We start from the raw sequence: 115,343 nt of genomic DNA on the forward strand, positions 1-115,343 counted from the left end.
CTTCTGGGAGGCGATGATGAGGACGTCGTCATGGGCGGCGGCCACGACGTCGCCGATGCGTCCGTGGACGCGCTCGTCGATCCGGGGACCGAACCACCCGGCCGCGATCGCCTCCTCGCGGGAGGCGACCCAGAACTGCTCGCCGAGCACTTCGCGCCAGACGGTGAGGACGTCGGCCTCGGCACCGGGCACGGCGTAGACGTGCCGGGCGCGGCCCTCGCCGCCGAGCAGGGCGACGCCGGCGCTCAGCTCCCAGTCCTCGTCGAAGTCGATGCGCGACGCGTCGTCGAACGGGATGTCGATCATGCCGTGGTCGGCGGTGACGTAGAGGGCGCTGCGCGGCGGGAGCTGTTCGGCGAGGCGCTGCGCGAGGCGGTCGACGTACATGAGCTGGCCGCGCCAGGCGTCGGAATCGACGCCGAAGCGGTGGCCCTTGCCGTCGACTTCGGCGTAGTACGTGTAGACCAGGGAGCGGTCGGCGGCGGCAAGCTGTTCGGCGGCCAGGTCCATGCGGTCCTCGCCGGAGAGGCGGCCGCGGAAGGTGCCGCCGCTGAGGGCGACCTTGGTGAGCGGGGTGTGCTCGAAGGTCGGTGAGGAGACCTGGGCGGTGTGGATGCCCGCGTCGTGGGCGCGCTGGAAGATCGTCGGGTACGGCTGCCAGGCGTGCGGGTCGGTCCAGGGCCGCCAGCGAAGCTGGTTCATCAGCGCGCCGCTGGCGGGGTCGCGGACGGTGTAGCCGGGCAGGCCGTGGGCGCCGGGCGGCAGGCCGGTACCGACAGAGGCCAGGGACGTCGCGGTGGTGGCGGGGAAGCCCGCGGTGAGGGGGCGGCCGGTGCCGCCGCGCGAGGAGGCCAGGAGCGAGGTCAGGAAGGGCGCTTCGGCGGGGTGGGCGCGCAGTTGCTCCCAGCCGAGCCCGTCGATGAGGAAGACGCAGTTCCGGTCGGCGGCGGCGAGCTCGGGGATGACCGGTGCGAAGCCGTCGACGTCCTGGTGGGCGACCAGCGTGGGCAGCAGGTCCGCGAGCGAGCCCGCGCCGTACTCGGGCCGGGGGGCGGTGTCGAGGGCGAGGGGCTGGATGTCGTCCCAGGCGGCGGAGGCAGGGGCGGGCCCGGAGCGCCCTCCGTCAGGGGCGGTGGCGGGAGACGGGTGGGACATCAGCGGCCGGTGTCCGTGCCGGCCGCGGTGGCCTCGGAGAGCGCCTGTGCGAAGGCGAGGGTCTGGCGGACCGCGTCGGGGCCGTCGCCGGCCTCGCTGACGCGCAGGCTGAGGTCGTCGGCCGTGGAGCTGCCCGTGTAGCCGTGGTCGGCCTCGCAGTTGGGGTCACCGCAGGCGGCGGGCTCCAGGTCGATGCGGGCGACGGCGCCCCAGCCGATGGTCAGGACGACTTCGCGGGGCAGGGACCCCGGAACGTACTTCTCCGGGTTGGCGACGACGCGGCTGACGACGACCGACGAGATCCGGCCGATCTTCACGGACTCCGTGGAAGTGGTCGCGTACGGCGTCGGGGAGGTGGAGTCGGCCGCCTGCTCGTCGGTGTGGCTGACGATGAAGCGGGTGTCCGTGAGGACGAGGACCGTCACGTGACGGCGCACCTCGTTCGCGTCGAACGTGGTCTCCTGGTGGACCAGGTACGACCCGATGGTCTCGCCGCCGATCGCGGCCTCCACCGCCTCGGCCACGAGGGCCGGGTAGTAGCCGCTGCGCTCGATCGCCGCGCGCAGCCCCTGGGTCGTCGTACCGGTCTTTGCCATGCCGCCCATCCTACGACCCGGTGCCTGGGCCAAGGTGCCAGTGGGCGCCTGAGCGCCCGGTGTGCGCCGTCCCGGTGCGCGGACGGGGCGCCCCTCGGCGGGCGGCACGGCAGCCGGTCGCCACGCGCGCGTGGGCAACGGTTCAGTACGCGGGCAGGGTGCGTGGGCCCATGTCGTCGCGGGCGGGCGGCGGGGCGAGGCGGACGACGGCGCTGAGGACGGACAGTCCCTCCTGGGCGACGACGACCGGCTCCAGTGCGACGGTGACCACCTCGGGGTGGTCGTCGACGAGCCGCGACAGGCGCATGAGGAGCTCTTCGAGGGCGGGGGTGTCCACGGGGGCCGAGCCGCGCCAGCCGAACAGGAGGGGGGCCGTCCGGATCGACCGGACCAGGTTTCCCGCCTCGCGGTCGGTGACCGGAATCAGCCGGTGGGCGGTGTCCCCGAGGAGCTCGGATGCCGCGCCCGCGAGGCCGAAGGAGAGCACGGCGCCCGCCACCGGGTCATGTCCGGCGCGCACGACGGTGTCCACGCCGCGGGCCACCATGGCCTGCACGACCGGGCGCAGCTCGGCGGGCCTGCCGAGGGTGTGGGTCAGTTCCCGGTAGGCGTGCCGCAGTTGCTCCTCGTCGGCGAGGTCGAGGCGGACGCCGCCGAGGTCGGGGCGGTGGCGCAGGTGGGGGGCGGTGGTCTTGAGGGCGACGGGGTAGCCGGCCTCGCGTGCGGCGCGCGCGGCGGTGTCGGCGTCGGGGGCGGGCAGGGCCTGGCGTACGCCGATGCCGTACCGCCCGAGCAGGTGGCGGGCGTCGTCCGGCTCCAGGGTGAGGCCGCGGGCGTCGTCGGCCTTGGCGAGGAGGTGCTCGATGAGGTCGCCCGCGCCCTGCTCGTCGATGTCGTCGTACTCGGGCACCTTGCCGGGGTCGGCGACGTCACGGCGCCACTGGGCGTACTTGACGGCTTCGGCGAGGGCGCGGACGGCTCGTTCGGCGGCGGGGTAGGCGGGGATGCGGTGGTGGGGCGGGGGGTCGGGGGGTGTTTCCGGGGGTGCGGGGGGTGTTTCCGGGGGTGCGGGGGGCTGTTCCGGCGATGTCGGGGGGTGGGGTGCCTGTGCTGTCGGAGGCTCGGGCTCCCGTACCGGAGCCTCCTGTGCCGAGGGCTCGGGCTCCCGTACCGAAGACTCCCGCGCCGAGGGCTCGGGCTCCCTCACCGGGGGCTTCCGCGTCGGCCCCGTGCTCGCCGCGGCGGACAGCGCTTCGGCGAGGCCGCCCAGCTCCACGTGCACGACGGTGACCGGCTTGGCCGGGCGGCTCGCGGCGGCGGTGCGGAGGGCCGCGGCCAGGGACTTGTCCTCTCCCTGGCGGGTGGACTCGCCGAGGGACGGGATCACGGTGACGACGACGGCGTCGCATCCGTCGTCGGCCAGCGCCGTGGTGAGGGCGGCGCGGAAGTCGTCCGGGGACGCGGCGGTGGTCAGGTCGCGGGGCGGCAGCGGCCGCAGGCCTTCGGCGACGCAGGCGTCGTACGTGAGCAGGCCGAGGGACTCGGAGTTGCCGAGGATGGCGACGCGCGGTCCGGCGGGCAGCGGCTGCCCGGCGAGCAGCAGTCCGGCGTCGACCAGCTCGGTCACCGTGTCCACGCGGATCACCCCGGCCTGGCGCAGCAGGTCCGACACGGTGGCGTGCGGGAGGCGGGTGGCGGCGCCCGCGTGGCCGGTCGGCGCGATGCCGGTGTGCCGGGCGCCCTGGACGACGACCAGGGGCTTCACGGCGGCGGTGCGGCGGGCGAGGCGGGTGAACTTGCGCGGGTTGCCGATGGATTCGAGGTACATGAGGGCGACGTCGGTGTCCGGGTCGTCGTACCAGTACTGGAGCACGTCGTTGCCGGAGACGTCCGCGCGGTTGCCCGCGCTGACGCAGGTGGACAGGCCCCACAGGCCGCGGCCGCGCCGGTGCAGGCGGGACAGGAGCGCGATGCCGATGGCGCCGGACTGGGTGAACAGGCCGAGGCGTCCGGCGGGCGGCAGCTCGGGCGCGAGGGAGGCGTTCAGGCGCACCTCCGGAGAGGTGTTGATGACTCCGAAGGCGTTGGGGCCGATGATCCGCATGCCGTACGAGCGTGCCTGGCGGACGAGTTCGCGCTGCCGTGCGCGTCCCTCGGGTCCGCTCTCGGCGTATCCGGCGGAGATCACCACGAGTCCTTGTACGCCGTGTTCGCCGCAGTCGGTGACGGCCTGCGGGACGCGCTCGGCCGGTACGGCGACGACGGCGAGGTCGACCGGTTCGGCGATGTCGCGCACGGAGCGGTGGGCGGGCACGCCGTCGACCTCGGCGGTGCCTTCGGGGAGGGTGCTGTTCACGGCGTACAGACGGCCGGTGAAGCCCGCGCCGAGCACGTTGCGCAGGATGCCGCGGCCGACGCCGTCCGGGGAGCGGCCGGCGCCGATGACGGCGACCGAGCCGGGCGCGAGCAGGCGCTGCACGGAGCGGGCCTCGGCGCGCTGTTCGCGGGCGCGCTGGACGGCGAGGGAGCGGTCGGTGGGTTCGAGGTCGAGTTCGAGGCGTACGACGCCGTCCTCGAAGCTGCGCTGCTGCTGATAGCCGGCGTCCGTGAAGACCTTCACCATCTTGGTGTTGGCGGGCAGGACCTCGGCGGCGAAGCGGCGGATGCCGCGTTCACGAGCGACGGCCGCGATGTGTTCGAGCAGCGCGGAGGCGACGCCGCGGCCTTGGTGGGCGTCCTGGACGAGGAAGGCGACCTCGGCCTCGTCCGCGGGCGCCGAGGCGGGGCGGCCCTGGGCGTCGATGCGGTCGTAGCGCACGGTGGCGATGAACTCGCCGCCCACGGTGACCGCGAGGCCCACGCGGTCGACGTGGTCGTGGTGGGTGAAGCGGTGGACGTCCTTGGCGGACAGGCGGGGGTACGGCGCGAAGAAGCGGTAGTACTTCGACTCGTCCGAGACCTGCTCGAAGAAGCTGACCAGGCGGTCGGCGTCTGCGGCTGTGATGGGCCTGATCCGGGCCGTTCCCCCGTCGCGCAGCACCACGTCGGCCTCCCAGTGGGAGGGGTAGGGGTGCCGGTCCGGCGGGGTCTGCATGGGGCCAGGGTACGGGTCGCGGCGCCGCCTGGGCCGGGGCAATGTGGGAGGGGTCGCACGGCGATCGGGCGCGGGACGTCCGTCCGCCGTGCGACCCTACGATCGTCCGCAGGCAGGCGTCCGCAGGCGGGCCCCTGCGATCGTCTGCAGGCAGCCCATGCGATCGTCTGGAGACGGCCCTGCGATCGTCCGACGGGAGCACCCGGGTCGGCATGAGATAGTGGTCTAGACAAGTGTGAGACACCTGGAAGGGCAGCAACACATGGCTGAGCGCCGCGTCAACGTCGGCTGGGCCGAGGGCCTCCACGCCCGGCCCGCCTCCATCTTCGTCCGTGCGGCCACGGCCGCGGGCGTCCCCGTGACGATCGCCAAGGCCGGCGGCAACCCGGTCAACGCCGCCTCGATGCTCGCGGTGCTCGGTCTGGGTGCGCAGGGCGGCGAGGAGATCGTGCTCGCTTCGGACGCCGAGGGTGCGGACGTCGCCCTCGACCGTCTGGCGAAGCTGGTCGCCGAGGGGCTCGAGGAGCTTCCCGAGACTGTGTGATCGGTGACGGTGCTCCGCACTCGGAGAACACCGCCCGCATAAACGTGAAGGGCCCGCCCATAATCCAGGGCGGGCCCTTTGCGTATCCGACGCATACCCGGCGTATATCCGGCGCATATCCGGCGCATATCCGGCCCGCAGCCGAGGACTGCATATCCGGGGACGGAATTCGGGCAGCAAAAGGCTATTGCTCGCGAGCGCGTCCTTCTTTGTATACGGCGCCGCCGTTAATTCCGGGCGCTCACCGTGTTTACGGCATGTTGCGAATCCCTCACCCGCCCGGCGCGGGAGCCGACTCGCGGCCGGTGCGCGGCGGCCGCGCGTTCGGTGTGCAGCATCGTGAGCGCGCGGGCCCGCTCCGCGTCGCCGCGGGCGACGGCGTCGACGACGGCGGCCCGCTCGGCCCAGGTCTCCGCGGGCGCGGCCTGCGGCTCGGTGACGTACATCCAGGCGATCTTGTGCCGCAGCTGGGTGAGCAGGGTGATCAGGCCGGGGCTGGCGGAGGCCTGGGTGAGCGTCTCGTGGAACCAGCCGTCGAGCGAGCGCAGGTCTTCGGCGCCGCCGCGCCGGGAGCGCTCCTGGCCGAGCCGGACGAGGCCGCGCAGGACCTTCAGGTGGGCGTCGGTGCGGCGCTGTGCGGCGCGCGCGGCGGCCAGCGGCTCCAGGAGCGCGCGGATCTCGAGGAGGTCGGCGGCGTCCTGCTCGGAGGGCTCGGCGACGCACGCGCCGGCGTGCCTGCGGGTGACGACGAAGCCCTCGGCCTCCAGGGTGCGCAGGGCCTCGCGCACGGGCACGCGGGAGACTCCGTAGCGGCGCGCGAGCAGTTCCTCGGTGAGGCGCGTGCCGCGTTCGTAGACACCGGAGACGATGTCGTCCCGGATGGCTGTGCATACCGAGTGCGCGGGAATGCGCATGACGGACCTCCGCTTTAATGCCCGCGAAACGCGTCGGTCGGCGCGTCGGCCGACGCGTCGAATGGCGCTCCTGCAACGACTCCATGGACTCCGTGCGGAACCCATGGACTCCCTCTGGACCCTGTCGACATGGACTCTATTGCAAGGGGCCGCATTTTCCGACGGGGGGCCGGAATCCATGGATATCTTTTGGCCAAAAAGGCATGCATACGCGGAAAACCCCGGCTCGGGTGAGCCGGGGCTTTCGTGAAGCCGGGGTTCTGGCCGCGGAGGTCCTGACCTCGGGACTCCGTGGCGTCAGTCGCTTCGGTCGCTTCAGACGTTGACGCCGTGCGAGCGCAGGTACGCCACGGGGTCGATGTCCGAGCCGTAGTCGGGGCCGGTGCGGGCCTCGAAGTGCAGGTGCGGGCCGCTGGAGTTGCCGGTCGAGCCGGAGAGGCCGATCTGCTGGCCGGGGGTGACCGTCTGGCCGACCGTGACGCTCAGGGACGACATGTGGCCATACTGCGTGTACGTGCCGTCGTTGTGGCGGATCACGACGTTGTTGCCGTAGGCGCCGCCCCAGCCGGCCTCGACGACGGTGCCGGCGGCGACGGCCTGGACCTGGGTGCCGGACGCGGCGTGGAAGTCGACGCCGGTGTGGCTGCCGGAGGACCACATGGCGCCGCCGGTCTTGTAGCCGGTGGAGACATAGCTGCCGGCGATCGGCGCGACGTACGAGCCCAGGCGCTTGCGCTCGGCCTCGCGGGCGGCGCGCTCCTTGGCCTCGCGCTCCTTCTCGGCCTTCGCCCGCGCCTCGGCCTTGGCCTTCGCCTCGGCCTTCCGCTTGGCCTCGGCGGCCTTGCGCTTGGCCTCCGCGGCCTTGGCCTTCGCCTCGGCTTCAGCCTTCGCCTTGGCGGCGGCTTCGTCGGCGGCCTGCTTCTGGGCGGCGGCCTGGGCGTCGATCTCGTCGGCCAGGGAGTCGCCGATGGAGATGGACTGGGTGAGGCCGGTGTGCGCGTAGTCGGCGGAGGAGCCTTCGGCGGCGAGCGCCGGGGCGGCCAGGCCCGAGATGACGCCGGTGGTGGTGAGCGCGGCGACGCCCGCGGCACTGGCGGTCGTACGCGTCAGGCGGCTCGGACGGCGATGCTTGCCGGTGGGGCGGGTGAACGCCATGAAGCGGCTGATCCTTTCCTTCCTTCTCGCCTACCGGGTTAGCTGACGGGTTCGGAGCAGGAAGGTCTCCTACGGGCTCCTCGCCTCGCGGCAAGGGGTCCGATTCACCCCAGGGACGTGTGGGTCCCCGGCTCCCCTGGCTCGCGCCGTACGGGGACTCGGCGATGACTGTCCGGTGCCGCGGACGCGGCGTGGTGCCTGACGGACAGCCGGACCGACGCTAAACGCCTCATCTTTCAATCGACAAACGGATCAGGGCTTTTGTAGCGCACGCCACAGGGCAGACGACCAACCTCCGTGCCAATTCGGACATATGGCGGCATGCAGGGACCCCAGCGGCTTCTTGAGCCACTGGGGTCCTTGTTCGTACGGGGCGTTGGTGACGCTATGTCCAGCTTTGCGCTACAGGTTCACCGCTGCCAGTCCGCAATCAGCCGGTGACCACCGTCACTTCACCGATGCCGAGCGCCTTGACGGGCTCCTCGATCTGTGCGGCGTCACCCACGAGGACCGTCACGAGCCGGTCGTCCGGGAAGGCGTTCACGACGGCCGCGGTGGCCTCCACGGTGCCCGTCTCCGCCAACTGGCGGTACAGGCGCGCCTGGAAGTCGTCCGGCAGGTTCTGCTCGACCTGGTCGGCGAGGGTGGCGGCGACGGCGGCCGCGGTCTCGTACTTCAGCGGAGCGACCCCGACGAGGTTCTGCACGGCGACGTCGCGCTCGGGGTCCGTGAGACCCTCCGCGGCGAGCGTGCGCAGGACCTTCCACAGGTCCTCCAGGGCCGGGCCCGTGTTCGGGGTGTCCACGGAGCCGCTGATGGCGAGCATCGCGGCGCCCGTGCCGTCCGGGGCGGAGCGCAGGACCTGGCTGAAGGCACGCACTCCGTAGGTGTAGCCCTTCTCCTCGCGCAGGACACGGTCCAGGCGGGAGGTGAGGGTGCCGCCCAGGCAGTACGTGCCGAGGACCTGCGCGGCCCACACGCGGTCGTGCCGGTCCGGGCCGACGCGGCCGATGAGGAGCTGTGTCTGTACGGCACCGGGGCGGTCCACGATGACCACGCGGCCCCTGTCGTCGGCGGTCACCGGAGGCATCGGCCGGGGCTCGGCCGCGCCGCCGGTCCAGGCGCCGAGGGTGTCCGCGAGGACGGTGTCCAGGTCGGTGCCGGTGAGGTCGCCGACCACGACGGCGGTGGCCGCGGCGGGGCGGACATGCTTCTCGTAGAAGGCGCGCACGGCCGCGGAGTCGATGGCCGCGACCGTCTCCTCCGTGCCCTGGCGCGGGCGCGACATGCGCGAGGACGCCGGGAAGAGCTGCTTGGAGAGCTCCTTGGCGGCGCGCCGCGCCGGGTTGGCGGTCTCGTGCGGAATCTCGTCCAGGCGGTTGCGTACGAGGCGCTCGACCTCGCTGTCGGCGAAGGCGGGCGCGCGCAGGGCGTCGGCGAGCAGGCCGAGCGCCTTGGGCAGGCGGGAGACGGGCACCTCGAGGGAGACCCGTACGCCCGGGTGGTCCGCGTGCGCGTCGAGCGTGGCGCCGCAGCGGTCCAGCTCGGCGGCGAACTCCTCCGCGGAGTGCTTGTCGGTGCCTTCGGAGAAGGCCCTCGCCATGATCGTGGCCACGCCGTCCAGGCCCTGCGGCTCGGCGTCCAGGGGCGCGTCGAGGTGGATCTCCACGGCGACGAGCTGCTGGCCCGGGCGGTCGCAGCGCAGCACCGTCAGGCCGTTGTCGAGCGCGCCGCGCTCGGGGGCCGGGAAGGCCCAGGGCCTGGCGACGCCCGCCTGGGGCTGCGGGTGGAACTGCATCGTTGCGGCCTCGGTCACTTCGCCGCCTCCTCGTCGTCCTGGTCGTCCTCGGCAGCGCCGGCGGCGTCTTCGGAGCTGATGGGTTCGTACACGAGCACCGCGCGGTTGTCCGGGCGCAGGCGGGCCTTGGCGATCTCCTGGACCTCCTCGGCGGTGATGTCGAGGACGCGCTGGACGGCCGTCAGGGCGAGCTGGGCGTCGCCGAACAGGACGGCGAAGCGGCACAGTTCGTCGGCGCGGCCCGCGACCGTGCCGAGACGGTCGAGCCACTCGCGCTCCAACTGTGCCTGGGCGCGCTCCATTTCCTCCGGAGTGGGGCCCTCTTCGGCGAACCGGGCGAGCTCCTCGTCGACGGCTGCCTCGATGACGGGGACCTCCACGTCGCCGGACGTCTTCACGTCCAGCCAGCCGAGGGAGGGCGCGCCCGCGAGCCGCAGCAGGCCGAACCCGGCCGTCACGGCGGTGCGGTCACGGCGTACGAGACGGTTGTACAGGCGCGAGGACTCGCCGCTGCCGAGGACCGTGAGCGCCAGGTCGGCCGCGTCGCACGCGCGCGTGCCGTCCTCCGGGAGGCGGTAGGCGGCCATCAGGGCGCGCGCGGGGACCTCCTCCTCGACGACCTCGCGCAGCTCCTCGCCGATGCGCTCGGGCAGCGAGCCGTCGCGCGGGGGCTGCTTGCCGTCGTGCGAGGGGATGGAGCCGAAGTACTTCTCGATCCAGGCGAGCGTCTGCTCGGGGTCGATGTCGCCGACGACCGAGAGGACGGCGTTGTTCGGCGCGTAGTACGTACGGAAGAAGGCGCGCGCGTCCTCGAGGGTGGCCGCGTCCAGGTCGGCCATGGAGCCGATCGGCGTGTGGTGGTACGGGTGGCCCTCGGGGTAGGAGAGGGCGGTCAGCTTCTCGAAGGCCGTTCCGTACGGAACGTTGTCGTAGCGCTGGCGGCGTTCGTTCTTGACGACGTCCCGCTGGTTTTCCATCGACTCCTCGTCGAGCGCCGACAGGAGCGAGCCCATGCGGTCTGCCTCCAGCCAGAGGGCGAGCTCGACCTGGTGGGTGGGCATCGTCTCGAAATAGTTGGTGCGCTCGAAGCTGGTGGTGCCGTTCAGCGAGCCACCGGCGCCCTGCACCAGTTCGAAGTGACCGTTGCCGGGCACCTGCTTCGACCCCTGGAACATCAGGTGCTCGAAGAGGTGCGCCAGGCCCGTACGGCCCTTGACCTCGTGGCGCGAGCCGACGTCGTACCAGAGGCAGACCGCGGCGACCGGGGTCAGGTGGTCCTCGGAGAGCACCACGCGCAGGCCATTGGCCAGCCGGTGCTCGGTCGCTGTCAGGCCGCCGGAGCCGGCCTCGGCTGTGGCCGTGTGACCCATGGGCATGTACGTCCCTTCGATCGCGAAATCCTCGATAAGTGCTGCCAGTCCTGCCGCTGCCAGTCCTGCCACTGTAAGCAAGGCCGCGGACACCTGGCGAAGTTCCCGGTCCGCCCTCCGCGTAGTCGAATTTCGCCCTCGGCGTGATCGGCCGGGGAGGCTGGGCTCCGGCCGCCCGGCGCGGCGGGTCGTGATCATGGTGGTGCCGGTCTGCCGATCATGGTGGTGCCGGTGTGCTGCCGGGTTGACGCACGGCCGACACGCGGTCGGCGTGCGGTTGAAGCCCGGTTGAAGCCCGCCCACCACCGGGTCGTGGTCGGGGTTGTCAGTGGGACAGTCCACAATGGTCGGCGTCAGATCCCGCACTTGTTGGTGAAGGAGCCGCAGCAGCGATGGCCCGCCGCAGCACGAAGACCCCGCCGCCCGACGACTCGTTCGAGGAGAAGATCCTCGACATCGACGTCGTCGACGAGATGCAGGGCTCCTTCCTCGAGTACGCCTATTCGGTCATCTACTCCCGCGCCCTGCCCGACGCCCGGGACGGCCTGAAACCGGTGCACCGCCGCATCGTCTACCAGATGAACGAGATGGGCCTGCGCCCCGAGCGCGGGTACGTCAAATGTGCCCGAGTCGTCGGCGAAGTGATGGGAAAGCTGCACCCTCACGGCGACGCGTCGATCTATGACGCCCTGGTGCGCATGGCACAGCCCTTCTCGATGCGCCTGCCGCTGGTCGACGGCCACGGCAACTTCGGCTCCCTGGGCAACGACGACCCGCCGGCCGCCATGCGGTACACCGAATGCCGCATGGCGGACGCGACGTCCCTGATGACGGAGTCGATCGACGAGAACACGGTCGACTTCGAGCCGAACTACGACGGCCAGGAGAGGGAGCCCGTCGCCCTCCCGGCGGCGTATCCGAACCTCCTGGTGAACGGCGCCTCCGGCATCGCCGTAGGCATGGCGACGAACATGGCGCCGCACAACCTCGGCGAGGTCATCGCCGCCGCCCGGCACCTGATCAAGCACCCCGGCGCCGACCTCGAGACGCTGATGCGATTCATCCCCGGCCCGGACCTGCCCACGGGCGGCCGGATCGTGGGCCTGTCCGGCATCAAGGACGCGTACGAATCGGGGCGCGGCACCTTCAAGATCCGCGCGACGGTCTCCGTGGAGTCCGTGACCCCGCGCCGCAAGGGCCTGGTCGTCACCGAACTGCCCTTCACCGTCGGCCCCGAGAAGGTCATCGCCAAGATCAAGGACCTGGTCGGTTCGAAGAAGCTCCAGGGAATCGCCGACGTCAAGGACCTCACGGACCGCGCGCACGGCCTGCGCCTGGTCATCGAGATCAAGAACGGCTTCGTCCCGGAGGCCGTCCTGGAGCAGCTCTACAAGCTGACGCCGATGGAGGAGTCCTTCGGCATCAACAACGTCGCGCTGGTGGACGGCCAGCCCCTGACGCTCGGCCTCAAGGAGCTCCTCGAGGTCTATCTCGACCACCGCTTCGACGTGGTGCGGCGCCGCAGCGAGTTCCGCCGCAGCAAGAAGCTCGACCGGCTGCACCTGGTGGAGGGCCTGCTCGTCGCCCTTCTGGACATCGACGAGGTCATCCGCCTCATCCGCTCCAGCGAGAACTCCGCGCAGGCCAAGGAGCGCCTGATGGAGCGCTTCTCGCTCAGCGAGATCCAGACGCAGTACATCCTGGACACCCCGCTGCGCCGCCTCACCAAGTACGACCGCATCGAGCTGGAGTCCGAGCGCGACAGGCTGAACGCGGAGATCGACGAGCTGACGCGGATCCTGGAGTCGGACGCGGAGCTGCGCAAGCTGGTCTCCTCCGAACTGGCGGCCGTGGCCAAGAAGTTCGGCACGGACCGGCGCACGGTGCTGCTGGAGTCGGGCGGCGCGCCCGCCGCCACGGTGCCGCTGCAGGTGGCGGACGACCCGTGCCGGGTGCTCCTGTCGTCGACGGGCCTGCTGGCGCGTACGGCCAACGGCGAGCCGTTCGGCGAGAGCGACGGCAAGCGCGTCAAGCACGACGTGATCGTCTCCGCGGTGCCCGCGACGGCGCGCGGCGAGGTGGGTGCCGTGACGTCCGAAGGCCGGCTGCTGCGGCTCTCCGTAGTGGACCTGCCGCAGCTCCCGGACACGGCGTCGGCGCCCAACCTCTCCGGAGGAGCCCCGGTCGCCGAACTGCTCTCCCTGGAGGCGGACGAGAAGCTGATCTGCCTGATGACGCTCGACGAGTCCTCGCCCGGCCTGGCACTCGGCACCGAGCAGGGCGTCGTCAAGCGCGTCGTTCCCGACTACCCCACGAACAAGGACGAGCTGGAAGTCATCACCCTCAAGGACGGCGACCGCATCGTCGGCGCGGTCGAGCTGCGCACGGGTGAGGAGGACCTGGTCTTCATCACGGACGACGCGCAACTGCTGCGCTATCCCGCGGGGCAGGTCCGCCCGCAGGGGCGTCCGGCGGGCGGCATGGCGGGCATCAAGCTCACCGACGGCGCGAAGGTCATCTCCTTCACGGCGGTCGACCCCGCGGTGGACGCCGTGGTCTTCACGGTCGCGGGCTCGCGCGGCACGCTCGACGACTCGGTGCAGACGACGGCCAAGGTCACGCCGTTCGACCAGTATCCGCGCAAGGGGCGCGCCACGGGCGGCGTGCGCTGCCAGCGGCTCCTGAAGGGCGAGGACTGCCTGAGCTTCGCCTGGGCGGGCCCGACGCCCCCGCGCGCGGCCCAGCGCAACGGCATGCCGGCCGAGCTGCCCGAGCCCGACCCGCGCCGGGACGGCTCCGGGGTGTCGCTGGCGAAGCCGGTGGTGGCGGTGGCCGGGCCGGCGTAGCCGGCGAGGCTCGGCGGCTCAGCCCGTTTCGGGGGAAGGGTCGGAGGCCGGCGCCGCCTCCGGCTCCGATTCCGGCTCCTGTACGTAGCGCAGGACGCCCCACATGCCGAACTCGTCGGTGTGCGGGGCGTCCTCGCCGTTCTCCCGGCACATCGTCAGCTGCTCGTGCAGCGCGGCGACGTCTATGCCGGAGCCGATGAGGACGAGCTGGGTGAGCCGCTTCTCACCGGGCTCCCACGGCTCGGGATAGAAGCGCAGGAACCGCCCCACGGAGTGCACGGCGTACCGGTTGCGGGCGTCGGCGGCGCCGAAGTCGACGTACCCCTTGATGCGGTACAGCCCCTCGGGCCTGCTGTCGAGGAACGCGATCAGGCGGCGCGGGTTGAGGGGCGCGTCGGAGGTGAAGGCGAGACTTTCGTAGCCGACGTGCAGGTGGGTGTGGCCGGGGCTGTCGCAGCCGCAGGAGCCGTCGTGCCCATCGGCATCAGGGGCACTGCTCTCCGCGTCAGGGGCACCCTCCGCGCAAGGCCCGCCGTCGGGCCCGCCCCCGTGGTCGTGCAGGTCGTCGAAGGAGAGCTGCCCCACGCGCTCCTCGACGGGCTTGCGGTCGAGGAGGAGCTCCACGTCGACGCGTCCGTACGAGGCGGGGACGACGGCCGCGCGGTCGGTGAGGCGGTGGACCTCGGCGAGGATCCGCTCCCGCTTGGCGTCGCCCACGCGGTCGGCCTTGTTGACGACGACCAGGTCGGCGATGCCCAGATGCCGGTCGACCTCCGGGTGCCGCTCACGGGTGGCGTCGAACTCGGCGGCGTCGACGACCTCCACCAGGCCGCCGTACACGATGTGGGGGTTCTCGCTGGCGAGCACCATGCGCATGAGTTCCTGCGGCTCGGCGAGCCCGCTCGCCTCGATGACGATGACGTCGATACGGGCGGACGGGCGGGCGAGCCGGTCCAGGTACTCGTCGAGCTCACTGGCGTCCACGGCGCAGCAGAGGCAGCCGTTGCCGAGTGAGACGGTGGAGTCGCCGAGTGCTCCGGCGACGGCCATCGCGTCGATCTCGATGGACCCGAAGTCGTTGACGATCGCACCGATCCTGCTGCCGCCGCTGCGGTGGAGCAGATGGTTCAAGAGGGTCGTCTTCCCGGAGCCGAGGAACCCGGTGAGTACGACAACCGGAATCTGCTGCTCACGCACGTGCGGCCCCTCGCGTCAACTCACATCAAGCTGGATCAAGTCGCTCAAGACGCGTACACATCGCGGCGACGAAGGTGTACGACGATTGAAGACCGCTCCAGGATATGTGCGCGTAGACGCGCCGGTTGGTGAACGATTGTTAGCGGCGCTCGCGGGGCACACATTGGGCACGGCGCAGGGATATGTGGGCACCGTTTCCTTCCGTGCGCCTCCTCTCCGCCTCCCGGCCGATCAGAGCCGCTCGGCACCCTGGGAGACGGCAAGCGCCGCCCATCGCTCGCCGGTCCGCGTCCTGTCGCCCCGTACCCGACGACCGGCGGACGGTCGCCTGATTCGGGGGTTGACATGACCACACGGAAAGCATGGACAGGGGAGCTCCGCTCCGCGGCCGGAGCGGGGCTCGCCTTCGCCGCCGGGTGTCTCGTGCTCCTGGCCGCCCAGCAGCGCACATACAACGAACGGCGTGCCCAGGCGGACCGCGCGGAGCGCGCGGAGTGGCGCCGCGCCATGATGGCGGAGCAGCAGGAACTCCAGCTCTATCTGCTCCGCAAGGCGATCGAGGACCCGGACCTCGCGGCGGTCTACAGCATCGCGGAAGCGGAGTCGCCCACTCAGCGCCGCCAGTTCCTCTTCGCCAACGCGCTCTACACGAACGCGCTCCTGGCCTACCGCAGCGGCGTCGTCACCTGGGAGGAACTCCACGGCCACCTGCGCTGGATCTGCACCAACCCCGTCTTCCGGCAGTACTGGCACGCCACCCGCCACCAGCGCGCCAGTCTGCAGGATGCGTCGGACGAGGCCCGGGTGGGCCGGATGACGGACACCATCATCCGCGACCTGGACGAGGCCGACTCCGACGAGTGGTGGGTCGTCGGTGAACCTCCGCCTGAATAGGTCCAGTTGGAGCAGCCCGTGACCGAGACGCGATAAGGAGGGGCTAATCTATCCCCGCCCCGTCGTCCGTTTTCCGGATGGCGGGCGCTGACGCATGTCCGCGTCACGGGACGGCGGCCGGCTTCTGTCCGGCCGACACTCCCCCTCTCCCCACACCCCCATCACACATCACCATCACTTCCTGACTGTCCACCTACCCATGACCGTTCACTCCTCAAGGACCGGGATCCACTTGAAGATCGTGCGCCGCATCGGTGCGTCACCACGGGAACGTGGCAGCCTCGCCGGCGATACCTGCCCCGACATCTTCGAACTCAGCAGCGGCGACTTCGCAGTCATCGGGACAGAGGCCACAGCGGCGCTCGACGGCGAGCTGCCCCCGGACGCCGCACGCGCCGACCACGAACGCATCGTGATCGTCAGCCGCGAGACACTCGTCCGCGCGAAAGCCGACATTCCCAACAGCTGATCCGCGGCGCGAAGTGACGACGGCGCTCACCACGCCCTCTCCGTCGAGGTCCTCCGGCCACCCCGTTGAGGCCCACCTCCGGAAGACGAACTCCTTCGCCCGCCCCCACCGACTTCGCTTCCTGTGAGGCCCGCGCCCGACCGGCGCCGGGCCTCACAGCCGTTTCAGCCCGCAGATTGCGCGTCTCAGCCTGCAGATTCCGCGCCTCAGACCGCGGGCTCCTCCGACGCGGGCACCGCCGACGCAGGCACCGGAACCGGCGGCACCGGCCCCACATACCGCGCCGCCGGGCGGATGATCTTCGAGTCGTCCGCCTGTTCCAGGATGTTGGCGCCCCAGCCGACCACGCGTGCCGACGCGAAGGTCGGCGTGAACATCTCGCGCGGCAGCCCGCACAGCTCCATGACCACGCCCGCGTAGAACTCCACGTTCGTGTGGAGTTCGCGGCCGGGCTTGAGCTCCGCGAGGATCGCCTCGACCTGCCGCTCCACCTCGACCGCGAACTCCACCAGCTCGCCGCCGAACCCCTGCGCGATCCCGCGGAGCATGCGTGAGCGGGGGTCCTCGGTGCGGTAAACGGGGTGCCCGAAGCCCATGATGCGCTCCCCCGCGAGGACACGTTCACGGATCCAGGGGTCGATGCGGTCGGGCGTGCCGATGGCGTCGAGCGTGTCGAGGGCCCGGCTCGGGGCGCCGCCGTGCAGGGGGCCGGACAGCGCGCCCACCGCACCCACGAGGCAGGCGGCGACATCCGCGCCGGTCGAGGTGATGACCCGGGCCGTGAAGGTGGACGCGTTGAAACCGTGGTCAATGGTTGAGATCAAGTATTGCTCGACCGCCCTGGCCCGGTCGGCGTCCGGCTGCGAACCCGTGAGCATGTAGAGGTAGTTGGCGGCGTACGGGAGGTCGTCGCGCGGCTCCACGGGTTCCAGCCCTTGGCCGAGCCGGTACAGCGCGGTGAGCAGCGTCGGTACGACGGCGGACGCGGCCAGCGCGTCGGCGCGGCGCCGGTCGCCGTCTATGTCGTACACCGGCCGGAAGCCCTTGGCGGCGCCGAAGAGCGACAGCGCCGAGCGCAGCCCGGCGAGCGGGCCCGACAGCGCGCTGGCGCGGGCGATGCCGGGCAGCGCCGCGCGCACCTCCTCGGGCAGGTGCCGCAGGGCGGCCGTCTGCCGGGTGAAGGCGGCTCGCTGTGCGGCGTCCGGCAGTTCCCCGTGGAACATCAGGTGCCAGACGTCCTCGAAGCTGCGGGTCTGCGCGAGCTCCACGGCGGAGTACTGGCGGTAGTGGTAGAAGCCCTCGCGCCCCCTGACGTCACCCAGTTCGGTCTCGGTGACGACGACACCCGCGAGTCCGCGTGGGACCTCGACGGGGGCGGTGGGGGCGGCGGCGGAGCCATTGATCGGCATGTTGTTCCTCGACTTCCTCCCTGGACTTGATTCGACTGTCCATGCTTGACTGAATCTCTGTCAATATTGATTGAATCAATGCTCCCATTCAGATGTCGGGAGGTGGATACGGTGACGCCCATGACGGATCAAGAAGCGGGCCACGGCGCGTCCGCCCGCGAAGACCGCCGCCTCAGCACCAAGGAGGCGGCGGAAGTGCTCGGCGTGAAGCCGGAGACCGTGTACGCGTACGTGAGCCGCGGCCAGCTCAGCAGCCGCCGCGGCCCCGGAGCGCGCGGCAGCACCTTCGACCCCAAGGAAGTCCAGGCACTGGCACGCAGGAACAGGCGCGAACCCGCGGCCGCGACCGGCGCCAACGAGCTGTCCGTGCGCACGCGCATCACGCTGATCGACAAGGACCGCTACTACTTCCGTGGCGTGGACGCGGCTGAACTGGCCCTGCGCCACTCCTACGAAGAGGTGGCCGAGTGGCTGTGGACCGGCGTCCTGCGCCCCGGCATCCACTTCACCCCGCCTCCGGAGCCGGCCGGAGCGGCGCGCCTGGCCGTGCGCGCCCTGCCGGAGCACTGCGGCCCCACCGACCAGCTGCGGGTGGCGGCCATCGCCGCGGCGGCCGCGGACCCGCTCCGCTTCGACCTCTCCGAAGAGGCCGTCATCGGCACGGCCCGCTCGCTGATCCCGACGCTCGTGGCCGCGCTCCCGCCCGTCATGCCGTCGCACCGGGACGGGGACCCCCTCGCCGGTCGCCTCTGGGGGCGACTGAGCGGCCGCAAGCCCGACGAGGCCTCCCTGCACGCCCTGGACACCGCGCTGGCGCTGCTCGTCGACCACGACCTGGCGGCGTCCACGCTGGCGGTCCGCGTCGCGGCGTCGGCACGCGCCCATCCGTACGCGGCCGTGTCGGCGGGCCTCGGCGTCCTGGAGGGCCCGCTACACGGGGCTGCCAGCGGGCTTGCCCACCGCATGCTCCTGGAGGTCCTGGACCGCGGCACGGCGGCACCGGTCGTCGCGGGCGAACTGCGCGCGGGCCGCCGCGTCCCGGGACTCGGCCACCGCCTCTACCCGGGCGAGGACCCCCGCGCGCGGGCGCTGTTCGGCCTCCTGGAGACGATGCCGAAGGCTGGCCCGGCGCTGGCCGCGGCCCGCGACGTGGTGGCCACCACGGCTCGCCACACCGACCTGCACGCCAACGTCGACCTCGCCCTGGCCGTCCTCACCGTCTCGTCCGGCATGGCTGCGGAGGCGGGCGAGACGGTGTTCGCCGTGGCACGCACCGCCGGCTGGATCGCGCATGCGCTGGAGGAGTACGGGGAGCGGCCGATGCGGATGCGTCCCGTCGGGCAGTACACCGGGGTGCGGCCGCCCCAGCCGCTGCCCGGCGCATGAAACCGGCCAGGCCGGGGGCAGGTTAGGCTCGCCTCCGTGAGTACGTGCGCGACCGCCTCGCGGGATCTGGACGAACCTCTCGCGGGCACCGCGGCCACCGCCAGGACTTGGCTGCTCCTGGAACAGCCCGGCCCCTGGGGCGCCAAGGCGCTCACATCGAGCCATCTGGATCCGGTTGTGGGCCGCGCCCTGGAGCAGGCCGTGGAGGCGACCGGCGTACGGATCGCGCTCATCCGGCGCCCGGGGCGCCACGCCGACCGCCACACACCCGCGCGGCACCGGGTGTACGTCGCCCACACCCTCCCCGGAAACGCCTGGCTGCGCTCCCACGTGGTCGACGATCCGCGGGAGTTGCTGGACCTGGACTTCCCGGCGCTCGGCGCGGGCGACCACGGCGGCTTCGGCATTCCGCACACCGGGGATCCGCTCGCGCTCGTGTGCACCAACGGCAAACGCGACCGCTGCTGTGCCCTGCTCGGCCGGCCGCTCGCCGGCGAAGTGGTCGCCTCCGGAGAGGGAGGCGTCTGGGAAGTCACTCATCTGGGTGGTCATCGCTTCTCCCCCACGCTGCTCGTCCTGCCGCACGGCTACGCGTACGGCCGCATGGCCTCGCCCGCCGTCAAGGAGATCCTCGAGGGGGTGCGGGAAGGGCGTGTCGTCACCGAAGGGTGCCGGGGCAGCTCCGCCTGGGAGCGCCCCGGACAAGCCGCCGAGCTGGCGGTGCGCGCGGCCGCGCGGGAGGACACCGCGGGCGCGCTGAGCGTCGTACGCACGACGGGCGCCGCTCCGCGCTGGGAGGTGACGGTCGCCCACACCGACGGCCGCCGCTGGCGCGTCACCGTCGCGCAGGGTGCTGCGCTGCCGCCGCGTCCGGAGAGCTGCGGGGCGGCTCTGGCGTCACCGGCGCGGATGGACGTGATGGCGGTGCGGGAGATCGCGTAGGGCTGCGCCGGCCGACACCGGCAGCGGCGACCGCACCCGCACCCAGGAAGTACCGCCCACCAGGAGATACGCGCCACACTGACTTCGGAGTAGCCCGCCCAGCGCCGTACCGTTCGTACACATGAGCCCCGCTCCCCCTGTCCGACGTCTGCGCCTCGGCCTGCCGCGGCGCGTCTTCTCGCAGGTGCTGCTGATGCAGGTGGCGATCGCCGCCGGGGTAGCCGTGCTCGCCACCGGGCTCTTCCTCGCGCCGCTCAGCGACCAGCTCGACGACCAGGCGATGCGCCGGGCCCTCGCCATCGCGCAGACGACGGCGGCCCAGCCCCGGATCGCAGAGGACCTGAGCTCCTCGCGCCCGACGCCCGACGGTCCGGTGCAGTCTGCGGCGGAGCGGATCCGCAAGGCGAGCGGCGCCGAGTACGTCGTGATCATGAACAAGAAGGGTGTGCGCTGGTCGCACACCGACCGAGACGAGGTCGGCAGGGTCGTCTCGACCGACCCCAGCGACGCGCTCGCGGGCCGCGACGTCATGGAGATCGACAACGGCACGCTCGGCCGCTCCGCGCGCGGGAAGGTGCCGTTGCGGGACGCGGGCGGCACGATCGTGGGCGCCGTCTCCGTAGGCATCGAGTACGACAGCGTGCGCGCCCGGCTGATCCACACGATCCCGAGCCTGTTCGCATACGCGGGCGGGGCACTCGCCGTCGGCGCGCTCGCCGCCTACTTGATCTCCCGCAGGGTGCACCGCCAGACGCGGGACCTCGCGTTCTCCGACATCTCGGCGCTGCTCGCGGAGCGCGAGGCGATGCTGCACGGCATCCGTGAGGGCGTCGTCGCCCTGGACCGCGGCGGCCGGATACGGCTGCTCAATGACGAGGCGCAGCGGCTCCTGGGCCTCGGCACGGAGGCGATCGGGCAGCCCTTGGAGGCCGCGCTCGGCGAAGGCCGCACCGCCGACGTCCTTTCGGGCCGCGTCACCGGCACGGACCTGCTGACCGTACGCGGCCAACGCGTCCTGGTCGCCAACCGCATGCCCACCGACGACGGCGGCGCCGTCGCCACCCTCCGCGACCGCACCGAACTGGAACAGCTCGGCCGCGAACTCGACTCCACGCGCGGCCTCATCGACGCCCTGCGCGCCCAGGACCACGAGCACGCCAACCGCATGCACACGCTGCTCGGCCTGCTCGAACTGGAGATGTACGAGGAGGCGGCGGAGTTCGTCGGCGAAGTGGCGGGCGCCCACCGGGTGACCGCCGAGCAGATCACGGAGAAGATCCACGATCCACTCCTGTCGGCCCTGCTGGTCGGCAAGGCCACCGTCGCCGCGGAGCGAGGTGTGACCCTGACCGTCTCCGAAGACACCGCTCTGCCCGACCGGCTCGTCGACCCCGGCGGTCTCGTCACGATCGTCGGCAACCTCGTCGACAACGCGCTGGACGCCGCGACGGGCTTGCGCAACGGAGCTGTGGGCAGCGGGCACGCGCGCGTAGAGGTCGCTTTGCGAACCGCGGGCCCAGAGGGACGCACGGTTGTCTTGCGGGTACGCGATACGGGCCCCGGTGTGCCGGCGGATCGGCGTGAGTCGGTCTTCACGGAGGGCTGGACCACCAAGGAGCCGCCGGCCCACGGGAAGCGCGGCATCGGGCTCGCCCTGGTGCGCAGGCTCGCCGAGCGGCAGGGCGGCAACGTGGACGTCGGCGCGGCGCCCGACGGCGGCGCCGAGTTCACCGTCGTACTGCCCGAAGGGCTCGCGGAGCCCCGACCCGTCGCCACGAAGGAGACACGATGATCGAAGTACTGGTCGTGGACGACGACACACGCGTGGCGGACGTCAACGCGGCCTACGTGGAGAAGGTCCCCGGCTTCCGGGTGACCGGGCGCGCGCACAACGCCGCCGAGGCGCTGCGGCTCGTCGAGGAACTGACGGTCGATCTGGTGCTGCTCGACCACTATCTGCCGGACGAGACCGGCCTCGCCGTGGTCCGCTCCCTGCGCGAACGCGGCCACCAGACCGACGTGATCATGGTGACGGCGGCGCGCGATGTCGCCACGGTGCAGGCCGCGATGCGCCACGGCGCGCTGCAGTACCTGGTCAAACCCTTCTCGTACGCGGGACTTCGCGCCAAGCTCGACGCGTACGCGACGCTGCGCCGCACCCTCGACGGTGGCGGTGAGGCCGAGCAGGCCGAGGTCGACCGCATCTTCGGCGCCCTCTCGGCCACGCCGGCGCCGGAGCTGCCGAAGGGGCACTCCCCCACGACCGCGGAGCTGGTCCGCAGGGCGCTGATGGCCGCTGAAGGGCCGATCTCCGCCCAGGAGTTGGCGGAGCTCACCAGGCTGAGCCGGCAGACCGCACAGCGCTATCTGAAGCTGCTGGAGCGCACGGGCCGGGTGCGGCTGAGCCTGAAGTACGGCGACACGGGCCGCCCCGAGCACCGCTACGAGTGGACGTCCGCCCTCTGATCAGCCTTATGACCGGCTACGCCGCGCCCGCTCCGGTGAGCGACCGCACCTCTGTCTCCGCGTGCTTGGCCTCGTCCGCGCTGTCCGGTGAGGTGACCGTGCCCAGCCATCCGGCGAGGAAGCCCAGCGGGATCGAGACGAGCCCGGGGTTCTCCAGCGGGAAGTACTGGAAGTCCACGCCGGGGAAGAGCGCGCCCGCGCTGCCGGAGACCACGGGCGACAGCGCCACGAGCACCAGCGCGGGCAGCAGCCCGCCGTACACCGACCAGACGGCGCCGCGGGTGGTGAACCGCCGCCAGAACAGGGAGTAGAGCAGCACCGGAAGGTTGGCGGACGCGGCGACCGCGAAGGCGAGGCCCACCAGGAACGCGACGTTGAGGTCCCGGGCGACCAGGCCGAGCCCGATCGCGACCACGCCGATTCCCGCCGCCGCGACCCGCGCCACGGCGACCTCGCTGCGCTGCTTCGCGTGCTTGCGCCGCAGCGTGGCATAGAGGTCGTGGGCCACGGACGCGGAGGACGCGAGCGTGATCCCGGCGACCACGGCGAGGATCGTGGCGAACGCGACGGCGGCCACGACGGCGAAGAGAACCGTTCCGCCAGTGGAATCCGCGCCGCCGCCCAGATCGAGCGCGAGCAGCGGAACCGCCGTGTTCCCCGCGGCGTTCGAGCCACGGACCGCGTCGGTCCCGACGACGGCTGCCGCACCGAAGCCGAGCACGATCGTCATCAGGTAGAAGCTGCCGATGAGGCCGATGGACCAGACGACCGAGCGGCGGGCGGCACGTGCGGTGGGCACGGTGTAGAAGCGCGACAGGATGTGCGGCAGTCCGGCCGTGCCGAGCACCAGCGCGAGGCCGAGGCTGATGAAGTCGAACCGCGCGGTCCAGTCCCCGCCGTACTTCAGCCCGGGCGCCAGGAACTGTCCGCCGTGCCCGCTGCGGTCGGCAGCCGTGCGCAGCAGCTGGTCGAAGTCGCCGTGGAATCGCAGCAGCACCAGGACCGTCAGCGCGATGGCCCCGCCCATCAGCAGGACCGCCTTGACGATCTGGATCCACGTGGTGGCCCGCATCCCTCCCAACGACACATAGATGACCATGAGCGCGCCGACGCCGATCACCGTCCACGCCTGCGCCGCCTCGCTCGTCCCGCCCAGCAGCAACGCGACGAGTGAGCCCGCCCCCACCATCTGCGCCACCAGATAGAGAACGGACACGGTCACCGAGGAAGTTCCCGCGGCGATCCGCACCGGGCGCTCACGCATCCGTGCCGCGACCACGTCGGCGAGCGTGAACCGGCCGCAGTTGCGCACCAGTTCGGCCACCAGGAACAGCACGACGAGCCACGCCACGAGGAAGCCCACCGAGTAGAGCAGGCCGTCGTAGCCGTAGAGCGCGATCAGCCCGGCGATGCCGAGGAACGAGGCGGCCGACATGTAGTCGCCCGCGATGGCAAAACCATTCTCCATGGGCGAGAACAGCCGCCCGCCCGCGTAGAACTCCTCCGCCGAACCGTGCCGGTGGCGGCTCACATACGTCGTGATCGCGAGCGTGACCGCCACGAACACGCCGAACAGGACCAGCGCCAGGGTCTGGTGGTCCCCCGTCACCGCTCGGCCCCCTGCTTCAGCTCCCGTTCCCGCTGGTTGAGCTCCTGTTCCCGCTTCTGCTGTTCCCGCTTCTGCTCGAAGACCGCCCACCGCAGATCGAGCGCCGCCCGATCCCGCCGCAACCGGGCGTGCCGCGCATACGCCCAGGTCAGCAGAAACGTTGTGGCGAACTGGGCGAGCCCCGCGACCATTGCGACATTCACCGCTCCGCTGACCGGACGTGCCATCAGCCCGGGCGCCGCCGTCGCAGTCACGACGTACGCGACGTACCAGGTGAAGAAGGCGGCAGCCCCAGGGAGCACGAACCTTCGGTACCTGCGGCGCACTTCCTGGAAGGCGGCGCTCGCCTGCACTTCCAGATAGATGTCGGCCGCGCTCGCGGTCCGCTCCGGCGCGGTGGCCGGCGCGGGGACGGCGGGCGTCGTCGGTGTGCCCGTGCCGTCCAGCTCGCCCCATCCGGAGGCCAGCTCGTCGTACCACGGATCCTTCAGATCACGGGTCCGGATCTGCCCGGCATCGCGGCCGTCGTGCTTCTCCACCGAACTCTCCTTGTCCGCGGCCTCATCCGGCCGCGTGCCCAAGGATGGGCAGATCGGGAAGATCCCTGACTCGCCTCTCCCCGCTCTTCACCCCATCAGGTGAAGGACGCCGTCACCCGCGCTTTCTCCCCGGCGGCTGCGCGAGACCGTGCCGGTAGGCGTAACGCACCGCCTGCGCGCGGTCCTTGAGGCCCGCCTTGGCGAAGAGGTTGTTGATGTGGGTCTTCACCGTGGCGGTGGAGACATGCAGCGCCCGCGCGATCTCCTGGTTCGTCATCCCCTCCGCGATCAGGCTCACCACCTCCGTCTCCCGCACGGTCAGCCCGTCGGGCGGCTCCGCCGTGCACGCGGCCGGTTCCGGCTCCGACAGCCGCTCGAGCAGGCGCCGTTGGATCTTCGGCGAGAGTCCCGCCTCCCCCGAGAGCACGTCCTGGACGGCTCGCACGATCTCGTCGCCGCCGGCGTCCTTGGTGAGGTACCCCCGCGCCCCCGCCCTCAGCGCGGGAAACAGCGACTCGTCGTCGGCGTACGTCGTGAGCACCACGACCTGCGTGCCGGGATACTCCGCGCGAATGCGTCGCGTGGCCTCCGCCCCGTCGCAGCGCGGCATCCGCAGGTCCATCAGGACCACATCCGGCGCGAGTTCGGCGACGAGCCGCACCGCCTCCTCGCCGTCACCCCCGGAACCGACGACCTCGATGCCCGGCAGCAGCCCCAGGAGCATCACGATCCCCTCACGCACCACGGTCTGATCGTCGATCACGACCACGCGCGCGGGCGCCCTGCCGCTGTGATGCCCGTCGTCCACCGTCATCCCGGCACCTTCAGCCGCACCACGAAGCCTTCCTCCTCCGGTCCCGCGTCCAGCGAGCCGCCCAGCAGTTCGGCGCGCTCCCGCATCCCCAGCAGACCGTACCCGGCTCCGGAGGCGGCGAGTTCGCCCGCCGCCCCGCCCGAGTCCCGCACGTCCAGCGTCACTTCCCCCTCCCCGTACTCGAAGAACACCGTCACCTTGGCCCCCCGCGCGTGCTTGCGCACATTCGTCAGCGCCTCCTGTGCCACTCTGCGCACCGCCTGGGACGCCTCCGCGCTCAGTGCCCTCCGCTCCCCCGCGACGGCGACCGAGGCTCCGTCCGACGCGACCAGCTCCCGCAGGAAGTCCTCGACCGGCGTCATCTCCCCGCGCAGCGCGGACAGTGCCTGCCGAGTCTCGGCCAGCCCTTCCGAGGCCATGGACCGTGCCGCCACCACCCGTCCGAGGATCTGCTCACGGTCGCCGCCGCCCTCGATCAGCAGCCGGGCCGCCTCGAGGTGGACGAGCTGAGCGGACAGGCTGTGCGCCAGCACGTCGTGGATCTCCCGGGCGATCCGGGCCCGCTCGTCCAGCGCGGCCGACTCGGCCTCGGCGGCCCGTGCCGCACGCTCCTGCGTGAGCAGTCGCTGAGCGTTGCCCCGGGCTTCCGCGTCCAGCCGCAGCACGTACCCGGCGAGGGCGAGCCCGCCGGTGACGGCCGCTGTCGTCGGCCAGGGATCCTCGTTCACCAGGGCGAAGGCCATGAGTGCCGTCGTGGCGGCGATCACAGCCGCGACCATGGGCAGCCGCTCCAGCGCCATGATGGCACCGGCACACCAGAGCACTGCGGCGGGCAGGTCGAACCCGGTCCCATGGGCCACGAAACCCACTACCAGGACGAGAGCCAACGACGCCAGCGACGGCCATAGCCGCTGCTCCAGCGTCACCCGGAAGTATGCCGCGAGAGCTGCCGCACAGATGACGATCAGGACCAGCCCCAGAGCGACCCCCCAGCCCGGGAGCCCTCCTCGGAAGAGGGTGCTCCAGAGCAGCAGGCCGATGAACACCGCCCGCACGAGCCAGCTCAGCAGCCGCCGGGGGCGCGTCATCTTCTCGCTCGCCAGGGCCTCCCGCGAGGGCCAGCGCAGCCAGGTGTCACACGTCACGCAGGCCCCTTTCCGGTCGGCCCGGGCCGTCGCGGGCACCTCGTCACCGTATGCCGCCCGCGAGTGCCGGCGCCGGGCGCAGAGTCTGGGCGCGCAGCTCCAGGAGGCCCGCGCGGACCAGCAGTGACGCCGCGAGGGCGAGCAGCAGCGCTCCGGTGCCCTGGTGGATGCGATGAGCAGGCCTATGCCCATGAGCTCGAGCCGGGCGGCTATGCCCAGGCCCCACACGGCCGCGGTGGCTTTGGTGCCGCGGGTCCACACCGAGCCGTCCTGCTCGGTCCAGACGCGACTGGTCCGGGCCCAGGCGGCGCCCATCAGGAGCCCCACGAGGACCTCGCAGGCGAGCAGCGCGATCGAACCGATCTCGTGGTGGCTGTCGACGAGGCCGGAGTCTCTCAGAGCGACATACGCAAGCACCGCCGGCACCAGCCACCAGCGCTTGGAACCCGTCATGCGCTGGGGCCGCGTCTGGCGCACGACGACAAGAGCGACTGCGGCGAGGATCAGCAACGCGTTGGCGAACCCGGGCATCACAGCCTCCGATGGCGTGCGCGGACGACGAAGTACGACGCCTTCGACGCTACGGAACCGGCCTGGTCAGAGGATCGGAGCAGGGGTGGATCACGGGTGGACCGAGTGTCTCCACCCGCAGGTGGAGTCGGCCCACGGCGTGCCGTTCGCGGGCATCCGGACGGCCCCTGCGACGACTCGTGCAGGGGCCGGTCCCTCACTCGCTCGGCAGCGGCCTCACGCGTCGATGCGCGAGCGGTCCAGCGTCGCCGCCGAGCTCGTGATGAACTCCTTGCGCGGCGCGACCTCGTTGCCCATCAGCAGATCGAAGACCTGCTCCGCGGATTCGAGGTCGGAGATGTTGATCCGGCGCAGGGTGCGATAGCGCGGGTCCATCGTCGTCTCGGCCAGCTGGTCGGCGTCCATCTCGCCCAGGCCCTTGTACCGCTGGATCGAGTCCTTGTAGCGCACGCCCTTGCGTTCGAACTCGAGCAGGGTGTCGCGCAGTTCGCGGTCCGAGTACGTGTAGATGTACTTCTCCTGGCCCTTCTTGGGCTGGATCAGTTCGATTCGGTGCAGCGGCGGCACGGCGGCGAACACGCGGCCCGCCTCGACCATGGGCCGCATGTAGCGCTGGAACAGCGTCAGCAGCAGGATGCGGATGTGCGCGCCGTCGACATCTGCGTCGACCAGCAGAATGATCTTGCCGTAGCGTGCCGCGTCGATGTCGAAGGTCCGGCCGGACCCGGCTCCTATGACCTGGATGATCGCGCCGCACTCGGCGTTCTTGAGCATGTCCGAGACCGAGGCCTTCTGGACGTTGAGGATCTTGCCGCGGATCGGCAGGAGCGCCTGGAACTCGGAGTTCCTGGCGAGCTTGGCGGTGCCGAGCGCGGAGTCTCCCTCGACGATGAAGAGCTCGCTGCGGTCCACGTCGTCGCTGCGGCAGTCGGCGAGCTTCGCCGGCAGCGAGGAGGACTCCAGCGCGGTCTTGCGGCGCTGGGCGTCCTTGTGCTGGCGGGCGGCGATGCGCGTGCGGGCCGCGGCGACGACCTTCTCCATGACGGCGCGGGCCTGTGCCTTGGCGTCCCGCTTGGTGGAGGTCAGGAACGCCTTGAGCTCCTTGGCGATGACGTTGGCGACGATGCGGTTCGCCGCCGACGTACCGAGCACTTCCTTGGTCTGGCCCTCGAACTGCGGCTCCGCGAGGCGCACGGTGACGACGGCCGTCAGGCCCTCCAGGGCGTCGTCCTTGACGACGTCGTCCTCGGCGACGCGGAGGACCTTCTGCGCGCGCAGCGCCTCGTTCATCGTCTTCGTGAGCGACCGCTCGAAGCCGGCCACGTGCGTGCCGCCCTTGGGGGTGGCGATGATGTTGACGAAGGACCTGACCGCCGTGTCGTACCCCGTGCCCCAGCGCAGCGCGACGTCGACGCCGAGCTCACGCGTGACCTCGGTGGGCGTCATCTGGCCGTGCTCGTCGAGGACCGGCACCGTCTCCTTGAAGCTGCCCTGGCCGGAGAAGCGGAGGACGTCGCAGACGGCCTTGTCCTGCGCGAGATACTCGCAGAATTCGCTGATGCCGCCGTCGAAGCGGAAGGATTCCTCGCCCTTCGTGCCGCCCTCGCCGAGGCCGAACTCGTCGCGCACGACGATGGTCAGTCCGGGCACGAGGAAGGCGGTCTGGCGGGCGCGCTGGTGCAGGTTCTCCAGGCTGAGCTTGGCGTCCTTGAGGAAGATCTGGCGGTCGGCCCAGTACCGCACGCGGGTGCCGCTGCGGCTCTTGGGGATCTTCTTGACCTTGCTCAGCCGTGCCGCAGGGTCGAACGGCGCGTCCGGCCCGGTCTTCGCGAAGGCTCCGGGGACGCCACGGCGGAAGCTGATGGCGTGCGTGTGCCCGGCGCGGTCCACCTCGACGTCCAGGCGGGCCGACAGGGCGTTCACCACCGAGGCGCCCACGCCGTGGAGGCCGCCGGAGGCGGCGTACGAGCCGCCGCCGAACTTGCCGCCCGCGTGCAGCTTGGTCATGACGACCTCGACTCCGGAGAGCCCGGTCTTCGGCTCGACGTCGACCGGGATGCCCCGGCCGTTGTCACGGACCTCTACGGAGGCGTCGTCGTGGAGGATGACCTCGATGTGGTCGCAGTACCCGCCCAGGGCCTCATCGACGGAGTTGTCGATGATCTCCCAGAGGCAGTGCATCAGGCCACGGCTGTCCGTCGACCCGATGTACATGCCCGGACGCTTGCGGACGGCCTCGAGTCCCTCCAGGACGAGCAGGTGCCGCGCGGTGTAGTTGGAACCGTCACGGTCTGCTCCGGTCAGCAACGCTGTGGACGGCACGGACGTCTCGGCGGTCACGCGGTTCGCTCCTCGCTGAATTTCAAGGGTGGCCCTTTGGGGTAAGGACCTGGCTTCTGCTGCCCGTCAGAGGGTACCGAGGCCTGGTAGAGCCGTTGTCACGCCACCCTCGTCTCGGCCCAGACTAAACCAGAAACGTACGCGTGTTCGATCCCTCGATGGAGTGAAGCACACGTCACGTTCCCTTCCAGGCATGAACCATTTAGGCTCCGGGCACGTCCTCATGAACAACCGGCAAGCCAGCCGGCGAGGACCTGACCTGACAGACAGCGCGAAACCGTACGACACGTAAGAGACGCAATACGGCACATTCGCCGCCAACCGGCAGCAGACAGCCACCCCGAAAGAAAAATTCGAGGAAAAGCCACGAGCGGGAACGTTTTCGGCCTGGTTGGATGTTGACCCTGGTACGACAGCTCGTCGAGCTAGAGAAGAGGCGACGTGACTACTGTTCTGACCCCCGCGAGCCCCCTGACGGCCGCTGACCGCTGCGACCGCTGCGGCGCCCAGGCGTACCTTCGTGTCGTCCTGTTGAGCGGCGGTGAACTGCTCTTCTGCGCCCACCACGGTCGCAAGTTCGAGCCGGAACTCAAGAAGATCGCCGCTGAGATACAGGATGAGACGGAGCGCCTGACCGCCGCGCCGGCGAGCGCATCCGAAGAGGACTGAAGCCTCACACCACGACGAGCGAGCGCCGGACCACCAGACCGGCGACCGGGCGGCTGCCCCTGCACCCCAGGGACAGCCGCCCGCTCTCGTTCGCACCGTCCGGTCGCTCAGGCGTGCCGGTTCTTCCCCCGCACGACGTCCGAGACCCGTGTGTACACCCCAGGGCTGCCCGCTCGGCCGCAGCCGTCTCCCCACGACACCAGGCCGATGAGCCGCCCCCGGGCGACCAGCGGGCCTCCACTGTCGCCCTGGCAGGCGTCCCTGCCACCCTTCAGTTCGCCCGCGCACACCATGGAAGCGGGCGTGTACGTCCCGTCGGCACTGCCCGGGTACGCCTCCTCGCACACCTTGTCCGCCAGCACCGTCACATCCGCGGCGTGCAGCGTCCGCGCGTAGTCACCGCGTCCGGTGGTGTCGCCCCAGCCGTACACGGCGGCGCCCGTGCCGGGCTCGTACGCCGCGTCACCGGCGCCCGCCGGCTGGATCGTGTAGGCCTCCGGCAGGGGCTCCGACAGCGTCAGCACCGCGTAGTCGCCGGCGTTGGTGTGGGCGTCGTACTTCGGATTGACCCGTACGCGACGTACGGAGATCTCTCTGCCCGCGTTCGTGGCCAGGTCCTCTCGGCCGGCGATGACCTTCAGGTCCCGCACCCGGCCGAGCGGCACGCCGAGGACTTCCTCGCGCATGCAGTGCGCGGCGGTCAGGACCGTCGAGCGGGCGATCACGACGCCGCCGCAGAACTGGCCGGACCGCGTACCCCCGAACCGGTCACGGCTGGCGAGAGCCACCGCCCACGGACTGTCGGCCACCCGCACCGGCCTGCCTCCGATGACGACGCTGTCGGCCGCCGCGGGGGCCGGAGAGGCCAGGGGCAGCACCGCTGCCGCGGCCCCCAGGACCAGCGCGTGCGCCAGCGTTCGGACGATGGGAGGACGCATGCGATCTCCTCACTCTGGGTTGCAATCGCACACCCAGAGTCAATCACCGCCCCGCACCCCGCACGCGCGCCACGCGGGCAGAGAGAAGGCCCGGAGCCTCCTGTACGGGGCTCCGGGCCTTTCTGTGGTGCTCTGTCGACGGATGCCGGGGATCCGGCTCCGGCTCAGTCCAGGTAGTCGCGCAGGACCTGCGAGCGCGACGGGTGCCGCAGCTTCGACATCGTCTTCGACTCGATCTGACGGATGCGCTCTCGCGTCACTCCATAGACCTTGCCGATCTCGTCGAGGGTCTTCGGCTGACCGTCGGTGAGACCGAACCGCATGGAGACGACGCCCGCCTCGCGCTCGGACAGGGTGTCGAGCACGGAGTGGAGCTGCTCCTGGAGCAGCGTGAAGCTGACCGCGTCGGCCGGGACGACGGCTTCGGAGTCCTCGATGAGGTCACCGAACTCGCTGTCGCCGTCCTCGCCCAGCGGCGTGTGCAGGGAGATGGGCTCGCGACCGTACTTCTGGACCTCGATGACCTTCTCCGGGGTCATGTCGAGTTCCTTGGCCAGCTCCTCCGGGGTGGGCTCGCGGCCCAGGTCCTGGAGCATCTGGCGCTGCACGCGCGCGAGCTTGTTGATGACCTCGACCATGTGCACCGGGATGCGGATGGTGCGGGCCTGGTCGGCCATGGCGCGGGTGATGGCCTGACGGATCCACCAGGTGGCGTACGTGGAGAACTTGTAGCCCTTGGTGTAGTCGAACTTCTCGACCGCGCGGATCAGACCGAGGTTGCCTTCCTGGATGAGGTCCAGGAAGAGCATGCCGCGGCCGGTGTAGCGCTTGGCCAGGGAGACCACCAGGCGGAGGTTGGCCTCCAGGAGGTGGTTCTTGGCGCGGCGGCCGTCCTCGGCGATGATCTCCAGCTCGCGCTTGAGCTTCGGCGCGAGCTTGTCGGCGTTGGCCAGCTTGTCCTCGGCGAACAGGCCCGCCTCGATGCGCTTGGCGAGCTCGACCTCCTGCTCGGCGTTGAGCAGGGGGACCTTGCCGATCTGCTTCAGGTAGTCCTTGACCGGGTCGGCGGTGGCGCCGGCGGCGGCGACCTGCTGTGCGGGCGCGTCGTCCTCGTCCTCGTCGGAGAGCACGAAGCCCTGCGCGCCCTCCTCCGCGGGCTCGCCCTCGCCGGGCTTGCCGGCTGCGGGGGTCTCCTCGGTGACCTCCTCGTCCAGGAGCTCACCGGCTTCCTTCTTGGAGGCGGTCTTCTTGGCCGTCGTCTTCTTGGCGGCGGTCTTCTTCGCGACGGCCTTCTTGGCCGTCGTCTTCTTGGCAGCGGTCTTCTTGGCGGCCGTGCCGTCCTCGGCGACGGCTTCGGCGGCGACCGGTGTCTCGGGCGCGGCCGCGGCGGTGGCCGGCTTCGCCGTGGCGGTCTTGGCCGCGACCGTCTTGGTCGCGGTGCGCTTGGCCGGGCTCTTCGCTGCGACGCTCTTGCGGGGGCGCTTCGGCTCCGCGGCACTGACCATCAGCGTCACACCCTCTTCCTCGAGGATCTGGTTGAGGCTGCGCAGAACGTTCTTCCACTGAGTGGCCGGGATCTGGTCAGCTTCGAAGGCACGACGAACGTCGTCGCCGGCGATCTGCCCATCAGCCTTTCCCCGCTCGATGAGCGCCATGACAGAGACGGATTCGGCGATCTCCGGCGGGAGCGTACGGGATGTGCTGGCCGACACGAACAACCTCTCGGAACGTTGGAAAACGGCTTCCGGCCCCGTCCACTGTGGACCGGAGCCGACGACCGACGGCTGGGGATTGTGCCGACGGCGCGGGCGGGACCGTGGAGCTCGCACAGCGCCGTGAACGACGGCTGTATTCCCTCCTCGGCTATCACCTCTTAGGTCATCGCGCTGTCCGTAGGAGCGTTACGCCCAATCTACGTGGCCCGAGTCACACCCCGTAAGCGCTCAAAAGCAGCTAGATACGGTCAGAAGCCACGAGAGTTCCATCATCAACCAGTCGGATGTACACGTCGGCGTGCGTCAGCATGCGGCGGCGTACGCGATGTCGCCACCGGAGCATCGTCCTCCGCGTACGCCGTCACCGGAACCCCCGCGTCCGTGTCGCCGGACCCGCCCTGCCCCCGAGGGGGCGCGGGAGTCCGGCGACACGGCCGGGCGTCAATGGATGTCGAAGCGGCGGTCGGAGCAGCGAAACGATGCTGCGCGGCGTGCACGGGCTGCCGTGCTGACGCGGGAGGCGGTCAGTGCTCGCGGGGGGCGGGCACGACGCGCTCCACCTCCGGGTGGACGGTGAGGAGCTGGCGCATGGCCGCCTCGGCGCCCGCCCCGTCGCCCGCGGCGAGGGCGTCGAGGATCCGGGAGTGGTGCACGAGGGAGGCCTCCGTCGGGCGGTCACAGCCGGCGACGGGGCCCCCGGAGACCTGGAGCGCGGCCGAGACGATGCCGGACAGGTGCTCCAGCATGCGGTTGCCGGCGACCTGGATGAGCAGCGAGTGGAACTCGGCGTCCGCGCGGGAGAAGGTGATCGAGTCGCCCTGGGCCAGCGCGTGGCCCATGATCTCGACCATGTCGGAGAGCCGCTGCTGGACCTCCTCGCGGCCGTGCCCCGCGGCGAGGCGGGCGGCCAGCGGCTCGATCGTCCAGCGCAGCTCGCTGAGTTCGCGCCGCTGGTCGTCGCGCTGCGGGCCGAACGCCCGCCATTCGATGATGTCCGGGTCGAGCAGGTTCCAGTCGCTGACGGGGCGCACCCGCGTGCCGACGTTGGGGCGGGCGCTGACGAGGCCTTTGGCCTCCAGCACACGCAGCGATTCGCGGACGACGGTGCGGGAGACCTCGAACCGCTGGCCGATCTCCTCCGGGACGAGGGGGCGGTCGGCCCCCAGGTCACCGGAGACGATCATCTGGCCCAGCTGCTGGACGAGTTGGCCGTGGAGTCCGCGGCCGCGGCTGCCGGCGGCTCGCCGGCCCACGCGGCCCAGGTCCTGGTCGGCACCGTCCCACGCGGGCGAGGCCACACGGTCGGTACCGGGTGCCTCCGCGTAGGGGTAGCGGTCGAGTTCGCCCGCCGGACCGGCGAGGCCGGAGTCTGCGGAGCGGGCGGCGGTCATCATGGTGTGCGCAAGGGTACTCACGGATCAGTTGTCGGCGTGGCTCCCAAGTCCCTTGAGGTCTTTGGTGAAAAGCACACGAAAGGGTGATCGCTTACCTCGCTCCACTTGACGCGTTATCGGAAAGAAATGGCCGCTCCCCGGAGAGTTGCGCGCAACGCGGGAACGAAAGGCAGCAGATAGCCGTCAGCGAGCCCTACCACGCACGGCGGTGAGCAGATAAGCGCAGAGCAGAGCGGTGACCGACAACGTCAGTGCGCTGCCCACGGGTTGAGCCACCATGCGGACGCCCCCGGCCAGATACCGCTCGACTCCGAAGGGCCATTGCACCAGGGCGAGATCGCGCAACCGCCCCGGCAGACCGGCCGCCGATCGCACAGACGGCCCTTCCAGCGCCTTTTGTACGAGGGGTACGACGACGATCGGCACGGCGAGGACGGCGGCGAGGCCCGCGGTCGTGGAGCGGAACACGCCCGCGGCCAGCACCCCGGCCCAGGCACAGCCGGTCATCAGAGTGATCCAACTCGCGCTCAGGGAAAGCCAGTCGGCGGGAACTTCGGTGAGCTCCGGTCCGTATACGAGATGGAGCAGCGCGGCGTCGCATCCCACGGTGAGCACGGCCAGGAGCAGGGCCGAGGCCGCGGCGACCGCGAGCTTCGCGGCGAGGAGACCCAGCCGACGCGGGACGGTTCCGCGGTCCGCGGCGAGGGCGGGATGGCGGAACTCCTCACCGAAGGCGAAAGCGCCGAGAAGTCCCGCGCCGAGGGCCGCGGGCGGCAGGGGAAGTTCGGTGGGCCAGGCGGCGAGCAGGCGGGGCTGTGGCGTGTGGCCGGTCCGGGCGAGGAAGACACCCATGACGGCGGAAAGGGCGAGGACGGCGGCCACCGTGAGGTATCCGGTGCCGATTCCGGTGGCGCGGCGCAGTTCATAGCGCAAGGGGCGCAGAGGGCTGCGGACGGTGCGGACAGTGATGGGGGGTGGCAGGGGGGATCGGGGCTGGGCCTTCTCCGTGGTCGCGCTCGGCGCACGCTCCGGCGCGGGGTTCTCGGGCGGCGCCTTGGGGGCGCGCGGCTCGGCGGGTGCCGGGGCGGGCTCAGGCGTGGGAGAGGCCTGCCGTTCCGCAGCAGTGGGTGGCCCGGCGTCCCCGATTTCATCGGCGAGTTGATGGACGAGGATGCCGTGCCGGAACGCGGTCTCCCCCACATCCGCGCACGTGCTGCCGTACACCGAGAGCCTGTTGCCGTCCTCCTTCACCACCTCGACGGTCCAGCGGCGTGAGCGCGCCTCCTTGGTGAGGAGGGCGGCGAGGCGCGCGGCGTACGGGGTGCGCACGGCGACCCGGGGGCGCAGCCGGGTGCGGGCGAACTCCGCCGCGTCCTGGTCGGCGACGAGCCGGCCGGCGTCGAGCGTGACGACCCGGTCGGCGGTCCGCGCGGCCTCCTTGGGGTCGTGGGTGGAGTACAGAACAGTGCCGCCCTGGGCCGCGTGCGTCCGCAGAAATCCGTGCAGCCATCCGCTTTCCCGGGCGGACAGGCCATCGGCGGGACCGTCCAGGACGAGCGTGTGCGGATTGGCGAGCAGGGCGCAGGCCAGACCGAGCCTGCGGTCCATGCCGCGCGAGAGCGTGCCGAGCCGCTGCTCGCGCAGGCCGACGAGTCCCACGGCTTCCAGCACGTCGTCGGCGCGCAGAACGGGCACCCCCACCGCGGCGCAGAGCATCCGCAAGTGACCCCGCACCGTGCGGGCCGGATGGCCGGGGACTTCGCCGAGCAGCACACCCACTTCCCGGGAAGGGTGGGCGATGCGGTGCAGCGGGCGGCCCCTGAAGTAGGTGATTCCACGGCCCTGTTGGAGTTCGAGCATCAGTCTGAGCGCCGTCGTCTTGCCCGCTTCCGGTGCGCCGAGCAGTGCGGTGACACGGCCCGTGCGCGCCTCGAAGGACACGTCGTCGACGGCGGGCGGGAGCTCCTGGCGGGGATTGCTGGTCAGTCCGATGGCCTGGATCATCGCTTCTCTCGCGGGATGTGCGACCGCTCGGCGGCCGGGGCGAGTCCGCCGGATCGGGGACGGACGAACCCCGTGGGTACCGCAGCAAGATAACGCGACATTTCTGGCTTTTCGCTCAGGGCGACTTCACGCGAGCCGCTGCGTCAGACGACGTGCGGCCGCGCGTGCTCGGGGCCTGCGCTCAGACGTCCGGCCGCAGCATGGGCGGGTTGAGGAGCGTCGCGCCGCCCGCACGGAAGAGCTGAGCCGGGCGGCCGCCCTGGCGGGTCGTCGTGCCGCCCGTGGGGACGAGGAAGCCCGGTGTGCCTGTCACCTTGCGGTGGAAGTTGCGCGGGTCGAGGGCGACTCCCCACACCGCTTCGTACACCCGTCGCAGCTCACCGACCGTGAACTCGGGTGGGCAGAACGCCGTGGCCAGGGAGGAATACTCGATCTTCGAACGGGCGCGTTCCACCCCGTCCGCGAGGATCTGCGCGTGGTCGAACGCCAGGGGAGCCGCCTGTTCGCCCTCGCGGCCGTACCCGCCCTGGGTGAGCAGGGCGTCGACCGGCGCCCAGCGCGCGCTGTGGGCGTCACCGCCCGCGCGGGGCGCGGGCAGGTCGGGCGCGAGGGCGAGGTGAGCGACGCTGACCACCCGCATCCGTGGATCACGCTTGGGGTCGCCGTACGTCGCCAGCTGCTCCAGATGTGCCCCGTTGGCCTGAACCGGGCTGTCCGGATCATGGGCACACAGGCCGGTCTCCTCGACCAGTTCCCGTGCCGCCGCGGCCGACAGGTCCTCGTCGATCTTCACGAATCCGCCGGGCAGTGCCCAACGCCCCTGGAACGGCGGCTCGCCGCGCCGTACGGCCAGCGCGCACAGCGCGTGGCGGCGCACGGTCAGCACGACCAGATCGACGGTGACTGCGAAGGGCGGGAAGGCCGACGGGTCGTAGGGCGACATGCCGCGATCATAGTCGTCTGCCTGACGATAAACACCTCTTACGTCATCTGCTTCCGGCTCGGATCCCGCGGCCCGCCCGTCCGGCCCGCCGTGTCCTCCGCCCCTCCGTCCAGCGCCCTCATACCCCCAACTGCAGTCCGTCGGCGGCCTCCTCGACCATGGCGAGGCCGAGCCTGCTCACCCGTACGGAGAACGGGGCTCCCGCGACCCTGAGTGCCGTAAGACCGAGCTCGCCCAGGGGCGCGCTGCGGACGGGACTCAGCGTCACCGTGCCGGCCGGCGCGTCCGGGCGGATACCGGCGAGCAGGGTCAGGAGCTGCACCCCGGCCGCCGCGCTCACGGCCGCCGGGCGGCAGGCCGCGGGGTGCGGCAGGGGCGCGCCCCCGGCCGCGCGCTGTTCGCCCGCGTACATCTCGGGCAGTCGGTGGCCGAAGGCCTCGGCCGCGGCGAGCACTCCGCGCAGCAGCGAGCCGGCCTCTTTTTCGTAGCCGGCGGCGGCCAGGCCCGTCACGGCGACGGCCGTCTCGTGCAGTCTGACCGCGCCGCTCCGGTGTCCGAACGCGTTGTACGCGGCCTCTTTCGCGCCCAGGCTGCGCAGCCCCCAGCCCGAGTCCATGGTGGGGCCACCGAGCAGCCTGGCGACCTGTTCCGTCTGCACCTTGTCGAGGAGGCCGGGGGCGAGCGCCCCGGCGCCGAGCAGTCCGGTGTCCAGGAGGTGGGCCGCGCTCCCGGTGAGGCACGGAACGGGTCGGCCGTCGGCCAGTCGTGCCGCCGCCGGTCGGCCGCCGGCCCGGTCCGCCACCCAGAATTCCTCCCGGAACCGGCCACGCAGCCGCTCCGCCCAGTTCCGCAGATCGGCGCCGCCCGCACGCCCGTGGGCGTCCAGGAGGTCGGCGCCGAGCAGCGCCGCTCGGTGTGCGTGGGCCTGGGTCTCGCAGCGGGCGGGCCCGCCGGGGTGGGGGTCCGGGAGGAATGTGCTGTCGCCGAGGGCGTCGAGGAGCCACCGCAGGCACCGCTCCGCAGCGGGCAGCAGTTCCTCCATGTCCGCTTCCGGGGTGCCCCAGCGCCAGGCTTCGGCAAGGAGCACCGGGAACAGGAGGGTGGCTTCGACGCCTGTGCATCCAGGGGGCAGAAGGGGTCCCGCCGCCCGCATCGGCCCGGGGATCATGCCTGACCGCGGCCCCGGCTTCGTGAGCTGACTGCGGGCGAGGGTGCGCAGCGTGCCCACGGCGAGCCTGGTGCCCAGCGGCAGGGTCATCCGGGCGGCCGTGAGTGCTTCGGCGGGTGCGAGGCCGCAGCGCCAGGGTGCCCCGGCGGCCACGTACACATCGGCGGGATGTGCTGGATCGCGCAGCAGCAGCGCCCGCAGGTCCGCCACGGACGTCTCCAGGAGCCGCTGGACCGTCGGGTCGTCGCCCACTGCCCCGGCCGAGGCCAACGGGCTGCTCGCCCCGTGGCCCACCGCTCGCACCGGACCGCCGCCATCGGGGCGGACGCGCAGTTCCACACTCTGGCTGCCGCCGGGCGGAAGCTGCACTTCCCAGCGCAGCAGCCCGGCGGAGGCCAGGGCGTCCTTGGGCGCCGGGACGGCGGTGACCACGCAGTGGCCCTTGCCCGAGGACCAGCGCATGCCGGAGTCGTGGACGCTGGCGGGCAGTTCCGGGCCGGCTGTGCCGGAGGCGACCGCGCCCAGTTCCGCCAGGTCCGTGCCGAGCGACACCTCGACGGGCAGCCGGAGGGGGCGGCTGGCCGCGCTGTGCAGCGTGATCCTCTCCGTGCCGTCGGCGTGCCGGATCCGCTCCACGACGACGTCCGGGTCGGGTCCGCCCTCGGTCGAGGGAAGCACGGTGGCCACGAAGCGGGCGCTGTCGGCCGAGAGCATCCGGGCCTGCACTGCGATCGGCTCCCGCCCGGCCACGCGGACCTGGCAGCGCGACAGCATGCGTCGGCCCGAGCGGTAGAAGCCTTCCAGGCCACGGCCGTTGAGCTGCCCCTGGTCCGTGGAGACGGCCAGCGCGGGCAGGGCCACGCAGACCAGCGAGGCATGCGTGGGCGGCAGCGCGCCGGGGCGGCGTGCCACGGGTGCGAGGGCCTGCCCGGCGGGCGCGCGCCGGGAGGCCGGGGCGGGCAGGCGCGGCCGGTCGGCCTGCCCGCCTTCGGATCTCTTGGGCATGCCGACGACATCGGACCGACTGGAGACAGGAGACGGGGCGGGAACGTGCATGGGGCAGCCTCTTCTGCGTTGTCTGCGCTGCGGAGACTCGGTCGCGGTGCAGCGGCGCGACCCGGACGCGGGTACCGCCACTCAGGTGAACGGACGCGGGCCGCTCCAAGTCACGCACCCGCCTCAGGAAGCCCCCCAGACGGCGGTGCGCCGCGGCGGCGACTGCCCCGACCGCGGTGGCCGCCGCGACCGCCACAGCCGCCGCGGCCACCGCAGCCACCGCAGCCACCGCAGCCACCGCAGCCACCGCAGCCACCGCGAGGATCGGCCGTGGCGGACGGCTCCGCGCCCTTGCATTCACTTGCCGTTCCGCCACTTGCCGTTCCGCCCCTGTGCTCACCGGCCGTGCCTCGTGTCTCGCCTGACGGCGGGCCGTCGGTTCCGCGGTCCCGTGCCTGATCCCCCGCTCGGGCGCGTCGCGCGGGTGGCGGAGCGGGAGCGGCGGCGGGGACCGCGGGACGTGGCGCCGACGCCCGCGTCGGTCCTGGCCTCGGCCCCTGCCGGGGCACCGGCACCCGCACCGACACCGACTCCGGAGCCGGTGGGGGCGGAGGGGGCCGTGGGCGTGGGAGTCGTGGGTGGCGTGGGGAAGGTGGAACTCAAGTGGTCGACGGCGCCTTGGAGTTCGGGGGCTTCTTCGGCCGATGAAGTGCCTTCGACTACGAGGCCGTCCAGTTCTTCGGCTTCTTCAACTTCTTCGGTCCCTTCGGCTTCTTCGGTCCCTTCGGCTTCTTCGGTCTCTTCGCTTTCTTCGGTTTCTTCGGTCTCGTTCCGCCCCCGCTGGGTCCGCTCGCCGCGCAGGATGCGGCGGATCGGTTCCGGATCGTCGTCCGCGCTGCATACGGGGTGGAGCAGCAGAGCGAAGGTGTAGTGCGGATCGGCGATCAGCGCCATGGTGAGCGCCTCCTGACCCTCGATGAGGTCGCCGAGCGACCAGGCGACCCAGCCGGCCAGCGTCAGGGGCGCTGCCGCGTGCTCGTGGAAGGGGCCGACGCAGCGGCGGGCGAGTGCCCGCCAGAGCCGGAGCGCCGACTTCGCTTCCGGCCCCTCCATCCACTCCGCCGCCCGGTCCCGCGTCGTGCGGTCCTGGAGACCGAGGATCACTGCGGCGGCCTCGTCGTGAGCCAGCAACTCGTCGTCCTGGAGGTCCGCGTCCAGCGGGTCCGGCTTCGGGGGTGCCGCGTCCAGGCGGGCCATCAGACGGCGGGCGAGGCCGAGCGTCTCGTCGGCGACTCCGTCATGACCGCCCGCGTCCAGGATCCTGGGCACGAGCGCGATCGCGGCGGCGTGCAGCGCGCTCTCCTGGGCCGCCGCGGCAGCGGTTCGCCATGGCGTGAGCCGTGCCCGCAACTTTCCCTGGTCCGGGCCCACTTGACGGCCCGCGTACGCAGTGGCTGCCGCGAGGACCGACGTGCCCGCGGGAGGCAGCGGGGTGCCGTCCGCCGGACAGCACCGCTGATCTGGGCAGCAGTACGTCCAGAAGCGCCCCTCCGAGACGCATACGGCCTCCAGGACCGGGACGTCGAGGCCGCCGCAGGCGGTGCGGAGTGCCTGGGCCAGCGGCCTGAGGCGCTCCATGACCTGCCGCCCGGAGAGCCCGGAGGTGTCCCCCGCGGACCCTCCCGGCTCCTGGCAGAGGAAGGCCACGACGCCGTCCGGCCGGGCCTCGCGCCGCTCGCAGCCGCTCACCAGGCACTGGGCCAGTTGCTCCGCGACGGCCGGCCAGTCCTCCGCGCGCTGCGGAATGCCGAGGCGCACCCGCCCGCCGAAGCGGCCGCGCGGGCCGTGCAGGGCGATGAGGACGACGCTGTTCTCGGGCCTGAACCCGAGCAAGTACGGCAAGGCGTCGGCGAGTTCGGCGGGAGTACGCAAGGTGACCGCGGGCCCGTCGAGCGGGTCGGCTGATTCGCTGTGATTCGTCATGCGCCGACTCTGCACCGGAATCGCCCACTCCGGTTGAGCCTGTGGATAACCATGATCAGGGGCACGCCAAGGGTTGTCCACAGCTTGGCGGGCTCGTCCGCCGGATGTCAGACCCATCGGGTTGCATGGAGCCATGACGAACGAACAGCCGCGGATCGCGGAGACCTCGCATGGACACACCCAACTAAGTAAGGTTAGCCTTACCTTACTTAAGAGGGTTGTGGTCCATGGCAGAGAAACGCCGTCCCGAGCTCGGCACCCCTCAGCCAGGTCGCCGCGCGCATGCGTTGGCGGTGCGACGACCCGAGCACCCCCGATCGTGGGCACCCTGCGCCGGCGCCAGATGGAGGGGTACCGATTCAACCTCTACCGCATGGAGGCCCGTTGAGCACCGTAGCCGAGACAACGCCGACCGAACCGGGTGAGCCTGGCGAGCCGACCGCGGCGGAGCGGGTCCGCTCCGTCATCGCCGGCGCCGAGTCCTTGTCGCTCACCACGGACGGCCAGGAGTACGACCTCATCGGTATGCACTCCGTGAGCCCGAGGGGACGGATCACCCTGCACCCGCAGGCCGGCAGTCCTCTTGCCGCCCAGGTGGCGCAGGCGCCGCGCGGCAGTCTCGCCGCCCTGCTGGAGTTCACGGACATTGCGCCGACCGCCGTCCGCTCCCGCGTCAGGGCCGGCGTCACGGTGTCGGGGTGGCTGGCGCCGGACAGGCACGGGGACGCCACCGCCGCTGCCACTGCCACTGCCCTGGCACTCGACACCGCACGCGTCACCTTGCGCACTCCGGCCGGGACAGTGGAGGTGGGGCTCGACGAGATGACCCTGGCCGCCCCCGATCCGCTCGCGGTCGAGGAGGCGGCGATGCTGACGCATCTCGCCGACGCGCACGAGGACATGGTGGCCGGGCTGGTCGCCCTCTCCCGACCTCGCGTACCGCACGGCTTCATACGGGCCGTGCCCCTGGCCCTGGACCGGCACGGCATCACGCTGCGCCACGAATACCCCAGCGGCCATTGCGACTTGCGGCTACTGTTCCCGGAGCCGGCCAGGGACGCGGCGGAAGCCGGCGATCGGATCTGCCGACTTCTCGTGACGCCCGCCGCGACGGCTCATCTCCACCACCATCCGTCACCGCGCTCATGAGCCGTCACCGGGTGGGGGCGTCTGCCTGGTGAACGGTGAGGGGTGACCGGAGACCGGTGGCCGGTGGCCTGCGGCCGGGCGGTGGCCAATGCCGGGCGGTGGCCGGTGGTTTACCTCGTCATCACGAATCCGTAGGGGGCTCCGTGGGACACGGCATGGACTTCGCCCTGCACTCCGGCCGTGCGAGCGACTGGGCCCGCGCCGCGCGTCCCGGTGACACCATCGAGGCGACGGTGCAGGGCTCGGAGTTCAGCGTGCCGGATCCGCTGCCCTCCCGGCTTCTCGCCGTCGGCGATCCGGCGTCCCGGCCGGCCATCGTCTCGCTGCTCGACGCCATGCCGCTGACGCCAGCCACGATCTGGTACGAGACGTCCCAACCCCGCGACAGTGACCACACCCGCGGCGGGGGTACCACGGCCCGGGACGTCATTCACGTACCGCGGAAGGATCAGGGTTCTCATCTGGTCGAGACGGTTCGGGCGGCGCTCCCGGAGCAGATGGACGACTCGGCCTCGGCGGCGGGGTGGGGCGGGCCACGTTCGCGCACTCAACTGGGCTCCGCGGCGGGCGGCTGTGACGTGCGTCGGGGCCGCCCGCCGCGCCATGGAGTCGGGACTCATCCGCCGAGGTGGCTCCGGTGGTTTCGGCGGTGGGAGGCCAGGGCGAGGGCGTCGAGCAGTGGGGCCGTGCGGGACCAGCCGAGGCAGGCGTCGGTGACGCTGAGGTCGGGGCGGGGGTGTGCTGTCTCGGAGTCCTGTCTGCCGTCGGACAGGTAGGACTCGATCACGACGCCGGCCAGGGAGTGTTCGCCGTCGGTGATCTGCTGGGCCAGGTCGGCGACGACGGCCGGTTGGCGGTTGTGGTCCTTGCCGCTGTTGCCGTGGGAGGCGTCGACGACGATGCGCTGGGGCAGGTCGGCTGCGGCGAGGGCCGAGCGGGCCTGCGCGATGCTCGCTCTGTCGTAGTTGGGGGTCGGGCCGCCCCGGAGGACCAAGTGAGTGTCGGGGTTCCCCGTGCTCTGGACGGTGGTGAGGCGGCCGTCGGAGGACACGGCGGGGAGGGTGTGCGCGTGGGCGGCGGCCTGGATGGCGGCGATCGCGGTGTCCAGGCTGCCGGAGACGCAGTTCTTCATGCCGACCGGCATGGGGAGCCAGGAGGCCAGGTGGCGGTGGGGCTGGCTGGCGACGGTGCGGGCGCCGATGGCGGCCCACGACACGGTGTCGGCCACGTACGGGGCGAGGGCGGGGTCCACGAACTCGTACGCCAGGGGCAGGCCCGTGGCGGCCGCCTCGGTCAGGAAGGACCGGCCGAGTCTCAGGCCCGTGGCCAGGTCGCCCTTGCCGTCGAGCGTGGGCGCCGTGAGCAGGCCGGTCCAGCCGGTGATGGTGCGGGGCTTTTCCAGATAGGCGCGCAGGACGACGACCAGGTCGTCGGCGAGGCGCCGGGCGGCGGTGGCCAGCAGGTCCGCGTACTCCAGGGCGGCAGAGGTGTCGTGCACCGAGCAGGGGCCGACGACCACGAGCAGGCGGGGGTCCCGGCGGGCGAGGACGGCGGCGACGGTGTCGCGGTGCCGGGCGATGGTCTCGGCGGTCGCCTGAGGCAGGGGGTGGGCTGCGGCGAGGTCCGCCGGTGAGGGCAGGGGGTGGGATACGGCGAGGTCCGCCGGGGACGGCACGGGGTGGGATACGGCGAGGTCCGCCGGGGACGGCACGGGGTGGGATACGGCGAGGTCCGCCGGGGACGGCACGGGGTGGGATACGGCGAGGTCCGCCGGGGACGGCACGGGGTGGGATACGGCGAGGTCCGCCGGGGACGGCAGGAGGTGGGTCGTAGCCGGATACGCCGGTGCGGCCGTGGGCTGGGCCGTGGCGACATCCGCCGACGTCGGCACGGGCCCGATCGTGGCCAACTCGGCTTGTGCGTGCACGGGCTGGGCACCAGCGAGGTCGGCCGGTGCCGATGCCGACTCGACCGTCGCCTGCTCGACCGTTGCGTACGGGGGATGGTCCGCAGCACGATCCGCCGGTGCAGGCACAGATTCCGGTGTGACCGTGTCCGGCGTGACCGTGTCCGCCGTGGCCGGCTCCGGCGTGGCCGACTCGGCCGGTGCGGGCGCGGGTTGAGCCGCAGGCAGATCCGCCGGTGCGGTCACCGGCTCGTCCCTGACGAGATCCGTCGATACGGTCACCGGCCCCACCGTGGCCGACTCGGCCGGTGTGGGGCCGGGCTGGGCCACAGGCAGGTCCGCCGGTCCGGTCCCGGGCTGGGCCGTGGCGAGGTCGGCCGGTGTCGGCACCGACGTGACCATCGCGAGCTCGCCCGTCGCAAGCTCGCCCGTCGCTGGCTCGACTGTCGCTGGCTCGCCCGCCGCCAGCGCCGACTCGGTCGTGGTCAACTCTGCGGGCGCGTACGCAGGTTGAGGTGCAGCGAGGTCCTCCAGTGCGGCCACCACTGGCTCAACCGTGACGAGGTCCGTCGGTGAAGGCACCGGCCCGACGGCCGACTCGACCGGTGCGGGCGCGGACTGGCGCACAGGGAGGTCGCCCTGGGCGGGCGCCGACTGGAGCGCAGCGGCGTCGGCCTGGGCGGGCGCCACCGGGGGCGCAGCGGCGTCGGACCCGGCAGGCGCGGGCACGGGCGCGGGCAGGGGCAGAGGCAGGGGCGCTCGGGCCGTGGACCGGGCGGGGGCTGTCTGGGGTGCGGTGGCGTTGAGCGAGGCGGGTGCTGGGGTGAGCGTGGTGGCGGCGGGTGGGGTGGGCAGGGGGTGCGTCATGGCTTCCTGACGTGAGTTCGGGGCAGCCTCGTGGCGCCGGCGGCGGCCAGCAGGCAGAAACCGAGCACCCACCAGAAGGTGTCGGCGAACGCCCAGGAGATGTCCGGGCCTCGGGCGGCCAGCCGGTCCTGCAGGACCACGGCGAGGGCCGCGGTGCCGACCGAGCCGCCGACGGTGTTGAGCAGGTTCAGCGCGCCCGAGGCGCGCGGGAGGTGTGCGCGCTCGATGCGGCTGTAGACGATGTTCATGACGGGCGCGCCGATCATGGCCATCCCGACCCCGCGGACCGCGAGCGCCGCGGCGATCACGACGTCCGGTGGCTCGTGGCCGAGCTGGGTGAACGGGACCGTGCCCGCGACGATGAGCGCGATGCCCGTGACCACCAGGGTCCGCGGCGCGACCTTGTCGATGGTGCGGTTGACGAGGACCGACCCGGCCGCCGCGCCCAGCCCCTGCGGCGCCAGCAGCAGTCCGGCCTCCCACGCCGAAAGGCCGCGGCCCGCCTGGAAGTACAGCGGCAGCAGGAACATCGTGCCGAACACCGACGCACCCAGGACCAGCAGCGCGAGCGCCGCGGCGCCGAACGGCGGCCGGGCGAAGAGGCGGGGGTCGACCAGCGGTGCGCGGCTCGTCCGCAGCCCGTGCACGGTGAACGCGGCCAGCATCACCAGGCCCGCCGCCACTCCGGCCACCGCCGGAAGGGTGCGGCCGCGGGAGACCTCGGTCAGGCCGAACACCAGCACGGCAAGCCCGGGTGAGAGCAGCGCCGCCCCCCGCAGGTCGAACGGCATCCGCCGCGACGCCGGCGGCACCTCGGGCACGTACCGACGCGCCAGCAGCACCGCCACCACCCCGATCGGCAGGTTGACCAGGAACAGCCACGGCCACGACGCCACCCCGAGGATGGAGCCGCCGACCAGCGGGCCGAGTACGGGAGACAGCAGCGGGACGACCGCCACGACGCTGATCACCCGGCCGGTGCGGCCCGGTCCCGCGACACGGGCGAGGAGTGCCTGCCCGGTCGCGGGCAACAGCCCGCCGCCCAGGCCCTGGATCACCCGGAACACGATCAGGCTGGTCGCCGACCAGGCCAGCGCGCACAGCAGCGAGCCGAGCAGGAAGACCCCCACGGCGGCGAGCCAGGTACGCCTGCCGCCGAACCGGTCGGCCAGCCAGCCGGACGCGGGCACGGCGGCGACGACGGCCAGCAGGTACGCGGTGGAGACCCACTGGATCTCGGTGACACCGGCGCCGAAGTCATCTGCCAGGGTGTCGATGCCGACGCTGACGATCGTCGCGTCCACCGTGGCCATGAAGGTGCCGAGGACCAGGATGAACGCGATCCGGAGCAGGTGTCCGTCGACCCGTTCGGGGGCCGGGGGCGCGGATTCCGTTTTCTTCATCCGCTCTCCTGGGGCTTCTTCGCGAGGTCGAGTACGTTCTCGTCGAGGTGACTGCCCACCTCGCGCAGCAGGTCGAGCAGTTCCTCGGCGAGACCGGCGACGTCCACCCCGGCCCGGTGGGCGAGCACACCGGTCCAGCCGTCGTCGCCGTCCGGCATGACCGTCAGGGTCACCGGGTGGTGGGTGGCCTCGCGGAAGCGGGTTCCGACGACCGTGAGCCCGGGGGCGGGTTCGCGGAGGCGGTCCGGGTCGACCGGGTAGTTCTCGAACACCACGAGGCTGTCGAACAGCCTGCGTCGCCCGGTGAGTTGCTCCAGGTCGGGCAGGGCGACGTGCTGGTGCTCGACCAGCGCCCGCTGCCGGGCCTGCAGGTCGGCGAGCGTCTCGGCGAATGTGCCGCCGCCGATTCGTACGCGTACGGGAACGGTGTTGGCCAGGAGCCCGATGATCTCCTCGACGCCCTCCAGCTCCGGAGGACGGCAGGCGACCATGGCGCCGAAGCAGACGTCCGCCCGGCCGGAGCGCCGCGCGAGCAGCACCGCCCACGCGCCCTGCACCAGCGTGTTGAGCGTCAGACCGCGCCGTGCGGCGAGGTCGGTCAGCTCCGCCACCAGTGGCGCGTCGAACTCGATGACCGCGGGCTCCTGCCACGCCGGACCGGGCTCGCCATTGCCCCGTTCACCGCCGACCGGTTCACCGCCGACCGGTCCGGCGCCGACCGGTTCACCCTCGCCCAGTCCACTGCCGAGCAGGTACTCCCCCTCGGCCAGCCCCGCCAACTCCGCGGCCCAGACCCCGAGATCAGGCTCGTGGTCCGCCCGCCAGCGCAGGTAGTCGCCGAACGGCACCGGAGCGGGCAGGTCCGCTTCCTCGTCCCGCACCCGCGCGGCGTACAGCGCGAACAGTTCGGTGAGGATGCGCGGGGCCGACCAGCCGTCGGAGAGCACGTGATGGCTGGTCAGGACCAGGTCGGCGAGCTCGGCGCCGCGACGGATCACGGTCAGGCGGACGAGCGGGCCCTCGACGAGGTCGAACGGCTCGGCCAGGTCGGCCGCGAGCACCTCGGCCACCGGCCCGTCGGACACGCGGAACTCCGGCCGGGGCGACTCGGGGATCACCGCCAGGCCGGCGGGAAACGCGGGGAACACGGCGCCCAGGTTCGGGTGCCGGGCCAGCAGGTCGGCGCCCGCGGCGCGCAGGGCGTCGACGTCGAGCGGACCGGCGAGGGAGAACGCCGACTGCACGGTGTACGGGTCGGGGCGCTCGGTGCGTGAGTGCCGCAGCATCACCTCCTGGAGCGGGGTGAGCGGCTGCACCTCGGCGACCGGGCGAGAGCCGTCGAGCGCGCTGATCTCCGGTGCGGCCGCGGTGCGCACGAGCGCGGTCCGCAGGTGCCCGGCCAGGTCCTCGATCTCGGCGGCGGTGAACAGCGCGCCCGGCCAGGTGATCCGGACCCCGAGCGCGTCGTCGCGCACCAGGGCGTTGACCATCAGGCTGTGCGGCAGGGGCAGCGCGTCGGTGCCGCCGGAGCCGAGCGGGTCGGCGTCCGGGGGTGTCTGCCACGGCGTCTCCTCGGCGGGGGCGCCGGGGAATCGGCCGAGGTAGTTCCAGGCGACCTCCGGCTGTACGGGGTCCAGCAGACCCTGCGCGGTGAGGATGCCGTGGCCGAGGCCGTCGCCCTGGGCGCGCAGCCGCTCCCCGACCGCCTTCACGCCGTCGCTCGCGTCGAGGCGTACGGGGTGGACGGCAGTGAACCAGCCGACGGTCTGGGACAGGTCGACCCGCGTGGGGCGGCCGTGGCTCTCCAGCGCGACCAGGAGTTCCGGCGTTCCGCGCCAGTCCCGTACCGCTTGGGCGAGCGCCGTGAGCAGGACGGCGTCCGGCGTGGTGCGGTGGGCGGCGGGCAAGGTCGTGATCAGGGCGCGGGTCGTCTCGGCGTCGAGCCGGATCTCGTGGTGCGCGGCGGTGGCTACCGTGTCCCTGGCGGGGTCGAGGGGCCGGGTGAGCGCCGGGGTGGCGGTGGTGGCGGTCATCCGTTGCCAGTGCGGCAGTTCGGCCCGGCGGTCGGCGTCGCGCAGCGAGCGCGCCCAGCCGAGGAACGACTGACCGTGCTGGGTCAACACCCCGCCGGAGTAGGCGTGTTGTACGTCGTCGAGCAGGACGCGCCAGGACACGCCGTCGACGACCAGGTGGTGGGCGATGAGGACGAGCCTGCCCGGCCGGTCGGGCCCGGCGTCCACCCACACCGCGCGCAGCAGCGGACCGGTTCGCGGGTCCATCGACTCGCGGGCGGCGGCGACTTGGGAGTCGACCAGGGCACGCAGGTCGTCGGCCTTTGTCGCTCGTACGCACGTGAGCACCTCGGCCCCGGTCACCGCGCCGACCGGCCGAACACGCAGCACATCGCCGACCAGGCGGGCCCGCAGCACGTCGTGCCGGGCGAGCACCGCGTCCAGCACGCCCCGCCGGCTCGCCTCGTCGCCGCCCGGCGGCACACAGATCTCCACCCACTGGCAGAACCCGTCCGCGGCGGTACCGGCACGGCGCAGCAGGTCCCGCATGACCGGCGTCAGCGGCGCGTCGCCGACCGCGGGAGCCGCACCGCCGTCCAGGGCGCGGGCCCGCGCCGCGATCCCCGCGACCGTCTCGCCCTCGAACACGTCGCGTGCGGTCAGGCCGAGCCCCCGGCGCCGGGCCCGCGACACGACTTGCAGCGACACGATGCTGTCGCCGCCGATGGCGAAGAAGTCGTCGTCGGGGCCGATGTCGTCGCGGCTCAGGACATCCTGGAACACGCCGAGCAGGACTGCCTCGGCCTCGGTGGCGGGCTCGCGCCGCACGGCGGCCGCGGTCTCGGGGGCGGGGAGCGCGGCGGCGTCGAGCTTGCCGCTGGGGCTCAGCGGCAGCCGCTCGATCGGTACGAGTGCCGTCGGCACCATGTGGTCGGGCAGTTCCCCGGCCACGTACGCACGTATCCGCGCGGTGTCCAGATCGGCGCCGTCGGTCGGAATGACGTAGCCGACGAGCCCGCCGTCACGCACGATCACCGCGCTGGCCCGCACGTCGGCGTGGCGGCTCAACGTGGCCTCGATCTCGCCCAGTTCGACGCGGAAGCCGCGGATCTTGACCTGGTGGTCGACGCGGCCGAGGAACACCAGCTGCCCGTCCGGCCGCCACCGCACCAGGTCGCCCGCGCGGTACATCCGCGTCCCCGGCGCGCCGTACGGGTCGGCGACGAACGCCGACGCGGTCAGGGCGGGGCGGCCGAGGTAGCCGCGGGCCAGGCTGGGCCCGCCGAGGTACAGCTCGCCCGTGACGCCGACGCCGACGGGCTGGAGCCCGGAGTCGAGGACGTAGGCGCGGACGCCCGGGTCGGGGCGGCCGATCGGCAGCGGACCGGGGTCGTCCGGATCGTACTGCCAGGTCACGGAGTTGATGGTGACCTCGGTGGGACCGTAGGCGTTGAACAGCGCCTTGCGGCCCGCGCCCCAGCGACGCGCCAGCGCGGGGTCGAGGCGCTCGGCGCCGACGACGAAGAACACGTCGGCGGGGACCGTGCGGTCGTCCGGCATGGCGGCCAGGAACGACGGCAGCAGGTTCACTCCGGTCACCCGGTGCTCGGCGATGTAGTCGAGGAGTTCGTCGCCGGGTACGCGCACTTCCTCGGGTGCGATCACGGACGTGCCGCCGGACAGCAGCGGCACCATGGTCTGCCAGAACGCGACGTCGAAGCTCGTCGACGCGAAGTGCAGATAGCGGTCGTGCTCGGTGACGCCGACGACCTCCTCCTGGAGCGCGATCAGGTCGGGCACACCGCGGTGGGTGACACCGACTCCCTTGGGGCGCCCGGTGGTTCCGGAGGTGTAGATGACGTACGCGAGCGCGTCGTCGGTGAGTCGGGCGCGGGCCTCGGCCGGATCGGTGTCGGGCGCGGACGCGAGGGTGGCCGGGTCGTCGAGGCGCAGGACCGGGATGTCACGGTCGGTGGGCACGTCGCCTCCGGTCGTCACGGCGGCGGCCGGGGCGATGTCGTCGATCATGTACGCGAGCCGCTCCGCCGGATAGCCCGGGTCCAGCGGTACGTACACCGCGCCCGCCTTGGCCACGCCGAACAGGGCCACCGTCATCTCGATGTCGCGCCCGAGCAGGACGGCGACCGGGTCCTGGGGCCGTACGCCGCGCTCGATGAGCGCGTGGGCGAGCCGGTTGGCCTGCCGGTCCAACTCGGCGTAGCTGAGGCTGCGATCGCGGCAGACCAGGGCCTCCGCGTCGGGCTTGCGGCGCACCCAGGCGGCGAACTCCTCCAGCCAGTGGCCGCGTTCCTTGGCGGGGACGATCTCGGTGCCGGTGCGCAGCATCCGCTCCCGCTCGTCGGGATCGAGCGCGGGCAGCCGGATCACGGGCCGTGCCGGGTCGTCGACGATCTCCCGCAGCAGGTTGCGCAGCCAGCGGCCGTAGTCGCGTACGGTCGCCTCGGCGAAGGCGCTCGGCTGATAGCCGAGGCCGATGGTGATCTCGTCGTCGGGGATCACGATGACGGTCAGCGCGTAGTGCGTGGCGTCGGTGATGTCCACGCCGGCCAGGTCGAGTCCGGGGGCGAGCGGGGTGCGCTTCCGGCTGGACAGCGGGAAGTTCTCCATCACCAGCATCGTGTCGAACAGCTCACCGATGCCCACCGCGCGCTGGATCGCGGGCAGGCCGACGTGGTGGTGCTCGGCGAGCGCCACGCTCTCCGCGTGTACGTCCGCCATCAGGTCCCGCGCGGTCCGGTCCTGGGTGTGCCGGACGCGTACGGGGATGGTGGTGCCGAGCTGGCCGATCATCGACTCGACGCCGTCGACCTCGGCGGGCCGCCCGGACACCGGGCAGCCGAACACGACGTCGCGGCGCCCGGTGAGCCTGCCGAGCAGCAGGCCCCAGGCCGTCTGGAGCACCGTGGTCAGGGTGACGCCCTGCTCGCGGGCGAAGGCGCGCAGCCGGTCGCTGAACTCCTGGCCGAGGCCGACGCTCACGCGGCCGGGCCGCTCGACGCCGGTGCCGACGCTCGCGGGTGCGAGCCGCGTCGCGTCGTCCACGCCGGCCAGCGCCTGCTGCCACGCGGCGACGGACACCTTGTGGTCCCGGCCCGCCAGCCAGCGGAAGTACTCCGACAGGGGCGGGGCGACGGGCGCGGCCGGTCCGCCGCCCAGCTCGGCGTAGATCGCGAGCAGGGTGCGGCCGACCAGAGGCATCGACCAGCCGTCGAGCAGGGCGTGGTGATTGGTGATCACCAGCTTGTGCTCGGCCGGGCCGACGCGGGACAGCAGGAAGCGGATCAACGGTGGCCGCGCTGGATAGAACGTTCGTTCCAGCTCGGTACGTACAGCCTCCTCGAACCGGTCGTCCTGCCGCCAGTCCAGAGTCACGTCCGCGGGGATCACCTGCACGACCTCGTCCCCGGCCGTTCCCAGGTACACGCGCAACGCCGGGTGGCGGCGCAGCAGTTCGCGGGCCGCCTCGGCCATCCGGTCCGGGTCGAGCTCCCCGACGAGGGTGGTCACGGCCTGGACGACGTACACGTCGGTGTCCCGGTCGTCGCGGACCAGGGTGTGGAAGGAGAGGCCGACCTGGAGCGGGGTGGCGGGGAGGACGTCGGCGATGCGGCCCGTGCGTTCCAGGGCGTCGATCCCGTCCTGGTCGAGGTCGACCAGCGGCAGGTCGGAGGGGGTGAGCCCGCCGGGGGTGTGGCGGGCGTGCTCGGCCAGCGCGTCCAGCGCCGCCGCCCAGGCCGTCTGCAGGGCCGTCACGGCATCGGCGCCGAGCACCTCGGTCGCGGCCGTCCACTCGACGGCGAGCCGGGGCGCGCCCTCCTCGTGGACGAAGCAGTTGAGGGCCAACACCTGCTCCAGGGCCTTGCCTTCGGGCTCGATCACCGCGAAGGCGTCCCGCTCCGGCAGCCGCCACCCGGTCCCGGACAGCGCGGCGAACCGGCCCAGGTAGTTCAGGAGCACGTCCGGCGGCGGGGTGGCCGCCAGCTCGGGGCCCGCCACCGGGTCGAGGGAGCGCAGCACGCCGTAGCCGACGCCACCGTCGGGGACGCCGCGCCGGGCTTCCTTGGCCGCGCGCAGCACCCCGCCCACGTCGCCGATGGCGGGTACGCGGACCGGGTACTCGCTGGTGAACCAGCCGACCGTACGGGCCAGATCGAGGTGTTCGCGGCCGTGCCCCTCCATCGTGACGGTCACCGCGTCGCCGCTCACGCCCCACTCGCGCAGGGTGAGGACGAGCGCGGCGAGCAGGACTTCGTCGACGCCGGCGCGGTAGGCCGCAGGCAGGGTGGTCAACAGTGCCTCGGTGACCTCGGGCGAGGCCACGGTGACCGAGCGGTGGGCGGTAGACACGGTGTCCCGCGCCTGGTCGAGGGGGCGGGCGCCCAGGCGGGACGCGGAGTCCAACGCGGCGCGCCAGTGGTCGAGTTCGCCCCTGCGCGCGCCGGACGCCCCCTGCTCGGCGAGGAGCGTCGCGTGCCGCCGCCAGGACGTGCCGACCGGGTCGAGGGCGCCGCCCGTACAGGCCGTGTGCAGGTCGGGCAGCAGGACGCGCCAGGACACGCCGTCCATGGCGAGATGGTGTACGACGATGACGAGCCGGTCGGCCGTGCCGTCGCCGGTACGGAGCAGTGCGGCTCGCAGCAAGTCGCCCGAGCGTGGGTCGAGTTCCCCCGCGAGGCGCGTGGCGAGGGCGGTCACGTCCTCGCCGTGGATCTCGTTGACGACGGCCCGTACGTCTCCGGCCGGAAGCACCTCCAGCACGCCGTCGTCCGCCCGCAGCCGCAGAGCGTCGTGGTGGTCGAGCACGGTCTGCACGCCCGCGACGAGGTCGGCGTGGGCGAGTTCATCGACGCGCAGGGCGGTCCACTGGGCGTATCCGGCGACGGTGTCCACGTCCGGGTGCGGGTCGAGCAGGCCGCGCACGATCGGCGGGGCGGGCACGGGCCCGGTCGGATCGTCCACGGGTTGGGCGACTTCCTCCACCACGTCGGCGGAGGCGGCCAGGGCGGCGAAGCTGCGGCGGGCGAGGAGGTCCCGTGGCCGCAGTTCGACGCCCTTGGCCCGCAGCCTGCTGCTGACGGTGATCGCTGTGATGCTGTCGCCGCCGAGGGCGAAGAAGTCGTCGTCCACACCGACCCGTTCGACCTCGAACACCTCGGCGAGGACGGCACACAGCAGCCGCTCCCGGTCGGTGCCCGGCTCCCGGCCGCCCCGGCCGCCGCCGGACGAAGCGGGCGCGGGCAGGGCGGCGCGGTCGAGCTTGCCGTTGGGCGTCACCGGCAGCGCGTCGAGGACCACCACGGCCGCGGGCACCATGTGCTCGGGCAGCCGCTCGGCGAGGTGGGCGCGTACGGCGTCCCCGCTGACCGAGGTGGACACGACGTAGCCGACCAGCCGGGACGAGCGCACCACGGCGGCCGCCGCGGTGACGCCGGGCACCGCGCCGAGCGCGGCCTCGACCTCGCCGGTCTCCACCCGGTGGCCGCGGATCTTGACCTGCCCGTCGCCGCGGCCCAGGTACTCCAGGCCGCGTCCGGGCACCCACCGGCCCAGGTCGCCGGTGCGGTACATCCGCTCCCCCTGCGCGCCGAACGGGTCGGCGACGAAGCGCTCGGCGCTCGCCCCGGGCCTGCCGAAGTAGCCACGGGCCAGCTGCGGCCCGGCCAGGTACAGCTCGCCCGCCGTGCCGTGCGGCACCGGCTGCAGCGCGTTGTCCAGCAAGTAGATCCGGGTGCCCGCGAGCGGGTGGCCGATCGTCGGCTCGTCGCCTTCGACGCGCCCGGTGGTGCTGGTCACGGTCGCCTCGGTGGGCCCGTACATGTTGCGCGCGGCGATCCCCGCCGCGGCGATCCGCCGCCACAGCGCGGGCGGGGTGGCCTCGCCGCCGAGTACGAGAAGGGCGGGGCGCGCGGGCCGCCGGTCGAGGAGGCCGCCGTCGATCAGGGGCGCGGCCATCGACGGCGTGGTGTCGATGATGTCGATGCCGTCGCGGGCGTACGCGGCGAGCAGGGCGTCGGCGTCGCGGGTGGTCTCGGCGTCGTACACGTGGAGTTCGTGCCCGCACAGCAGCCACACCAGGTGCTCGAAGGCGGAGTCGAAGGCGAACGAGTAGGTGTGGGCGGCGCGCAGCCGTCTGCCCGTGGCCCCCTCGACCTCCGCGACGACCGTGGAGCGCTGGTGGTGCAGGAGCGCGGCAAGACCGCCGACCCGGCCGAGCACACCCTTGGGGCGGCCGGTCGATCCGGAGGTGTGGATGACGTAGGCGAGGTGCTCGGGGTGGCGGGGCGCGGCCAGTTCGTCGGCTGCCAGCGGTGCGCCGGACAGTGCGGCGGCCTCGTCGAGGAGGGTGGCCCACGGCAGGCCATCGACCACGCCGTCGGTGCGGACCGGCCCGGAGAGGGTGCCGTCGGTCAGCACCAGCGCCGGGTGGGTGTCGTCGATCAACTCGCGCAGCCGCTCCGCCGGATGCGCCGCGTCCAGGGGCAGGAACGCGGCCCCCGCGTCCATGACCGCGAGGAGGGCGACCACCGAGTCGGCGGAGCGCGGCAGCGCCAGGGCCACGACGTCGTCGGGCCCGATCCCCCGGGCCCGCAGCGCACGGGCGAGGCGGTGCACCCGGGCCGCCAGGTCCACGGCGGAGAGCCGGTCGCCGCCGCACACGAGGGCGGTGTGCCCGGGGTCGGCGGCGACCATTGCGTCGAAGGCGGTCGGTACGTCCACGGGCGTGCCGGGCACGGCGGGCGGTGCCCAGTCCGCGAGGAGCCGCGGCACGTCGTCGGCCAGGGCGATCTGTCCCACGGGCAGGCCGTCGGTGAGTCCGGACAGCAGGGCCCGGAGGCCGGCGAGCTTGGTGTCGACCATGGCCTGGTCGTTGGTCCGGGCGTCGACCTCGAAGCCGAGGAGGAGTCCGCCGTCGCGGGTCGGCAGGACGCTCAGGCCCATGTCCTCCGGCGGTCCGCCCGCGACGTTGCGCATCACGCCGGTGGCCCCGGCGAAGTCCATCGCGAGGTCGAACGCCTTGAGGTTGATCCCGCGTCCGTGCAGCAGGGCGCCCGCGCCGGGCACGCCCAGATCGCGCGGCAGGTCCTCGCCCCGGTACCGCTGGTGGTCGCGCATCTCCTTCATCGCGGCGGCGACCCGCCGGCTCAGCTCTCCGAGGCCGTCGCCGCCGCGCACGGTCACCCGCAGGGGCAGCACGTTGACCGCCATGGCGGGCGTACGCAGTTCGGTCGCGCCCGTCCGGCACATCAGCGGCAGCGCGAACACCACGTCGGTGCGGCCGAGGACGCGGTGCAGGAACGCGGCGTAACCGGCGATGAGGGCTTCGCCCCAGGTGACGCCCTCCCGGTCGGCGAACTCGCGCAGCCGGGCCAGCTCTTCGGGCGGCAGGACGGTGCGGGCGGTGAGGGTGCGGTCGGGCGGACCTGCGGCAGTGTCGACATCGCCGACGTCAGGCAGAGGGGTGAACCGCTCCACCCAGTACGCGCGGTCCTCGGCGAACCGGTCGCTGTCCCGGTAGTCCCGGTCGGCGGCGACGAGGTCGGCGAAGGCGCCGAAGGCCGAGGGCCGCGGCTCGGTCCCGCGCACCAGGGCGGTGTAGCGGGCGGCGGTGCGGCGGGCGAGCATCGCGGCGGTGTAGCCGTCGAAGACCAGGTGGTGGCCGAGCTGCGTGTACCAGACCTCGTGCTCGGAGAGGCGGATGACGGTGCGTGAGTAGAGCGTTCGTTCCACCATGCCCCGACAGGTCTCGCCCGCCCGCGCCCGCTCGGCGTCGACGAGCGCGTTCGCCGCGGCCACGGGGTCGGCCTCGCCGCTGACGTCGACCACCCGGGGCGGCTCGACCGGTTCGTCGCCGACCTCCTGGCGTGGCCCGTCCGGGGTGTCGTACACCCGCAGCCGCAGGGTCTCGGCCTCCTCGGTGGTCGCCCGGACCGCCTCGACCAGCGCGTCGACGTCGACCGGCACGGCAGCCCCAGCCCCAGATCCGGCTCCGGCTCCGGATATCTCCACCACGTCGCCGACCACGTAATACGGCGAGTCCGGTTCGAGGCGCTGCGCGTTCCAGATGCCCAACTGGGCGCTGGTCAGGGCGAGAAGGCCCTCCGACGGCCGGTCGGCCGAGGGCACGCTTGCGGTGCTCAACTCATTCTCCTTGCAGGGTGGGGACGACCATCGGCGTGTCCGTCACCGGGTCGGGGACGATGACGCTCGGCAGGTCGAAGACGTCCTTGATCAGCGCGGCGTCCACGATGTCCGTGGGGTCGCCCTCGGCGGCCACGCGGCCGTCCTTCATGGCGACCAGGTGGTCGGCGAACCGGCACGCCTGGTTGATGTCGTGCAGGACGGCGATGACCGTGCGGCCCTGGTCGCGCAAGCGGGCAAGCAGGCCGAGCAGTTGGTACTGGTGGGTGATGTCCAGGAAGGACGTCGGTTCGTCGAGCAGCAGGTAGGGCGTCTCCTGGGCGAGCACCATGGCCATCCACACCCGCTGCCGCTGCCCGCCGGACAGTTCCTGCACCGGCCGGTCGGCGAGGTCGGTGACGCCGGCGGCGGCCATCGCCCCGGTGACGGCCTCCTCGTCCTCCTTCGACCACAGGGCGAGGAGCGACTGGTACGGGAACCGTCCCCGGCCCACCAGTTGGCGGACCTTGATGTCGTCGGGGGCCTGCGGGTCCTGCGGCAGGAAGCCGAGTTGCTTGGCCAAGGCCTTGGCCGGGTAGCCGCCGACCTCGCGGCCGTCGAACTCCACGTGCCCGCCGTCGGGGCGAAGCAGCCGGACGAACGCGCGCAACAGGGTCGACTTCCCGCACCCGTTGGGGCCCACGATGGCGGTGAACGCGCCGTCGGGGACGTCGAGGCTCAGCCGCGTGGACACCACCCGGTCTCCGTAGCGCAGGGTGATCTCCCGCGCGGTCAGGCGTGCGGTCACGCGCGCCCCACCTCCTTGGTCAACAGCCAGATCAGGTAGCAGCCGCCGATCGCGGTGCTCACCACGCCGACGGGCAGCGCGACGGGCGCAAGGAGCATCTGCGCGATCAGGTCGGCGCCCTGGAGCAGCACCGCCCCGGTCAGCGCGGCCGGGAGCAGCGGCACTCCGGCCGCGCCCGCGAGCCGGCGGCCGATCTGCGGTGCGGCGAGCGCGATGAACGCGATCGGCCCGGCCACCGCCGTCACCGTCGCCGTACAGCCGACGCCGACGAGGACCATGAGGAGCCGCAGCCGGTCGAGCCCGACCCCGGTGGTCACCGCGACCGCGTCGCCGAGCGCCGCCTGGTGCATGGCGTGCGCCCGCGTCGCCATCAGGGCGAGCAGCCCGGCGATCACCGCGAACGGGATCCCCAGGTCGTCCCAGCCGACGCCGTTGAGCGAGCCCGCGTTCCAGCCGACCGCGGCGATCGCCACCTCCAGGTCGGCGCGCAGCACGATCCACGAATTGAGCGCCGTCACCATCGCGTTGACCGCGATGCCGATCACCACGAGGCGCAGCCCGGAGAAGCCCCGGTCGTACGAGAGGAGGTAGATGACGGCCGCGACGACGAGCCCGCCGAGCACCGAGCCGACGGCCAGTTGCGCGGACGCGCCCGAGAGGACGGTGATCGCGACGAGGGCGCCGGTGTACGCGCCCGCGTCGAGGCCGATCACGTCCGGGCTGCCCATCGGGTTGCGGGTGAGGTTCTGGAAGAGGGCCCCGGACACGCCGAGCGCGGCGCCGAAGACGAGGGCGGCGAGCACCCGCGGCATCCGCCAGTCCCAGATCACCACGGAGGGCTCCGCCCCGCTGAGCACGGCGAACACCTCGCGGGGCGTGGACCAGGACGTGCCGTAGCACAGCCCGGTCAGCCCCAGGCCGAGCATCAGGGTGACCAGTACGGCGACGAGCACCACCGTGCGGCGCTCGACCCGCCATCCGGCGATTCCGAGTGCACTCACAGCGACCCCGCCCCGTAGCGGCGGACGGCCCAGATCAGCATGGGGCCGCCGAGGAACGCGGTGACGACGGCCACCGGCACCTCGCCGGTGGGCAGCAGCACGCGCGATCCCATGTCGGCGACGAGCAGCAGGATCGGGCCGAGCACCATCGTGTAGAGAATCAGCCACGGCACCGAGCCCGCCGCGGGCCTGCGGACCAGGTGCGGCACGATCAGGCCGACAAACAGGATCGGCCCGGCCACAGCCGTCGCCGCCCCGCTGAGCACGGTGATCAGTACGAGCGCCAGGGCCCGCACCCGGCCCACGCGCGCACCCAGGGTGTGCGCCACGCTCTCGCCGAGGGCCAGGGCGTTGAGCGCCCGGCTCAGCAGCAGCGCGCCGACCAGGGACACCCCGATCGCCGTCAACGGCCAAGCCAGGGGCGCCTGTTCGCGGGCGGCGAGGGAGCCGACCGACCAGAACCGGTACGCGTCGAACGTGTCGGGGAGCATCAGCCGCATGCCCAGCGCGACGCCGCTGAGCACCGCGGTCAGGGCCACGCCGGTGAGCACGAGGCGCAGCGGGGAGCGGCGTCCGACCGCGGTGACGAGGAGTGCCGCGAGCACCGATCCGGTGATCGCGCAGCCGAGTTGGCCGGCCTGCCCGGCGGCGAAGCCGAGCCCCGAGCCGAGGGTGACGGCGAATCCGGCGCCCGCGGTGACCCCGAGGATGCCGGGCTCGGCCAGCGGGTTGCGGGCCAGCGTCTGGATCAGCGCGCCCGCCACCGCGAGGGCGGCGCCCACCGCGACGGCGAGGAGCGCGCGGGGCGCCCGGACGTCGCGCACGATCACGTGGTCGTCGGTGCCCCGGTAGTCCAGCAGGGCGCGCACGACCTCGGCCGGCGAGATCGAGCGGGCGCCGACGCCGACGCTGACCACGGCGACCGCCGCGAGCAGCACGAGGCCGCCGACGAGCAGGCCGGCCCGCGGCACGGCCCGCCCCCTTCCCGCCGCCTCGCACGTGCGGCCTGCGACGGTCACCGCTTCAGGAGCGGCGCGAACGACTTGTCGATCGCGTCCAGCGTCTGCATGGCCTGCCCGTAGGTCGCGGCCTCGGTGTAGCGGATCGGGAAGGTCTTCCCGGCCTTCACGGCGGGCAGGTTCTTCCACAGCTTCGAGTCCATGACGTACTTCACCGGCTCGGGGACGCTGCCGTCGGCGTTGACCGAGTACGTGATGGCCTCGGCCTTGCCGAGCGACTCCGGGAGCTCTTCGAGGGAGGGGTACTCGCTGACCGCGCGCGAGCCGGGGCCCTTCTTCTTGACCTTGCCGTAGTACTTCGCGCCGACGTCCTCGGCGATGTTGGTGCCCCAGGAACGGCCGAACTCGCGCTGGAAGGTGCCCTTGGCGCTCTCTCCGTACGCGCCGACGTGGCCCATCTTGATCTGGGGCAGCACGTCCTTGTACTTCTTGGCCAGCTTGGCGGCCTTGGCCTCGTACGTGCTCTTGACGGAGTCGAACTGCTTGAGCGCGCCCGCGGCGTCGGCCTGCTTGCGGGAGAGCTGCCGCCACGCGGACGGCACGGTCGGGCCGATCGCGACGACCGGGGCGATGGACTCCAGCCGCTTGACGTCGATGTCGCCGAGCACCGGGGCGGGCACGCCGATGACGATCAGGTCGGGCTCGGCCTCGGCGACGGCCTCGTAGTTGGTCTCCGTCGCCTGCTCGCCCGCCACCTTGGGGAGTTTCTTGTACGTGGCGAGGTCCTTCTTGCCCATCATCGGCTCGCCGCGCTTCCACGACGAGATCCCGACCAGCGGCGCGTGCGCCTCGATCATGGCGGGCACGGCGTAGCCGGTGGCCACCACGCGCTTCGGGTCGGCCGGGATCTTGATCTTGCCGTTGTCCGCGGCGAACACCCGGGTCCCGCCCCCCTTCCCGGCGGAGTCCGACTTGCCGTCGGACGACCCGCATCCGGTCAGGGCCAGGGCCAGCGCCACGGCGCCGACGAGGCCCGAGGATCTGCGTACGGACATGTGAATGCTCCTTGTTGTTCAGGGTTGTTCAGGTACGGCGTTGTTCGGGGTTGTTCGGGTACGGCCGTCCGGCCGGTGGGTCAGGGGTCCCCGTCTGGGTCAGTGGTCCTCGTCGAAGTCGGCGACGCCGCGCTTCCAGTAGCCGGTGATGTCGTGGTCGGCCTTCTCGAGCCGCAGGTCGTCGCGGACCCAGCGGCGCAGCGGCTTGATCTGGCCCGCCTCGCCCGCGGCCCACACGTACACCCGCTCGTTCTCGGGCACGGTCACCGCCATCACGGCGCGGGCCAGCTCGTCGCCGGTGCCGGCCGGGCGGTCGCCGCGGTGCAGCCAGCGCACTTCGACGCCGTCGGGCGCGGACAGCTCGATCTCCTCGGCCGCGTCGGCGACTTCGACGAACGCCCAGCCCTTGGCGCTCCTGGGCAGTTCCTCCAGCCGGCGGGCGATCGCGGGAAGGGCCGTGATGTCACCCGCGAGCACGTAGCGGTCGTAGGCGTGCGGGACGACGAGACCGCCGGGCGGCCCCGCGACGTGCACGACGGCGCCCGGCTCGACCGCACGCGCCCAGTCGGAGGCGAGGCCGCCGTCGTGCAGGGCGAAGTCGATGTCGATCTCGGCCGTCACGGGGTCGTAGCGGCGCACGGTGTACTCGCGCGAGGTGCCCGCGGGGCGCGGCCAGCGCAGCATCGTCCCGTTCGGCTCGGGCAGCCGCAGCGAGCCGTCGGGCTCGGGGAAGATCAGTTTCACGTGCTCGTCCGGCGCGTGCGCCTCGAACCCCTCGGTTCCGGGCCCGCCCAGGGTCACCCGCAGCAGTCCGGCGCCGACCATGACGGTGCGTACGACCTCGGTCTCCCGGATGCGGATCGGGTAGCCCACCTTCTCGGCGTGGCGGCCCGCGCGGACCTCGGCGATCCGCTCCAGGTGCCGGTGCCGGTGGTCGACCAGGCTCATGCGGTGCCTCCGGTCAACAGCGCGGTCCAGTGGGCCAGTTCGGGCTGCTCGGCCAGGTCGGGGAACTCCAGGGCGGCCGCCCCCGCGGCTCGCCAGCGCTCGACCAGCGTCATGATCCGTACGGAGTCCAGGCCGAGGTCGAAGAGGTTGTCCTCGGGCGCGATCTCGGCGGGATCGCAGCCGAGCAGCTCCGCGACGTCGGCGCGGACGCGCTCGGGCGACAGGGTCTGGTCCATCTGGTCCACCTGGTCCACCTGGTTCATCTGGCTCATCGGACGGCTCCTGCGGGAGTGGGCGCGGTCAGCGCGGTGAGCGCGTCGGCGGTGGTGGTCACGACGCCGCAGCGCTGGGCGACGTACGCACATGCCTGGTCGTGGCGTTCGCGGGAGAAGTCGGCGACCGCGTCGGCGACCAGGAACGCCTGTACGTCGCGCATGAACGCCTCGACGGCGGTGGCCTGGAGGCCGATGTGCGCGTACACGCCGGTGATCAGGAGCTGGTCGCGGCCGAGCGCGGCCAACTGCTCGGCGAACGTGCTGCGTTGGAACGCGCTGTAGCGCCACTTGACGAGCACGGTGTCGGCCGCGGCCGGGGCGAGCGCGTCGACGATGTCCGCGGCCTTCGGGTCGGCGTCGATCACCGCGCCGATGCCGTCGCCCCAGAACTCGGTGAGCAGCCCGCGGTCTTCGGGATCCTGCCTGCCGGGCTGCGCGGTGTAGAACACCGGGATGCCCCGCTCGCGGGCGGCCGCGGCGAGGCGCGCGATGTTCGCGCTCGCCTCGGGCACCGGCGCCCCCGCGTACGGCGCGAGGAAGTACCGCTGCATGTCGTGGACCAGCAGGGCCGCGCGGGCCGGATCGGGCCGCCAGTCCACCCGCCCCGCGGGCAACTCGGCGGCCGCGGGCAGCGGATAGGGCGGGATCTCGGGCAAGGACACGCTCATCGCTCCTTCCGAGCGAGCGCGGCCAGGGCCGCCCTCAGCTCGCGCTTGCTGGTCTTGCCGACGCCGGTCACCGGGAACTGCTCGACGACCTCGACGAGGTCCGGCACCTTGAACGCGGCGACCCCGCGTTCGCGCACGAACTTGCGCAGTTCGGGGCCGGTGGGCGAGGCGCCCGCGGCGGGCACGACGTAGGCGCAGGTCCGCTCGCCCAGGTAGGGGTCCGGCACCGCGACGACGGCGGCGTCGAGCACACCTTGATGGGCCATCAGGTGGTTCTCGACCTCCTCGGCCGCGACCTTCTCGCCGCCCCGGTTGATCTGCTCCTTGGCCCGGCCGACGACCTCCAACTGCCCGCCGGGCGCCCGGCGCACCAAGTCGCCGGTGCGGTAGAAGCCGTCCGGGGTGAACGCGGTGGCGTTGTGCTCCTCGGCCCGGTAATAGCCGCGGATCGTGTAGGGGCCGCGGGTCAGCAGGGCACCGGTCTCCCCCGGCGCCACGTCGGCGCCGGTGTCCGGGTCGACGACACGGATCTCGTCGTCGGGCGAGATGGGGCGGCCCTGCGTGCCGAGCACGACCTCCTCGGGGTCGTCGAGGCGGGTGTAGCAGACCAGGCCCTCGGCCATCCCGAACACCTGCTGCAGCGTGCAGCCTAGGGCGGGGCCGATCCGTTCGGCCAGCTCGCGCCCGCACTTGGCGCCGCCGACCAGCAGGACCTCCAGCGAGGAGAGATCACGGTCGGTACGGGCCGCTGCCTGCACCCACGCGGCGGCCAACGGCGGCACCACCCCGGTGATCGTGACGCGTTCGGCCTCGATCAGCCGGAACGCGGTGTCCGCGTCAGGGCGCGGCGCCATGACCGTGGCGGCGCCCGCGTGCAGCGCGCCGAGGACGCCCGGCGAGCTGAGCGGGTAGTTGTGCGACACGGGCAGCGTGGCCAGGTAGACGCTGTCCGGGCGCAGCCCGCAGATCCGGGCGCTCTCCCGGACGCTGTAGAGGTAGTCGTCGTGGGTGCGCGGGATCAGCTTCGGCAACCCGGTGCTCCCGCCGGAGAGTTGCAGGAACGCCACGCCCTCCGGGTCGGGGTCGGCCAGCTCACGCGGCGCCGTCGCGGCGAGGCCGTCGAACTCCTCCGACCCCACCACGAGCACCTGTCGTACGGAGTTCACTTCGGCCGCGACGGCGCGGGCGGTCGCGGCGTGGTCGTGCCGCTCGTGCTCGCCCACGGTGATGATCGCGGCGGCCTCGCTGTGCCGGGCGAAGTGCCGCAGCTCGCTGTGCCGGTGCGCGGGCAGGGCGAACACCGGCAGGACGCCCGCGCGCCACATCCCGAAGACCACCGGCAGGAACTCGGGGATGTTGGGCAGTTGCAGCACGACCCGGTCGCCGGGCGCGAGCCCGGAGCCGACGAGGCCCGCCGCGATCCGGTGTGCCCGCTCGTCGAGTTGGGCGAAGGTCCACCGGGTGTCGGTCCCCCGAGTGTCCCTGCCGACGACGGCGGTCCGGTCGGCGTACGCGGCGGCGAGCGACGTGAGCAGCGCCCCGAAGGTCTGCCCGCGCCAGTGGCCCGCGGCGCGGTAGCGCGCGGCGACCTCGGGCGGCCAGGGCACGTGGACGCCCTGGTTCAGGACGTCGTGATTGTGGACGTCGTGATTGTGGACGCCGTGGTTCTGGACGCCGTGGTCGTGGACGCCGTGCTTCGCGCTCACGCCACGTCCTCCACGCCGAGGGCACGCAGCAGCGTACGGAACTTCGCGCCGGTCTCGGCCAGTTCGGCGTCGGGGTCGGAGCCCGCGACGATCCCGGCCCCGGCGAACAGGCGCACCGCCCGGTCGCACACCTCGGCGCTGCGGATCGTCACCGCCCACTCGCCGTCGCCGTCGAGGCCGGTCCAGCCGACCATGCCCGCGTAGTAGCCGCGGTCCTCCGGTTCGAGGTCCGCGATGGCCTCGCGCGCCCCGGCCCGGGGCACCCCGCACACCGCGGGGGTCGGGTGCAGCGCCTCGGCGAGGCCGAGGGCCGAGCGGGCGGGGTCGGCCGGGTCCGCGAGGCGTCCGGTGATCCGGGTGGACAGGTGCCACATCGTCGGCGTGCCGATCACCTCGGGCCGCGCGGGCACCTCCAGGTCGACGCAGAACTTGCCGAGCACGTCGGCCACTTGGGCGGCGGTGTGGGCGTGTTCGCCGAGGTCCTTGGCCGAGTCGCGCAACCGCGCGATCCGTTCGCGGTCGACGGTCTCGTCGCCCGACCGGGGGGCCGAGCCTGCGAGGGGGTTGGCCACCACGGTCGCACCGCGCCGGGACACGAGGAGTTCGGGGCTGGCTCCGACCAGGGTGCGCGGGGCGGGGTCGCCGGGCGCGGTGACGTCGACGGCGAAGGCGTACGCGGCCGGGTCCGCCCGCACCAGGCGCGCGAGCAGCGCCGGTACCCACACCGGGGTGTCCGCGGTCAGCTCCAGGCCGCGGGCCAGCACGACCTTGCTCAGGTCGCCGCGGCCGATCAACTCCAGTGCACGGCGGACGCTTTCGGCGTAGCGGGCGGGCTCGGGGCGCGGTGTGACCGTCCACGCCGTCCCGGTCTCCGCGTCGGGGGCCCGCACGCCCGCGGGGGCGTCGGCGCGGCGTACCACTGAGGGCACCACCAGGCCGGTCTCCGCCGCCGGGTGGAATCCGACCGCCCCGGCGACGACGGGCTCGGGCACGCCCGCCGCGGCGGCCGCGTCGAGCGCCTGGGCCGCGGCCAGGGCCTGCGCCCCGCCCGTGGCCCGGACCCGGGCGTGTACGCCGTCGGCGAGCAGCGTGCCCCGGGGCGAGGAGAAGTAGAACGAGCCGGGCAGGTAGGCAGCCAGCAGGTCGGCCGCCCGGTGCACGGGTCTCGGGCGCACCAGTGCGGGTATGGACACGTCAGAAGTTCCTTTCTCAGGCGCGCGTTCGGGTCTCGGGCGCGGGGTCGCGGCTCGGGCGCGGGGCTGCCGCTCGGGCGCGGGGTCACATCTCAGCCGCGGGGTCGCGGCTCGGGTGCGAGGCCGCGGCTCGGGCGGGGCGGCCGTCGGATTTCGGCCGCGCGCGGTCGGGCGGCTCGGGTGCGCGGGGTCAGGCGCGCAGGGTCGCGCCGCCGTCGACGTACAGGTTCTGCATGGTGATGTGCCGGGCCCGGTCGGAGACCAGGAAGAGCACGGCGTCCGCGATGTCGGCGGGATCGGCGATGCGGCCGAGGGGAATGCCCACCCGGAACTGTTCGGGGGCGCCCGCGATCACCCGCGCGAGGTCGGCCCCTTCCGTCTCGTCCGTCCACAGCTGACGCTGCATCGGGGTGTCGGTCGAGCCGGGCGAGACCACGTTGCACCGGATGCCGTGGCGGGCCACTTCGAGCCCGAGGCAGTGGGTGAGCATGGCGGCCGCGGCCTTGGACGCGGCGTACGCGCCCATGCCCGTGCGGGGTACGCCCGCGGCGTTGGAGGCGACCGTCACCAGGGAGCCGCTCCCTCGCGGCACCATCCGGCGGGCCAGTTCGCGCAGGACGACGAACACACCCGTGGTGTTGACGGAGAAGGTGTCCGCCCAGTCCTCGTCGGTGGTCTCGCACAGCGGTCCCGGCCGCAGGATGCCCGCCACGGACACACCGACGCCGATCGGCCCGATGTCGCGCTCGGCCCGGTCGACGACGTCGGCGATCGCGGCGGCGTCCGTCACGTCGGCGGTGAAGGGGACGACGTGCCCCTTCGAGCGCTCCGCGAGTTCCGCCAGACCGTCCGCGTCGATGTCGACGGCGGCGACGGTGGCGCCCTCCCGGACCAGTCCGTCCACCACGGCGGCGCCGATTCCGCTGGCCGCCCCGGTGACCAGCGCGACCGAGCCCGAGCCCGCGCCCGAGCCCCCCTCATCCCGGGCAAACACGCTTCCCCCCTCGCTTGGTTAAGTAAGGCTAACCTAACTAAAAGAGGAGAAGATATGCAAGGGGGCTATGCGCTGCATGACTGCGTGACATGTGACACCACGTCAGGCTGGCGGCTGCGCCGGGCATTTGGGCGCGGCCGTCGGTTTCCACCAGTGAGTGGGCACGGCTGAGCGGGGCCCCTCACCTGCGGAAGGGCCCCTTACGTGGGGAAACTCGGCGCCCGCCGCGCGGAGAGGCTCAGCGTCCGCTTCGCGGGAAAGCTCGGCCCGCGCTACGCGGCGAAGCTCAGCCGGCCGCCGCGAGCACCAACGGAAGAACCCCGTCGGCGCCTGCCCGCCGCAGCAGCCGCGCGGCAACCGCGAGCGTCCACCCGGAGTCCATGTAGTCGTCCACGAGCAGAACCGGACCGGCGGCACCGGCGAGCGCGGCGGCCAGCTCGTCGGAGACGGCGAAGGCGCCGGACAGCACCCTGAGGCGCTGGGCGGAGTTGCTGCGGCGTGCCGCGTGCGCGCCGTTCGGCCCGGTGTACGTCATCGTCCCCAGGAAGGGGAGGCGGCCGACGGTCGCGATTCCCTGGGCGAGGGAACCGACCAGTTGCGGGCGGGCCAGGGACGGCACGGCGACGACCCCCACCGGCCGGGCGGCGGCGTCCGGGGCGTTCGACGCCCACCCCCCGGGCGAGCGCGCCCAGTCGGCGAGGACCGCCACCGCGGCCCGCAGCACTTCGTCGGGGACCGGGCCGTCCGGCGCGTTCTCGGCGAGGAGCGGACGCAGCCGGTTGCCCCAGCCGATGTCCGAGAGCCGTCCCAGGGCACGCCCGGTGGAGCACTGCTCCTTGGCCGGGATGCGCCCCTTGAGGTCGATGCCCAGGGCGGGCATGCCCGTGGGCCACATCCGGCGCGGTTCGATCTCCACCCCCGGACGGTCCAGTTCCTTCGCCGCCGCCGTCAGTGTCTGCTCCGAAACGGACGATTCGACCCAGGCGCCCGCGCAGTTGTCGCAGCGGCCGCACGGCACCGCCCCCTCGTCGTCGAGCTGCCGGCGCAGGAACTCCATCCGGCACCGGTCCGTGCTCACGTAGTCGCGCATGGCCTGCTGCTCGGCGGACCGCTGCCGCGCCACCCACGCGTACCGCTCCGCGTCGTACACCCATGGCTGCCCGGTGTTCTCCCAGCCGCCCTTGACCCGCTTGACCGCGCCGTCGACGTCCAGCACCTTCAGCATCGTCTCCAGGCGGCTGCGCCGGAGGTCCACCGCCGCCTCCAGCGCGGGCACGGACAGCGGCCGCCCGGCGTCCGCCAGGGCCGCGAGCGTCTGGCGGACCTGTGTCTCGGGCGGGAAGGCCGTATCGGCGAAGTAGCGCCAGATCGCCTCGTCCTCCTTGCCGGGCAGCAGCACCACGTCGGCGTGCTCCACGCCGCGCCCGGCGCGGCCCACCTGCTGGTAGTAGGCGATCGGCGAGGACGGCGAACCCAGGTGGATGACGAAGCCGAGGTCCGGCTTGTCGAAGCCCATGCCGAGCGCGGACGTCGCGACCAGCGCCTTGACCCGGTTGGCGAGCAGGTCCTCCTCGGCCTGCAGCCGGTCGGCGTTCTCCGTGCGCCCGGTGTAGGAGGCCACGCGGAAGCCGCGCTGGCGCAGATAGGCGGTGGCCTCCTCGGCCGCGGCCACCGTCAGCGTGTAGATGATCCCCGAGCCCTGCAGCTCGTCCAGATGCTCCGCGAGCCACGCGAGGCGGTGCGCGGCGTCGGGCAGCCGGACCACACCGAGGCGCAGGCTCTCCCGGTCCAGCGGGCCCCGCAGCACCAGCGCCTCTCCGGCGCCGGTGCCCAACTGCTCGGCCACATCCGCCGTCACCCGCGCGTTCGCCGTCGCCGTCGTGGCGAGCACCGGCACGCCGGGAGCGAGGTCGGCGAGCATCGCCCGCAGCCGCCGGTAGTCGGGGCGGAAGTCGTGCCCCCAGTCGGAGATGCAGTGCGCCTCGTCGACGACGAGGAGACCGGTCGTGGCCGCGAGCTTGGGCAGCAACTGCTCGCGGAAGTCCACCGAGTTGAGCCGCTCCGGACTCACGAGGAGAACGTCGGTCCCGCCGCGCTCCACCTCCTCGTAGATGGCGTCCCACTCCTCCGGGTTGGCCGAGTTGATGGTGCGCGCGCGGATGCCCGCCCGCTCCGCCGCCTCCACCTGGTTCCGCATCAGCGCGAGCAGCGGCGAGACGATCACCGTCGGGCCCGAACCGCGCCGGCGCAGCAGCGCGGTCGCGACGAAGTACACCGCCGACTTGCCCCACCCCGTCCGCTGCACCACCAGCGCCCGCCGCCGCTCCATGACCAGGGCCGCCACCGCCTGCCACTGGTCCTCCCGCAGCCGCGCCGCACCCCCCGGATCACCGACCAGCTCGGCGAGGATCGCGTCGGCTTCGGTGCGCAGCTCCAGATCGTCCATGCCCCCATGCAACCCGATGGCACTGACAATCGGCGAACCCGCCCACCCGAGGGAGTGTTACCGCTGGTCCCGGCCGTGCGGTTGGGAAGCGGGCTTGGGCGAGGTGCCCGCTGGGCAGGGATATGCGAGACGTATCGCCGGATACAGGGCGACAGCTTCAATTGCTCGTTGCCGCAAGCCGGGACGACGGGAAGAATTGGAAGCGCTCCCGCGCGGCTCCCGTGGTCCGGTTGGGCTGTGCCGCGGTGCGCCCAGTCCGACGCCGCCCTCTGCGGGGGCGTGTAGCCGAAGGGAGGATCGTGACCTTCGGATTCCCTCCGTCCGCCGCAGCGCCGCCGCCGGATCCCTCGTCCGTCGCGGCGATACCGGATTCCGGTCAGCCGCTCACCCGCATGCTGGAGCCCGCCGAGTGGTCGGCCGCCGAGATCCCGCTGCTGCGCAGCCCCCGCGAGATCGTCAGCGGTCTGCACGCCCGGCACCGGCCCACTCCCGCCACGGCGGTCGTGGCGGTCCTCGACCAGGAGGAGCGGGTCAGGGCGTCCGCCTCGTTCGCGCGCCGGTCGACCGTGGCCGACGGCTGGGTGTTCCGCAACGCCCTGCTCGCGCAGTTGCGCCGGGTCATCCCGCACGACCTGCGCCGCCGCACCCCGGTGCGTACGGCGGTGCTGCTCTACTGCCGTGACGGGGACGGGGGTTGGACCCAGGAGGACGGCGCGTGGATGTGGGGGCTGCGGGACGCGTGCACGCTGCACGGGCTGCGCTGCGGGGCGTACATCACTCTGACCCGGGAGGGCTGGCAGGTGCTCGGCGAGGGGCGCGGGGGCCGTCGGCCGAGCTCCGCTTCGCACGCCGAGGACCTCTCCGCGGCCGATCCGCCTCCGCCACCGCGGACGGGCGGCGCGGCATCGGAGTTGTTACGTCGCGTCTCTGCTCGCTGATACGTCGCGTCTGTTCCGGATACGTCGCGTCTCTGCTCGCTGCCCCGACTCCGCACGCCGCACGACTCCGTACGCCGGACAACTCCGTACGCCGGACATCAGGGACGGAGCCGGGCACCAGGTACGGCGCGCCGAGCGCACGAAGCACCGAGCAGCACGCCGAAGCACGGAGCACGAGCACCGAGCACCGAGCACCGAGCACCGAGCACCGAGCACGCCAACGGCGTTGCCCGCGTCGGCCGCATCAACCTCATGCAGCGCATCAGCACCATGCGCCACACCAGCCTCATGCGTCACACGCGCAAGCAAGGCACCGTCGCGCGGGCGCCCGCACCTCACGGCCGGAGCGCCTCGCACCCGCCCGCGGCGAGCGCGGGGTGGCGCGTGGCGCCGCGACACATCGGCGCCGCGGCGGGCCCGCCGGGCACAGGCGTCAGACGCCCGCGCCCAGCATCGCGTTGATCCGCTGCGGATCGCCGCAGACGACCAGCAGGGCTCCGGCCCGGGTGAGCGCCGTCGGCAGGGCCGCCACGGCGGCCTCCTCGCTGCCGCCGTTCAGGGCCACGACGACCACGGGGCGGGCGGCGGCACGGGGCAGAGCGGCGGCGTCGGCGTAGAAGACGTCGTCGCCCGCGTCGTGCTGAGCCCAGTAGGCGTCCTCGCCGAAGGACAGCTCGTGCGTGGCCCACGGGTGGAGTTCGCCGGTGGTGATCACCAGGACGTCGCCGGGGGCGCGGCCCGAGTCGAGCAGCAGGTCGACGGCTTCCTCGGCGGCGTCCAGCGCGCCCTCGACGGAGGCCGGGATCAGCTGGATCTGCGGGACCGCGGCGGAAGCGCCGGTGGTGGAAGCTTCGGGGACAGCCGGAGCCGTCGGCTCCGGCTTGGCGGCCTGGGCGCTGGGCCCGGGCTTGACGGCCGGTTCGCGCGTCGCGCGCTGCGCGGACGGCATCGGCCGCGCGGGACCCGGACGGCCGGGTCGCGACGGAGCCGCGGGACGCGGACCGGGTACAGGGCGGGGGGTCGGCGCGTTACGGCCGGAGGCCGGCGTGGCGCGGGGACCCTGGGCACTCTCGTGAATCTGAGGCTCCTCGGGAATGAGAGGCATGCGTTGTTGTCTATCAAACGCCGACGCGACACGCGTCGGCGGGTGGCACATGAGTGCGACCTGAACTGCGGAAAACATCAGAAGTCAAAGCCGAGCTGGCCCTCGATTTCCGGAACGTTTTCCTCCGCCCAGGTGCGGGCCTTCTTGAGGTGCCGCCACTGGGGCAGCGCATCAAGATACGCCCACGTGAGCCGGTGGTAGGGAGTGGGTCCCTGTTCCGCCAGCGCGGCCTTGTGCACCGGCGACGGATAACCGGCGTTGGCCGCAAAACCGAAGTCTGCATGTTCGATGCCCAGTTCGGCCATCATTTTGTCGCGCCGAACCTTGGCGATCACCGACGCCGCGGCGACGGCCACGCAGGACTGATCGCCCTTGATGACCGTACGAACCCGCCAGGGCGCCCCGAGATAGTTGTGCTTCCCGTCGAGAATGACCGCTTCCGGACGGACCGGCAGGGCCTCGAGCGCACGGCAGGCGGCCAGCCGCAGCGCGGCTGTCATGCCCAGGTCGTCGATCTCCTCGTGCGAGGCGTGCCCCAGAGCGTGCGCCGTCACCCAGCCCTCCAACTCCTCGGCGAGCTCGGCACGCCGCTTGGGAGTGATCAGCTTGGAGTCGGTGAGCCCCTCGGGCGCCCTGCGCAGCCCCGTCACCGCCGCACACACGGTGACCGGTCCCGCCCACGCTCCGCGTCCGACTTCGTCGACACCGGCGACGATCTTCGCTCCGGTGGTGGCGCGAAGGGAGCGCTCGACGCTGTGGGTGGGTGGTTCGTACGGCATGGCGTCACCAGCGTACGCCGCCGACGACCGCTCGCGACACCCCGGTTCGCCGAGTCCCGGCCGGGCGCACGCCACACTCCCCACCCACACGCCCGGCCGCCCCGTCGAAGCGACGGGCACACCGCTCGGGGCACGCCTCACGGGCGCAGCAGCGGCATCATGACCTGGTCGATGAGGCTGACGAATTCCTCGTCCGGCCATTCGCTCCCGCACACCTTGGAGCGATACATCATCATCGCCGGAATCACATTGCAGACGTACTGGTCGGTCGCTCCGGAACGCACCTCCCCGCGCTCCATTCCACGCCGCATGACCTGTCTGATGAGTTCCACACTCGGTTCGATGACCCCCTCGACGATCACGCCATGGAACCGCTCGGCAGTTGCCGTGTCGCACTCGTGAAGAACGGCCATCAGCGCATAGCCGGGCCGCGACGTCATGGCCGCGCGCATCTGGCGGCACAATTGCAGCAGGTCCTCCCGGACGCTTCCGCAGTCCGGCACGTCGTCGACCTTGGGCAGCCCGGCCTGCAGGGCATTGACGACGAGGTCCTCCTTCGACGGCCAGCGGCGATAGACCGCCGCCTTTCCCGTCTGCGCGCCCGCGGCCACGCCCTCCATCGTCAGTCCGCTCCAGCCGACCGTACTGAGTTGTTCCAGCGCGGACTCGAGGATCGCGCGCTCCAGCACGGGGCCTCGACGGCGCGAGGCGACCGCCTGAGCGGAGGCGGACGTCCAACGCGAAGTAACCATCTGCACATCTCCGTTGAGCAATCAAGGTAGCCCTCAGTGAACGCTTGCGTTCACTGTCAGGGTTTCACTACCGTAAGCGCGACAGTGAACGTCTGCGTTCACTAACGCACTTGTGGGGGACCCATAGTGACAACCTCTCAATTAACTCAAGATCAAAAGCCTGGCGCGGCCCGACGGGAAGGGCGCCCCGGTGTGGCGCTCACCATCATCGCCGCCTGCCAACTCATGGTGGTACTGGACGCGACGATTGTGAACATCGCGCTCCCGCACATTCAGGACGCGCTCAAGTTCTCCACGACGGACCTCACTTGGGTCGTGAGTGCGTACACGCTCACCTTCGGCGGCCTGCTGCTCCTCGGCGGCCGCGCCGGTGACATCCTGGGCCGCCGCCGGGTCTTCATGTTCGGCATCCTGCTCTTCACGCTCGCCTCCCTGCTCGGCGGATTCGCCCAGGAGCCCTGGCAGTTGCTGGCGGCGCGCGCCCTCCAAGGTGTCGGTGGCGCGATCGCGTCACCGACGTCGCTGGCCCTGATCACGACGACGTTCCCCGAGGGACCCGAGCGGAACCGCGCGTTCGGTGTCTTCGCGGCCGTCTCCGCGGGCGGCGGCGCGATAGGCCTGCTGGCGGGCGGCATGCTCACCGAGTGGCTGGACTGGCGCTGGGTGCTGTTCGTCAACGTACCCATCGGCGTGCTGATCGCCTTCCTCACCCCGCTCTACATCAGCGAGTCCGAACGCCATCCGGGCCGCTTCGACTTCGTGGGCGCGCTGACGTCGACGGCCGGCATGGCCTCGCTGGTCTACGGCTTCATCAGAGCCTCCGAGGACGGCTGGCGCGACGGCCTCACCCTCGGCTCGTTCGGCGCGGCGGTCGTGCTGCTCGCGGCCTTCGTCCTCATCGAGAGCCGGGCCAAGGAACCGATCACGCCCCTGAAGATGTTCGCCGACCGCAACCGGTCGGGTACGTACGTGATCATGCTCAGCCTGGCCGCGGCCATGTTCGGCATGTTCTTCTTCATCGTGCTCTTCGTCCAGAACGTGTTGAGCTACACCCCCATCGAGGCCGGTCTCGCCTTCCTGCCCGTCACGGTCGCGATCGTGATCGGCGCGGGTCTGTCGCAGCGGTTCCTGCCGGTCCTCGGCCCCAAGCCCTTCATGGTGACCGGCTCCGCCATCGTCGCCCTGGGCCTCGGCTGGCAGACGTTCATCACCCCGGACAGTTCGTACGTGAGCGGGGTGCTGGGCCCGATGCTGCTGTTCGGCTTCGGCATGGGTCTGAACTTCGTGACGCTGACGCTCACCGCGGTGTCCGGCGTCGCCGTGCACGAGGCGGGTGCCGCGTCGGGGCTGCTCAACGCGACACAGCAGGTGGGCGGGTCGCTCGGCCTGTCCATCCTGACGACGGTCTTCGGTACGGCGAGCCGGGACGAGGCCAAGGAACAGGTCCCGGACTTCATGGCCAACTCCTCCCCGCAGGAGAAGGCCGCCTTCGCCAAGTCCGGCGAACTGCCGGCCCCCTGGGGCCACGAGGTGCTCTCCACGGGCATCTCCACGGCCTTCATACCGGCCGTCGCCATGGCCGTACTCGCCCTGATCATCGCGGTCCTTGTGATCCGCGTGCGCAAGAGCGACCTGGACGCCCTCGCCGGTACGGCGAGCGCGGCGGGTCCTGCGGGGGGCTGACGGGGGAGGTGTGTGTGCCGGGCCGCCCGCGACGGCGAGACCGGCCCGGCACACACACGGCCACCGTCACCAACGCTCAGGGGCACGCCCACGCAGGCTCGCGCTCACGCCCCGTTCAGGCCGCTCAGACCGTGGTGACCGGCACCCAGTCGGGCAGCGCCTCGGTCCGCTCCAGCCAGGCGGCCGGCGGCGCCCCCTCGGCACCGGCGGCCACGACTCCGCCCACGATCGCGCAGGTGGTGTCCATGTCCCCGCCCACCCGCACGGTGTCCCAGAAGGCCCGTTCGTACGCACCCAGTGCGCGAGCCGCCGACCACAGCGCGAACGGCACGGTGTCGTGCGCCGTGGTACGACGCCCGCACCCCAGCACGGCGGCCACCGTCCCGGCGTCGTCGTAGTCGAGCATGTCCCGCGCCCGCCGCAGCCCGGCGCCCACGGCACTGCGGGGCACCAGGTCGATCACCCCGTCGAGCAGCGCCTTGGGAGCCGGCGGCCCCGTGGCGCCGGCCGCCAGCGCCGCCGCCGCGGCCACCGCCATGGCACCCACGACGGCCTCACGATGCTGGTGCGTCGGGTAGGCCGAGATCTCCGCCTGGTGGGTCGCCTGCTCCGGGTCGTCGGCGTACCAGGCGCCGAGCGGAGCGATCCGCATGGACGCGCCGTTCCCCCAGGACCCCTGCCCCTTGAACAGGGCGGAGGCCAGCTCCCGCCAGTCCCCGCCGTCGCGGATCCGGCCGAGCAGTTGGTTCACGGCGGGGCCGTAGCCCCGGTCGGCATGGTGGTGCTCGGCGAAGGAGCGGGCCAGGGCGTCCTGGTCGATCCTGCCGTGGGCGGCGAGGACGGACAGGACGGAGCAGGCCATCTCGGTGTCGTCGGTCCAGGGCCAGGGGCCGTCGGGCAGCTCGCGCCGCTTGAGCAGCGGGTAGTGCGCGGGCGTGAAGAACTGGGAACCCAGCGCGTCTCCCACCGCAAGACCACGCAGGCTGGCGAGGGCGCGGTCAAGGCGCCGGTCGGGAGAGAGGTCAGCGGTCATCGCCCTGTCACTCTATCCGGTGATGCCGTACGGCTCCGGCTCACGCCAGCGCTCAAACCGCCGCTGGAGCTTAGGGCCCCATTGCCGTCTGACCCCGAGGCGGCCAAAAGCACGGAAAGTTTACTTCCACCGTCCGAACGGCCGGTCGAGTGTGTACTTGCCGTCCTCGCCGAGCAGCAGCGTCCTCGACTCGCCGTTGCCCGGGTTGGACAGCGACTCGAACTCCGCCACCGACCAGTGGAACCAGCGCATGCAGAACAGCCTCATGGTCAGCCCGTGCGTGACGAGCAGGACGTTCGGCGGATGATCGGGAGCCTCGAAGCTGCGGTAGAGGCTTTCCAGGAAGGCACCGACGCGGTCGTAGACGTCGGCACCCGACTCGCCCTGGGCGAAGCGGTAGAAGAAGTGGCCGTAGGCGTCGCGGTAGGCCTTCTGCAGCCTGACGTCGTCCCTGTCCTGCCAGTTCCCCCAGTCCTGCTCCCGCAGCCGCGGCTCCTCCCGCACCCGCACCAGCTCGGGGTCGAGCCGCAGTGCCTGGAAGGTCTCGTGAGTGCGGCGGTACGGCGAGACGTACACGCTCACCCGCTCCCGGCCGAACAGCTCCCGCATCTCTTTCCCGGTCTCCTCGGCCTGGCGCCGGCCCGTGTCGGTGAGTGCCAGGGCGTGGTCGGGCTCGCGTTCGTACACGGTGTCGTCGGCGTTGCCTGCCGACTCGCCGTGCCGGACGAGAACGATGCGCCGCGGTCGTGCCATGGGTCGACCCTAGATCGGCTCCTCGCCGAGCGGCTCAGCCGGGTAGCCGGCCGGACTCCATCCGGCGTATGTGCCCGGTGAAGCGGCTGCGCAGGAGCCGGTCGTGGGAGACGACCACGAGGGCGCCCGTCCACCGGTCGAGGGCTTCCTCCAGTTCCTCCACGAGGGCGAGCGCCAGGTGGTTGGCCGGCTCGTCGAGCAGGAGCAGGTCCGCGGGTCTGGCGAGCAGCCGTGCCAGGGCGAGTCTTCTGCGCTGCCCGGCGGAGAGGGAGCCGACGGGCACAGACAGGTCCCGGGAGTGGAACAGGCCGTAGGAGAGCAGCAGTTCGGCCTGTTCGTCCTCGGTGAGCGGCAAGCCCTTCCCGAACGCCGCGAGCACGCGCTCGGCGGGGCGTCGTACCGGTATCTCCTGCGCGAGATACCCGATGCGGCCCCGGCGGACGACCGAGCCCTCGTCCGGTTCGACCACGCCCGCCATGGTGCGCAGCAGGGTGGACTTGCCCGCGCCGTTGCCGCCGTGGACGAGGAGCCGCTCGCCCGCCGACACCGTCAGCTCCTCGACGCGCAGCCGGTCCCCCACCCGCACGTCCCGCAGCGCCACCAGATCTCCCTCGGTGGCTGCGGCCAACGGCCGGGCGGCGAAGCGCAGCGGCTCCGGCGGCTTGGGCACGGGGTGGTCGCGCAGTCTGCGCAACCTCTCCTGCGCGTTGCGCACGCGGCCGGCGACCGAGGCCTGGACCCGGCCTCCCGCGCGGTCGTACGCCATTTTGTTGTTGTCCTTCATGCCCCGGCCACCGGCCACCGCGTGGGCCGTGGTCGCCGAGAACTCCTCGAGCCGCCGTGTCTCCTCGCGCCATTCCGCGTAGGCCTGCTCCCAGCGCTGCCGGGCCGCCGCGCGCTCGGCGAGCAGGCCTTGATAGCCGTCCCCGTACCGCACGACCGTGCGGCGGGCTTCGTCGACCTCGAGGATCGCGGTGGCCACGCGGTCGAGGACGGTCCGGTCGTGCGAGACCGCGACGACCGTGCCGGGGTGGGCCAGCAGCGCGGTCTCCAGCCAGTCGAGCGCGTCCTCGTCGAGATGGTTGGTCGGCTCGTCCAGGAACATCACTTCCGGGGACGCGGCGATCAGGCAGGCCAAGCCGAGGCGTGCCTGCTCGCCCCCGGACAGACTGCCGAGCACGCGCGCGCGGTCCAAGTGCGTGAGCCCGAGACCGTTCATGGCCTTGTCGACGCGCGCGTCCGCCTCATACCCACCGCGCAGTTCGAAGGCCGTGAGCAGGTCGCCGTATTCACTCAGCGCCGACTCGGATGCCGTGCCGAGGCCTGCCTCCAGCTCCCGCAACTGCCGCTCCATGGAACGCAGTTCGGAAAGAGCCGCGTCGATGGCGTCGCCCACACTGCGGTCCGCCGACAACTGCGGCGTCTGCGCGAGGAACCCGACGCCTTCCTCCGCGACGGTGACCACCTCACCGGCATCCGGCCGATCGCGCCCGGTCAGAAGATGCAGGAGCGTCGACTTCCCAGCGCCGTTCTCCCCCACGACCCCGACGCGCTCGCCCGGGCGGACGGTGAAGGAGACGTCGTCGAACAGGAGGCGCTCACCACGCGCCTTCGTCACGCCACGTACCGAGATTTGAGTAGGCATGGGCACCCCCGATTCCGTACATGCCACTTCCGCACATCGATTCCCCGCATCGACGAGCAAACGCAACGCTTGTCGCATTACGATGAGTGTGGCACAGTCACCCGCACTAACGCAACAGCTGTAGCGATTGAGGGTGCGGCAGGGGTCCGGCGCAGCCAGAACCGGTGGATTTGATGGGCGAAGAGGCGGCCAGGCCAGGCGATGAGGTGGATGAGGCGGCAGCGCCAGGCGACGGGGCGGATGAGGCGATGGGACAGGCTGATGGATCGAAATATCGAAGGACCGAGATGACGGACAAGGCCGGCAAGGCTGACAAGGCCGTTCACGCCGGCCAGGATCCGGCCCCGGGCACCCGCCGCCCCGGCGGCCGCACCGCCCGCACCCGGGCAGCCGTCCGCGACGCCGTCCTGAGCGGCCTGAGCGATCACGGCTACCCGGGCCTGACCATCGAGTACGTCGCCGAACACTCGGGCGTGCACAAGACCACTCTGTACCGGCGCTGGGGCGGCCTGGAGGGCCTGGTGGCCGACGCGCTCGACCTTGCGGGCGAGGACACCTGGACGCCGCCGGACACCGGCAGCCTGGAAGGCGATCTGCGGGCGCTCGCACGTGAAGTCGTGGACACGTTCGCCGACGAGTCGAAGGCCGCCGCGCCGACGGCGTTCATCGCCGCCTCGTTCCAGTCCCCGCGGGCGGCCGACGCCCTGCACACCTTCTACGCCGAGCGGTTCGCACGCTGCGAGGCGGTGGTGGCGCGGGCCGTGGAGCGGGGCGAGGCGGAGCGGGACACCGACGCGGCGGCGCTGGTCCGCGCCGTCTCCGCACCGCTGATGCTGCGCCTGTTCATCACGCGTGAGCCGGTCGACGCGGCACTCGCCGATCAATCCGCGGCCATGGTGCTCGCCGCCGCGCACGCCGGGGCGTTCAGGGAGCGCTGATCAGCCGGTCGACAGGTCGGCACGCGGCGACCTTCACCGGGCGCTGATCAGTCACCGTGCGCTGACCAGGAGGTCATGCGCGAGGAGCCGGGCCCATGCGGCGGGAGGCAGCAGTCAGCGGGACCAGAGGACGGAAGCCAAAGGACGGAAGCCAAAGGACGGAGGCCAGCGGTCAGCGGCCAGAAAGCCAGCCGAGAGGACCCGCACCTCAGACCGTCCACGTCGGCTCTAACTGCACAACGTCCCCGGTGAGCGCCGCCACGTCCGCCTCCGTCTGCGCGCGCAGCGCGAGCCGTTCGATCCGTTCCACGCGGTACTTCCCGTGCTCGGCGGCGGACTGCCACATCGAGAGGACCAGGAATTCGTGCCCGGGGGCCTCCCCGAAGAGCCCGCGCACCATGCCGGGCGAGCCCGCCATCGCGGGGTTCCAGACCTTCTCCTGCATCAGCGCGAAGTTCTCGACCCGCGCCTCATGGACGCGGCAGTGCGCCACCCGCACGACGTCCGCGTCCGTGAAGCGCGGCTCGAATCCCGTCTTGACGTCGAAGCGGTGGTCGAAGAGCTTGGCCTGGAGGTTCTTGTAGGTGCCCACCTGCGCCGCGGCGAGCCGGTCGTGCGAGCGGGCCATGAAGGAGTCGTAGAAGGCGCGGCTTTCCCAGAACGCGAAGACATGGGCCACGTCCGACCGGCCACGGCTCCACCCTCCGCCCTGTCCCCGGAACCCCGGCTCCCCCAGAAGCCCCGCCCACTTTCGCTGCGCCCGCTCGAAACCCCGGCGGTCCACCACGGTGCAGCGAATCCACTTGACCAGCACCGCGCCATCGTACGGCGCGGCGCGTGGCCCGGGTCACGCGCCGGGGTAGTGCACCCGGATCAGCTCGGCGAAGTCGTCGTCATCGAGCTCGACGCCGAACTCCCGCACGAGCGTGTCCCGCAACTCGCCCACAGGTACATCGCGTTCGTCCGTCGAACCGTCGGGGCGCGTGCGGGTCAGTTCCGCGCCGATCAGCCGCCGGCGCACATCGGGAGCGGCCCGCTGCAGCACCGGACGCCGGATGAAGGGGGATCTGGGGTGAGTTGAGGTGTAGTGGTTCATCACTACGTAGTCGACGGGCAGGCACCGGGTCGTCGTATAGGCGTAGAGGTCGAACCAGCTGTCGGCACGCTCGGTGCGCAGCACCCGCACTCCGTCCGCCTCGCCTTCGATGGCGAACCGCCACTCTCCTTGTCGTACATCGACTTGTACGTCGGCACCTTCCCGCATCGGGACGGGTTCGAGCAGCCCGTCCCCACCGAAGCCGACGTCGCAGTGCCACTGTTCGCCGTCCGCCTCGACCCTCAGGAGCATGTGCGTCACCGGACGCGTGGCGGACGCGCCCGCCCTGACGCGGGCGCCAAGTCCCCTTACGGGGAAGCCGATACGTTCCAGAGCCGCGGCGAACAGGAGGTTCTGCTCGTAGCAGTAACCCCCGCGCCGGCGGCGGACCATCTTGTCCTGGAGCGCGGCCAGGTCCAGGAGGACCGGGCGGCCGAGCATGATCTCCAGGTTCTCGAAGGGGATCGAAGCCACATGCGCCCGGTGGAGCGCGCGCAGCGTCTCCAGGTCGGGCTTCGCCTCACCCTCGTATCCGATTCGCGCCAAGTAGGCCTCGACGTCGAGTTCTTCCCCGTTCCATGTCATGGGCCAATGATCGCCGCCACGGCGCGGCACGCAAACCGGAATGGCGTCGACCGGCGCCGACGCGCCCGTACCGCACCCGATCCACAGGGTTCGCGGCACCGATGTCAGCGGCAGGCCTTAGCGTGGTCGTAGCGCTGACGATGCGCAGAGGCGATGCACAGAGAATGACAACGTACAAAGCACGAGGGGGAGTTCGGTGAGCAACATCAGGAAGGGGCTCAAGAAGGTCGAGGTGGGGCTGAAGTGGGACCCGAGCCCCATGGGGGCATCGCCCCACGATCTCGACATAGTGGCGGCGACGTACACCGCCGACGACCCCCAGGGCCGGCCTGCCTACCTCGTGCACTTCGACAGCCGCTCCCCCGACGGCACCATCACGCTCAGCCGGGACAGCAGGACGGGCCAGGGGTTCGGCTACGACGAGGTCATGGTCCTGGAGCTGGAGCGGCTCGCCGAGCGGTACACGCGCGTGCTGGTCGGGGTGGCCATCCAGCAGCCTCCGGAGGGACGGGTCTTCGGCGAGGTCGCGAACACCTCGGTGCGCATCCGGGAGGGGTACACCGACCTCGCGGAGCACGACTTCGCGGAGGTCGCCGGATGCACGGCCGCGGTGGTCGGCGAGTTCTCCCGGGACGAGGCCGGGAATTGGACGTTCCGCGAGCTGCTCCGCGGCTTCGACACCGACCTGGTGGCCTTCGCCGCCGAGATGGGCACCGCGCGCTGAGCTCCCCCGGTAGCAAACGGTGAGGGGCGGCGGGGCCGTCCCGGCCCCGCCGCCCCTCACCTACCTCATGGCGTCAGACGCTCAGCTGCAGCCGCTGGTGGAGCCGCAGCCCTCGCAGATGTAGCACGAGCCCGCGCGCTGCATCTTCGTGCCGCAGGAGAAGCACAGCGGCGCGTCGGCCTGGATGCCGAGCTGCATCTCGACGAGCTCGGCGCTGGTGTGCGCCTGCTGCGGAGCGGCCTCCTCGGCCTCCGGCTTCGGCGTGGCGACCGCCTTCAGGGACTCCGTCTGCCGCGGGGCGGACTGGGCCAGGCCCTCCACGTCCACGTCCTCGTCAGACGGCTCGTACGAACCGGTCTCCAGGTGACGCTGACGCTCCTCGGCGGAGTGGATGCCGAGCGCGGAGCGGGTCTCGAAGGGCAGGAAGTCCAGCGCCAGGCGGCGGAAGATGTAGTCGACGATCGACTGCGCCATCCGCACGTCCGGGTCGTCCGTCATGCCGGCCGGCTCGAAGCGCATGTTCGTGAACTTGGAGACGTACGTCTCCAGGGGCACGCCGTACTGCAGACCGACGGAGACGGCGATGGAGAAGGCGTCCATCATGCCCGCGAGGGTCGAGCCCTGCTTGGACATCTTCAGGAAGACCTCGCCCAGACCGTCGTCCGGGTAGGAGTTGGCGGTCATGTAGCCCTCGGCGCCGCCGACCGTGAAGGACGTGGTGATGCCGGGACGGCCCTTGGGGAGACGCTTGCGGACCGGGCGGTACTCGACGACCTTCTCGACCGCCGTACGGATCGTGTCCTCGGCCTTCTCGGTGATCTCGGCCTTCTCCGCCTCCTTCTTCTTGGCGGAGAGGGGCTGGCCGACCTTGCAGTTGTCGCGGTAGATGGCGAGCGCCTTGACGCCCATCTTCCAGGCCTCGAAGTAGACCTCTTCGACGTCCTCGACGGTGGCGGTCTCCGGGAGGTTGACCGTCTTGGAGAGCGCGCCGGAGATCCACGGCTGGATGGCGGCCATCATCCGGACGTGGCCCATCGCGGAGATGGAGCGCTCGCCCATGGCGCAGTCGAAGACCTCGTAGTGCGCGGTCTTCAGACCCGGGGCGTCGATCACATTGCCGTGCTCGGCGATGTGGGCGACGATCGCCTCGATCTGCTCCTCCTGGTAGCCCAGGCGGCGCAGGGCCTGCGGGACGGTGCCGTTGACGATCTGCATCGAGCCGCCGCCGACCAGCTTCTTGAACTTGACCAGCGCGAGGTCGGGCTCGAGACCGGTGGTGTCGCAGGACATCGCCAGACCGATGGTGCCGGTGGGCGCGATGACCGAGGCCTGCGAGTTACGGAAACCGTTCTTCTCGCCGAGCCGCAGGACGTCCTGCCAGGACTCCGTGGCGGCGGCCCAGATCGGCGTGTCCAGGTCGTCCATGCGGACGGCCGCGGCGTTGGCGTCGGCGTGCTGCTTCATGACGCGCTGGTGCGGCGTGGCGTTGCGGGCGTAGCCGTCGTACGGACCGACGACCGCGGCGAGCTCCGCGGAGCGCTTGTACGAGGTGCCGGTCATCAGCGACGTGATGGCGCCGGCGAGGGAACGGCCGCCGTCGGAGTCGTACGCGTGGCCGGTCGCCATCAGGAGGGCGCCCAGGTTGGCGTAGCCGATGCCGAGCTGGCGGAAGGCGCGGGTGTTCTCGCCGATCTTCTGCGTCGGGAAGTCCGCGAAGCAGATGGAGATGTCCATCGCCGTGATGACCAGCTCTACGACCTTGGCGAAGCGCTCGGAGTCGAAGGACTGGTTGCCCTTGCCGTCGTCCTTGAGGAACTTCATCAGGTTCAGCGAGGCGAGGTTGCAGGACGTGTTGTCCAGGTGCATGTACTCGCTGCAGGGGTTCGAGCCGTTGATACGGCCGGACTCCGGGCAGGTGTGCCAGGCGTTGATGGTGTCGTCGTACTGGATGCCGGGGTCGGCGCAGGCCCAGGCGGCCTCGGCCATCTTGCGGAAGAGGGACTTGGCGTCGACCTCTTCGATGACGTCACCGGTCATGCGGGCGCGCAGGCCGAACTTGTCGCCGTTCTCGACCGCCTTCATGAACTCGTCGTTCACACGGACCGAGTTGTTGGCGTTCTGGTACTGGACGGACGTGATGTCGTCGCCGCCCAGGTCCATGTCGAAGCCCGCGTCGCGCAGCGCGCGGATCTTCTCCTCTTCCTTGACCTTGGTCTCGATGAAGCCCTCGATGTCGGGGTGGTCGACGTCGAGGATGACCATCTTGGCCGCGCGGCGCGTGGCGCCGCCCGACTTGATCGTTCCTGCGGAGGCGTCGGCACCCCGCATGAAGGAGACCGGGCCGGACGCGTTGCCTCCGGAGGACAGCAGTTCCTTGGAGGAACGGATGCGGGAGAGGTTCAGGCCGGCGCCGGAGCCGCCCTTGAAGATCATGCCCTCTTCCTTGTACCAGTCGAGGATCGACTCCATGGAGTCGTCGACGGACAGGATGAAGCAGGCGGAGACCTGCTGCGGCTGGGGCGTGCCGACGTTGAACCACACCGGACTGTTGAAGCTGAAGATCTGGTGCAGGAGGGCATACGCCAGCTCGTGCTCGAAGATCTCGGCGTCGGCAGGCGAGGCGAAGTACTTGTAGTCCTCGCCGGCCTTCCGGTACGTCTTCACGATGCGGTCGATGAGCTGCTTGAGGCTCACCTCGCGCTGGGGGGTGCCGACCGCGCCGCGGAAATACTTGCTCGTGACGATGTTGACCGCGTTCACCGACCAGAAGTCGGGGAACTCGACGCCACGCTGCTCGAAGTTGACCGAGCCGTCGCGCCAGTTGGTCATGACGACGTCGCGGCGCTCCCAGACCACCTCGTCGTACGGATGCACGCCGGGGGTCGTGTGAATGCGCTCCATGCGCAGGCCCTTACCGCCCTTGGCTCCCTTGGCGCGGGAACCTCGTGCGGGGCCGCTCGTCGTCTCGGTCATGCCGCCTCCCTGTATCAGGCTAAAACGCCCTGAAGTGCCGCGTTCTTCCCGCAGCACGGTGTGTGTCTTGTGTCGCGGGCACCCCTACGGGCGACCCACGACGGGTCTGGTTCGCCGCCGGACCGTGATCCGGGATCCGGTCAGTCGGCGGCGGTGGCAGGCTGCGGGACTTCGGCAGTCCCACCGGGCCCGCGGCCGGTCGCGGTCCGCTCCGCACCGGAGCCGTCCGGCGCGGCGTCGCGCCGCCCTCGCAGCTCTTGGATGGCGGTCTCGAAGTCCTCGAGCGAGTCGAACGCCCGGTACACGGACGCGAAGCGCAGATAGGCGACGAGGTCGAGTTCCTGCAGCGGGCCGAGTATGGCCAGTCCCACGTCGTGGGTGGTCAGTTCGGCACTTCCGGTGGCCCGGACCGCTTCCTCGACCCGCTGGCCGAGCGCGGCGAGCGCGTCCTCGGTCACGGGCCGCCCCTGGCATGCCTTGCGGACGCCATTGATGACCTTGGTGCGGCTGAAGGGCTCGGTGACGCCGCTGCGCTTGACCACCATCAGCGAGCAGGTCTCCACGGTCGTGAAACGACGCGTGCAGTCCGGACACTGACGGCGCCTGCGGATCGACGTGCCGTCATCAGTGGTGCGGCTGTCGACTACGCGGCTGTCGGGGTGCCTGCAGAAGGGGCAGTGCATGGAACTCCCAACCCTCCTTCACGACACGACTCAAAGACCTCAACGGCCCCTCGGGGCCCTCGAAGCAGCCCCCAGCATAGGCGATGCCCGCGGACCCGAAAGACCGGGGACCACAACTTCTGGGCTGCGGCTGCAATCCAACCACTAGATCTGGGGTTTGCCGTAAATTTCGGCACCATCGCGTGTCGCGTCGGGAGCCACCGCGTGTCGCGGCACATGCCCCTCGCACGTCCCGGCGCGCGCCAGGCGCGCGGACACACGCACCGGGCGCCGACATCGCCCGGGAGGGCCCGGTGCCCGGTTGACGGAGCACCGAATGGCACTATGGGGGCGCACCCGGCAGGGCCACGGCTCCGGCGGTGAAGCGTACCGTAATGAACCGAATTTTCTTTCGGTCCGCGCGTTAGCCATACACCCAGACACATGATCGCGTCAGGCAATCTACGATTTTTCACTCGAACGTGTGTTTGGCGCAACCTTTCGAAAGCAACTACCGTTGGCTAACTAGGGAGAACATCTCGAGAGGGGCCGACCGACGTGACCACCACCGCAGACAGCGCCACCATCACTGCCCAGGACCGCTCCCAGAGCCGATTCGAGCCGGTGCATGCCATGAATGACGCAGCCACGAACCAGGAGGGGCCCAAGCCCACGCGCTCCCTGCCGGGCCGACCTCCAGGAATCCGCGCCGACAGCTCGGGACTCACCGATCGCCAACGCCGGGTGATCGAGGTCATCAGGGACTCGGTGCAGCGGCGGGGTTACCCGCCGTCGATGCGCGAAATCGGTCAGGCAGTCGGCCTCTCCAGCACCTCCTCGGTGGCGCATCAGCTCATGGCTCTGGAGCGCAAGGGCTTCCTGCGCCGCGACCCGCACCGCCCCCGGGCGTACGAGGTCCGTGGCTCCGACCAGCCGAACACCCAGGCCACCGACACCACGGGCAAGCCCGCCGCTTCGTACGTCCCGCTGGTCGGCCGCATCGCGGCGGGCGGTCCGATCCTCGCCGAGGAGTCCGTCGAGGACGTCTTCCCCCTCCCCCGGCAGCTCGTCGGCGACGGTGAGCTCTTCGTCCTGAAGGTCGTCGGCGACTCCATGATCGAAGCCGCCATCTGCGACGGGGACTGGGTCACGGTCCGCCGTCAGCCCGTCGCCGAGAACGGCGACATCGTCGCCGCCATGCTCGACGGCGAGGCCACCGTCAAGCGCTTCAAGCGCGAGGACGGGCACGTCTGGCTCCTGCCGCACAACTCCGCGTACCAGCCGATCCCCGGCGACGAGGCGACCATCCTCGGCAAGGTGGTCGCGGTCCTGCGTCGCGTGTGAGCCTCCGCCCCTGACCGGGCCCCGGGACCTCTGCGCCGGTTCCGGGGCTCGTCGCATGCCGTGGCCCCCTCGCGAGCCGTGGCCGCGTCCCTCTCGCAAGCCGTGGCCGTGCCCCGTCGCAAGCCGTGTCGGGGCGGCCGCGGCCTGGAGAGGCCCGCAAGGGCCCGGCGAGAGGCCGCCGCCCAGCAGGGGCGAGCGGCTACGCCTCCGCCGCCTCCACAGCCTCCGCGCTTGCCTCAAGGGCAGCAGCCTCCCCCGCCGCCTCGGCCGCATTCGCCACCGCGTCGATCGCCGCCAGGGAGCGGCGCACCTGATTACGGTCCGTGGTGTACCAGAAGTCCGGCAGCGAAGCCCGCAGATAGCTCCCGTAGCGCGCGGTGGCCAGCCGCGGGTCCAGGATCGCCACCACACCGCGGTCCCCCGACGCGCGGACGAGCCGACCGGCCCCCTGCGCCATCAGCAGCGCCGCATGCGTCGCCGCGACCGCCATGAAGCCATTCCCGCCCGCCTCGTCCACGGCCTTCTGCCGGGCGCTCATCAGCGGGTCGTCCGGGCGCGGGAACGGGATCTTGTCCATGATCACAAGCTGGCAGTTCGCGCCCGGTACGTCGACGCCCTGCCAGAGCGAGAGCGTGCCGAACAGACACGTCTGCGCGTCGGCCGCGAACCCCTTGATCAGCTCGCCGAGCGTCTCCTCGCCCTGCAGCAGGATCGGCATGTCGAGCCGGCCCCGCAGCTCCTCGGCGGCGGACTGCGCCGCCCGCATCGAGGAGAACAGTCCGAGCGTCCGCCCGCCCGCCGCCTCGATCAGCTCGGCGAGCTCGTCCAGCATGTCCGCGCGCGTGCCCTCACGCCCCGGACGCGCCAGGTGCTGCGCGACGTACAGGATGCCCTGCTTGCGGTAGTCGAAGGGCGAGCCGACGTCGAGGCCCTTCCAGACCGGCGTGTCCTCCTCGGACCGGGTGCCCTCCGGGGCGAGGCCCAGCGACGCTCCGACGCCGTTGAAGTCGCCGCCGATCTTGAGTGTGGCGGACGTGAGGACCACGGAGCGGTCCGTGAACAGCTTCTCGCGGAGCAGACCCGACACCGACATGGGAGCCACCCGCAGGGAGGCGCCGAAGCGGTCGTGGCGTTCGTACCAGACGACGTCGTACTCGGAGCCGTTGGTGATGCGCTCCGCGACGTCGTGGATCGACTCCACGGAGGCCAAGGCCTGCTTGCGGACCGCGTCCTCGTCCTGGACGGACTTGTCGCGGGTGGAGCCGAGCGCCGAAATGACCGTGCGCGCGGCGTCACGCAGGGCCATCAGGGCATAGCCGAGGTCCTCGGGGATCTCTTCGAGGCGCCCCGGCAGCGCCAACTCCATCAACCGCTCGAAGCCCTCCGAGGCCGTCTGGAGCTGATCTGCGGCCTTCTCGTTGACCAGCTTCGCCGCGCGCCGCACCGCGCGGTTGACCTGCCCCGGAGTGAGCTCACCGGTGGCGACTCCGGTGACGCGGGACACCAGCTCGTGCGCCTCGTCCACGATCAGCACCTCGTGCTGGGGCAGGACGGGGGCGCCTTCGATGGCGTCGATCGCGAGCAGTGCGTGATTGGTGACGACGACCTCGGAGAGCTTCGCCCGCTCCCGGGCCAGCTCGGCGAAGCACTCCTGGCCGTACGCGCACTTCGAGGCGCCGAGGCACTCCCTGGAGGAGACGGACACCTGCGCCCAGGCGCGGTCGGAGACGCCCGGGGTGAGGTCGTCGCGGTCGCCGGTCTCCGTCTCGTCCGCCCAGTCCCGCATGCGCAGCAGGTCCCGGCCCAGCTTGCTGGTGGGCGCCGCGGCCTCGAACTGGTCGAACAGGCCCTCTTCCTCGTCCTGCGGCATGCCTTCGTGGAGGCGGTGCAGGCACAAGTAGTTCGATCTGCCCTTGAGCATGGCGAATTCGGGGCGGCGGCGCAGCAGCGGGTGCAGCGCGTCCACCGTCCGCGGCAGGTCGCGCTCGACGAGCTGGCGCTGCAGCGCAAGCGTGGCCGTCGCGACGACGACCCGCTCCCCGTGCGCGAGCGCGGGCACCAGATAGCCGAGGGACTTGCCGGTGCCGGTGCCGGCCTGGACGAGCAGGTGGGAACCGTCGTCGATCGCCTCGGCGACGGTCTCGGCCATGGTCACCTGGCCGGGGCGCTCGGTGCCGCCGACAGCGGCGACAGCGGCGTGCAGGAGCTCGGGGAGGGAGGGCTTCGTCATAGCTCGACCAGCCTACGGTGCCCCACTGACAACCCCGCCAACACCGCCCACACCGTCGAGCTCGCCGACATCGCGATCAAGACGGGTGGAGGGGGTTGGGCACGGTCCCGTGGACGGCGGCGTGCGGGCGCTCGGAGCGGTCGCGGTAGCCGTCGAGGTGGAGCCGGTTGCGGTTCAGACACAGGCGCTCGATACGTGGTGTCAGCAGGTCGAACATTTCGTAGCGCTCCTTCAGCTCGGGAGCGCGGGCCTGGTGGCGCAGGATCTCGGCCCGGACGAGGGACCAGAAGTCGGTCTCCGGGACGCCCAGTTGTTCCTCGCACAGCGGCGCCAGATAGCGGAAGACTCCTACGAAGAGCCCGGCGTGAATGAACTGGGTCAGGAAGGCCGGCGGCTCGGTGAGCAGGATCTCGCGTACGTTGTCGGGCATGGAGGCGTGCTCCGGCACCGGTTCCGCACTGACGTTGACGTCGTCCACGAAGTCCTTGACCGCAAGGCGGACGGGCACATCCTTGTCGTCGAAGACGACGATGGTGTTCTCCCCGTGCGGCGAGAACACCGTTCCGTACCGGTAGAGGAACTGCAGCAGGGGCGGCAGCAGGGCGGCGAACAGGTGCGTCAGCCATTCCGTGGGTGTGAGCCCGGAGCGGCTCACGAGCTCCGCGACGAACGCGCGCCCCTGCGGATCGGTGTGCAGCAGCGCGGCGAGAGTACGGGCGCGCTCCCCCGGCGCGAGATAGCGCGTGAGGGGCTCGCGCCAGATCGCGCCCAACAGCTCCTTGTACTGGTACGGAACCTCCGGGAGCGAGTCGTACACGGGGTGCTCGACCGCCACGGAGGCGACCTCTCCAAGGAGGATCACCCGGCACTCGTCCCGCAGGAAGGGGTCGCCGTCGCGCAGGGCGTGCACCCAGGAGGTGACGGCCGAGGCAGCGACCGTCCGCTCGGTGGGCAGGCCGCGCCATACCAGGGTGTTGAGGACCGACAGCGGCAGTTTGACCGTGTGGCGGTCGGGGCGTGTGGTGTTCAGGAAGGTCCGGATGGACTGCTGGGGCAGGCGCAGGTCGCCGTCGGAGGGCAGCGGGACGATCGTCCCGGCGGCGACGGAAGGGGCGAAGAGGGGCAGCACGATGTCGTCCCACTGCCAGGGGTGCACCGGCAGATAGAGGTACTCCCGGGGGTCGAGACCGCGCGCGCGAAGTATGGCCGCGTAGGACTCCCTGGTGGCGGGCTCCAGTTCGCGTGCGTAGAGCTCGTCGGCGGTGCACAGGCCCGGCACGCCCCGGTAGGTGGCGATGCTGGTGTGCACCGCGATCCATGGGAGGGGCGCGCTGCTGCGGGCCTCTGGGGCCCAGCGCCGCGCGTCGGTCGCGGAGAATCCGATGCGCCCTTTGTTGAGGACGAGCCAGGGGTGGCCGGTCTGGTGGCCTTCGAGCTCCGCGTAGCCCACGTCGGCAAGTTGCTCAGCGGTCAGCGCGCCGTGGTCGAGGCGGGTGTCGGCGCTGAGGGTGACGGTCAGCTCGCGGATGAGGTGACCGAGCGTGGCGCCGTCGAGATCCAGGGTGCGGCGCGCGGCCGTGAGGAAGCCCAGCGGATCGGTCAGGCGGCGCGGGCTGCCGGTGCCTTCGGTGAGGGTCAGGCTCGCCGGGTCCACGCGCCAACTGCCGTAGGCGCCACGGCGGGCGCGGAAGGTGAGGCGGGGGCGGGGCTCACCGTCGGCGGCGGGCTCGTCGAGGAGGAGGGAGTACGTGTCCCTGGCCCCGGTTCCGGCCCCGTTTTCGCTGCTTTCCGCGCCGCCCCCCTGCCCCGCGGGGACCGGCCTGACGATTTCTTCGTACGCGAACTCGCCGACGATCTTGGCGAGGAGCCGGCGCCCGGCCTCCTCCCAGCGCTCCCGGGTCAGCTCGGGCGGGTCGTAGAGGGCGGCCTCGCCGTGCGGCGACTGAGGTGCCTGAGGTGCCTGGGACGTCTGAGGTGCCTGAGGAATTTGAGATGTCGAGGTCGTCTGAGGCGGTAGGTCTGTCTGGGGCGTCAGTGCTGTCTGGGCTGTCTGGGCTGTCTGGGGTGTCGCGGGATCGGAAAGATTCGGCACGGGGACTCCTCGGGGAGGGAACCGGATCGGGTCGAGCGGTGTATCAGAAGTGAGCGGGTCGGAGGGTGACGGGCCGGGCGGTTCACAGCACGGTGCGCAGGGTCCGGTCGCGGATCATGAGCGCCGCGCGCTTGTCGGGAAGGTCCATCTCGGCGGCGAAGCGGAAGCCGCCGCTCAGAAAGGCGGAGACGGAGGGGGTGTTGCGCAGGTCTGGTTCGGCGACGACGCGTGCGCAGGAAGGACGATGGTCGAGTACGAGATCGGCCACGGCTCGCAGCAAGGTGCTGCCGAGGCCTCGGCCTCGGTCGGCGACTCCGCCGACGAGGAGGTGGATTCCGGTGTCGTGGGGGCGTGCGGGGTAGTGGCGCGCCAGCGGGTCGAGGTCGGCGCGGTAGATCTCCCAGTAGCTCATCGGTGTGCCGGCCAGGACGCCGAGGCAGGGAACGCTGCGTCCGTCGCCGTCGAGCTGGAGCCGCAGGTGGGCCTCCGTGACGGACGGGGGTCCCGCCAGCTCCCAGAAGGCCGCCACGGCGGGGTCGTTCATCCACCGGCTGATGAGCGCGAGGTCCCGGTCGAGGCGCACGGGGACGAGCTGGAAGACGCCGGCGTCCGTGGTGGCCGGGCCCCAGGCGGCGACGTGGTCGAGCAGGTCTCCGTGTGCCGGGTCGGCCTCGCTTGCCGCCGGGCGGTCCGCGCTCGCCGAGCCTTCGGAGGTGAGGGGTGCCGTGCGTCCGCCGCAGTCGGCGATCAGCGCGACGAGTTCGTCGGGCAGTCGCAGGTCGAGGGTGTCTTCGCAGTCCGGGACGCCCGCGGTGGCGGGCTCGGTTCCCGCGTCGGTGCTCGCGTCGGTGGGAGGCACGGCGTCGCTCCTCTCGGAGGGGGATTCGGCAGTGGTGGGGCCTGGTCCTCAGGAAGGGGTCATGGTCATCAGGAAGCGGGCGTGGTCATCGGCGGGGAAAGGGGGCGCCGTCGTCGGTGGCGCAAACACGGTGGTCTGCGCCGACGAGGAGAGCGCGCGTGCGGGCCGGGGCGTCCCGGCCGGGGCGTGGAGGGTCAGCCGGTCGGGCGGGGTCGAGAGAGTCACGCGTGGAGGGGATTCGAGATGGTGACGTAGACGGATTGGGTGTCGACGGGTCCGACGAGTTCGTCGAGGCCGTGCAGCCGCGTCAGGAGATTGGCCTTGCAGCGCAGCACGGGCGAGTCGAGCAGCAGGGCGGGCAGCGGGGTGCGGAGCCGGCCGGGTCCGGAGGCGGCGTCGGTGAGGAAGCGGCGGAACGCGGCGAGCAACAGCCTCTCGTCGGCGAGGCGTTCGGCGCCCAGGGCGCCGATGAGGCCGAGGACGTTGTTGATGCCGAGGTAGTAGGCGAAGCGCTCGTCGGTCACCTCGTCGGAGACGAAGGTCTCGCTGTGCTCGCCGATGCCGGGCAGCCGCTGCTCCAGCTCGGTGCGGCGGGACTCGCGGAAGTAGTAGCCCTGGTTGTCGCGGTAGCGGCCGCCGGTGGGCCAGCCGTCGGGGTCGAGCAGCAGCAGAGTGTTCTGCTGGTGGGCCTCCAGGGCGACGCCTGCTTCGGAGTCGAGCCAGAGCACGGGGCGTACGACGTGCTGGAGGTAGCGCAGGAACCACTCCGTGGCGACGGCCCCTCGTGGGCGGCCCGTGTGGCCGGCGAGCCGCGTGATGATCGCGGCGAGCCGGGAGTGCATCGGCGGCCGGTCCTGGCCGGTGGGCTGTGCGGTCGGCCTGGGCGACACGAGACCGGCGATGCAGGTGGCGTCGTCGTCGGGGCGGAACGGGTTGTGCCGGATCATGACGTCGAATCCGGCGACCGCTTCGCCGTCGGCTCCGGTGACGGCGAGCCAGGCCGGGTCACGGATCACGTCGAACGCGGGGTGGGCCGCCTGCCACTGTTCGCCGAGGCCGCTGCGCAGCAGCCGGTGCACCTCGACGCCGCGGTGGAGTTCCTTGCGGAGGTTCTCACGACGGGAGTTGGTGATGCGCAGGGCGAGGGACAGCTTCAGCATGGCCGGGGCGCCCGACCGGTAGAGGGTGCGTACGGAGGAGGTGGGGTGCCAGGGGTCGCCGTGCGGGCCGAGGTCCTTGAGGAGTCCGGCGTCCAGGAGGGCGGCGGTGTCGGGGCGGTGGCGGAGTTCGCGGATCTGCCACGGATGCGCGGGCAGCGCCGTGTGGCCGTCCGGCAGCGGCAGCTCGGGCCCCGCGAGGCGGGCGGTGAGCTGGTCCGCCGGAACGCTGCGGCCGCGCTCGGTCCAGGCCGAGTCCATGGCGAGCACCGAGCGGTCGACGGCGAGCCAGTGCAGCGGGAAAGCGCCGCGCAACTCCGGGGAGTAGAGCCGGGATTCGGTGGCGGAGAGGCCTTCGCGGCTCTTCGGGGTCGGGTGCATCGGATGGCCGAGGAGCAGGGACTGTTCGGCGGCGAGGAAGAGGTCGGGGGTGTCCCCCGGGTTGTTCCTGCGGTCGGCGATGAAGTCGGCCGTGCGGCGGACGGAGTCGGCGACGCGGGCGACCAGGTCGGCGCCGTCGGGGGCTTCACTCGGGTCGGCTGGGATGGGGGACGGCGTCGGGGGGTGCGTCGGCTTCGCGTGCTTGGGTTGGTCGGGTTGGTCGCTCGACTCGGGTTGGCCGCTCGGCTCGGGTTGGCCGCTCGGCTCGGGTTGGCCGCTCGGCTCGGGTTGGCCGCTCAACTCGGGTTGGTCGCTCAACTCGGGCTGTTGGGGCTGCGTGGGCCGACTGCCCTGCGTGCCCTGCGTGCCCTGCGTGCCGCGCTCACCTCGCTCGCCCCGCTCGCCGAGGGCCTCGTCGGTGTGCGCTGCAGTGGGCTCCTCGATCGTCCCGACCGCCCCCATCACACCGTTCGTGCCGATCCCACCGCTCATCCCAACCGCACCACTCGTCCCGCCTGCCCGGGCAGTTTCGCGGCTGAGGAGGGCGGCGACGGTGACGGCGTCCACCGGGGGCGCGGTCGTCGGGCCGTCCTCGAGCCAGGGGAGGCCGAAGCGGTGCCAGCCGGTCGGGGACCAGTAGTCCACGGGCGCGAGGAGCGCGGTGCCGCTGGCTTCGAGGGGGAGGCGCAGGGTGCCGTGGTCCGGCGCGGCGATGTCGTTCTCACGCACCCAGCAGCGCAGCAGGTTCTCGACGGCCGCGGCCTGTGCCGCCATGTGCGGGTCGGGGTGGTCGAGGAGGTCGGCGGTGCCGTGGAGCAGCCGCTCGGTGTCGTGGGCCCTGCCCTTCTGCCGGGGGACCGTACCGGCCTCCGCTGTCTGCGGGGTCCGCGGGGACTGCGTGCCGCACGCTCCCGATGGCTGCGGTTGGGGACGTCCGTCGGATGCGGGGGTGGGGTTCAAGAGAGTTCCTTGTTGGGTGATCGGGCTCCGTGTGGCGACGGGCGGCGGCTGACGGGGACGGGACGAAACGAGATGAGACGAGGTGCGACGAGGTGCGACGAGATGAGGCAGGGAGAGGCGGGATGAGACGGGTGAATCGGTCGCCGGTCCGATCCGGAGGCGATGGCGGTGACCGTGAAGTGCGGCCGCCCGTCACCGGATCGGCCCGTGACCGCGAGGGTCAGGGGACGGGAAGGGGGCTGGTCATAGGTGGTCCGAAGAGAGTCGGGTGTCGTCGGCGCGGCGGTGGGAGCGCTCTGCCGCGCCGAGCGCGTCGGCGAGACGGTCGAGGACCGCGGTCGCCTGTTCGTCGGTGATGGTGAGGGGAGGCAGGAGGCGTACGACACTGGAGTGCCGTCCTCCGAGTTCGACGATGAGCCCGCGGCGCAGGCACTCGCGCTGTACGGCGGCGGCCAGTTCGGGGGCTGCCGGGTGGGGGCGGGTGTCGGGAAGGTCGTACGGCTCGTGGTGCGGCTGGTGGTGCATTTGCTGGCCGCGCTGGCGCGGGAGCGGGTGCTCATGCGGGAGCGGATGCTGATGCGGGTGCGCGAGCTGGCGCGTGTGCGGGCGCTGGTGGGCGGCGCCCGACTCCCCTGCGCCGACCGCGGGTTGACCCAGTTGACCAGATTGACCTGGTTGCTCCGGTTTCCACGGTTGCCCTCCTTCGGGGTCCACCAGCTCCACGCCCAGCATTAGGCCGAGGCCACGGACCTCGCCGACGCAGGTGTGGTCGGCGGCGAGGGAGTGCAGCCCTGCGAGCATGCGGCTGCCGAGGGCCGCGGCGCGCTCGGCGAGGCGGTTCTCACGTACGTACGCGAGGGTCGCCGCGCCGGCGGCCATCGCGAGCTGGTTGCCACGGAAGGTGCCGGCGTGGGCGCCAGGAGGCCAGACGTCGAGGTCGTCGCGGTAGACCACGACGGCGAGCGGCAGGCTGCCGCCGATCGCCTTGGACAGGACGAGGACGTCGGGGACGATGCCGCTGTGCTCGACGGCCCAGAAGGCGCCGGTCCGGCCGACGCCGGTCTGCACCTCGTCGGCGATGAGGGGGATTCCGCGCGCCGCGGTGATCTCGCGCATCCGGCGCAGCCAGGCGTCGGGGGCGGGCAGGACGCCGCCCTCGCCCTGGACGGGTTCGAGGATCATGGCGGCGGGCGCGGGGACACCGGACTTGGTGTCGTCGAGGAGGTTCTCGGTCCAGCGGGCGGCGAGTTCGGCCCCGTGCGGGCCGCCGATACCGAAGGGACAGCGGTAGTCCTGCGGATAGGGCAGCCGCGCCACGCGTACGTCCCGTGCGCCGCCGGATGCTTCGAGCGCCCCCGCGGTCATGCCGTGGTAGGCGCCGGTGAAGGCGAGCAGGCCTTCGCGCCCCGTGGCCGTGCGGGCCAGCTTCAGCGCCGCCTCCACCGCGTCGGTGCCCGCGGGGCCGCAGAACTGGATGCGCGCGCGGTCGGCGAGGGCGGGCGGAAGCGTGCGGAACAGCTCGGTGGTGAAGGCGTCCTTGACGGGCGTGGCCAGGTCGAGGACGTGCAGCGGGGCACCGGAGTCGAGGACGGTGCGGATGGATTCGAGCACGACGGGGTGGTTGTGGCCGAGGGCGAGGGTGCCCGCGCCGGAGAGACAGTCCAGGTAGCGCTGTCCGTCGGCGCCCTCGATCGTCATCCCGCGCGCGCGGACCGGCACGATCGGCAGGGCGCGGGCGTAGGTGCGCGCCGCGGACTCGCGTGCCGACTGGCGGCGCAGGATCCCGGCGGCTTCGTGCGTCGCGGGCACCACCGCGGGAGCAGGCTCGGTCACGGCCACGGCTGTTGGTCCTCCCGCTGGGACTTGGCGGGCCCACCGCGTCCGGGCGGGCGCGCGGGCGAGTTGGCGCGGGGGCTGAACGCGGACCGCGTGTCCCCCGTACGTACCAACGACGGCGCGTGCGCGGGATCACGGGTGGAAGGAAGATCTCCTCGCGTGGACGGGAGGACCTCGCGGAACGGAAGATCCTTGCCGTGACGGAACCGTTGCCGTTCCGTCGGCCGTCCCCAACGGCACCGGCATAGTGTGGGGTGCCGTTCATCAGCACCAAGGTGTTCCGGCACCGCGGGGGCCAGGGCGTTCAGCACCACGAGCGACCGGGGCCCGGCAACACGGGCATCCGGGCGCCCCGCATCGGGAGCGCCACGATGGCCGACGCCGTACGGCAAGGACGTACGGCACCGCGATGCAGGACGTACGGCACCGCGATGTACGGCATTTGGAACGATTTCGAGGCCCAGGGGGATTCTCACCATGCGACCCATACGTCCGCTCTTCACCTCTCGTCGTGGGAGGAGCGCGCGCGGCAGGACCCCCGTGGCGGCCGCCGTCGCGCTTGGCGCGGCACTCGTCCTGACCGCGACAGCCTGTGGCCCGGGCGGCGACAACACGGACGACTCGTCCGCGTCGCAGCCCGGCGACAACGGCGGGGACAGCGGCGACGACAAGATCCAGATTCCCGGCGACATCCAGGACCGGCTCAAGGAGCACGGCATCGACCTGGACAAGTGGAAGGACGGCGCCTGGAAGAACTGGGACAAGGACGACTGGCTGCGCGAGGCGGGCGACTTCGTCAACCCGATCATCGAGGACCTGTGGGACCCGGACCGCATGCGGGACGCCGACAAGAACCCGGACCGCGGTGTCGACGAAAGTGACATCTCCGGCGACCAGGGCGTGACGGACCCGACGCCGAAGCCGGTCGAGGCGGCAGGCGTGAAGACGCCGTACCACGACCAGGTGCCCGCGGCCGGGAAGCTCTTCTTCGACGGCCCCGAGGGCTCGATGGTCTGCTCGGCCACCGTCGTGAAGGACCCGAAGAACCCGGGCAAGTCCAACATGGTGTGGACCGCGGGCCACTGCGTCCACGCGGGCGCCAAGGGCGGCTGGTACCGGAACATCGCCTTCGCCCCGTCGTACAACGACAGCGGCAAGGACACCGCGGACCTGCAGGGCGCGCCCAAGGAAGAGGTCGCTCCGTACGGCGTCTGGTGGGGCGACTGGGCGCAGACGTCCGACCAGTGGATCGAGCAGGGCGGCCCGACCGGCGGCAAGGGCGCTCCGTACGACTTCGCGGTGATCCATGTGACGCCGGAGAAGGGCAGTGAGGGCAAGTCCCTCGAGGAGACGGTCGGCACGGCGCTGCCCGTCGACTTCGACGCTCCGGCGGTCGCGGACATCAAGGACATGACGGCGACCGGATATCCGGCGGCGCCGCCGTTCGACGGCCAGAAGCAGTTCCAGTGCGCGGACAAGCCGGGCCGCCTTTCGCTCAGCAAGCCCGACCCGACGATGTACCGCATCGGCTGCACCATGACCGGCGGTTCGTCCGGTGGCGGCTGGGTCGCGCAGGGCCAGGACGGCAAGCCCGCGCTGGTGTCCAACACGTCCATCGGCCCGGTGACGGCGGGCTGGCTCGCCGGTCCGCGCCTCGGTGACGAGGCCAAGGGCATCTACGACGCGGTCAGCAAGAAGTTCGCCGGCCGCTAGGCGGCGTCGGCGACCGCACTGCGCGGTGAGTTCGCCCGCGGGTGGGCGAACTCACCGCCCGCGGACGGGGGGCGGCGAAACTTTCACGATCTCGCCGCTGTTCGTCCCCAATTCCACAGGCATAGTGGGGTGTCGCGTCGGCCCAGGTGGCGGATGCCACGCTCACGCCTGACACGCACATGGCAATCACACGTTCCTACGGGGGTTACAGCTCCATGCGTTCCATTCGTGCGCCCTTCGCGCGCAGCCGCGGCCGTCGTGCCGCGCTCGCCGCCACCGGGCTCGCCGCGGCTCTGGCGCTCACCGCCACGGCCTGCGGGCCCAGCGACGACAAGGCCAGGGACAAGCCGGACACCGGCGCGTCGCAGGAGGCGGACAAGGGTTCCGACTCGGGCGCCGGTCTGCCGGGTGACATCACCGACCGGCTCAAGGAGCACGGCATCGATCCGGACAAGTGGAAGGACGGCGCCTGGAAGAACTGGAACAAGGACGACTGGCTGCGCGAGGCCAAGGACTTCGTCAACCCGGTCATCGACGGGCTCTGGAAGCCCGAGCGGATGCAGAAGGCCAAGGACCCGAACAAGACGATCGCGGCGAAGGACGCCAGCGCCGGCCAGGGCGCGACCGATCCCGAGCCGTCGCCGGTCAAGGCCAAGCCCGAGAAGACGCCGTACCACGACAACGCCGCCCCGGTCGGCAAGATCTTCTTCGACTCCCCCAAGGGGTCGATGGTCTGCTCCGGCACGGTCGTGAAGGACCCGCGCAACCCGGGCAAGTCCAACCTCGTGTGGACGGCGGGGCACTGTGTGCACGCCGGCGCGGAGGGCGGCTGGTACCGCAACATCACCTTCGTGCCCTCGTACAACGACCTGGGCAAGTCCGAGGCGGCGCTGAGCAACGCGGCGCCGCAGGAGGTCGCCCCGTACGGCCAGTGGTGGGCGGACTGGGTCTCGACGTCCGGCGAGTGGATCGACCAGGGTGCCGCTTCGGGCGGCGCGGGTGCTCCGTACGACTACGCCGTGATGCACGTGAAGCCGCAGGAGGGCTCCAAGTCCCTGGAGGAGACCGTCGGCAACGCGCTGGATGTCGACTTCTCGACTCCGTCGGCGCAGAGCGTCGGCTCCATGGGTGCCTGGGGCTACCCGGCCGCGCCGCCCTACAACGGCCTGATCATGCACAAGTGCATCGACAAGCCGGGACGTCTGTCGCTGGATCCGGCGACGCCGACGATGTACCGCATCGGCTGCACCATGACCGGCGGTTCGTCGGGCGGCGGCTGGTTCCGGGTCGTGGGTGACAAGACCAAGCTCGTCTCCAACACCTCGATCGGCCCTGCGCAGAACACCTGGCTGGCGGGCCCGCAGCTCGGCACCGGGGCGAAGCAGGTCTTCGACATGATGAGCGAGAAGTACGGCTCTCAGTGATCCTCGCGGATCAGTGAGGCGGTGCGGGCCGCGTGGCCCGCACCCCTCTCCGGTCCGGTACGACGGAGGCCCCGCCCCCTGCGAGGGGGCGGGGCCTCCGCCTTGTGCCTAGGCGCCGAGCAAGCTGCTACCGCCGAGTGCGAACGTCAGCGCGCCGCCGGAACGAACGGCGTGAGCTCCGCCGCGAGTTCCTCGTGCACCCGGGCCTTGAGCAGGGTGCCCTCGGCGGTGTGCTCCTCGGAGAGCACCTCACCGTCGGCGTGCGTGCGCGAGACGAGCTGGCCGTGGGTGTACGGCACGAGGGCCTCGATCTCGACCGCGGGCCGCGGCAGTTCGGCGTCGATGAGCCCGAGCAGCTCCTCGATGCCGGCGCCGGTGCGCGCGGACACGGCGATCGCGTGCTTCTGCGTGCGCAGCAGCCGCTGGACGACCAGCGGGTCGGCCGCGTCCGCCTTGTTGATCACCACGATCTCCGGCACGTCCGTCGCGCCGACGTCGCGGACGACCTCGCGCACGGCGGCGAGCTGCTCCTCCGGCGCGGGGTGCGAGCCGTCCACCACGTGCAGGATCAGGTCGGACTCGCCGACCTCCTCCATGGTGGAGCGGAACGCCTCCACGAGGTGGTGCGGCAGGTGCCGGACGAAGCCGACCGTGTCCGCCAGCGTGTACAGCCGACCGCTGGGCGTCTCCGCCCTGCGGACCGTCGGGTCGAGGGTGGCGAACAGTGCGTTCTCCACCAGCACGCCCGCGCCCGTGAGGCGGTTGAGCAAGGAGGACTTGCCCGCGTTGGTGTAACCGGCGATGGCGACCGAAGGCACCTTGTTGCGCTTGCGCTCCTGGCGCTTGATCTCGCGGCCCGTCTTCATCTCCGCGATCTCCCGGCGCATCTTCGCCATCTTCTCGCGGATCCGTCGCCGGTCCGTCTCGATCTTGGTCTCACCGGGACCACGGGTGGCCATGCCGCCACCCCCGCCGCCACCCATCTGACGGGAGAGCGACTGACCCCAGCCGCGGAGCCTCGGCAGCATGTACTGCATCTGCGCGAGGGCGACCTGCGCCTTGCCCTCTCGGGACTTGGCGTGCTGGGCGAAGATGTCGAGGATCAGGGCGGTCCGGTCGACCACCTTGACCTTGACGACGTCTTCGAGGTGGATGAGCTGGCCGGGGCTGAGCTCACCGTCGCACACGACGGTGTCCGCTCCGGTCTCGAGCACGATGTCGCGCAGCTCCAGGGCCTTTCCGGAGCCGATGTACGTCGCCGGGTCCGGCTTGTCGCGGCGCTGGATGACGCCGTCGAGGACGAGCGCGCCCGCGGTCTCCGCGAGGGCGGCCAGCTCGGCGAGGGAGTTCTCCGCGTCGTCGACCGTCCCGGAGGTCCAGACACCGACGAGCACGACACGCTCCAGGCGGAGCTGTCGATACTCGACCTCGGTGACGTCCTCGAGCTCGGTGGAGAGGCCGGCGACGCGGCGCAGGGCCGCGCGCTCGGAGCGGTCGAGCTGTTCGCCGTCCCGCTCTCCGTCGATCTCGTGGCTCCAGGCGACGTCCTCTTCCATCAGGGCATCGGCCCGAAGACCTTCGGGGTAGTTCTGCGCGAAGCTCTGTGCGTCCTGGGAAGGGGAAGAAGAGGAGGTCATTGGGTCCTTTACGTCGATGGAAATCCGATACGGAGAGCGCCTGGGAGCGTCTGCCGCCCTGTCGCACCGTGTGTGCCACAGCGCCGCCCGTCATGTCCGACAACGCTCACGCCCACCCGGAGATTCCCCGGACCAGCCGAAACCGCCCCTGAGATGTCCCCGAGGGGATGTCCCGGACGGGCCGCGCCGTCGACCTGAAGATGGTCGCACGGGACGGCCCGTCTCGTCATCCGACTTTTCCTGCCGGACGGCCGCCGTGCGCCTTCTTGCCGGACGGCTGCCGTGCGCTACTTCTTGGCAGGTGCCCCCTTCGCGTCCGGTGGCGTCGTCGTCCAGTCCGGGTGCCCCGGCATGGGCGGCGTCTTCTTGCCGTACAGCCAGGCGTCGAAGAATCCGTCCAGGTCGCGTCCGGAGATGTCGGAGGCGAGGCGCACGAAGTCGGCGGTCGTCGCGTTCGCGTCGCGGTAGGTGTGGACCCAGGCGCGCTCCACGGCCTCGAAGGAGGGCTTGCCGATCTCCTGCCGCAGGGCGTACAGCACGAGCGCGCTGCCGTCGTACACGACCGGCCTGAAGATGCTGATCTTCTGCCCCGGCCGGGGCCCCTTGGGCGCGGCCGGCGGCCCGCCCGCCGCACGCCAGCGGTCCGAGAGCCGGTAGGCGTAGCGCATACGCTTCTCGATCGGCTGGCGCGCCTTCTCTTCCGCGTACAGGGCCTCGTACCAGGTGGCGTGCCCCTCGTTCAGCCAGAGGTCGGACCAGGTGCGCGGGCTCACGCTGTCGCCGAACCACTGGTGCGACAGCTCGTGCACCATGATCGATTCGACGTACCACTTGGGGAACTCCGGACGCGTGAACAGCTCCTTCTCGAAGAGCGACAGCGTCTGTGTCTCCAGCTCGAAACCGGTCCGGGCGTCGGCGACGAGCAGTCCGTAGGTCTCGAACGGATACCGGCCGATCTTGTCCTCCATCCAAGCGATCTGGCCGGGTGTCTTCTTGAGCCAGGGCTCCAGCTTCTTGCGGTCCTTCGTGGGCACCACGTCGCGTACGGGCAGTCGGTACGGGCCGGTGCGGTGCAGCACGGTGGAGCGGCCGATGGACACCTGGGCGAGCTCGGTCGCCATCGGGTGCCGGGTGCGGTACGCCCAGGTCGTGGTGTCCGCGCGGCGCGTCTTGGCCACCGGCAGGCCGTTGGCGACGGCGGTGAGGCCCTTCGGGGCGGTGACGCGGAAGGTGAACTGCGCCTTGTCGGCGGGGTGGTCGTTGCACGGGAACACGCGGTGTGCCGCGTCGGCCTGGTTGGCCATCGCGAGCCCGTCGGCGGTGCGCACCCAGCCGCCGTCCTCCTTGCCGGACACCGGGTCGCTGGTGTGCCGCACGGTGATCCGCAGCCGCTCACCGGGGTGCACGCGCGCGTGGGGCGTGACGACGAGGTCCTCGCCGGCGGTGGCGAAGTCGGCACGGGCGCCGTTCACGTCGACGGAGCGGACCTTGCCGTGGGTGAAGTCCAGGTTGACGCGCTCCAGCGGGGCCGTCACACGGGCGTCGATCTTCGTGACCGCGTCCAGGGGCTTGCTGTTGTCCCCGCGGTAAGTGAAGGCGATGTCGTACGAGGTCACGTCGTAGCCGGGATTTCCCAGGTGCGGGAAGAGCCGGTCGCCGATGCCGAGCGGGGCGGCGGGCTGCGGGGCGCTCGCGGCGAGCAGGGCGGCGGAGGTGGCGGTGGCGAGGACGGCGACCGCGATGCGGACGGTTTTCGGCCGGGACGCCTTGGTGCGAGGGGTGAGGAGCATGAACTACCGCTACCAGCGTGTGCCTGCCAGGCCGGGACGGCACGCACCGGGCCCACCCGAACGAGTACCGCCACAGCGGAGCACACCTCTACGGAGAGTGCCGTTAGGGCTCTACGGAGAGTGACATTACGGCGCCGCTGCCGCCCGGTGCTGTGCGCGGCTCACGTCGTACACACCCGGGACGTTGCGCATCGCGCGCATCAGGCCGGGGAGGTGTGCGGCGTCGGGGAGTTGGAGCGTGTACGTGTGGCGTACGCGCTGCTGGCTCGGTGGTTCGACGGTCGCCGAGATGATGGCCGCGCCTTCCAGGGCGATGGCTTCGGTGAGGTCGGCGAGGAGGTGCGCCCGGCCGAACGACTCGGCGACCAGGGTGACCCGGCACTCGGCAGTGTCCCCCCAGCGCACGCCGACCTCCGGGCGGCCCACTTCCGTCATGCGCTCCACCGCCGTACACGCGATCCGGTGCACGGTGACGACACCGCCGCGCACCGCGAAGCCGGTGATCTCGTCGGGCGGCACCGGCGTGCAGCAGCCCGCGAGCCGCACCGTGGCGCCCTCGCGGTCGGCCACGACGTCCGCCCCCGCGGGGCGCAGCGCCGCGGCGACCTGCGGCTTCGGGGTGGCCGCGGGCACCGTCACCGGTGCGGGGGGCGGGGCGGCCGGTGCGGGCGCCCCGGCCGCGGGCGCGGGGTGGGTGTTGAGCCAGCGCCGGATGGCGATCCGCGCGGCGGGCGTGCGCGCCTGGTCGAGCCAGTCGTGCGAGGGCCCGGAGGCCGGGTCCTGGCCCATGAGGAGCTGCACGGTGTCGCCGTCCCGCAGGACCGTGCTGAGCGTCGCCAGGCGGCCGTTGACGCGGGCGCCGATGCAGGCGTGGGCGTCTTCGCCGTACTGCGCGTAGGCGGCGTCCACGCAGCTCGCGCCCGCGGGCAGGCCGAGCGTGGCGCCGTCGGGGCGGTAGACGGCGATCTCGCGGTCCTGGGCGAGGTCTTCGCGCAGCGTCGACCAGAAGGTGTCGGGGTCGGGCGCGGCCTGCTGCCAGTCGAGGAGGCGGGAGAGCCAGCCGGGGCGGGTGGGGTCGGCGCGCTCGCCGTCGGCCGGCTGCTCCTCGGGGGGCGCGGCGTAGGGGTTGCGCAGGGCGATGACGCCCGCTTCGGCGACCTGGTGCATCTGGTGGGTGCGGATGAGGACTTCGGCCACTTCGCCGTCGGGACGGGCCACGGCCGTGTGGAGCGACTGGTACAGGTTGAACTTCGGTACGGCGATGAAGTCCTTGAACTCCGAGACGACCGGCGTGAAGCACGTGTGCAGCTCGCCGAGCACTCCGTAGCAGTCGGCGTCCTCGTTCACGAGCACCAGGAGGCGCCCGAAGTCGGCCGGGCGCAGCTCGCCGCGCTTGCGGTGCACCCGGTGCACGGACACGAAGTGGCGCGGCCTGATGAGGACTTCGGCCGCGATGCCCGCGTCGCGCAGCACGCCGCGCACCTCTTCGGAGATGTCCGCGAGCGGGTCGGTGCCGGCCCGCGCCTTCGCCGCGATCAGCTCCCTGACCTCGGCGCACTCCTGTGGGTGGAGGATCGCGAAGACGAGGTCTTCGAGCTCGGTCTTCAGGGCCTGCACGCCGAGCCGTTCGGCGAGCGGGATGAGGACGTCGCGCGTGACCTTCGCGATCCGCGCCTGCTTCTCGGGGCGCATCACCCCGAGCGTGCGCATGTTGTGCAGCCGGTCGGCGAGTTTGATCGCCATGACGCGTACGTCATTGCCGGTGGCGACCAGCATCTTGCGGAAGGTCTCGGGCTCGGCGGCGGCTCCGTAGTCCACCTTTTCCAGCTTGGTGACGCCGTCGACCAGGTAGCAGACGTCGTCGCCGAACTCCGCGCGCACCTGATCGAGCGTCACGTCCGTGTCCTCGACGGTGTCGTGGAGCAGGGACGCGGTCAAGGTCGTGGTCTCCGCGCCCAGTTGGGCCAGGATCAGGGTGACGGCGAGCGGGTGTGTGATGTACGGCTCACCGCTCTTGCGCATCTGACCGCGGTGCGAGGACTCGGCGAGGACGTAGGCGCGGCGCAGGGGCTCGAGGTCGGCGTCCGGGTGGTGGCCGCGGTGGGTCTCGGCCACATGGCCGATGGCGTCCGGGAGGCGGCCGCGGCCGGCCGGTCCGAGCAGCGCGGCACGGCCGAGTCGGCGCAGGTCAAGGCGGGAACGGGCGCGCTTTCGCTGGCCCGGGGGCGTCGTGGGGCCGGGCGTCGCGGGATTCGTCGCCTCCGCACTCATGGGCACCTCCGGCAGCTCCGACCGGCGGTGAGCGGACGGCAGCCTGCTCCGTCCGGGCCGGTGCTTGATGCTATCGAGCCCATCACGCGGTGCTGACCCGCTCTCGCCGAGCGTGAAACGGATCACCCATTCGAGCGACAGTTCTGTGGAGTGTCGTTTCGACTGGGGCGAGCGGGGTTTCGACCCCGGCGCGCGGACGAGGCCGGGCGCGCGGCCCGGACACCCCTGTGCGCCGTGCGGCCGGTGTGCGTCGTGCGGCCGGTGTGCGGCGCCCGGCCGAGCTCGGCACTCAGGCCGTCACCGCCGACGCCAGCCAGTCGGTGTCGATCTCGCCCTCGGCGACGATCACCGCGGGGCCCGTCATCTCGATCTCTCCGTCGGGCGCCTCGGTGACGATCAGGCGGCCGCCGAGAACGTCGACGGTGTACGTCACCGGGGTGCCGGTCACGGCCGGGTCCAGGCCGTCCCTGCGCGCCGCCGCGACGGCCACCGCGCACGCGCCCGTGCCGCACGAGCGGGTCTCGCCGGCGCCGCGCTCGTGCACGCGCATGGCGACGTGGCGCGGGCCGCGGTCGGCCACGAACTCCACGTTCACGCCGTCCGGGTAGGCCGTCGCCGGGCTGAACGGGGGCGGGGCCAGGAGGTCGCCCGCGTGCGCCAGGTCGGCCACGAAGGCGACGGCGTGCGGGTTGCCCATGTTCACGTTGCGCGCGGGCCACTTGCGGTCGCCCACGGAGACCGTGACGTCGCCTTCGGGGAGCACCGCCTTGCCCATGGACAGCGTGATGTCGCCGTCGGTGGTGTCAGCGGTGGCGGACTTGGCGATGTGCGCGCGCTTCACGCCGCCGCGGGTCGCGACGGCCAGGTCGCCCTCGCCGGCGAGCCCGGCGCGCTGGAGGTAGCGGGCGAAGACGCGGACGCCATTGCCGCACATCTCGGCGATCGAGCCGTCGCCGTTGCGGTAGTCCATGAACCACTCGGCCTCGTCGGCCAGGTGCCGCGCGTCCGGGTGCGCGGCCGAGCGCACGACGTGCAGCAGGCCGTCGCCGCCGATGCCCGCGCGGCGGTCGCACAGGGCGGCCACCTCGGCCGGGGACAGCTCAATGGTGTTGTCGGCATCGGGGACGATCACGAAGTCGTTCTCGGTCCCGTGCCCCTTGAGGAAGGCGATCCGCGTGCGCGTGCTCATTCCTCGATCGTACGGGGTGGGTACGACACCTGGACGGCGCCGTCCGCGGGACGGTCCGCGAGGGCCGTCAGCGGAGGCGGGCCACGCGCCAGACGGCGAGCACCGCCACGGTCGCGACGATCAGCGTGTACGCCGAGACGACCCGCCAGTCCGGCCGCCGCCCGGAGCCGCGCTCCGGCAGCCCCGGCCAGGTGTGCCCGACGCGGCGGGCGGCCATCATGCCCCAGCCCGCGGCGCAGGAGCTGATGAGCAGCCCCAGCATGGCGACGACCGCGCCGCCGTCGCCGAACTCGAAGGCCAGCGGGAAGGCGAACATCAAGGAGCCGACGGCGGCGAGGATCACGATCGGCGCGAGCTGCCAGATGCGGAGCCTGCGCTGCGGCCGCAGCTCGACCTCGACCTCCGGCTCCGTCGCCAGCTCCTCCTCGGTGGGGCCGTCGTCGGTCACACCGCCCGCGGTGGCCCCGGGGCTGTCCGGTCCGTCCGGGCTGAGCCGCGCACCGTCGCGCGCGGTGTGCTGCTCGCCGTCATGTGCGGTGTCTCGAGGGCCGGCCTCCATCGCCACGCGCCCTCCCACTCCGGACTCCACTGGTCGATCGATGGTCGATGATGGCACGCCGTCAGGTACCCGGATGACCGGCGGAGCGTCCCGATGCCATCACGTGATCAGGCTGTGACCGCTCGTTCGACCAACGTCAGCGCGCTCCCGGGGAGTTCCCCGTGGTCGGCGGCGGCACCGCTCAGCCAGTGCACGCGCGGATCCCGGCGGAACCACGAGTCCTGACGGCGCGCGAAGCGCTTGGTGGCGCGCACGGTCTCGGTGCGCGCCTCGTCCTCTGTGCACTCTCCGGCGAGCGCCGCGAGCACCTGCTGGTAGCCGAGCGCGCGCGATGCCGTGCGCCCCTCCCGCAGGCCGCGCGCCTCCAGCGCGCGCACCTCGTCGACGAGCCCGGCCTCCCACATGCGGTCCACGCGCGTGGCGATGCGCTGGTCGAGCTCCGGCCTGGCCACGTCGACGCCGATCTGCAAGGTGTCGTACACGGACTCATGACGGGGGAGATTGGCCGTGAACGGCTTGCCCGTGATCTCGATGACCTCCAGGGCGCGGACGATCCGGCGCCCGTTGCTGGGCAGGATCGCGCGGCCCGCGTCGGGGTCGGCGGCGGCGAGGCGCGCGTGCAGCACGCCCGGGCCGCGCAGCTCGAGCTCCTCCTCCAGGCGGGCGCGTACGGCGGGGTCGGTGCCGGGGAACTCCAGGTGATCGACGGCCCCGCGTACGTACAGACCGGAGCCGCCGACCAGGATCGGCCAGCGGCCCTCCCCGAGGAGCCGGTCGATCTCCGCGCGGGCGAGCTTCTGGTACTCGGCGACGCTCGCCGCCTCCGTCACGTCCCAGATGTCGAGGAGGTGATGCGGTACGCCGTCGCGCTCGGCGGGCGTCAGCTTGGCGGTGCCGATGTCCATCCCCCGATAGAGCTGCATCGAGTCGGCGTTGACGACTTCGCCGCCGAGACGCTGGGCGAGGAAAACACCTAGATCGGACTTTCCGGCGGCGGTCGGCCCGACGACGGCGATGACCCGCGGGGCGGGAGCTGCACTTCTCACCGCCCTAGTCTCGCAAACCGCGCGGCAAGTGCCCGAACGAGCGACGTGACGGCACGGCTTTGAGGTCGTTGCCTGTTGCGAGGTTCCGGCCGCCGGTTTCGAGGACCGGTGACCCGGGCGACGCAATCGGACGCACCGGGCGGCGCGGGATTTCGCCCACACGAGTAACGTATGGAGTAGATATGGGCGTTTTTGCACGGTTCCGCCGGAAGGCCAAGGACGCGGAGGAGGCGTCGGCCACCGAAGCGTCGGCCGACACCCTGACGGCCGAGCCCGAGTCGGCCGAGGAGTCCTCCAAGGCCGACGGCGGGGCCGCGGCGGAGGACGAGGCCAAGTCCGAGGCGAAGAGCGACGGCGCGGACGAGGACGAGGCGCCGGAATCTGCCGAGGCGGCTGCCGCAGAGAAGGCGGAGAAGGCGGAGAAGGCGGACACGGCCGACACCGCCGCCGACGCGGAGACCGCCAAGAGCGCGGAGAACGCCGACAGCACGGACAGCGCGGACAATGTCGAGATCCCCAAGCAGCAGTCCGCGCAGGAGGCGGCCGACAACGAGGCCGGTGAGAGCGCCCGTAAGTGACGCCCCGGCGAGGGAAGGTGAACTCATGGGCTTCCTGAACCGTCTGAAGGACAGACTCGCCCCTGCCAAGGGCAAGGTCGCGCACCTCGCGCAGCAGCACGGGGACAAGATCGACCAGGGCCTGGACAAGGCCGCCAAGGTGGTCGACAGGAGGACCAAGGGCAAGTACAGCGACAAGATCCAGACGGGGACGGGCAAGGCGAAACACGCCGTGGACCGCCTCGCCGGAACGGAAGGCGGCAAGGACGCGGGGGGCAGTTCCACTCCCCCGGGCAATGCCTCTCCCCCGTCTCCCCCGTCGCCCCCTTCGGCTTCCTGAACACACCTGAACAACCGGCGAACGGCCGTGAAGCGCTCCTGGCTTCACGGCCGTCGGCTTGTCTGCGGGCGGGCGGCTTTCGCGTGGCCTGTGCGCCAGGAGGTGGGAACGCCACGAGCTGGGGACGCCGGGAGCCGGGAGCGCCACGAGCCGTGAGCGCGAGCCGTGAGCGCCAGGAGCCGGGACCACCGAGGCCATCCTGCCTACGGCACGAGCGCGCCTACGACCAGGCCGCCACCAGATAGCCAACGCCGTACGGCGCCTCGTCGAAGAGCAGCTCGCCGCTCAGGTCCGCGCCGTCCGCCGCGCCCGCGAGCACCTGCCAGGGCGCGCGTCCAGCCGCCTTGAGCTCCTGTGCGAGCTCCGCGTCCAGCACCTTGAGCGCCGCCACGTCCGCCGCGGCCAGCGCCCGCGCCACGTCCGCGTCGAACCCCGCCGCCCGCTCGTCCAGATAGCCGGGCGCCTTGAGCGTGCGGCACGCGCTGGCGTCGCCCATCACGAGCAGCGCCACCCTGTCCGCCCGCGCGGCGATCTCCCCTCCGACCTGGATACACCGCTCGGCCTCGAGAGGTTCCCCCACGCCGAGGCCCTCGACCGGAGCGGCCGACCACTCCGTACGTCCGAGCAGCCATCCGGCGACGGCCAACGACACCGGAAGCTCACGCTCCGACGCCTGCCCCGAGTCTTCGTCGGACGCGTCTCCCAGGCGCACGCCGAGGTCCACGCCGAAGCCCCGGAACGAACCGCGGGCCCCCTGGGGATGCGGTCCGCGGCCGCTCTGCCCCGCGGGGCCCACGACGACGAGGCGGTCGGGCCGGGATGCGGCGAGCACCCCGATGGCGTCCGTGCACGCGGCCCGCGCGGCGTCCAGTTCCGGCGCCGCACCTGCGGCGACCTCGGGGACGAGCAGGGGCGGACAGGGGCAGACGGCTGCGGCGACAAGCATGATCCGCAGCGTAACGCGCGCCTCCGTAGACACCGCCTTCGGCGTGCTCGGAGGTGCTCAGTGACCCTCAGTCGCAGCCGCACCCGCTGCCCGTCGCCGCCGGCAGCGGCTCCGGCACGCCCACCTTGGGCAGGCCGAGCAGCACGCCGGCCGGCTTCGCGGCCTCGGCCGCGTTGCGCTTATCCCAGGCGTCGCCCGCGCGCGTGCGCCGTACACCGAGCACGGCGCCCTCGGCGAGCAGGTGGTGCGGGGCCGCGTACGTGATCTCGACCGTCACCACGTCACCGGGGCGCACCTCGGTGTCGGGCTTGGTGAAGTGGACCAGGCGGTTGTCGGGGGCGCGGCCGGACAGGCGGTGGGTGGCGCCGTCCTTGCGGCCCTCGCCCTCGGCGACCATCAGCTCCAGGGTGCGGCCGACCTGCTTCTTGTTCTCGGACCAGGAGATCTCCTCCTGGAGGGCCACGAGACGCTCGTAGCGCGCCTGTACGACCTCCTTGGGGATCTGGTCGTCCATCTCGGCGGCGGGCGTCCCGGGGCGCTTGGAGTACTGGAAGGTGAAGGCCTGCGCGAAGCGGGCCTCGCGGACCACGTGCAGGGTCTGCTCGAAGTCCTCCTCGGTCTCTCCGGGGAAGCCCACGATGATGTCCGTGGTGATGGCCGCGTGCGGGATGGCGGCGCGCACCTTCTCGATGATCCCCAGGTAGCGCTCTTGGCGGTAGGAGCGGCGCATCGCCTTCAGGACGGGGTCCGAGCCGGACTGCAGCGGCATGTGCAGCTGGGGCATCACGTTCGGCGTCTCGGCCATCGCGGCGATCACGTCGTCCGTGAAGTCGCGCGGGTGCGGCGAGGTGAAGCGCACCCGCTCCAGGCCCTCGATCTGCCCGCAGGCGCGCAGCAGCTTGCTGAAGGCCTCGCGGTCGCCGATGTCGGAGCCGTACGCGTTCACGTTCTGCCCGAGCAGGGTGATCTCCGAGACGCCCTCGCCGACGAGCGCCTCGATCTCGGCGAGGATGTCGCCGGTCCTGCGGTCCTTCTCCTTGCCGCGCAGGGCGGGCACGATGCAGAACGTGCAGGTGTTGTTGCACCCCACGGAGATCGACACCCACGCCGCGTACGCGCTCTCGCGGCGCGTGGGCAGGGTCGACGGGAACGCCTCCAGGGACTCGGCGATCTCGACCTGCGCCTCTTCCTGTACGCGGGCGCGCTCCAGGAGGACCGGCAGCTTGCCGATGTTGTGCGTACCGAAGACGACGTCCACCCAGGGCGCCTTCTTGACGATGGTGTCGCGGTCCTTCTGGGCCAGGCAGCCGCCGACGGCGATCTGCATGCCGGGGCGCTGGGTCTTCTTGGGGGCGAGGCGGCCGAGATTGCCGTACAGGCGGTTGTCGGCGTTCTCGCGGACCGCGCACGTGTTGAAGACCACCACGTCCGCGTCGCCGTCGGAGCCCTCCGGGGCGCGCACGTAACCGGCGTCCTCCAGGAGGCCGGAGAGCCGTTCGGAGTCGTGGACGTTCATCTGGCACCCATAGGTGCGGATCTCGTAGCTTCGCGTAACGGCCACTTCGTCCACTGCTCCGGTCCGGACACTGCTGATGGTCATCCCTCAAGGGTAAGGGGGTGGCGGCGGTGCGCCCCCGCCCCCTGGGGGACCTCGGTCATCCCGCCTGGACGACCACCGTCGCCCCGCCTAGACGACCCCGGTCACCGTCACCCTGACCTGCGCGGCGGCCTCGTCTCCCGGCGCTCCCGCCGTCCCTGCCAGGGCCTCCACGACCGCCGCGCGCACCGCGCGGGTCACGTCCAGGGCGCGATGTCCCCGGTTGAGCACTACGTAGACCTCGATGTCCAGTCCGGGAGAGCCCTTCCGGCGCTGTACGCGCACCCCGGACGCCCCGGCGGCCCCGGACGTGCCCCGGCCCGCTCCCAGGCCCACCGAGGAGCGCAGGAGCTCGGCGAGGCCGGGGCGGAGGAAGGCCACTCCGCGGGTGGCGAGGACGGCGGCGCCGACCAGGTCCGCGAGAGCGCGCGGAGTCTGCTGTTCCGTCATCGCCGCCCCCCTTCACCGTGCGGGTCGGCCTCGTCGAGGACACCGCCTTCGTCGAGGAGGTCGGCGACCACCACGTCGACCGCCGCGACCCGCAGGCCCAACTCGCCGTCCGCCGCCTCGACGATCCGTGCGCGCACCTCGTCCGCGACCAGGTGCAGGTTCCAGGAGAGTCCGACCTGTACCTCGATACGTACCCTCGCCGGCCCGCGCGGCAGTCGCCCCGCGGGCGGAGTGGAGGCGGTGGCCGTGTTCATGGGCGTGGTCTCGATGCGGCAACTGCCCGCGCGGACCCCCGGCAGGGCGTCCACCGCCGCCCGGAACGTCCGCGCGGCCGCCGCCTCCACGATCCAGGCGTCCTCGTCGGCCTCGCCCAGCGCGAGCGTGCGCCCCGGCCGGAGTTCGAGCCGCACCACGTCCATGACGCGGCCGGCGAGCGCGGCGGTGTCCCACTGCCGCTCCTCGGGCTCGTCCTCGCGTGCCCGCGCGACGACACCCTCCAGGGTGCGCAGCGCCCGCAGCGCCTCGGCGCAGTGCGGGCAGTCCGCCGTGTGCGAGTCCGGCTCGTCCGTCTCCGCGCGCTCCCAGACCTGTGCGAGTTCCCGGCCGCAGGGCAGGGTCTCTTCCTCGGGCACGCCGTCGAACGCCGTCCCGTCCGGTGTGCCGTCTTCGTTCATCGCCATCCGGCCATCGCCTCCGTCAGATAGCGCCGGGCCCTGAAGACGCGGCCGCGGACCGCCTCCTGGCTGATGCCGACCGTCTCGGCGATGGATTCGTAGGCCACGCCGTCGAGTTCCCGCAGGACCCAGCACACCCGCTGCTCCGGTGAGAGCCCCTCTATCGCCCGCGACAGGTCCCGGACGGCCGCGTGGGCCTCCGCCGCCCGGGGCGGGGACACCTGGTGCTCGGGGGCCTGCGGTTCCGGAACGCTGTCCAGGGCGGCCACGGGCTGCCGCGAACGCAGCACGTTGAGGCACCGGTTGGTGACGATCCGGTGCATCCAGGTGCCGAACCGGGCGTCTCCGCGGAACTCCGGGAGCTTGCGCCAGGCGCTCACGAAGGCCTCCTGCACGGCGTCCTCGGCTTCTGTGGGGCTGCCGAGCAGCCGTGTGGCGAGGCGCAGCAGAACGGGCGCGTGGCGGTGCACGAGCGCCTCGAAGGCCTCGTCGTCGCCCTCGGCCGCGCGCACCGCCAGCAAGGCGTCCTCATGCGGCAGCGGTGCATCCGTCTCCTCCGGCGCTCTGCCCCGTTCCCCGGGCACACGCGGCTCCTCTCGCTTCGGTCGTGCACTTACGACACACGACAAGCCGCCCGCGTTACGCGGCGCAGGCACGGTACCCGCCGACGGAAGAAATTCCCGAGAGGCGCGTAACGGATCCGGGGCACCCGTGTCAGTGAGGGTGAGCGCGACGCGTACAGGGCACGCACCGACCATCAACGCGCGCACAGAGCATCAGCATCAACACGCGATCAGCACGCACAGAGCAGCGACTCGACTCGAACGAGACGGCAACGGGACGACAACGAGGCGACACGAGGCGACACGAGGCGACACCGAGAACGACTCCTAGAAACGACAAACGAGAACGACGCCTAGAACGACACCTAGACGAGCAGGAGATGCCGATATGGCGACACAAGAGCTCACTTCGAAGTCGGCCACACCCAGCACCGAGAAGGACCTCTCCGGCGGCTCGCGGAGCGCGGAGGGAGCCACCACCCTCACGGGCCGCACCGGCCCCGGCGAGCCACCGGCGACGCGCGGCAAGACCTCGATCGCGGACGTCGTGGTCGTCAAGATCGCCGGCATGGCGGCACGCGAGATCCCCGGTGTGCACGACATGGGCGGCGGCCTCTCCCGCACCATCGGCGCCGTCCGCGACCGTGTCCCCGGCGGGCGCCCGAACGTGGGCCGGGGCGTGAAGGTCGAGGTCGGCGAGCGGCAGACGGCGATCGACCTCGACATCGTCGTCGAGTACGGCGTGCCCATCACGGACGTCGCCCACGACGTGCGCGAGAACGTCATCGCGGCCGTGGAACGCATCACCGGCCTGGAGGTCGTCGAGGTCAACGTCGCCATCAACGACGTGCATCTGCCCGACGACGACCGGGACACCACCGCCGAGACGCGCGTGGAGTAGGCAGCAGGCCCCTGTGCCGCCTCCTGCGGCTGTCCTTCGCGAGATGTCCCCTCTGCGGTGTGAGGTGAGTGGTGAACAAAGCCCTGGTGGGCCTGTTGGCGGGCATGGCACTGGGATTCGCCGGATGGTTCGGCGGCTTCGGAGCCTTCCTGCTGGTCGCCGCGCTCGGCGCGGTCGGCTTCGTACTGGGACGCCTCGTGGACGACGGCATCGGCATCCGCGAGTTCCTTTCCGGCCCTGACGGTCGCGACGGTCGTGGCAGCCGTGACCGTCGTGACCGGGAGCGGCGATGAACACCCCCGCCGCGGATCGCGGTGCGACCACCATCGCGGAGCGAGCGGTGCGCCGCATCGCGGAACGTGCCGCTACGGAGGCACTGGGGACCGGTGAGGTCAGGGTCAGCCGGGGCTCGGCAACCGTGCGCGGTCGCCGGGCCCGGGTGGGCGTCACCGTGGCCGTGCCCTACCCGGGTGTCCTGGACGACACCGGCGAGAGGGTGCGGTCGCACGTCACCGAACGCACCGCCCGGCTGACCGGGCTCTCCGTGGACCCGGCGCGGGTCCACGTGCGGGAGCTGACCGTCCAGGAGCTGCCTACGGAGGGGCGTGGCACAGGCGACGACGGGGCAAGTGGGCACGGCCCGGACGGCTCGGCCCGCTGGGACGGCTTCGCCCGATGGGACAGCTCGAACGACGCGGACACCGCGAACAGTTCGGGCAGCTCGGGCCCTAAGGCGATGCCTACGGAGGCGACGGTTGCGCGCGGCGGTCGCCGGCAGTGGTCCGAACGCCGCCTTCCTGTGGCGGTGTTGGTCTTGGCCGCGGCCGTCGCCTCCGGAGTCCTGCTGTACGACGTGGTGGCGGTGCACGCGGCGGAGCAGCCGCCCGCGCGGTGGCGGGTGCGGCTCGTGGACTGGCTCGCCTCGCACGGCCCGGAGGGAGGTTCGGCGCTGAACTTCACGGCTGCGGCCGCTGTGCTCGCCCTCGGTGTGTGGCTGCTGGTCCTGGCGATCACGCCGGGGCAGCGGCGCGGTCTGCCGATGGCACCGCCGCTGTCCGGCGTGCGCGCGGTCCTCGAACGCGGCGCGGCTGCCGCCCTGTTGCGGGATGCCGTGGCGGAGGTGCCCGGCGTCGGGCGGGTCCGCGTCCGCGTCGGCCGCCGCCGGGCGCGGGTGCGTGCGGGGCTGGAGTTCGGCGACCCCGTCACGGCCCGCGAGGAGGTCCGCGGGGCGGCCGAGGCGGCGATGGCGGAGTGCGGTCTCGCCAGGCCGCCACGGTTGCGGATCCGACTGCGTACGGAGCCGTCGTGGCGCGCACCGGCCCCGCCGCCGGCTGAGCCGACGGCGGGGACTGAACCGGAGGCAGGGACTGAACCGACGACCGGTCCAGAGGCCGCAGCCGGTCCTGGGCCGACGGCAGGTCGCGAGGCGCCAGCGGGTCCAGGGGCAGCGGCAGCTCCCGACGAGACAGCAGAGCCCAGCAAGGCGTCACCCCCTGGCGAGGCGACCCCATGAGCGCACTGCGTCAGGGCCTCAATCGCGCGACGCTGCTCTGCGCCGCGGCGGTCCTCCTGGGCGCGGGCGCCGCGCTGGCCACGACGACGGACCCCGTGCACGACCGGCTGCCGGCCGGCTGGCCGCGGTTGAGGGCCGACCGTGTGTGGCTGGACGAGGACACGCTCGGGCGCTGGCGCGACCACGGCTGGTGGCCGCCCGTCGTGATCGCGGCCCTGGCCCTCGTCCTGCTGCTGGCCCTGTGCTGGGCCGTCCTGGAGGTCCGGGCGGGGCGCCTGCGCGTACTCCCCCTGGGGCGCCCTGGTGTGACCCTCGCGGGCCCGGCCCTGGCCGCGGCAATGGCCGAGCGCGTGCGGGCGGTCGACGGCGTGGCCCGCGCCCACGTACGCCTCCTCGGCCGCCCCCGCAGACTGCGGGCCCGCATCACCCTCGTCCTGACCCCCGACGGCTCACCGCGGGCCGCCCTGCATCAACTGGCCCGGCAGGCCGTCGCGGAGGCACGCGCGGCTGCGGCGCCGCGCACCCTGGAGACGGACGTACGGATCAGCGTCCAGGCCCACAGGACCCGACGCCTCCGCTGAGCGCCGCACCCCCTCACACAGGCGTTCGCGGTCTTCCTGGCGCACGTTTCCGGCTTCCCTGGCACAGCCCGTGTGCGCGGCGCGCAAGTTCCGCGACTAGATTGCCTGTTGGCACGTGGTCGGCCGCACACGCACGCCACGCCACCACCGTCACAGACCACCACGTCAGCACGTCACGCCAGGAGGCGATCACGTGACCGCGAGCCCTTCCCCGCAGGCGCCGCAGGAGCCCTCTCCGCAGGACGCGGCCGACGCCGTGCGGAACCGCATCAACACCGCGCAGCCGCACACGGCCCGCATCTGGAACTACTGGCTCGGCGGCAAGGACAACTACGCGGTCGACCGCGAGGCGGGCGACGCCATCCGCGGCCTGCACCCGGGAATCGGCGACTACGCGCGCGCGGACCGGCTGTTCCTCGGCCGCGCGGTACGGCATTTGGTGGCCGACCGCGGCGTACGCCAGTTCCTCGACATCGGCACCGGGCTGCCGACCGCGGACAACACCCACGAGGTGG

General features: G+C 72.1%; 85 protein-coding genes, 1 pseudogene and 1 riboswitch (2 of these 87 cut by a window edge). Of the genes and pseudogenes, 24 read left to right on the forward strand and 62 right to left on the reverse strand.

Annotated features, from left to right (window positions below; genetic code table 11):
* The 3 genes from AC0KTA_RS08930 to AC0KTA_RS08940 all read right to left on the reverse strand — a co-directional run.
* Positions 1-1,155, reverse strand: partial view of an alkaline phosphatase family protein gene (locus tag AC0KTA_RS08930; RefSeq protein ID WP_481054583.1) — the 5' portion only. 87 nt of this gene lie to the left of the window's left edge; 1,155 of the gene's 1,242 nt are visible here — the first part of the coding sequence; the start codon lies at positions 1,153-1,155; the stop codon falls past the left edge of the window.
* On the reverse strand, positions 1,155-1,751 hold the full coding sequence (locus AC0KTA_RS08935; RefSeq protein WP_037657561.1) for a DUF5998 family protein: 597 nt from the start codon (positions 1,749-1,751) through the stop codon (positions 1,155-1,157). The genes AC0KTA_RS08930 and AC0KTA_RS08935 overlap by 1 nt, the downstream gene beginning before the upstream one ends.
* A gap of 142 nt (positions 1,752-1,893) precedes the next feature.
* A complete protein-coding gene (locus AC0KTA_RS08940; RefSeq protein ID WP_481054584.1) occupies positions 1,894-4,845 on the reverse strand; it encodes a bifunctional acetate--CoA ligase family protein/GNAT family N-acetyltransferase in 2,952 nt (983 codons plus the stop codon).
* A gap of 262 nt (positions 4,846-5,107) precedes the next feature.
* Here AC0KTA_RS08940 and AC0KTA_RS08945 point away from each other — a divergent pair, with 262 nt between their 5' ends.
* Entirely contained in the window at positions 5,108-5,389 is a 282-nt protein-coding gene (locus AC0KTA_RS08945) for an HPr family phosphocarrier protein (protein WP_016641838.1), read from the forward strand.
* 227 nt (positions 5,390-5,616) lie between these two features.
* Here AC0KTA_RS08945 and AC0KTA_RS08950 read toward each other — a convergent pair whose 3' ends face one another.
* The 4 genes from AC0KTA_RS08950 to AC0KTA_RS08965 all read right to left on the reverse strand — a co-directional run bounded on the left by AC0KTA_RS08950 (position 5,617) and on the right by AC0KTA_RS08965 (position 10,632).
* Positions 5,617-6,303 carry a GntR family transcriptional regulator gene (locus tag AC0KTA_RS08950; RefSeq protein WP_481054585.1) on the reverse strand — a complete coding sequence of 229 codons (687 nt, stop codon included), beginning with the start codon at positions 6,301-6,303 and terminating at the stop codon, positions 5,617-5,619.
* Positions 6,304-6,618: 315 nt separating this feature from the next.
* Positions 6,619-7,458: a M23 family metallopeptidase gene (locus tag AC0KTA_RS08955; protein ID WP_481054586.1), complete on the reverse strand. Its 840-nt coding sequence runs from the start codon at positions 7,456-7,458 to the stop codon at positions 6,619-6,621.
* 13 nt (positions 7,459-7,471) lie between these two features.
* A riboswitch (cyclic di-AMP (ydaO/yuaA leader) is annotated at positions 7,472-7,632 on the reverse strand.
* A gap of 256 nt (positions 7,633-7,888) precedes the next feature.
* Complete coding sequence (locus AC0KTA_RS08960) at positions 7,889-9,274, reverse strand: M16 family metallopeptidase (protein ID WP_481054587.1); 1,386 nt, start codon at positions 9,272-9,274, stop codon at positions 7,889-7,891.
* Positions 9,271-10,632, reverse strand: a complete 1,362-nt coding sequence (locus tag AC0KTA_RS08965) for a M16 family metallopeptidase (protein ID WP_481054588.1) — start codon at positions 10,630-10,632, stop codon at positions 9,271-9,273. The genes AC0KTA_RS08960 and AC0KTA_RS08965 overlap by 4 nt, the downstream gene beginning before the upstream one ends.
* Before the next feature lie 386 nt (positions 10,633-11,018).
* Here AC0KTA_RS08965 and AC0KTA_RS08970 point away from each other — a divergent pair, with 386 nt between their 5' ends.
* Entirely contained in the window at positions 11,019-13,472 is a 2,454-nt protein-coding gene (locus tag AC0KTA_RS08970; RefSeq protein ID WP_481054589.1) for a DNA gyrase/topoisomerase IV subunit A, read from the forward strand.
* 18 nt (positions 13,473-13,490) lie between these two features.
* On the opposite strand, the gene AC0KTA_RS08975 is transcribed toward AC0KTA_RS08970, so the two are convergent.
* A complete protein-coding gene (locus AC0KTA_RS08975) occupies positions 13,491-14,669 on the reverse strand; it encodes a CobW family GTP-binding protein (RefSeq protein ID WP_481054590.1) in 1,179 nt (392 codons plus the stop codon).
* A 345-nt stretch (positions 14,670-15,014) separates the two neighbouring features.
* Between AC0KTA_RS08975 and AC0KTA_RS08980 the strand changes: the two genes are divergently transcribed.
* Together AC0KTA_RS08980 and AC0KTA_RS08985 are read left to right on the forward strand one after the other, a co-directional pair.
* Positions 15,015-15,563: a DUF6082 family protein gene (locus AC0KTA_RS08980; protein WP_481054591.1), complete on the forward strand. Its 549-nt coding sequence runs from the start codon at positions 15,015-15,017 to the stop codon at positions 15,561-15,563.
* A gap of 232 nt (positions 15,564-15,795) precedes the next feature.
* The gene (locus tag AC0KTA_RS08985; protein ID WP_481054592.1) at positions 15,796-16,032 is read left to right on the forward strand and encodes a hypothetical protein; all 237 of its coding nucleotides are present in this window, start codon (positions 15,796-15,798) and stop codon (positions 16,030-16,032) included.
* A 206-nt stretch (positions 16,033-16,238) separates the two neighbouring features.
* Here AC0KTA_RS08985 and AC0KTA_RS08990 read toward each other — a convergent pair whose 3' ends face one another.
* Entirely contained in the window at positions 16,239-17,441 is a 1,203-nt protein-coding gene (locus AC0KTA_RS08990) for a citrate synthase (protein WP_481054593.1), read from the reverse strand.
* A gap of 120 nt (positions 17,442-17,561) precedes the next feature.
* Between AC0KTA_RS08990 and AC0KTA_RS08995 the strand changes: the two genes are divergently transcribed.
* The 4 genes from AC0KTA_RS08995 to AC0KTA_RS09010 all read left to right on the forward strand — a co-directional run bounded on the left by AC0KTA_RS08995 (position 17,562) and on the right by AC0KTA_RS09010 (position 22,235).
* Complete coding sequence (locus tag AC0KTA_RS08995; RefSeq protein ID WP_481054594.1) at positions 17,562-18,827, forward strand: citrate synthase family protein; 1,266 nt, start codon at positions 17,562-17,564, stop codon at positions 18,825-18,827.
* A gap of 36 nt (positions 18,828-18,863) precedes the next feature.
* Positions 18,864-19,769, forward strand: coding sequence for a sucrase ferredoxin (locus tag AC0KTA_RS09000; protein WP_481054595.1), 906 nt, complete (start codon positions 18,864-18,866; stop codon positions 19,767-19,769).
* A gap of 121 nt (positions 19,770-19,890) precedes the next feature.
* Positions 19,891-21,561 carry a sensor histidine kinase gene (locus AC0KTA_RS09005; protein ID WP_481054596.1) on the forward strand — a complete coding sequence of 557 codons (1,671 nt, stop codon included), beginning with the start codon at positions 19,891-19,893 and terminating at the stop codon, positions 21,559-21,561.
* On the forward strand, positions 21,558-22,235 hold the full coding sequence (locus AC0KTA_RS09010; protein WP_481054597.1) for a response regulator: 678 nt from the start codon (positions 21,558-21,560) through the stop codon (positions 22,233-22,235). The genes AC0KTA_RS09005 and AC0KTA_RS09010 overlap by 4 nt, the downstream gene beginning before the upstream one ends.
* A gap of 16 nt (positions 22,236-22,251) precedes the next feature.
* On the opposite strand, the gene AC0KTA_RS09015 is transcribed toward AC0KTA_RS09010, so the two are convergent.
* The 5 genes from AC0KTA_RS09015 to AC0KTA_RS09035 all read right to left on the reverse strand — a co-directional run bounded on the left by AC0KTA_RS09015 (position 22,252) and on the right by AC0KTA_RS09035 (position 29,213).
* Complete coding sequence (locus tag AC0KTA_RS09015) at positions 22,252-23,844, reverse strand: solute symporter family protein (RefSeq protein WP_481054598.1); 1,593 nt, start codon at positions 23,842-23,844, stop codon at positions 22,252-22,254.
* Positions 23,841-24,383 (reverse strand): DUF485 domain-containing protein, encoded by a 543-nt coding sequence (locus AC0KTA_RS09020; RefSeq protein WP_481054599.1) that lies wholly within the window; start codon positions 24,381-24,383, stop codon positions 23,841-23,843. The genes AC0KTA_RS09015 and AC0KTA_RS09020 overlap by 4 nt, the downstream gene beginning before the upstream one ends.
* A gap of 112 nt (positions 24,384-24,495) precedes the next feature.
* Positions 24,496-25,197 carry a response regulator transcription factor gene (locus AC0KTA_RS09025; protein ID WP_481054600.1) on the reverse strand — a complete coding sequence of 234 codons (702 nt, stop codon included), beginning with the start codon at positions 25,195-25,197 and terminating at the stop codon, positions 24,496-24,498.
* Positions 25,194-26,342: a sensor histidine kinase gene (locus AC0KTA_RS09030; RefSeq protein WP_481056359.1), complete on the reverse strand. Its 1,149-nt coding sequence runs from the start codon at positions 26,340-26,342 to the stop codon at positions 25,194-25,196. The genes AC0KTA_RS09025 and AC0KTA_RS09030 overlap by 4 nt, the downstream gene beginning before the upstream one ends.
* A 747-nt stretch (positions 26,343-27,089) precedes the next feature.
* Positions 27,090-29,213 carry a DNA gyrase/topoisomerase IV subunit B gene (locus AC0KTA_RS09035; protein WP_481054601.1) on the reverse strand — a complete coding sequence of 708 codons (2,124 nt, stop codon included), beginning with the start codon at positions 29,211-29,213 and terminating at the stop codon, positions 27,090-27,092.
* Between the two features lie 441 nt (positions 29,214-29,654).
* On the opposite strand from AC0KTA_RS09035, the gene AC0KTA_RS09040 reads away from it, so the two are divergent.
* Positions 29,655-29,882, forward strand: a complete 228-nt coding sequence (locus tag AC0KTA_RS09040) for a DUF7455 domain-containing protein (protein ID WP_481054602.1) — start codon at positions 29,655-29,657, stop codon at positions 29,880-29,882.
* Positions 29,883-29,989: 107 nt separating this feature from the next.
* Here the strand turns inward: AC0KTA_RS09040 and AC0KTA_RS09045 are convergent, their stop codons facing one another.
* The 7 genes from AC0KTA_RS09045 to AC0KTA_RS09075 all read right to left on the reverse strand — a co-directional run bounded on the left by AC0KTA_RS09045 (position 29,990) and on the right by AC0KTA_RS09075 (position 41,023).
* Positions 29,990-30,820, reverse strand: a complete 831-nt coding sequence (locus AC0KTA_RS09045; RefSeq protein WP_481054603.1) for a S1 family serine peptidase — start codon at positions 30,818-30,820, stop codon at positions 29,990-29,992.
* A gap of 164 nt (positions 30,821-30,984) precedes the next feature.
* On the reverse strand, positions 30,985-32,538 hold the full coding sequence (locus AC0KTA_RS09050; protein ID WP_481054604.1) for an RNA polymerase sigma factor: 1,554 nt from the start codon (positions 32,536-32,538) through the stop codon (positions 30,985-30,987).
* Between the two features lie 521 nt (positions 32,539-33,059).
* On the reverse strand, positions 33,060-33,950 hold the full coding sequence (locus tag AC0KTA_RS09055; RefSeq protein WP_481054605.1) for a FadR/GntR family transcriptional regulator: 891 nt from the start codon (positions 33,948-33,950) through the stop codon (positions 33,060-33,062).
* Between the two features lie 162 nt (positions 33,951-34,112).
* Positions 34,113-35,933, reverse strand: coding sequence for an ABC transporter ATP-binding protein (locus AC0KTA_RS09060; RefSeq protein ID WP_481054606.1), 1,821 nt, complete (start codon positions 35,931-35,933; stop codon positions 34,113-34,115).
* A gap of 181 nt (positions 35,934-36,114) precedes the next feature.
* The gene (locus AC0KTA_RS09065) at positions 36,115-36,876 is read right to left on the reverse strand and encodes an NUDIX hydrolase (RefSeq protein ID WP_481054607.1); all 762 of its coding nucleotides are present in this window, start codon (positions 36,874-36,876) and stop codon (positions 36,115-36,117) included.
* Positions 36,877-36,994: 118 nt separating this feature from the next.
* Complete coding sequence (locus tag AC0KTA_RS09070) at positions 36,995-39,049, reverse strand: glycogen debranching N-terminal domain-containing protein (RefSeq protein WP_481054608.1); 2,055 nt, start codon at positions 39,047-39,049, stop codon at positions 36,995-36,997.
* Positions 39,050-39,436: 387 nt separating this feature from the next.
* Positions 39,437-41,023 (reverse strand): DUF4192 domain-containing protein, encoded by a 1,587-nt coding sequence (locus tag AC0KTA_RS09075; RefSeq protein ID WP_481054609.1) that lies wholly within the window; start codon positions 41,021-41,023, stop codon positions 39,437-39,439.
* Between the two features lie 384 nt (positions 41,024-41,407).
* On the opposite strand from AC0KTA_RS09075, the gene AC0KTA_RS09080 reads away from it, so the two are divergent.
* Positions 41,408-42,172 (forward strand): DUF2470 domain-containing protein, encoded by a 765-nt coding sequence (locus AC0KTA_RS09080; protein WP_481054610.1) that lies wholly within the window; start codon positions 41,408-41,410, stop codon positions 42,170-42,172.
* 616 nt (positions 42,173-42,788) lie between these two features.
* On the opposite strand, the gene AC0KTA_RS09085 is transcribed toward AC0KTA_RS09080, so the two are convergent.
* From AC0KTA_RS09085 to AC0KTA_RS09150, 14 genes are all read right to left on the reverse strand, one after another.
* On the reverse strand, positions 42,789-44,945 hold the full coding sequence (locus AC0KTA_RS09085) for a 3-deoxy-7-phosphoheptulonate synthase (protein WP_481054611.1): 2,157 nt from the start codon (positions 44,943-44,945) through the stop codon (positions 42,789-42,791).
* On the reverse strand, positions 44,942-46,348 hold the full coding sequence (locus AC0KTA_RS09090) for an MDR family MFS transporter (RefSeq protein WP_481054612.1): 1,407 nt from the start codon (positions 46,346-46,348) through the stop codon (positions 44,942-44,944). Before AC0KTA_RS09090 ends, AC0KTA_RS09085 begins: the two co-directional genes overlap by 4 nt.
* Positions 46,345-56,520, reverse strand: a complete 10,176-nt coding sequence (locus tag AC0KTA_RS09095; protein ID WP_481054613.1) for an amino acid adenylation domain-containing protein — start codon at positions 56,518-56,520, stop codon at positions 46,345-46,347. Before AC0KTA_RS09095 ends, AC0KTA_RS09090 begins: the two co-directional genes overlap by 4 nt.
* A 1-nt stretch (position 56,521) precedes the next feature.
* A complete protein-coding gene (locus AC0KTA_RS09100) occupies positions 56,522-57,307 on the reverse strand; it encodes an ABC transporter ATP-binding protein (RefSeq protein ID WP_481054614.1) in 786 nt (261 codons plus the stop codon).
* Positions 57,304-58,233 (reverse strand): FecCD family ABC transporter permease, encoded by a 930-nt coding sequence (locus AC0KTA_RS09105; RefSeq protein ID WP_481056360.1) that lies wholly within the window; start codon positions 58,231-58,233, stop codon positions 57,304-57,306. Before AC0KTA_RS09105 ends, AC0KTA_RS09100 begins: the two co-directional genes overlap by 4 nt.
* Positions 58,234-58,304: 71 nt before the next feature.
* Entirely contained in the window at positions 58,305-59,327 is a 1,023-nt protein-coding gene (locus tag AC0KTA_RS09110) for a FecCD family ABC transporter permease (protein WP_481054615.1), read from the reverse strand.
* Positions 59,324-60,322 carry an ABC transporter substrate-binding protein gene (locus tag AC0KTA_RS09115; protein ID WP_481054616.1) on the reverse strand — a complete coding sequence of 333 codons (999 nt, stop codon included), beginning with the start codon at positions 60,320-60,322 and terminating at the stop codon, positions 59,324-59,326. The genes AC0KTA_RS09110 and AC0KTA_RS09115 overlap by 4 nt, the downstream gene beginning before the upstream one ends.
* Before the next feature lie 99 nt (positions 60,323-60,421).
* Entirely contained in the window at positions 60,422-61,270 is an 849-nt protein-coding gene (locus AC0KTA_RS09120) for a siderophore-interacting protein (RefSeq protein ID WP_481054617.1), read from the reverse strand.
* Positions 61,267-61,506 carry a phosphopantetheine-binding protein gene (locus AC0KTA_RS09125; RefSeq protein WP_481056361.1) on the reverse strand — a complete coding sequence of 80 codons (240 nt, stop codon included), beginning with the start codon at positions 61,504-61,506 and terminating at the stop codon, positions 61,267-61,269. The genes AC0KTA_RS09120 and AC0KTA_RS09125 overlap by 4 nt, the downstream gene beginning before the upstream one ends.
* A 32-nt stretch (positions 61,507-61,538) precedes the next feature.
* On the reverse strand, positions 61,539-62,207 hold the full coding sequence (locus tag AC0KTA_RS09130) for an isochorismatase family protein (RefSeq protein ID WP_481056362.1): 669 nt from the start codon (positions 62,205-62,207) through the stop codon (positions 61,539-61,541).
* 2 nt (positions 62,208-62,209) lie between these two features.
* Complete coding sequence (locus tag AC0KTA_RS09135; RefSeq protein ID WP_481056363.1) at positions 62,210-63,820, reverse strand: (2,3-dihydroxybenzoyl)adenylate synthase; 1,611 nt, start codon at positions 63,818-63,820, stop codon at positions 62,210-62,212.
* Positions 63,821-63,915: 95 nt separating this feature from the next.
* A complete protein-coding gene (locus AC0KTA_RS09140; RefSeq protein ID WP_481054618.1) occupies positions 63,916-65,112 on the reverse strand; it encodes an isochorismate synthase in 1,197 nt (398 codons plus the stop codon).
* 190 nt (positions 65,113-65,302) lie between these two features.
* A complete protein-coding gene (locus AC0KTA_RS09145; RefSeq protein ID WP_481054619.1) occupies positions 65,303-66,106 on the reverse strand; it encodes a 2,3-dihydro-2,3-dihydroxybenzoate dehydrogenase in 804 nt (267 codons plus the stop codon).
* Between the two features lie 286 nt (positions 66,107-66,392).
* On the reverse strand, positions 66,393-68,552 hold the full coding sequence (locus AC0KTA_RS09150) for a RecQ family ATP-dependent DNA helicase (protein ID WP_481054620.1): 2,160 nt from the start codon (positions 68,550-68,552) through the stop codon (positions 66,393-66,395).
* A 299-nt stretch (positions 68,553-68,851) separates the two neighbouring features.
* Here AC0KTA_RS09150 and AC0KTA_RS09155 point away from each other — a divergent pair, with 299 nt between their 5' ends.
* Complete coding sequence (locus AC0KTA_RS09155; RefSeq protein ID WP_481054621.1) at positions 68,852-69,490, forward strand: hypothetical protein; 639 nt, start codon at positions 68,852-68,854, stop codon at positions 69,488-69,490.
* Between the two features lie 433 nt (positions 69,491-69,923).
* Here AC0KTA_RS09155 and AC0KTA_RS09160 read toward each other — a convergent pair whose 3' ends face one another.
* From AC0KTA_RS09160 to AC0KTA_RS09170, 3 genes are all read right to left on the reverse strand, one after another.
* Positions 69,924-70,595: a hypothetical protein gene (locus tag AC0KTA_RS09160; RefSeq protein WP_481054622.1), complete on the reverse strand. Its 672-nt coding sequence runs from the start codon at positions 70,593-70,595 to the stop codon at positions 69,924-69,926.
* 77 nt (positions 70,596-70,672) lie between these two features.
* Positions 70,673-71,374 (reverse strand): ribonuclease HII, encoded by a 702-nt coding sequence (locus AC0KTA_RS09165; RefSeq protein WP_481054623.1) that lies wholly within the window; start codon positions 71,372-71,374, stop codon positions 70,673-70,675.
* 137 nt (positions 71,375-71,511) lie between these two features.
* Complete coding sequence (locus AC0KTA_RS09170; RefSeq protein WP_481054624.1) at positions 71,512-72,126, reverse strand: TetR/AcrR family transcriptional regulator; 615 nt, start codon at positions 72,124-72,126, stop codon at positions 71,512-71,514.
* Positions 72,127-72,252: 126 nt separating this feature from the next.
* Here AC0KTA_RS09170 and AC0KTA_RS09175 point away from each other — a divergent pair, with 126 nt between their 5' ends.
* Positions 72,253-73,809, forward strand: coding sequence for an MFS transporter (locus AC0KTA_RS09175; protein WP_481054625.1), 1,557 nt, complete (start codon positions 72,253-72,255; stop codon positions 73,807-73,809).
* A 124-nt stretch (positions 73,810-73,933) separates the two neighbouring features.
* Here AC0KTA_RS09175 and AC0KTA_RS09180 read toward each other — a convergent pair whose 3' ends face one another.
* The 3 genes and pseudogenes from AC0KTA_RS09180 to AC0KTA_RS09190 all read right to left on the reverse strand — a co-directional run bounded on the left by AC0KTA_RS09180 (position 73,934) and on the right by AC0KTA_RS09190 (position 77,240).
* Positions 73,934-74,842: an ADP-ribosylglycohydrolase family protein gene (locus AC0KTA_RS09180; RefSeq protein ID WP_481054626.1), complete on the reverse strand. Its 909-nt coding sequence runs from the start codon at positions 74,840-74,842 to the stop codon at positions 73,934-73,936.
* Positions 74,843-74,965: 123 nt separating this feature from the next.
* Positions 74,966-75,595: pseudogene (locus AC0KTA_RS09185) on the reverse strand (histidine phosphatase family protein); the annotation flags it as partial.
* 34 nt (positions 75,596-75,629) lie between these two features.
* On the reverse strand, positions 75,630-77,240 hold the full coding sequence (locus tag AC0KTA_RS09190) for an ABC-F family ATP-binding cassette domain-containing protein (RefSeq protein WP_481054627.1): 1,611 nt from the start codon (positions 77,238-77,240) through the stop codon (positions 75,630-75,632).
* Between the two features lie 287 nt (positions 77,241-77,527).
* On the opposite strand from AC0KTA_RS09190, the gene AC0KTA_RS09195 reads away from it, so the two are divergent.
* Positions 77,528-78,178: a TetR/AcrR family transcriptional regulator gene (locus tag AC0KTA_RS09195; RefSeq protein ID WP_481054628.1), complete on the forward strand. Its 651-nt coding sequence runs from the start codon at positions 77,528-77,530 to the stop codon at positions 78,176-78,178.
* Positions 78,179-78,386: 208 nt separating this feature from the next.
* Here the strand turns inward: AC0KTA_RS09195 and AC0KTA_RS09200 are convergent, their stop codons facing one another.
* Together AC0KTA_RS09200 and AC0KTA_RS09205 are read right to left on the reverse strand one after the other, a co-directional pair.
* Positions 78,387-78,992, reverse strand: a complete 606-nt coding sequence (locus AC0KTA_RS09200; RefSeq protein WP_481054629.1) for a YdbC family protein — start codon at positions 78,990-78,992, stop codon at positions 78,387-78,389.
* Between the two features lie 33 nt (positions 78,993-79,025).
* Positions 79,026-79,859 (reverse strand): arylamine N-acetyltransferase family protein, encoded by an 834-nt coding sequence (locus tag AC0KTA_RS09205; protein WP_481054630.1) that lies wholly within the window; start codon positions 79,857-79,859, stop codon positions 79,026-79,028.
* Between the two features lie 196 nt (positions 79,860-80,055).
* Between AC0KTA_RS09205 and AC0KTA_RS09210 the strand changes: the two genes are divergently transcribed.
* The gene (locus tag AC0KTA_RS09210; RefSeq protein ID WP_481054631.1) at positions 80,056-80,583 is read left to right on the forward strand and encodes a TerD family protein; all 528 of its coding nucleotides are present in this window, start codon (positions 80,056-80,058) and stop codon (positions 80,581-80,583) included.
* An 81-nt stretch (positions 80,584-80,664) separates the two neighbouring features.
* Here the strand turns inward: AC0KTA_RS09210 and AC0KTA_RS09215 are convergent, their stop codons facing one another.
* Positions 80,665-83,556: a vitamin B12-dependent ribonucleotide reductase gene (locus AC0KTA_RS09215; protein WP_481054632.1), complete on the reverse strand. Its 2,892-nt coding sequence runs from the start codon at positions 83,554-83,556 to the stop codon at positions 80,665-80,667.
* 140 nt (positions 83,557-83,696) lie between these two features.
* Complete coding sequence (gene nrdR / locus AC0KTA_RS09220) at positions 83,697-84,239, reverse strand: transcriptional regulator NrdR (protein ID WP_481054633.1); 543 nt, start codon at positions 84,237-84,239, stop codon at positions 83,697-83,699.
* Between the two features lie 537 nt (positions 84,240-84,776).
* Here nrdR and lexA point away from each other — a divergent pair.
* Positions 84,777-85,562 (forward strand): transcriptional repressor LexA, encoded by a 786-nt coding sequence (gene lexA / locus AC0KTA_RS09225; RefSeq protein WP_481054634.1) that lies wholly within the window; start codon positions 84,777-84,779, stop codon positions 85,560-85,562.
* Positions 85,563-85,761: 199 nt separating this feature from the next.
* Here lexA and AC0KTA_RS09230 read toward each other — a convergent pair whose 3' ends face one another.
* From AC0KTA_RS09230 to AC0KTA_RS09255, 6 genes are all read right to left on the reverse strand, one after another.
* Positions 85,762-87,792 carry an ATP-dependent DNA helicase gene (locus AC0KTA_RS09230; protein WP_481054635.1) on the reverse strand — a complete coding sequence of 677 codons (2,031 nt, stop codon included), beginning with the start codon at positions 87,790-87,792 and terminating at the stop codon, positions 85,762-85,764.
* A gap of 76 nt (positions 87,793-87,868) precedes the next feature.
* Complete coding sequence (locus tag AC0KTA_RS09235) at positions 87,869-89,779, reverse strand: IucA/IucC family protein (protein WP_481056364.1); 1,911 nt, start codon at positions 89,777-89,779, stop codon at positions 87,869-87,871.
* 187 nt (positions 89,780-89,966) lie between these two features.
* Complete coding sequence (locus tag AC0KTA_RS09240) at positions 89,967-90,743, reverse strand: GNAT family N-acetyltransferase (protein WP_481054636.1); 777 nt, start codon at positions 90,741-90,743, stop codon at positions 89,967-89,969.
* Between the two features lie 48 nt (positions 90,744-90,791).
* Positions 90,792-90,968, reverse strand: a complete 177-nt coding sequence (locus tag AC0KTA_RS09245; RefSeq protein WP_481054637.1) for a hypothetical protein — start codon at positions 90,966-90,968, stop codon at positions 90,792-90,794.
* Complete coding sequence (locus tag AC0KTA_RS09250; protein ID WP_481054638.1) at positions 90,965-93,241, reverse strand: IucA/IucC family protein; 2,277 nt, start codon at positions 93,239-93,241, stop codon at positions 90,965-90,967. Before AC0KTA_RS09250 ends, AC0KTA_RS09245 begins: the two co-directional genes overlap by 4 nt.
* A gap of 243 nt (positions 93,242-93,484) precedes the next feature.
* Entirely contained in the window at positions 93,485-95,080 is a 1,596-nt protein-coding gene (locus AC0KTA_RS09255) for a diaminobutyrate--2-oxoglutarate transaminase family protein (protein WP_481054639.1), read from the reverse strand.
* A 474-nt stretch (positions 95,081-95,554) separates the two neighbouring features.
* Here AC0KTA_RS09255 and AC0KTA_RS09260 point away from each other — a divergent pair, with 474 nt between their 5' ends.
* Complete coding sequence (locus AC0KTA_RS09260) at positions 95,555-96,790, forward strand: trypsin-like serine peptidase (protein WP_481054640.1); 1,236 nt, start codon at positions 95,555-95,557, stop codon at positions 96,788-96,790.
* Positions 96,791-97,005: 215 nt separating this feature from the next.
* Positions 97,006-98,214 (forward strand): trypsin-like serine peptidase, encoded by a 1,209-nt coding sequence (locus AC0KTA_RS09265; protein ID WP_481054641.1) that lies wholly within the window; start codon positions 97,006-97,008, stop codon positions 98,212-98,214.
* 146 nt (positions 98,215-98,360) lie between these two features.
* Here the strand turns inward: AC0KTA_RS09265 and hflX are convergent, their stop codons facing one another.
* The 6 genes from hflX to miaA all read right to left on the reverse strand — a co-directional run bounded on the left by hflX (position 98,361) and on the right by miaA (position 106,706).
* Entirely contained in the window at positions 98,361-99,851 is a 1,491-nt protein-coding gene (gene hflX, locus AC0KTA_RS09270; protein WP_481054642.1) for a GTPase HflX, read from the reverse strand.
* 287 nt (positions 99,852-100,138) lie between these two features.
* Positions 100,139-101,641 (reverse strand): M1 family metallopeptidase, encoded by a 1,503-nt coding sequence (locus AC0KTA_RS09275; RefSeq protein ID WP_481054643.1) that lies wholly within the window; start codon positions 101,639-101,641, stop codon positions 100,139-100,141.
* A gap of 126 nt (positions 101,642-101,767) precedes the next feature.
* Entirely contained in the window at positions 101,768-103,912 is a 2,145-nt protein-coding gene (locus AC0KTA_RS09280) for a RelA/SpoT family protein (RefSeq protein ID WP_481054644.1), read from the reverse strand.
* A gap of 289 nt (positions 103,913-104,201) precedes the next feature.
* Positions 104,202-105,101 (reverse strand): diaminopimelate epimerase, encoded by a 900-nt coding sequence (gene dapF / locus AC0KTA_RS09285; RefSeq protein ID WP_481054645.1) that lies wholly within the window; start codon positions 105,099-105,101, stop codon positions 104,202-104,204.
* Between the two features lie 67 nt (positions 105,102-105,168).
* Positions 105,169-105,660 (reverse strand): hypothetical protein, encoded by a 492-nt coding sequence (locus tag AC0KTA_RS09290; protein ID WP_481056365.1) that lies wholly within the window; start codon positions 105,658-105,660, stop codon positions 105,169-105,171.
* A gap of 107 nt (positions 105,661-105,767) precedes the next feature.
* Complete coding sequence (miaA, locus tag AC0KTA_RS09295; RefSeq protein ID WP_481054646.1) at positions 105,768-106,706, reverse strand: tRNA (adenosine(37)-N6)-dimethylallyltransferase MiaA; 939 nt, start codon at positions 106,704-106,706, stop codon at positions 105,768-105,770.
* A gap of 182 nt (positions 106,707-106,888) precedes the next feature.
* On the opposite strand from miaA, the gene AC0KTA_RS09300 reads away from it, so the two are divergent.
* Positions 106,889-107,284 (forward strand): hypothetical protein, encoded by a 396-nt coding sequence (locus AC0KTA_RS09300; RefSeq protein ID WP_481054647.1) that lies wholly within the window; start codon positions 106,889-106,891, stop codon positions 107,282-107,284.
* Between the two features lie 25 nt (positions 107,285-107,309).
* Positions 107,310-107,603 carry an antitoxin gene (locus tag AC0KTA_RS09305; RefSeq protein WP_481054648.1) on the forward strand — a complete coding sequence of 98 codons (294 nt, stop codon included), beginning with the start codon at positions 107,310-107,312 and terminating at the stop codon, positions 107,601-107,603.
* A 220-nt stretch (positions 107,604-107,823) separates the two neighbouring features.
* Here AC0KTA_RS09305 and AC0KTA_RS09310 read toward each other — a convergent pair whose 3' ends face one another.
* The 5 genes from AC0KTA_RS09310 to AC0KTA_RS09330 form a co-directional block, all read right to left on the reverse strand.
* Positions 107,824-108,549 (reverse strand): class III extradiol dioxygenase subunit B-like domain-containing protein, encoded by a 726-nt coding sequence (locus AC0KTA_RS09310; RefSeq protein ID WP_481054649.1) that lies wholly within the window; start codon positions 108,547-108,549, stop codon positions 107,824-107,826.
* 67 nt (positions 108,550-108,616) lie between these two features.
* Positions 108,617-110,149 (reverse strand): tRNA (N6-isopentenyl adenosine(37)-C2)-methylthiotransferase MiaB, encoded by a 1,533-nt coding sequence (gene miaB, locus AC0KTA_RS09315; protein ID WP_481054650.1) that lies wholly within the window; start codon positions 110,147-110,149, stop codon positions 108,617-108,619.
* A gap of 87 nt (positions 110,150-110,236) precedes the next feature.
* Positions 110,237-110,596, reverse strand: coding sequence for an Asp23/Gls24 family envelope stress response protein (locus AC0KTA_RS09320; protein WP_481054651.1), 360 nt, complete (start codon positions 110,594-110,596; stop codon positions 110,237-110,239).
* The gene (locus AC0KTA_RS09325) at positions 110,593-111,276 is read right to left on the reverse strand and encodes a hypothetical protein (RefSeq protein WP_481054652.1); all 684 of its coding nucleotides are present in this window, start codon (positions 111,274-111,276) and stop codon (positions 110,593-110,595) included. The genes AC0KTA_RS09320 and AC0KTA_RS09325 overlap by 4 nt, the downstream gene beginning before the upstream one ends.
* Entirely contained in the window at positions 111,267-111,854 is a 588-nt protein-coding gene (locus tag AC0KTA_RS09330; RefSeq protein ID WP_481054653.1) for an RNA polymerase sigma factor, read from the reverse strand. The genes AC0KTA_RS09325 and AC0KTA_RS09330 overlap by 10 nt, the downstream gene beginning before the upstream one ends.
* A gap of 367 nt (positions 111,855-112,221) precedes the next feature.
* On the opposite strand from AC0KTA_RS09330, the gene AC0KTA_RS09335 reads away from it, so the two are divergent.
* From AC0KTA_RS09335 to AC0KTA_RS09355, 5 genes are all read left to right on the forward strand, one after another.
* The gene (locus tag AC0KTA_RS09335; RefSeq protein ID WP_481054654.1) at positions 112,222-112,734 is read left to right on the forward strand and encodes an Asp23/Gls24 family envelope stress response protein; all 513 of its coding nucleotides are present in this window, start codon (positions 112,222-112,224) and stop codon (positions 112,732-112,734) included.
* A gap of 71 nt (positions 112,735-112,805) precedes the next feature.
* A complete protein-coding gene (locus AC0KTA_RS09340; protein ID WP_481054655.1) occupies positions 112,806-113,027 on the forward strand; it encodes a hypothetical protein in 222 nt (73 codons plus the stop codon).
* A complete protein-coding gene (locus AC0KTA_RS09345) occupies positions 113,024-114,247 on the forward strand; it encodes a DUF6286 domain-containing Asp23/Gls24 family envelope stress response protein (RefSeq protein ID WP_481054656.1) in 1,224 nt (407 codons plus the stop codon). Before AC0KTA_RS09340 ends, AC0KTA_RS09345 begins: the two co-directional genes overlap by 4 nt.
* Complete coding sequence (locus AC0KTA_RS09350) at positions 114,244-114,828, forward strand: hypothetical protein (RefSeq protein WP_481054657.1); 585 nt, start codon at positions 114,244-114,246, stop codon at positions 114,826-114,828. The genes AC0KTA_RS09345 and AC0KTA_RS09350 overlap by 4 nt, the downstream gene beginning before the upstream one ends.
* Positions 114,829-115,084: 256 nt before the next feature.
* Positions 115,085-115,343, forward strand: partial view of an SAM-dependent methyltransferase gene (locus tag AC0KTA_RS09355; RefSeq protein WP_481056366.1) — the beginning only. It continues 530 nt past the right edge of the window; only the first 259 of its 789 coding nucleotides appear in the window; it begins with the start codon at positions 115,085-115,087; its stop codon lies beyond the right edge, outside the window.

This window comes from Streptomyces sp. Y309, from assembly GCF_056712025.1.

Excerpts from the sequence above, each read along its gene's own strand:
- AC0KTA_RS08935 (WP_037657561.1), bottom strand. The coding sequence starts at position 1,751 with ATGGCAAAGACCGGTACGACGACCCAGGGGCTGCGCGCGGCGATCGAG.
- AC0KTA_RS08940 (WP_481054584.1), bottom strand. The coding sequence starts at position 4,845 with ATGCAGACCCCGCCGGACCGGCACCCCTACCCCTCCCACTGGGAGGCC.
- AC0KTA_RS08945 (WP_016641838.1), top strand. The coding sequence starts at position 5,108 with ATGGCTGAGCGCCGCGTCAACGTCGGCTGGGCCGAGGGCCTCCACGCC.
- AC0KTA_RS08950 (WP_481054585.1), bottom strand. The coding sequence starts at position 6,303 with ATGCGCATTCCCGCGCACTCGGTATGCACAGCCATCCGGGACGACATC.
- AC0KTA_RS08955 (WP_481054586.1), bottom strand. The coding sequence starts at position 7,458 with ATGGCGTTCACCCGCCCCACCGGCAAGCATCGCCGTCCGAGCCGCCTG.
- AC0KTA_RS08965 (WP_481054588.1), bottom strand. The coding sequence starts at position 10,632 with ATGCCCATGGGTCACACGGCCACAGCCGAGGCCGGCTCCGGCGGCCTG.
- AC0KTA_RS08970 (WP_481054589.1), top strand. The coding sequence starts at position 11,019 with ATGGCCCGCCGCAGCACGAAGACCCCGCCGCCCGACGACTCGTTCGAG.
- AC0KTA_RS08980 (WP_481054591.1), top strand. The coding sequence starts at position 15,015 with ATGACCACACGGAAAGCATGGACAGGGGAGCTCCGCTCCGCGGCCGGA.
- AC0KTA_RS08990 (WP_481054593.1), bottom strand. The coding sequence starts at position 17,441 with ATGCCGATCAATGGCTCCGCCGCCGCCCCCACCGCCCCCGTCGAGGTC.
- AC0KTA_RS08995 (WP_481054594.1), top strand. The coding sequence starts at position 17,562 with ATGACGGATCAAGAAGCGGGCCACGGCGCGTCCGCCCGCGAAGACCGC.
- AC0KTA_RS09005 (WP_481054596.1), top strand. The coding sequence starts at position 19,891 with ATGAGCCCCGCTCCCCCTGTCCGACGTCTGCGCCTCGGCCTGCCGCGG.
- AC0KTA_RS09010 (WP_481054597.1), top strand. The coding sequence starts at position 21,558 with ATGATCGAAGTACTGGTCGTGGACGACGACACACGCGTGGCGGACGTC.
- AC0KTA_RS09025 (WP_481054600.1), bottom strand. The coding sequence starts at position 25,197 with ATGACGGTGGACGACGGGCATCACAGCGGCAGGGCGCCCGCGCGCGTG.
- AC0KTA_RS09045 (WP_481054603.1), bottom strand. The coding sequence starts at position 30,820 with ATGCGTCCTCCCATCGTCCGAACGCTGGCGCACGCGCTGGTCCTGGGG.
- AC0KTA_RS09060 (WP_481054606.1), bottom strand. The coding sequence starts at position 35,933 with ATGATCCAGGCCATCGGACTGACCAGCAATCCCCGCCAGGAGCTCCCG.
- AC0KTA_RS09065 (WP_481054607.1), bottom strand. The coding sequence starts at position 36,876 with ATGTCGCCCTACGACCCGTCGGCCTTCCCGCCCTTCGCAGTCACCGTC.
- AC0KTA_RS09070 (WP_481054608.1), bottom strand. The coding sequence starts at position 39,049 with ATGCCCAAGAGATCCGAAGGCGGGCAGGCCGACCGGCCGCGCCTGCCC.
- AC0KTA_RS09075 (WP_481054609.1), bottom strand. The coding sequence starts at position 41,023 with ATGACGAATCACAGCGAATCAGCCGACCCGCTCGACGGGCCCGCGGTC.
- AC0KTA_RS09085 (WP_481054611.1), bottom strand. The coding sequence starts at position 44,945 with ATGACGCACCCCCTGCCCACCCCACCCGCCGCCACCACGCTCACCCCA.
- AC0KTA_RS09090 (WP_481054612.1), bottom strand. The coding sequence starts at position 46,348 with ATGAAGAAAACGGAATCCGCGCCCCCGGCCCCCGAACGGGTCGACGGA.
- AC0KTA_RS09105 (WP_481056360.1), bottom strand. The coding sequence starts at position 58,233 with ATGCTCGGCCTGGGGCTGACCGGGCTGTGCTACGGCACGTCCTGGTCC.
- AC0KTA_RS09115 (WP_481054616.1), bottom strand. The coding sequence starts at position 60,322 with ATGTCCGTACGCAGATCCTCGGGCCTCGTCGGCGCCGTGGCGCTGGCC.
- AC0KTA_RS09120 (WP_481054617.1), bottom strand. The coding sequence starts at position 61,270 with ATGAGCCTGGTCGACCACCGGCACCGGCACCTGGAGCGGATCGCCGAG.
- AC0KTA_RS09125 (WP_481056361.1), bottom strand. The coding sequence starts at position 61,506 with ATGGACCAGACCCTGTCGCCCGAGCGCGTCCGCGCCGACGTCGCGGAG.
- AC0KTA_RS09150 (WP_481054620.1), bottom strand. The coding sequence starts at position 68,552 with ATGGACGATCTGGAGCTGCGCACCGAAGCCGACGCGATCCTCGCCGAG.
- AC0KTA_RS09160 (WP_481054622.1), bottom strand. The coding sequence starts at position 70,595 with ATGCCTCTCATTCCCGAGGAGCCTCAGATTCACGAGAGTGCCCAGGGT.
- AC0KTA_RS09165 (WP_481054623.1), bottom strand. The coding sequence starts at position 71,374 with ATGCCGTACGAACCACCCACCCACAGCGTCGAGCGCTCCCTTCGCGCC.
- AC0KTA_RS09170 (WP_481054624.1), bottom strand. The coding sequence starts at position 72,126 with ATGGTTACTTCGCGTTGGACGTCCGCCTCCGCTCAGGCGGTCGCCTCG.
- AC0KTA_RS09180 (WP_481054626.1), bottom strand. The coding sequence starts at position 74,842 with ATGACCGCTGACCTCTCTCCCGACCGGCGCCTTGACCGCGCCCTCGCC.
- AC0KTA_RS09190 (WP_481054627.1), bottom strand. The coding sequence starts at position 77,240 with ATGCCTACTCAAATCTCGGTACGTGGCGTGACGAAGGCGCGTGGTGAG.
- AC0KTA_RS09195 (WP_481054628.1), top strand. The coding sequence starts at position 77,528 with ATGACGGACAAGGCCGGCAAGGCTGACAAGGCCGTTCACGCCGGCCAG.
- AC0KTA_RS09205 (WP_481054630.1), bottom strand. The coding sequence starts at position 79,859 with ATGACATGGAACGGGGAAGAACTCGACGTCGAGGCCTACTTGGCGCGA.
- AC0KTA_RS09215 (WP_481054632.1), bottom strand. The coding sequence starts at position 83,556 with ATGACCGAGACGACGAGCGGCCCCGCACGAGGTTCCCGCGCCAAGGGA.
- nrdR (WP_481054633.1), bottom strand. The coding sequence starts at position 84,239 with ATGCACTGCCCCTTCTGCAGGCACCCCGACAGCCGCGTAGTCGACAGC.
- AC0KTA_RS09230 (WP_481054635.1), bottom strand. The coding sequence starts at position 87,792 with ATGACGAAGCCCTCCCTCCCCGAGCTCCTGCACGCCGCTGTCGCCGCT.
- AC0KTA_RS09260 (WP_481054640.1), top strand. The coding sequence starts at position 95,555 with ATGCGACCCATACGTCCGCTCTTCACCTCTCGTCGTGGGAGGAGCGCG.
- AC0KTA_RS09265 (WP_481054641.1), top strand. The coding sequence starts at position 97,006 with ATGCGTTCCATTCGTGCGCCCTTCGCGCGCAGCCGCGGCCGTCGTGCC.
- hflX (WP_481054642.1), bottom strand. The coding sequence starts at position 99,851 with ATGACCTCCTCTTCTTCCCCTTCCCAGGACGCACAGAGCTTCGCGCAG.
- AC0KTA_RS09275 (WP_481054643.1), bottom strand. The coding sequence starts at position 101,641 with ATGCTCCTCACCCCTCGCACCAAGGCGTCCCGGCCGAAAACCGTCCGC.
- AC0KTA_RS09280 (WP_481054644.1), bottom strand. The coding sequence starts at position 103,912 with ATGAGTGCGGAGGCGACGAATCCCGCGACGCCCGGCCCCACGACGCCC.
- dapF (WP_481054645.1), bottom strand. The coding sequence starts at position 105,101 with ATGAGCACGCGCACGCGGATCGCCTTCCTCAAGGGGCACGGGACCGAG.
- AC0KTA_RS09290 (WP_481056365.1), bottom strand. The coding sequence starts at position 105,660 with ATGGAGGCCGGCCCTCGAGACACCGCACATGACGGCGAGCAGCACACC.
- AC0KTA_RS09300 (WP_481054647.1), top strand. The coding sequence starts at position 106,889 with ATGGGCGTTTTTGCACGGTTCCGCCGGAAGGCCAAGGACGCGGAGGAG.
- AC0KTA_RS09305 (WP_481054648.1), top strand. The coding sequence starts at position 107,310 with ATGGGCTTCCTGAACCGTCTGAAGGACAGACTCGCCCCTGCCAAGGGC.
- AC0KTA_RS09310 (WP_481054649.1), bottom strand. The coding sequence starts at position 108,549 with ATGCTTGTCGCCGCAGCCGTCTGCCCCTGTCCGCCCCTGCTCGTCCCC.
- miaB (WP_481054650.1), bottom strand. The coding sequence starts at position 110,149 with ATGACCATCAGCAGTGTCCGGACCGGAGCAGTGGACGAAGTGGCCGTT.
- AC0KTA_RS09320 (WP_481054651.1), bottom strand. The coding sequence starts at position 110,596 with ATGACGGAACAGCAGACTCCGCGCGCTCTCGCGGACCTGGTCGGCGCC.
- AC0KTA_RS09325 (WP_481054652.1), bottom strand. The coding sequence starts at position 111,276 with ATGGCGATGAACGAAGACGGCACACCGGACGGGACGGCGTTCGACGGC.
- AC0KTA_RS09335 (WP_481054654.1), top strand. The coding sequence starts at position 112,222 with ATGGCGACACAAGAGCTCACTTCGAAGTCGGCCACACCCAGCACCGAG.
- AC0KTA_RS09345 (WP_481054656.1), top strand. The coding sequence starts at position 113,024 with ATGAACACCCCCGCCGCGGATCGCGGTGCGACCACCATCGCGGAGCGA.
- AC0KTA_RS09350 (WP_481054657.1), top strand. The coding sequence starts at position 114,244 with ATGAGCGCACTGCGTCAGGGCCTCAATCGCGCGACGCTGCTCTGCGCC.